At 59.5% G+C, this 115,343-nt stretch carries 97 protein-coding genes and 1 pseudogene (2 of these 98 cut by a window edge); 54 read left to right on the top strand and 44 right to left on the bottom strand.

Annotated elements, in window-relative coordinates:
• From speA to KGB18_RS21590, 8 genes are all read right to left on the bottom strand, one after another.
• On the bottom strand, positions 1-58 hold the 5' end (the start) of the coding sequence (gene speA / locus KGB18_RS21625; protein WP_052965842.1) for an arginine decarboxylase. The gene continues 1,856 nt to the left of window position 1, outside the view; the window shows 58 of its 1,914 coding nt (coding positions 1-58); its start codon is at positions 56-58; its stop codon lies off the left edge, out of view.
• Positions 59-277: 219 nt separating this feature from the next.
• Positions 278-649 carry a translation initiation factor Sui1 gene (locus KGB18_RS21620; RefSeq protein WP_007907444.1) on the bottom strand — a complete coding sequence of 124 codons (372 nt, stop codon included), beginning with the start codon at positions 647-649 and terminating at the stop codon, positions 278-280.
• A gap of 273 nt (positions 650-922) precedes the next feature.
• On the bottom strand, positions 923-1,492 hold the full coding sequence (locus tag KGB18_RS21615) for an NUDIX hydrolase (protein WP_123718971.1): 570 nt from the start codon (positions 1,490-1,492) through the stop codon (positions 923-925).
• A 3-nt stretch (positions 1,493-1,495) separates the two neighbouring features.
• Positions 1,496-2,563, bottom strand: a complete 1,068-nt coding sequence (locus KGB18_RS21610) for a DUF2333 family protein (protein WP_123358607.1) — start codon at positions 2,561-2,563, stop codon at positions 1,496-1,498.
• Between the two features lie 134 nt (positions 2,564-2,697).
• The gene (locus tag KGB18_RS21605) at positions 2,698-3,192 is read right to left on the bottom strand and encodes a hypothetical protein (protein WP_123718972.1); all 495 of its coding nucleotides are present in this window, start codon (positions 3,190-3,192) and stop codon (positions 2,698-2,700) included.
• Entirely contained in the window at positions 3,189-3,695 is a 507-nt protein-coding gene (locus KGB18_RS21600; protein ID WP_123718973.1) for an Hcp family type VI secretion system effector, read from the bottom strand. The genes KGB18_RS21605 and KGB18_RS21600 overlap by 4 nt, the downstream gene beginning before the upstream one ends.
• 14 nt (positions 3,696-3,709) lie before the next feature.
• A complete protein-coding gene (locus tag KGB18_RS21595; protein ID WP_123718974.1) occupies positions 3,710-4,390 on the bottom strand; it encodes a hypothetical protein in 681 nt (226 codons plus the stop codon).
• The gene (locus KGB18_RS21590; protein ID WP_123718975.1) at positions 4,387-5,535 is read right to left on the bottom strand and encodes a DUF2515 family protein; all 1,149 of its coding nucleotides are present in this window, start codon (positions 5,533-5,535) and stop codon (positions 4,387-4,389) included. The genes KGB18_RS21595 and KGB18_RS21590 overlap by 4 nt, the downstream gene beginning before the upstream one ends.
• Positions 5,536-5,860: 325 nt before the next feature.
• Here KGB18_RS21590 and gcbA point away from each other — a divergent pair, with 325 nt between their 5' ends.
• From gcbA to KGB18_RS21525, 13 genes and pseudogenes are all read left to right on the top strand, one after another.
• The gene (gene gcbA, locus KGB18_RS21585; RefSeq protein ID WP_223570449.1) at positions 5,861-7,531 is read left to right on the top strand and encodes a diguanylate cyclase GcbA; all 1,671 of its coding nucleotides are present in this window, start codon (positions 5,861-5,863) and stop codon (positions 7,529-7,531) included.
• 1,491 nt (positions 7,532-9,022) lie between these two features.
• Positions 9,023-9,529 (top strand): annotated as a pseudogene (locus tag KGB18_RS30140) (methyl-accepting chemotaxis protein); the annotation flags it as partial.
• Positions 9,530-9,692: 163 nt separating this feature from the next.
• A complete protein-coding gene (locus tag KGB18_RS21575; protein ID WP_223570448.1) occupies positions 9,693-11,432 on the top strand; it encodes a protein-disulfide reductase DsbD in 1,740 nt (579 codons plus the stop codon).
• Positions 11,433-11,564: 132 nt separating this feature from the next.
• Complete coding sequence (gene aroQ, locus KGB18_RS21570) at positions 11,565-12,017, top strand: type II 3-dehydroquinate dehydratase (RefSeq protein ID WP_007937215.1); 453 nt, start codon at positions 11,565-11,567, stop codon at positions 12,015-12,017.
• Positions 12,018-12,063: 46 nt separating this feature from the next.
• Positions 12,064-12,525 carry an acetyl-CoA carboxylase biotin carboxyl carrier protein gene (accB, locus tag KGB18_RS21565; protein ID WP_038978781.1) on the top strand — a complete coding sequence of 154 codons (462 nt, stop codon included), beginning with the start codon at positions 12,064-12,066 and terminating at the stop codon, positions 12,523-12,525.
• A gap of 17 nt (positions 12,526-12,542) precedes the next feature.
• Positions 12,543-13,901: an acetyl-CoA carboxylase biotin carboxylase subunit gene (gene accC / locus KGB18_RS21560; protein WP_123718979.1), complete on the top strand. Its 1,359-nt coding sequence runs from the start codon at positions 12,543-12,545 to the stop codon at positions 13,899-13,901.
• Between the two features lie 328 nt (positions 13,902-14,229).
• Entirely contained in the window at positions 14,230-15,108 is an 879-nt protein-coding gene (gene prmA, locus KGB18_RS21555) for a 50S ribosomal protein L11 methyltransferase (RefSeq protein WP_123718980.1), read from the top strand.
• A gap of 30 nt (positions 15,109-15,138) precedes the next feature.
• Positions 15,139-16,359 carry a DUF3426 domain-containing protein gene (locus KGB18_RS21550; RefSeq protein WP_123718981.1) on the top strand — a complete coding sequence of 407 codons (1,221 nt, stop codon included), beginning with the start codon at positions 15,139-15,141 and terminating at the stop codon, positions 16,357-16,359.
• 185 nt (positions 16,360-16,544) lie between these two features.
• Positions 16,545-17,555: a tRNA dihydrouridine synthase DusB gene (dusB, locus tag KGB18_RS21545; protein ID WP_007907421.1), complete on the top strand. Its 1,011-nt coding sequence runs from the start codon at positions 16,545-16,547 to the stop codon at positions 17,553-17,555.
• Entirely contained in the window at positions 17,552-17,872 is a 321-nt protein-coding gene (gene fis / locus KGB18_RS21540; protein ID WP_007907419.1) for a DNA-binding transcriptional regulator Fis, read from the top strand. The genes dusB and fis overlap by 4 nt, the downstream gene beginning before the upstream one ends.
• 81 nt (positions 17,873-17,953) lie before the next feature.
• Positions 17,954-19,561 carry a bifunctional phosphoribosylaminoimidazolecarboxamide formyltransferase/IMP cyclohydrolase gene (purH, locus tag KGB18_RS21535; RefSeq protein ID WP_123718982.1) on the top strand — a complete coding sequence of 536 codons (1,608 nt, stop codon included), beginning with the start codon at positions 17,954-17,956 and terminating at the stop codon, positions 19,559-19,561.
• 190 nt (positions 19,562-19,751) lie between these two features.
• Positions 19,752-21,047, top strand: a complete 1,296-nt coding sequence (purD, locus tag KGB18_RS21530; protein ID WP_123500880.1) for a phosphoribosylamine--glycine ligase — start codon at positions 19,752-19,754, stop codon at positions 21,045-21,047.
• A 99-nt stretch (positions 21,048-21,146) separates the two neighbouring features.
• Positions 21,147-23,921, top strand: a complete 2,775-nt coding sequence (locus tag KGB18_RS21525; RefSeq protein ID WP_123718983.1) for a hybrid sensor histidine kinase/response regulator — start codon at positions 21,147-21,149, stop codon at positions 23,919-23,921.
• A 30-nt stretch (positions 23,922-23,951) separates the two neighbouring features.
• Here KGB18_RS21525 and KGB18_RS21520 read toward each other — a convergent pair whose 3' ends face one another.
• From KGB18_RS21520 to KGB18_RS21510, 3 genes are all read right to left on the bottom strand, one after another.
• A complete protein-coding gene (locus KGB18_RS21520) occupies positions 23,952-24,590 on the bottom strand; it encodes a hypothetical protein (protein WP_123718984.1) in 639 nt (212 codons plus the stop codon).
• Positions 24,587-25,315 (bottom strand): hypothetical protein, encoded by a 729-nt coding sequence (locus tag KGB18_RS21515; protein WP_223570447.1) that lies wholly within the window; start codon positions 25,313-25,315, stop codon positions 24,587-24,589. Before KGB18_RS21515 ends, KGB18_RS21520 begins: the two co-directional genes overlap by 4 nt.
• A 66-nt stretch (positions 25,316-25,381) precedes the next feature.
• Positions 25,382-26,173, bottom strand: a complete 792-nt coding sequence (locus KGB18_RS21510) for a hypothetical protein (protein ID WP_223570446.1) — start codon at positions 26,171-26,173, stop codon at positions 25,382-25,384.
• 266 nt (positions 26,174-26,439) lie between these two features.
• Between KGB18_RS21510 and KGB18_RS21505 the strand changes: the two genes are divergently transcribed.
• Entirely contained in the window at positions 26,440-27,036 is a 597-nt protein-coding gene (locus tag KGB18_RS21505) for a MarC family protein (RefSeq protein WP_223570445.1), read from the top strand.
• Positions 27,037-27,106: 70 nt separating this feature from the next.
• Here KGB18_RS21505 and KGB18_RS21500 read toward each other — a convergent pair whose 3' ends face one another.
• The 5 genes from KGB18_RS21500 to cobG all read right to left on the bottom strand — a co-directional run bounded on the left by KGB18_RS21500 (position 27,107) and on the right by cobG (position 39,136).
• On the bottom strand, positions 27,107-34,198 hold the full coding sequence (locus KGB18_RS21500; protein ID WP_223570444.1) for a TcdA/TcdB pore-forming domain-containing protein: 7,092 nt from the start codon (positions 34,196-34,198) through the stop codon (positions 27,107-27,109).
• Positions 34,199-34,775: 577 nt separating this feature from the next.
• Positions 34,776-36,479, bottom strand: coding sequence for a precorrin-3B C(17)-methyltransferase (gene cobJ / locus KGB18_RS21495; RefSeq protein WP_223570443.1), 1,704 nt, complete (start codon positions 36,477-36,479; stop codon positions 34,776-34,778).
• Positions 36,479-37,210: a precorrin-2 C(20)-methyltransferase gene (locus tag KGB18_RS21490; RefSeq protein WP_030128260.1), complete on the bottom strand. Its 732-nt coding sequence runs from the start codon at positions 37,208-37,210 to the stop codon at positions 36,479-36,481. The genes cobJ and KGB18_RS21490 overlap by 1 nt, the downstream gene beginning before the upstream one ends.
• Complete coding sequence (locus KGB18_RS21485; RefSeq protein ID WP_008069015.1) at positions 37,210-37,836, bottom strand: precorrin-8X methylmutase; 627 nt, start codon at positions 37,834-37,836, stop codon at positions 37,210-37,212. Before KGB18_RS21485 ends, KGB18_RS21490 begins: the two co-directional genes overlap by 1 nt.
• A complete protein-coding gene (gene cobG / locus KGB18_RS21480) occupies positions 37,829-39,136 on the bottom strand; it encodes a precorrin-3B synthase (RefSeq protein WP_317850982.1) in 1,308 nt (435 codons plus the stop codon). Before cobG ends, KGB18_RS21485 begins: the two co-directional genes overlap by 8 nt.
• Positions 39,137-39,280: 144 nt before the next feature.
• Here cobG and KGB18_RS21475 point away from each other — a divergent pair, with 144 nt between their 5' ends.
• The 24 genes from KGB18_RS21475 (at position 39,281) to ureC (ending at position 62,444) form a co-directional block, all read left to right on the top strand.
• Positions 39,281-40,492 carry a bifunctional cobalt-precorrin-7 (C(5))-methyltransferase/cobalt-precorrin-6B (C(15))-methyltransferase gene (locus KGB18_RS21475; protein WP_048396176.1) on the top strand — a complete coding sequence of 404 codons (1,212 nt, stop codon included), beginning with the start codon at positions 39,281-39,283 and terminating at the stop codon, positions 40,490-40,492.
• Positions 40,485-41,582, top strand: coding sequence for a cobalt-precorrin-5B (C(1))-methyltransferase (locus tag KGB18_RS21470; protein WP_123718991.1), 1,098 nt, complete (start codon positions 40,485-40,487; stop codon positions 41,580-41,582). The genes KGB18_RS21475 and KGB18_RS21470 overlap by 8 nt, the downstream gene beginning before the upstream one ends.
• The gene (locus tag KGB18_RS21465; protein WP_123718992.1) at positions 41,579-42,307 is read left to right on the top strand and encodes a cobalt-precorrin-6A reductase; all 729 of its coding nucleotides are present in this window, start codon (positions 41,579-41,581) and stop codon (positions 42,305-42,307) included. The genes KGB18_RS21470 and KGB18_RS21465 overlap by 4 nt, the downstream gene beginning before the upstream one ends.
• 194 nt (positions 42,308-42,501) lie before the next feature.
• Positions 42,502-42,804, top strand: coding sequence for a type II toxin-antitoxin system RelE/ParE family toxin (locus tag KGB18_RS21460; RefSeq protein WP_123718993.1), 303 nt, complete (start codon positions 42,502-42,504; stop codon positions 42,802-42,804).
• A 3-nt stretch (positions 42,805-42,807) separates the two neighbouring features.
• The gene (locus KGB18_RS21455) at positions 42,808-43,098 is read left to right on the top strand and encodes an addiction module antidote protein (RefSeq protein ID WP_074873403.1); all 291 of its coding nucleotides are present in this window, start codon (positions 42,808-42,810) and stop codon (positions 43,096-43,098) included.
• Positions 43,099-43,197: 99 nt separating this feature from the next.
• Entirely contained in the window at positions 43,198-43,596 is a 399-nt protein-coding gene (locus tag KGB18_RS21450) for a DUF2946 domain-containing protein (protein WP_123718994.1), read from the top strand.
• Between the two features lie 48 nt (positions 43,597-43,644).
• Positions 43,645-44,124, top strand: coding sequence for a copper chaperone PCu(A)C (locus tag KGB18_RS21445; protein ID WP_223570441.1), 480 nt, complete (start codon positions 43,645-43,647; stop codon positions 44,122-44,124).
• Between the two features lie 21 nt (positions 44,125-44,145).
• Positions 44,146-44,595 carry a DUF2946 domain-containing protein gene (locus tag KGB18_RS21440; RefSeq protein ID WP_223570440.1) on the top strand — a complete coding sequence of 150 codons (450 nt, stop codon included), beginning with the start codon at positions 44,146-44,148 and terminating at the stop codon, positions 44,593-44,595.
• Positions 44,596-44,679: 84 nt separating this feature from the next.
• The gene (locus KGB18_RS21435; RefSeq protein ID WP_223570439.1) at positions 44,680-46,797 is read left to right on the top strand and encodes a TonB-dependent copper receptor; all 2,118 of its coding nucleotides are present in this window, start codon (positions 44,680-44,682) and stop codon (positions 46,795-46,797) included.
• Between the two features lie 124 nt (positions 46,798-46,921).
• On the top strand, positions 46,922-48,301 hold the full coding sequence (locus tag KGB18_RS21430) for a PepSY-associated TM helix domain-containing protein (RefSeq protein ID WP_223570438.1): 1,380 nt from the start codon (positions 46,922-46,924) through the stop codon (positions 48,299-48,301).
• Positions 48,302-48,499: 198 nt separating this feature from the next.
• A complete protein-coding gene (locus tag KGB18_RS21425) occupies positions 48,500-49,288 on the top strand; it encodes an ABC transporter ATP-binding protein (protein ID WP_123718999.1) in 789 nt (262 codons plus the stop codon).
• Positions 49,285-50,244 (top strand): ABC transporter substrate-binding protein, encoded by a 960-nt coding sequence (locus KGB18_RS21420; RefSeq protein WP_223570437.1) that lies wholly within the window; start codon positions 49,285-49,287, stop codon positions 50,242-50,244. Before KGB18_RS21425 ends, KGB18_RS21420 begins: the two co-directional genes overlap by 4 nt.
• Positions 50,241-51,251, top strand: a complete 1,011-nt coding sequence (locus KGB18_RS21415) for a FecCD family ABC transporter permease (protein WP_201062541.1) — start codon at positions 50,241-50,243, stop codon at positions 51,249-51,251. The genes KGB18_RS21420 and KGB18_RS21415 overlap by 4 nt, the downstream gene beginning before the upstream one ends.
• An 848-nt stretch (positions 51,252-52,099) precedes the next feature.
• On the top strand, positions 52,100-53,365 hold the full coding sequence (gene urtA / locus KGB18_RS21410; RefSeq protein WP_007907378.1) for an urea ABC transporter substrate-binding protein: 1,266 nt from the start codon (positions 52,100-52,102) through the stop codon (positions 53,363-53,365).
• A 161-nt stretch (positions 53,366-53,526) separates the two neighbouring features.
• Positions 53,527-55,029: an urea ABC transporter permease subunit UrtB gene (urtB, locus tag KGB18_RS21405; protein ID WP_223570436.1), complete on the top strand. Its 1,503-nt coding sequence runs from the start codon at positions 53,527-53,529 to the stop codon at positions 55,027-55,029.
• The gene (gene urtC, locus KGB18_RS21400; protein WP_223570435.1) at positions 55,029-56,105 is read left to right on the top strand and encodes an urea ABC transporter permease subunit UrtC; all 1,077 of its coding nucleotides are present in this window, start codon (positions 55,029-55,031) and stop codon (positions 56,103-56,105) included. The genes urtB and urtC overlap by 1 nt, the downstream gene beginning before the upstream one ends.
• Positions 56,105-56,977: an urea ABC transporter ATP-binding protein UrtD gene (urtD, locus tag KGB18_RS21395; RefSeq protein ID WP_223570434.1), complete on the top strand. Its 873-nt coding sequence runs from the start codon at positions 56,105-56,107 to the stop codon at positions 56,975-56,977. The genes urtC and urtD overlap by 1 nt, the downstream gene beginning before the upstream one ends.
• 139 nt (positions 56,978-57,116) lie before the next feature.
• A complete protein-coding gene (gene urtE, locus KGB18_RS21390; RefSeq protein WP_123721453.1) occupies positions 57,117-57,815 on the top strand; it encodes an urea ABC transporter ATP-binding subunit UrtE in 699 nt (232 codons plus the stop codon).
• Positions 57,816-57,845: 30 nt separating this feature from the next.
• The gene (locus KGB18_RS21385; protein ID WP_201062539.1) at positions 57,846-58,685 is read left to right on the top strand and encodes an urease accessory protein UreD; all 840 of its coding nucleotides are present in this window, start codon (positions 57,846-57,848) and stop codon (positions 58,683-58,685) included.
• 158 nt (positions 58,686-58,843) lie between these two features.
• Positions 58,844-59,146 (top strand): urease subunit gamma, encoded by a 303-nt coding sequence (gene ureA / locus KGB18_RS21380; protein ID WP_007937143.1) that lies wholly within the window; start codon positions 58,844-58,846, stop codon positions 59,144-59,146.
• 9 nt (positions 59,147-59,155) lie between these two features.
• On the top strand, positions 59,156-59,689 hold the full coding sequence (locus KGB18_RS21375) for a GNAT family N-acetyltransferase (RefSeq protein ID WP_223570433.1): 534 nt from the start codon (positions 59,156-59,158) through the stop codon (positions 59,687-59,689).
• 5 nt (positions 59,690-59,694) lie between these two features.
• Positions 59,695-60,228 (top strand): GNAT family N-acetyltransferase, encoded by a 534-nt coding sequence (locus KGB18_RS21370; RefSeq protein WP_123721456.1) that lies wholly within the window; start codon positions 59,695-59,697, stop codon positions 60,226-60,228.
• Positions 60,228-60,536, top strand: a complete 309-nt coding sequence (locus tag KGB18_RS21365; protein ID WP_008011171.1) for an urease subunit beta — start codon at positions 60,228-60,230, stop codon at positions 60,534-60,536. The genes KGB18_RS21370 and KGB18_RS21365 overlap by 1 nt, the downstream gene beginning before the upstream one ends.
• A 207-nt stretch (positions 60,537-60,743) precedes the next feature.
• Positions 60,744-62,444 carry an urease subunit alpha gene (ureC, locus tag KGB18_RS21360; protein ID WP_223570432.1) on the top strand — a complete coding sequence of 567 codons (1,701 nt, stop codon included), beginning with the start codon at positions 60,744-60,746 and terminating at the stop codon, positions 62,442-62,444.
• A 67-nt stretch (positions 62,445-62,511) separates the two neighbouring features.
• Here ureC and KGB18_RS21355 read toward each other — a convergent pair whose 3' ends face one another.
• Positions 62,512-67,794: an NEL-type E3 ubiquitin ligase domain-containing protein gene (locus tag KGB18_RS21355; protein ID WP_223570431.1), complete on the bottom strand. Its 5,283-nt coding sequence runs from the start codon at positions 67,792-67,794 to the stop codon at positions 62,512-62,514.
• A 242-nt stretch (positions 67,795-68,036) separates the two neighbouring features.
• Here KGB18_RS21355 and KGB18_RS21350 point away from each other — a divergent pair, with 242 nt between their 5' ends.
• A complete protein-coding gene (locus KGB18_RS21350) occupies positions 68,037-69,164 on the top strand; it encodes a sensor histidine kinase (RefSeq protein WP_123721459.1) in 1,128 nt (375 codons plus the stop codon).
• A 155-nt stretch (positions 69,165-69,319) separates the two neighbouring features.
• Here the strand turns inward: KGB18_RS21350 and KGB18_RS21345 are convergent, their stop codons facing one another.
• Positions 69,320-69,625, bottom strand: a complete 306-nt coding sequence (locus KGB18_RS21345; RefSeq protein WP_095052922.1) for a chaperone modulator CbpM — start codon at positions 69,623-69,625, stop codon at positions 69,320-69,322.
• A gap of 24 nt (positions 69,626-69,649) precedes the next feature.
• Positions 69,650-70,597, bottom strand: coding sequence for a DnaJ C-terminal domain-containing protein (locus KGB18_RS21340; RefSeq protein ID WP_123721726.1), 948 nt, complete (start codon positions 70,595-70,597; stop codon positions 69,650-69,652).
• Positions 70,598-70,894: 297 nt separating this feature from the next.
• Here KGB18_RS21340 and KGB18_RS21335 point away from each other — a divergent pair, with 297 nt between their 5' ends.
• On the top strand, positions 70,895-72,169 hold the full coding sequence (locus KGB18_RS21335) for an Hsp70 family protein (protein WP_223570430.1): 1,275 nt from the start codon (positions 70,895-70,897) through the stop codon (positions 72,167-72,169).
• A gap of 116 nt (positions 72,170-72,285) precedes the next feature.
• Here KGB18_RS21335 and KGB18_RS21330 read toward each other — a convergent pair whose 3' ends face one another.
• From KGB18_RS21330 to KGB18_RS21320, 3 genes are all read right to left on the bottom strand, one after another.
• Positions 72,286-73,299, bottom strand: a complete 1,014-nt coding sequence (locus KGB18_RS21330) for an AI-2E family transporter (RefSeq protein WP_052965889.1) — start codon at positions 73,297-73,299, stop codon at positions 72,286-72,288.
• A 143-nt stretch (positions 73,300-73,442) separates the two neighbouring features.
• Positions 73,443-73,748: a PsiF family protein gene (locus KGB18_RS21325; protein WP_095052920.1), complete on the bottom strand. Its 306-nt coding sequence runs from the start codon at positions 73,746-73,748 to the stop codon at positions 73,443-73,445.
• Between the two features lie 72 nt (positions 73,749-73,820).
• A complete protein-coding gene (locus KGB18_RS21320) occupies positions 73,821-74,609 on the bottom strand; it encodes an AraC family transcriptional regulator (RefSeq protein WP_223570429.1) in 789 nt (262 codons plus the stop codon).
• 97 nt (positions 74,610-74,706) lie between these two features.
• Here KGB18_RS21320 and KGB18_RS21315 point away from each other — a divergent pair, with 97 nt between their 5' ends.
• Entirely contained in the window at positions 74,707-75,594 is an 888-nt protein-coding gene (locus KGB18_RS21315) for a DMT family transporter (protein WP_217855638.1), read from the top strand.
• Positions 75,595-75,720: 126 nt separating this feature from the next.
• Here the strand turns inward: KGB18_RS21315 and KGB18_RS21310 are convergent, their stop codons facing one another.
• From KGB18_RS21310 to KGB18_RS21300, 3 genes are all read right to left on the bottom strand, one after another.
• Positions 75,721-76,611, bottom strand: coding sequence for an esterase/lipase family protein (locus KGB18_RS21310; protein WP_223570428.1), 891 nt, complete (start codon positions 76,609-76,611; stop codon positions 75,721-75,723).
• Between the two features lie 106 nt (positions 76,612-76,717).
• Positions 76,718-77,023, bottom strand: a complete 306-nt coding sequence (locus KGB18_RS21305; RefSeq protein WP_007903452.1) for a DMT family transporter — start codon at positions 77,021-77,023, stop codon at positions 76,718-76,720.
• Complete coding sequence (locus tag KGB18_RS21300) at positions 77,024-77,662, bottom strand: FMN-dependent NADH-azoreductase (protein ID WP_217855634.1); 639 nt, start codon at positions 77,660-77,662, stop codon at positions 77,024-77,026.
• Positions 77,663-77,784: 122 nt separating this feature from the next.
• Between KGB18_RS21300 and KGB18_RS21295 the strand changes: the two genes are divergently transcribed.
• Complete coding sequence (locus KGB18_RS21295; RefSeq protein ID WP_052965900.1) at positions 77,785-78,717, top strand: LysR substrate-binding domain-containing protein; 933 nt, start codon at positions 77,785-77,787, stop codon at positions 78,715-78,717.
• A gap of 140 nt (positions 78,718-78,857) precedes the next feature.
• Here the strand turns inward: KGB18_RS21295 and KGB18_RS21290 are convergent, their stop codons facing one another.
• On the bottom strand, positions 78,858-80,933 hold the full coding sequence (locus tag KGB18_RS21290; protein WP_217855629.1) for an AsmA family protein: 2,076 nt from the start codon (positions 80,931-80,933) through the stop codon (positions 78,858-78,860).
• A gap of 387 nt (positions 80,934-81,320) precedes the next feature.
• Between KGB18_RS21290 and KGB18_RS21285 the strand changes: the two genes are divergently transcribed.
• The 7 genes from KGB18_RS21285 (at position 81,321) to KGB18_RS21255 (ending at position 86,469) form a co-directional block, all read left to right on the top strand.
• Positions 81,321-81,749, top strand: coding sequence for a hypothetical protein (locus KGB18_RS21285; RefSeq protein ID WP_217855627.1), 429 nt, complete (start codon positions 81,321-81,323; stop codon positions 81,747-81,749).
• A 157-nt stretch (positions 81,750-81,906) separates the two neighbouring features.
• Positions 81,907-82,539 carry a TetR family transcriptional regulator gene (locus tag KGB18_RS21280; protein WP_217855625.1) on the top strand — a complete coding sequence of 211 codons (633 nt, stop codon included), beginning with the start codon at positions 81,907-81,909 and terminating at the stop codon, positions 82,537-82,539.
• 189 nt (positions 82,540-82,728) lie between these two features.
• The gene (gene ureE / locus KGB18_RS21275; RefSeq protein WP_123721470.1) at positions 82,729-83,229 is read left to right on the top strand and encodes an urease accessory protein UreE; all 501 of its coding nucleotides are present in this window, start codon (positions 82,729-82,731) and stop codon (positions 83,227-83,229) included.
• Positions 83,226-83,900, top strand: coding sequence for an urease accessory protein UreF (locus tag KGB18_RS21270; RefSeq protein WP_123721471.1), 675 nt, complete (start codon positions 83,226-83,228; stop codon positions 83,898-83,900). The genes ureE and KGB18_RS21270 overlap by 4 nt, the downstream gene beginning before the upstream one ends.
• A gap of 23 nt (positions 83,901-83,923) precedes the next feature.
• The gene (ureG, locus tag KGB18_RS21265) at positions 83,924-84,538 is read left to right on the top strand and encodes an urease accessory protein UreG (RefSeq protein ID WP_038360437.1); all 615 of its coding nucleotides are present in this window, start codon (positions 83,924-83,926) and stop codon (positions 84,536-84,538) included.
• A 28-nt stretch (positions 84,539-84,566) separates the two neighbouring features.
• A complete protein-coding gene (locus tag KGB18_RS21260; RefSeq protein WP_201062527.1) occupies positions 84,567-85,139 on the top strand; it encodes a HupE/UreJ family protein in 573 nt (190 codons plus the stop codon).
• A gap of 202 nt (positions 85,140-85,341) precedes the next feature.
• A complete protein-coding gene (locus tag KGB18_RS21255; protein WP_123721473.1) occupies positions 85,342-86,469 on the top strand; it encodes an AGE family epimerase/isomerase in 1,128 nt (375 codons plus the stop codon).
• A 118-nt stretch (positions 86,470-86,587) separates the two neighbouring features.
• Here the strand turns inward: KGB18_RS21255 and KGB18_RS21250 are convergent, their stop codons facing one another.
• The 8 genes from KGB18_RS21250 to KGB18_RS21215 all read right to left on the bottom strand — a co-directional run bounded on the left by KGB18_RS21250 (position 86,588) and on the right by KGB18_RS21215 (position 96,616).
• Positions 86,588-87,355, bottom strand: coding sequence for an SDR family oxidoreductase (locus KGB18_RS21250; protein WP_123721474.1), 768 nt, complete (start codon positions 87,353-87,355; stop codon positions 86,588-86,590).
• A gap of 831 nt (positions 87,356-88,186) precedes the next feature.
• The gene (locus KGB18_RS21245; RefSeq protein WP_030128307.1) at positions 88,187-88,903 is read right to left on the bottom strand and encodes an ABC transporter ATP-binding protein; all 717 of its coding nucleotides are present in this window, start codon (positions 88,901-88,903) and stop codon (positions 88,187-88,189) included.
• Positions 88,900-89,775, bottom strand: a complete 876-nt coding sequence (locus KGB18_RS21240) for an ABC transporter ATP-binding protein (protein ID WP_123721475.1) — start codon at positions 89,773-89,775, stop codon at positions 88,900-88,902. The genes KGB18_RS21245 and KGB18_RS21240 overlap by 4 nt, the downstream gene beginning before the upstream one ends.
• On the bottom strand, positions 89,772-91,055 hold the full coding sequence (gene livM / locus KGB18_RS21235; protein WP_123721476.1) for a high-affinity branched-chain amino acid ABC transporter permease LivM: 1,284 nt from the start codon (positions 91,053-91,055) through the stop codon (positions 89,772-89,774). Before livM ends, KGB18_RS21240 begins: the two co-directional genes overlap by 4 nt.
• Positions 91,056-91,058: 3 nt before the next feature.
• On the bottom strand, positions 91,059-91,973 hold the full coding sequence (locus KGB18_RS21230; RefSeq protein WP_008009775.1) for an ABC transporter permease subunit: 915 nt from the start codon (positions 91,971-91,973) through the stop codon (positions 91,059-91,061).
• Between the two features lie 170 nt (positions 91,974-92,143).
• Positions 92,144-93,277, bottom strand: a complete 1,134-nt coding sequence (locus KGB18_RS21225; RefSeq protein WP_052965919.1) for an ABC transporter substrate-binding protein — start codon at positions 93,275-93,277, stop codon at positions 92,144-92,146.
• 363 nt (positions 93,278-93,640) lie between these two features.
• Positions 93,641-94,924 carry an NAD(P)/FAD-dependent oxidoreductase gene (locus KGB18_RS21220; protein ID WP_223570427.1) on the bottom strand — a complete coding sequence of 428 codons (1,284 nt, stop codon included), beginning with the start codon at positions 94,922-94,924 and terminating at the stop codon, positions 93,641-93,643.
• 201 nt (positions 94,925-95,125) lie between these two features.
• A complete protein-coding gene (locus KGB18_RS21215; RefSeq protein ID WP_223570426.1) occupies positions 95,126-96,616 on the bottom strand; it encodes an aldehyde dehydrogenase family protein in 1,491 nt (496 codons plus the stop codon).
• 184 nt (positions 96,617-96,800) lie between these two features.
• Here KGB18_RS21215 and KGB18_RS21210 point away from each other — a divergent pair, with 184 nt between their 5' ends.
• The 3 genes from KGB18_RS21210 to nadE all read left to right on the top strand — a co-directional run bounded on the left by KGB18_RS21210 (position 96,801) and on the right by nadE (position 99,902).
• Entirely contained in the window at positions 96,801-97,709 is a 909-nt protein-coding gene (locus KGB18_RS21210) for a LysR family transcriptional regulator (protein WP_201121418.1), read from the top strand.
• A 134-nt stretch (positions 97,710-97,843) separates the two neighbouring features.
• Positions 97,844-99,070: a nicotinate phosphoribosyltransferase gene (pncB, locus tag KGB18_RS21205; RefSeq protein WP_223570425.1), complete on the top strand. Its 1,227-nt coding sequence runs from the start codon at positions 97,844-97,846 to the stop codon at positions 99,068-99,070.
• A gap of 4 nt (positions 99,071-99,074) precedes the next feature.
• Complete coding sequence (nadE, locus tag KGB18_RS21200) at positions 99,075-99,902, top strand: ammonia-dependent NAD(+) synthetase (protein ID WP_123721480.1); 828 nt, start codon at positions 99,075-99,077, stop codon at positions 99,900-99,902.
• Between the two features lie 65 nt (positions 99,903-99,967).
• Here the strand turns inward: nadE and KGB18_RS21195 are convergent, their stop codons facing one another.
• Together KGB18_RS21195 and azu are read right to left on the bottom strand one after the other, a co-directional pair.
• Positions 99,968-100,900 carry a hypothetical protein gene (locus KGB18_RS21195; RefSeq protein WP_223570424.1) on the bottom strand — a complete coding sequence of 311 codons (933 nt, stop codon included), beginning with the start codon at positions 100,898-100,900 and terminating at the stop codon, positions 99,968-99,970.
• 242 nt (positions 100,901-101,142) lie between these two features.
• Positions 101,143-101,589, bottom strand: coding sequence for an azurin (azu, locus tag KGB18_RS21190; protein ID WP_123721482.1), 447 nt, complete (start codon positions 101,587-101,589; stop codon positions 101,143-101,145).
• Between the two features lie 344 nt (positions 101,590-101,933).
• On the opposite strand from azu, the gene KGB18_RS21185 reads away from it, so the two are divergent.
• Both KGB18_RS21185 and KGB18_RS21180 read left to right on the top strand, forming a co-directional pair.
• A complete protein-coding gene (locus tag KGB18_RS21185; protein WP_123721483.1) occupies positions 101,934-102,521 on the top strand; it encodes a TIGR00730 family Rossman fold protein in 588 nt (195 codons plus the stop codon).
• 68 nt (positions 102,522-102,589) lie between these two features.
• Complete coding sequence (locus KGB18_RS21180) at positions 102,590-102,778, top strand: hypothetical protein (RefSeq protein ID WP_007902706.1); 189 nt, start codon at positions 102,590-102,592, stop codon at positions 102,776-102,778.
• A 224-nt stretch (positions 102,779-103,002) separates the two neighbouring features.
• Here KGB18_RS21180 and KGB18_RS21175 read toward each other — a convergent pair whose 3' ends face one another.
• The 8 genes from KGB18_RS21175 to dnaB form a co-directional block, all read right to left on the bottom strand.
• On the bottom strand, positions 103,003-103,893 hold the full coding sequence (locus KGB18_RS21175) for a transglutaminase N-terminal domain-containing protein (protein ID WP_223570423.1): 891 nt from the start codon (positions 103,891-103,893) through the stop codon (positions 103,003-103,005).
• A complete protein-coding gene (locus KGB18_RS21170; RefSeq protein WP_223570422.1) occupies positions 103,893-106,379 on the bottom strand; it encodes a circularly permuted type 2 ATP-grasp protein in 2,487 nt (828 codons plus the stop codon). Before KGB18_RS21170 ends, KGB18_RS21175 begins: the two co-directional genes overlap by 1 nt.
• Positions 106,380-106,467: 88 nt before the next feature.
• Positions 106,468-109,743: a DUF2126 domain-containing protein gene (locus KGB18_RS21165; RefSeq protein ID WP_223570421.1), complete on the bottom strand. Its 3,276-nt coding sequence runs from the start codon at positions 109,741-109,743 to the stop codon at positions 106,468-106,470.
• Between the two features lie 175 nt (positions 109,744-109,918).
• On the bottom strand, positions 109,919-110,380 hold the full coding sequence (locus tag KGB18_RS21160) for a hypothetical protein (RefSeq protein WP_223570420.1): 462 nt from the start codon (positions 110,378-110,380) through the stop codon (positions 109,919-109,921).
• Positions 110,381-110,842: a hypothetical protein gene (locus tag KGB18_RS21155; RefSeq protein WP_123721488.1), complete on the bottom strand. Its 462-nt coding sequence runs from the start codon at positions 110,840-110,842 to the stop codon at positions 110,381-110,383.
• On the bottom strand, positions 110,842-111,759 hold the full coding sequence (locus tag KGB18_RS21150) for an NAD synthetase (protein WP_123721489.1): 918 nt from the start codon (positions 111,757-111,759) through the stop codon (positions 110,842-110,844). Before KGB18_RS21150 ends, KGB18_RS21155 begins: the two co-directional genes overlap by 1 nt.
• A 213-nt stretch (positions 111,760-111,972) precedes the next feature.
• On the bottom strand, positions 111,973-114,276 hold the full coding sequence (locus tag KGB18_RS21145) for a YgiQ family radical SAM protein (protein WP_123721490.1): 2,304 nt from the start codon (positions 114,274-114,276) through the stop codon (positions 111,973-111,975).
• 205 nt (positions 114,277-114,481) lie between these two features.
• On the bottom strand, positions 114,482-115,343 hold the 3' portion of the coding sequence (gene dnaB / locus KGB18_RS21140) for a replicative DNA helicase (protein WP_007902695.1). Its footprint extends 533 nt past the window's final position; the window shows 862 of its 1,395 coding nt (coding positions 534-1,395); the start codon falls outside the window, past its right edge — the gene reads right to left on this strand; its stop codon occupies positions 114,482-114,484.

Here is a 115,343-nt window from a genome sequence, read left to right as displayed (position 1 = left end):
GGCTGTCCGCAACTGTCCATTGGCTGCCATCGTCTTTGCGTGTGCGTCGTACGGACATCGAAGTCCCCTATAAAGAAGTCATAGAGCGTCGCCTGGGTTCAGGCCGGCGCAGTCTAAAGTATGAAAATGACGGTTCGTCAACGAGGGGGTAGACCTCGCTGACCGCATTGAGTTTAGAAACCGGTCATGAACAGGCTCTGTGAAAACCATGGAGACGACGCCAGACCTGAATGAAATCGGGACTGGATCAAGCCGCGGGTGGTTTTCACAGAGGCTGCTAGCCGCCGGACTTCTTCGCCTTGAAACCGTGTTTGATCAGCTCGGCCAAGAGTAGCTCGACATGATCGCCCTGGATTTCGATGATTCCGTCTTTCAACGCCCCGCCGGTCCCGCAACGTTTTTTCAACGTGGTGGCCAGATCCTTGAGCGCGTCTTCGGCCAACGGCACACCGGTGATGGTGGTCACCGTCTTGCCGCCACGACCCTTGCTTTCGCGACGCACGCGAGCGATGCCGTCGCCGGCCGGGATAACGGTTTGTTTGCAGATGCAGGCATCCACCGGTTGACTGCAATCCGGGCAATGACGACCTGCGTCGGTGGAAAATACCAGGCCACCAAGGGCGGCGAAGGATGCGGCTTTTTTGGCCACCGGCAATCCTCTTGGGAGGACAAAGACTGGTCGTGGCAGGGCCATCGACCGCGAAGCCCCACTCAGGCAGGGGCAGCGCTACTGAAACGGAAAACCCGGTGTAGGAGCTGACGAGTGCAACGAGGCTGCAATCTTTTGATTTTGACTCAAAAGTTAAAGTCAAAAGATCGCAGCCTGCGGCAGCTCCTACAACAAGCATTACCGGTTCAGCTTGAAAAGGTCGCGCAGTGTAACGGCAAAAAGCCGACTTGCTAAGAGCCAATCGGCGCCAATTTATAGCTCTTTTGCGACGTTACTCCCTTGGGCGCGAAGATAGCGCTGCAAGGCCGCCAGAGAGTCCGGGCAATAAGGCTTCTGCGTGATTTCCAGCAGGACCTGATCGATCGGGATGAAACGCGCTTCAAGCACTTCTTCCGGTTGCAGGATCAACGGGCCGTCCCACACCGCCGAAAACGCCGAACACCAGAGTCGGTTGCCGGTGTCCTCGAAGAAAAAGTGATCATGGGCAGTCAGTTCCACACCGCTCACGCCCAGCTCTTCCTCCAGCTCACGGGCCGCCGATTCGGCGTAAGTCTCAGTGGCCAGCACCATGCCGCCGGCCGCCACGTCCCAGTAACCGGGGTATATCGCTTTGCTCAGGGTGCGTCGGTGTACGCACAGTTCACCGGCAGAATTGAACAGCATGATGTAGGTGCCGCGCCCGATCAGCTCGCGTTCGCGCAGCTCGGAGCGGACCAGCGCGCCGAGCAGGTTGTCCTGCTCGTCGACCCAGGCGATCTGTTCGGCATCGGAGGCCGCGCGATGGGCGGCCTCACGCATGTCATCAACGGAGCTATCGACCATGACTCAGCCCTGATTGAGCAGTTGACGCAAATCGATCACCGCGGCGTTGGCCCGGGAGATGTAATTGGCCATGACCAGCGAGTGGTTGGCCAACACACCGAAGCCGCTGCCGTTGAGGATCATCGGGCTCCAGACCGGTTCTTGCGAGGCTTCCAGCTCACGAATGATCTGGCGCACGCTGACCGTGGCGTTCTTCTTCGCCAGCACATCGGCGAAATCGACTTCGATAGCACGCAGCAGGTGGGACAACGCCCAAGCCTGACCACGGGCTTCGTAGAACACGTTATCGATCTGCAGCCACGGGGTCTCGACGATTTCTTCGTCGACCTGTGGCACCTGACCCGGGGCCAGGACTTCGGTTTTCAGTGCGGTGTTGAGCTTGACCCGGCCGACGCTGGCCGACAGCCGCTGCGACAGCGACCCCAAACGGGTACCGACATCGCCCAACCAGTTATTCAGGTTGTCGGCGCGGGCATAGAACAGCGCGCTTTTCTGACTTGGATCGGACAGGCGCGCCTGATAACGGCTCAGGGAATTGATGCCTTCCTGATACTCGGACTCACTGGATGGCAGCACCCAGCTTTTGTTGTCGAAGTTGAAACGCGGCTCGGCCTTGGCCAGATCGGCGTCTTCGGTGGACTGCGACTGCGATCGGGCGAAGTCTTTACGCAGCGCACGACTCAGGTCGCGGACCTGGACCAGCACGCCATATTCCCAGCTCGGCGTATTATCCATCCACAGCCCCGGCGGGAAACGGTCGTTGGAAATATAACCGCCCGGCTTGGTCAGCAGGGTGCCGGCGACGGACTTGAGGGTTTCCACCGTGGTGTACCCGACAACCATCTGCTTGCCTTCTTTCTCGGCCGCCATTTGGGCATTCTGCTGAACCGGGAACAGCGCCGGCTCCTGGCTCCAGTACCAGCCCAACGCAATCGCCACCAACAGGTAAAGAACAATCAAAGTGGCCAGCGCCCGGCTGAACAACAGGCCGCCAAAATAACTGCGGGTGGCCGATTTCGGTTCAGCGGCACGCTCAGGCGCGCTGCCTGTGCGGTTCTTCCAGTCCAGCATGGCGGTATCCTTTCAATCACTTGAGTTCATCGGTTCGACCACAACCATACAACAACGTGCCTTTGACCGGCACCTGCCGTTGGGCTTATCCCGAAAATTACCGCCCGAACCTGCGGCAACCGTTGCCAATGAACTTAAGCATCCCTGCCCGCGCTAAACGCCATGACCTCCATTGAAATCTGCCGCACCTCGGCCGACGCAAAAAGATGGGCGATGCCTTCGCCGTCGGTTTTTCTCTGGGCAGCCTGCCCGTCCACGGTCGCGATGTAATGCTGCTGCGTCAGCGGCTCGGCCGTTACGCTATCGACGAGGCGGAAGATTCTCGGTGATCGCGATGGCTGAACCGGCGGATTTTTCATCAACTCGATGACCGTCTGATCGAATACACGAACCGGTATCGGCCAGTCGCCAAAGTCGGCCTCCGCCCGGATCAGCCACCATTCGCCAATCTCGAGTTGCTCCAGCACCTCGCTGTCGATATCAATCAGCAGGCCCGTACGCAACTCGTCTAGGCCTTCGATGGATTGCCGATCGAGCAACGCCTGGCGCACGTGATCCAGTGCTTGCTCACTGGAATATGCATGTTGGCGCTCCCACGTGGACAGATGCATTTCATTGACCAGCCTCATACTTGCGCCTCGGCGCCCCATTCGTCAGAGCCCATGGTTCGGCTGATCTCATGCCGCCAATAGATCCGTCGGTAACTGAAGTGGACCTTTTCCAGCTGAGTGAGGTAAGCAGTAGCGGGATCCTGGCAATGCGGCATCAGCACTTCGGCGCCGATGATCACCGCGTCTTCAAGCTCCATCGTGTAGAAATGCTCCTGCGTTCCGTGAGCCGAGGTGCGATACCACTCGACGCGGCACTTGCTGAGCAACTCCCCGGAACACAGAGCGATGTTGATCAGCGGTGATGCCTTGTCGATTGCCTTGGTGATGACCAAGGGTTTGTGCATCCGACGCCCCGCACCCACCCCTTTGGGCACGAAAATGCCATGGCTGAGGGCCTGAATCATGATCTGGTCCTCACGACCCAGCTGGTAGATGTTGCCCACCGATGCCTCGGTGAAGGCACCTGCGCTGATCAGGCCTTGTCGTTCTCCTTGGAGGGTCATGAAGGCGGGGGTTGGCATGGATGGACTCCTTTTCAGTTGAGTTGAGGGGCAGGAAAGTGATGGGGTTCGTCGCACGGATACCGGGCTTCGATTGCATCGAAGGACAGCCAGGGCTTGGAGAGTTCTAAAGTGATGAGGTAGCGTTCTTCAGTCGGATTTCTATAGTCCTCGAAGCGACCCAGCAGCAGCATTGCCTCATATTTGTCGCCAGCCTGCCAAAAAGACCGGCCTTCTCGAATACCTTTCCTCAGGAATGCACGCCATTCAGGGGTATCGGCGATCGTGGGGTTATTACACAGCCCCGTCGCCACCCAGCCTCTTGCGCGCCATTGCTCTTGCAGGCCTAGAACAATCTTGAGGGCGTCATCGATCAGCAGCGGCTCGATCTGCGGGGACATGCGAACGTCCTCGATGACATTGTCGTTAAACGCAACGGTGAAAAAACGCGCCAGAGGCGTAACGAATCCATATAGCGGGTCGATAAATCGCAACCGTGCATCGGTCTTGGGAATGCCGAACCAGACGTGCCCGCGTATCAACGGACTAAAGGAAGCGGAGGAGTTACTACGCATATCTTCATACGTCCCACCCATTTCCAGAGCGACTTCCGGATCATCCGAGAGTGCTTCGGTCGCCCAACGCACAGCGAGCACGCTCAAAATAATCAGCAATGCCAGCCGCCAACTGCGGACCGCTCTCGACGATATGATCATGACTGGCTGCCGGCGGCGATCTCTCGAATTGATTGCTCCAACGCCGACCGGTTGGCGTTCTGCAACATTTCGTCAAAACGTGCCGCTGCCCGAAGTACGAAAGGCATTCGCTGATTGATATCCGACAAGTCCGCCAGCGGGTTGTTGCTGAAACCAATGGTGCGGCCGTCCTCAACACGCTGGCATTGGCTGGTCAGAGTCAGCTCGATAGCCTGGGCGACGCCCGAAGGTAAACCGGTCACGTAAGAGGCATGATTGCCACGCAGCAAAGCAACCAATTGTTGATCCTGGTAAATCGCAGGCTGGAGAATATTGCGCTGTTCGTGCCAGGCCAAATACTCCACGCTGTCGACAATATTCCCAGTCTCTATTGCCTCGAAGGCTTGCATAATTTGTGAATATCTTCGTCCAAAACGGAGCTTTTCCTCCCCCACCGGCCAAAGCACCGGCCATTTTGGATGTCCAAAAATTCCTTCACGCGCTTCAAGGCACTGCTTAAACTCTTTAAACCCACGCTTCGCATAAAACTCATGCAACGGAAAAATATCCAGAAACAGCGTGGTATTCCCCATCGCCATCATGTCGTACACATGTCGGAATTGTTGCTGCACCAATGACAAGTCCTCTCCTGCGGAACGGAAATCCACAGAGGGAACAGGATTGCGCGCATCGGCTTCTTTATAGTCACGCAACGCGTCTGCCTGTTCGGTCATCCTGTCCGGAGTCAAAATCCCTGACTCACGGCGACTGTCCCGCAAACGTTGCCGCGCTTCATACTCATCGCGAATAAGATCAATGCTGTCCGCCGCATGGAGCAGTCCGCAACCAACCTGCTTCGAGGCGAAGGCCGCTAACCCTGCCCACTGGAAGCGCCGGTCATGCAGCCACAATCGGGCGTAAGCGGCATTGATCGCGCGGTTGCGCTCTACCGGGTCGACAATCAATACACCATCCGGTGCGACGATTTTTTCTGCCTCACGCTGATAGGTACGCCAGAGGCATGAACAAGTAAGGATCGGCACATCCGTAACCAGGGTCTTGCTGCCATAAAGCCGCACTTCTTTGCATTCACAGTCAGCTACGGGCGTGCTGTTGTGATTCAGGCGTAAATCATCGATGGGGTGTTCTTTGAAACACTGGGTCATGGTTTGCGGACGAGCGTCTAAGGGAATCCCTGAACCCTAACAGTCGTAAACGCCGCCCGAATCATGCCAATGAAAAATCAGAAATCCCTGACAGACGACGTATGCCGGAGGCTAGGAAGTTCCTCTGAAACAAGCGGGAAACGTCCAGAAACAGCCTATACGCTGGCTCATGTGTACATCGACCGGAAAAACAAGACCGGCCGGTCATAAACTGAATGAAGTCGCCTTGCAGATTATTGACGTACGACACTCATGCAATCGAAAAGAGGTGCTAGCATAGAGCCACCAGTCGATCTCAGCATGCACCCTAACTAGTAGTCAGGATATGACCGAGCCAGAAGACCCCAGCCGTGAGCGCCTCAAGCACCACTTTGCCCAGCGGGTAATTCATCAGGCACGTCAAATTCTTGAGATATGGCAACGCCTGCAACGCAACGAATGGTCCACCACCGACTTGTCGGAACTGAGTGAGGCCAATCTGCGCCTGCTGCGCTTTGCCGAACGTTTCCAACAACCGGAACATACCCAGTTGGCGCGCCACATCGGCCAGTCGCTGGAAGCGGTCGACGCCAACCGCGGACGCCTGAGCAGCGGACTGATCACTGACCTCAATCGCCTGATGCAGCGCCTGTCCCGCACCGGCTTGCGCCATGGCGATCAGCTCGAACAGACCTTTCTGCCGCCGCTGCGCAAACCGATCTACGTGATGTTGCAGGATCACGACCGGGCCGAGCGGCTGGCCAAGCAACTGGAATTCTTCGGGCTCAGCGCTCAATCCCTCGACAGTGTCGCCGCATTCCGCTCCTCGATGGTCGAGCGGTTGCCGGCGGCGATTGTCATGGACGTCGATTTCAGTGGCGCCGGCATCGGCCTGAAACTGGCGGCCGAAGCCCAGGAAGGCCTCGACCAGCCCTTGCCGCTGTTGTTTTTCAGCCTGCACGAAACCGATACCCCGACCCGCCTCGCCGCTGTGCGCGCCGGCGGCCAGGAATTTCTCACCGGCACTCTCGAAGCTTCAAGCCTGCTGGAAAAGATCGAAGTCCTGACCTGCGTCGCCCAATACGAACCTTATAAAGTGCTGATCATTGACGACTCCCGCGCCCAGGCCTTGCACACCGAACGCCTGCTCAACAGCGTCGGGATCGTCACGCGAACCTTGATCGAACCGATCCAGGCCATGGCCGAACTGGCGGATTTCCAGCCGGACCTGATCATCCTCGACATGTACATGCCGGCCTGCACCGGTACTGAGCTGGCCAAGGTGATCCGGCATAACGACCGCTATGTCAGCGTGCCGATCATTTATCTGTCGGCCGAAGACGACCTGGACAAGCAACTCGATGCCATGAGTGAGGGCGGCGACGATTTCCTGACCAAGCCGATCAAGCCACGGCACCTGATCACCACCGTGCGCAACCGCGCGGCACGAGCGCGCAATCTGAAAGCACGGATGGTGCGCGACAGCCTGACCGGCTTGTACAACCACACCCATATTCTGCAATTGCTTGAAGATTGTTCATTCCGCGCCCGTCGCGAAAGCAAGCCGCTGAGCTTTGCGATGCTCGATATCGACCACTTCAAACGGGTCAACGACAGCCACGGCCATCCCATGGGCGACCGGGTGATCAAGAGCCTGGCGCTGTTCCTCAAGCAACGGTTGCGCAAGACCGATTTCATCGGCCGTTACGGCGGTGAAGAGTTCGCCATTGTCATGCCGGACACTGATATCGAATCAGCCTACAAGGTGCTCGATGAAATCCGTCAGCGCTTTGCCGAAATTCACTACCCCGCTCAGCCGCAGGACCTCTGGTGCACCTTCAGCGCCGGCGTCGTCGAATTGCGCGAAGACTCTGACAGCCTGCTGATGGCCAGCCAGGCGGACGAGGCGCTGTACCGTGCGAAGAACGCCGGACGTAACCGCGTACAAGCCGCGCGGGAATCAAAGCAAAGTGCCACTTTTTCATCTGAATCGACCCATTCGGTCATAACTCTGTAACAGAAACGCAATAACTTCAGGCACTTACCATTCTGCCGTTGGTAGACCATGATGCGCCTGAAGCTGTTGACCAATCTCAATACCCTCCTTTTGGTCGCCGTGTGCGTGGCCCTTGGCGCCACGCTCTGGTGGTCGCAAAAAGCGCTGGAACGCCCCTATCTATTGATGGAGCGTTATCTGGGACTGTCTCAGCAGTTTCAAAATGAAGTGGCACGCAACGTCGAGGATTACCTGGCCAGCGGTGATGCCCTGCGCCTGAGCAGCGCCAGCCAAGCCATCGACGCCTTGCAAAAGGAACTCGGTGAGTTGCCACCGGCATTGGCCGACACCTTGCGTCCGAGCCTGTCGAACCTGGCTGAATTCAGCAAAACCGACCTGTTGGCTGCCGGCAAACTCGCGGGCGATCCGCAAGCACTGCTGCTGCAAGCCGAACGCGAACTTGGCGCCAGCCTCGATCAGCTCAGCCAATACGCCAGCGGCAACGCGGCGTACCTGACGCCCTTGCTCGTGGCCTCCCAGCACTTGGGCAAACTCTCCTTGGCTCGGAACAAACTGGTCAGTAGTGGTCGTAGCGAACTGGCCGCCGATGTCGAACGCGAGGTCGCCAACATCCGCACTCAAGCCGAGCAACTGGACGCTTTACCGCTGCTTGGTGTGACCGCCAGCAGTGAATCGAACACCGATGATTTCGCCGCGATGATGGGCCTGGAGAACACCGAGAAAACCGTCGCCGAAGATGCCGGTGTCGGCCTCAAGCGTGAACTCAACAGCCTGCTCACCCGCTACCCTTCGGAACTGGCGCGCACTCGCGAACAGATTCAGAAACGCGCCGACCTCAGCACCGCGACGCACGTGAAAATCGCCGCCGTGCAGCAGTCCATCGCCGGGCTGGAACCGGTGGTGCGTGCCCAGCACGGGCAGATCCAGAGCGAAGTGCGGTTGATGCAAGGGGTGATGATCGGGCTGATCCTGCTGATCGCATTGCTCATCGACACCTTGCAGCGACGCCTGGCCCGAACCCTGACCAACCTCGCCCCGGCGCTGTCGACCTGGGCTGAAGGTGACTTCAGTCGCGACATTCAACTGGGCGCGACCAACCGCGAACTGCATGACATTCAAGCCTCGCTCAATCGCTTGCGCGCCTATCTGGTCGACTTGGTAGGCACCATTCGCCTCAACGCCGAGCAAGTCGCCGGCAGCAGCCGAACGCTGGCCGAATTGAGCAATAACCTGCACAGTGGCGCCGAGCATCAGGCTGGCGACACCGCGCTGATCCGCGACTCTCTCGGGGAACTTGAGGCGACGATTCAACAAGTCGCCGGTGACGCCAGTCAGGCTGCCGATGCCAGTCGTCATGCGGGACTGGCGGTGGAACACGGTCAGAAAGTGATCGGCCTGAGCCTCACCGGGCTGCATGCGCTGGTGGGTGAAGTGCAAGGCAACGCGCAGATGATCGAACATCTGGCCGAAGAGTCGGCGACCATCGGCGGCGTGCTGACGGTGATTCGCTCGATTGCCGACCAGACCAACCTGCTCGCCCTGAACGCCGCCATCGAAGCGGCCCGCGCCGGAGAAATGGGCCGAGGGTTTGCGGTAGTTGCCGAAGAGGTTCGCTCACTGGCGCAACGCACCGCCGGGGCCACGGCCGAGATCCAGACGCTGATCGCCGGTCTGCAAACCGCCGCGCGGCAATCGGTCGAAGGCATGCGCGCCCAGGTCGAACACGCCGAAGCCACGGCCAATCAGGCTCAGGCGGCTGACGGTGCGCTGGATAAAATCGTCGGGGCGATCCAGACCATTTCCCACACCGCCGTGCGCATCGCCGATGTCACCGCCCAGCAGAGTGGCGCGGTCAGCGAAATCCGCGATCACAGTGAGCGGATTCACCAATTGGGTGGGGATAACTTACTGCGCATCGGCGAGGGGCGTGAACAGGGGGAGAATTTGTTGGTGCTGGGTGGACGGTTGCATACAGCCGTTCAGGCTTTCCGCGTCTGACAAACCGCTTTCGCGAGCAAGCCCACTCCCACAGGGTATGCGCTGTCCTTGTGGGAGCGGGCTTGCCCGCGATGGCGTCAGAACAACCACCAAAAGATGCCCCGTCCTGCACACCCCGCCACTGTCCGCTATCATGCCCACACTTTCGATACGCGAGATTGTCATGCGCCGTTTGCTCTGCCTGCTGTTTTTAGTGCTCGCCCTGCCGGCCTCTGCCGCCGGCTTGCTGGACAGTCGGCCCAGTTCCACCTTGGGTTCGATCAATAACAGCGCTGATTTCCTGCCGGTGCGCGAAGCCTTTCAGTTGAGCCTGGTAGAAAGCACGCCGCAATCGATCAAACTGCGCTTCGTCGCCACCGAGGGTTACTACCTCTACCGCCATCGCTTCCAGTTTCGCGCCGAACCGGCTGACATTGGCCTTGGCACGGCGCAACTGCCCAAGGGCGAACAAAAGCACGATGAGTTCTTCGGCGATGTCGAGGTTTACCACGGCATTCTCGATATAGAACTGCCGCGCACTGATTCCCGCGCCTTTACGCTGGTCGTCACCTATCAGGGCTGCGCCGACAAAGGCCTGTGTTACCCGCCCGAGACCGAACGCCTGAATATTGATGGCAGTGGCGCCGCGACCACATCCTGGAGCTGGCGCGAAGTGGCGCTGTTTTTCCTCGCCGGCGTTGGCCTGACCTTCACCCCCTGCGTACTGCCGATGCTGCCGATCCTCTCCGGGGTGGTCCTGCGCGGGCAGGTCGGTGGTTTACGCGGCTTTAATCTGTCGCTGGCCTACGTACTGCCGATGGCTCTTTGTTTCGCGTTGCTCGGGGCGTTGATGGGAATGTTCGGCGCACAGCTCAATCTTCAGGCACGCTTGCAGTCGGCCTGGGTGCTGGTGCCGTTCGCGATGTTTTTCGCAGTGTTTGCCCTGGCCATGTTTGGCGTCTTCGAACTGAAACTGCCCTACGCCATCAGCAGCCGCCTGGACCGGATTGCCGGGCGTACCGAAGGTGGCTCACTGTGGGGCGCGGCGGTGCTGGGCGTGGTGTCGAGCCTGCTGGTTTCGCCTTGTGTATCGGCACCACTGGCCGGCGCGCTGCTGTATATCAGCGCCAGCGGCGATGCTTTGGGCGGAGGATTGAAATTGTTCATGCTCGGCCTGGGCATGGGTGCGCCGCTGTTGCTGGTAGCGACCGGCGGCGCGGCCTGGCTGCCGAAAAGCGGGCCTTGGCTGATCTACGTAAAAAACGCGATTGGGGTGCTGCTACTGGGGCTGGCGATCGCTTTGCTCAGCCGGGTATTGCCGGGCCAGATCACCTTGTTGCTGATCGGCTTGCTCGCCGGTGGCGTCGGGTTGTTTATGGGCGCACTGGAATTCGTCTATAAACCGCCTAGAAAACGCCTGGGACAATTGCTCGGGATGTTCCTGTTGTTTTATGCCCTGGCCTGTTGGTACGGCGCCTTCACCGGCCAGACCGATCCGTTCAACCCTATTGGCCAGCCGCGCAATGTCGCCGACAAAGGTCAACCGCAAATCGTCGGCAACTGGCAAACCATCACCACGCCCGCCGAACTGGACCGTGTGCTCGCCGAAGCCAAATCCTCCGGCACGCCGCTGCTGCTCGACTGGTACGCCGACTGGTGCATCAGCTGCAAAGTCATCGAACACGAAGTCCTCAACGATGCCAATGTCGTCGAACGCCTCAAAGGCTATCGATTGATCCGTTTCGACATCACCGCCAGCAACGCCGAACAACGCGCCCTGCTTGACCGCTACAAGCTGTTCGGTCCTCCGGCACTGATGTTTTTTGGCAAAGATGGCGTCGAACGTGCCGATGTGCGGGTGATCGGCGAGATCAGCGCGAAAAACTTCGCCGAACGTGTTGCGAAAGCAAATGACCGGATTTAATGACCCAGTCACATATTTCGCGTAAACATCGGCCATCGTGCTGGCTATTGCATAGAACTGGACAGTCACAAAGGCTTTGCGGCATAGTCGCCGGGTTCTGACAATTGCATACAGATGACAAAGGAGCAGCAGATGGCGACCCTATTGGTTTTACACGGCCCCAACCTGAACCTGCTCGGCACCCGGGAACCGGGTGTCTACGGTGCAACGACGCTGGCGCAGATCAATCAGGATCTGGAACAGCGGGCGCGCAATGCCGGCCACCATTTGCTCTACCTGCAAAGCAACGCCGAGTACGAATTGATCGATCGCATCCACGCTGCTCGCGGCGAAGGTGTGGACTTCATTCTGATCAATCCAGCAGCTTTTACGCATACAAGTGTCGCATTACGTGACGCGCTGCTGGCAGTGAGCATCCCATTCATCGAAGTGCATTTGTCTAACGTGCACAAACGCGAACCTTTCCGCCATCACTCTTACTTCTCCGACGTTGCGGTGGGAGTGATCTGCGGCCTTGGCGCCAGCGGTTATCGACTGGCCCTGGAGGCCGCCCTAGAGCAGCTTGAAAGACAGGCAACAGCTTGAACAACAAGCGTTAAGCCCCTGACCGACCCTTGGGAGTTGATGATTCATGGATATCCGTAAAGTTAAGAAACTGATCGAATTGCTGGAAGAGTCCGGTATCGACGAGCTCGAGATCAAGGAAGGCGAAGAGTCCGTACGCATCAGCCGTCACAGCAAGACGCCGGCTCAGCAGTACTACGCTCCCGCTCCTATGCATGCTCCGGCGCCTGCGCCTGTCGCTGCTGCTCCGGTTGCCGCCGCTGCTCCTGCAGCTCCGGCTGCGCCTGTGCTGAACGGCAACGTTGCCCGTTCGCCGATGGTCGGTACTTTCTATCGCAAATCTTCGCCGTCCTCGCCGTCCTTCGTTGAAGTCGGCCAGACCGTGAAAAAAGGCGACACTCTGTGCATCGTCGAAGCCATGAAGATGATGAACCACATCGAAGCTGAAGCCAGCGGTGTGATCGAATCCATCCTCGTCGAAGACGGCCAGCCGGTTGAGTACGACCAACCGCTGTTCACCATCGTTTGAACCGCGGAGAAACTTTGATGACTGCGAAGTTGGAAAAAGTTCTGATCGCCAACCGCGGTGAGATCGCCCTGCGGATTCTGCGTGCCTGCAAAGAGATGGGCATCAAGACTGTCGCCGTTTACTCCAAGGCCGACAAAGAGCTGATGCACCTGGGCCTGGCAGACGAATCCGTCTGCATCGGTCCGGCATCGGCCGCGCACTCTTACCTGCACATTCCGGCCATCATCGCCGCGGCTGAAGTGACCGGCGCTACCGCCATTCACCCAGGCTACGGTTTCCTTGCGGAAAACGCCGACTTTGCCGAACAGGTCGAGAACTCCGGCTTCGCGTTCATTGGCCCGAAAGCCGACACCATTCGCCTGATGGGCGACAAGGTATCGGCCAAGCACGCCATGATCGCCGCAGGCGTTCCAACCGTTCCGGGTTCCGACGGCCCACTGCCTGAAGACGAAGAAACCGCTCTGCGCATCGGTCGCGAAGTCGGTTATCCGGTGATCATCAAAGCCGCTGGCGGCGGTGGTGGTCGTGGCATGCGCGTAGTTCACAAGGAAGAAGACCTGATCTCTTCGGCGAAACTGACCCGCTCCGAAGCGGGCGCAGCGTTCGGCAACCCGATGGTCTATCTGGAAAAATTCCTGACCAACCCACGTCACGTGGAAGTTCAGGTGCTTTCCGATGGCCAAGGCCATGCGATCCATTTGGGCGACCGCGATTGCTCGCTGCAACGTCGTCACCAGAAGGTTCTCGAAGAAGCGCCGGCACCGGGCATCGACGAGAACGCGCGCGAGGAAGTCCTTGCCCGCTGCGTCAAGGCGTGCATCGACATTGGCTATCGTGGCGCTGGCACTTTCGAGTTCCTGTACGAAAACGGCCACTTCTACTTCATCGAGATGAATACTCGTGTCCAGGTAGAGCACCCGGTTTCGGAAATGGTCACCGGCATCGACATCGTCAAGGAGATGCTCAGCATCGCCGCCGGCAACAAGCTGTCGTACACCCAGGATGACGTCGTTATCCGCGGTCACGCGCTGGAATGCCGGATCAACGCCGAAGACCCGAAAACCTTCATGCCTAGCCCAGGCACGGTCAAGCATTTCCACGCTCCAGGCGGCAACGGCGTTCGCGTCGATTCGCACCTGTACAGTGGCTATGCCGTTCCGCCGAACTACGATTCGTTGATCGGCAAGCTGATCACCTACGGCGCAACCCGTGACGAAGCCATGGCGCGCATGCGCAATGCGCTGGACGAAATCGTTGTCGACGGGATCAAGACCAACATCCCGCTGCACCGCGATCTGGTCCGTGATGCTGGCTTCTGCGAAGGCGGAGTCAACATCCACTACCTGGAACACAAGCTGGCTGGCGAAAAGCACTAAGCTGTGATCCATACCAACAAAGCCGCTTTCGAGCGGCTTTGTTGTTTCTGGATATTGGCTGCACGCAAAACCCTAGTGGCGAGGGAGCTTGCTCCCGCTCGGTTGCGCAGCGACCGCAAGACCATTCAACTGCGCGGTATCAGACAGATCCGGTTCGGCCATTTTGGGACCGCTTCGCGCTCCAGCGGGAGCAAGCTCCCTCGCCACAGGTTATTCGTTCAACTCCGAACTCAGCCTACCCGGTCGTCTTCTGCCTCGCGCTCGCGTAAACTTGCGCGCTTCTCGCAGCCCGCTAGGCTGCAATCTATATTTTTCAAAGGTGCCCGCCATGCCTTGGCTGCAAGTCCGTCTCGCCATCAGCCCAGAACAAGCCGAAACCTACGAAGACGCGTTCCTTGAAGTGGGCGCCGTGTCGGTGACTTTCATGGACGCCGAAGATCAGCCGATCTTCGAACCGGAACTCAATACCACCCCGCTGTGGTCGCACACTCACCTGCTGGCCTTGTTCGAAGGTGGCACCGAAGCCGCCAGCGTACTGGCCCACCTCGAGCTGCTGACCGGCAGCCCGCTGCCCGAGCATCACAGCGAAGTGATTGAAGACCAGGACTGGGAACGCAGCTGGATGGACGGTTTCCAGCCGATGCGCTTCGGTCAGCGCCTGTGGATCGTCCCGAGCTGGCACGCCGCGCCTGAGCCGGACGCGGTGAACCTGCTGCTGGACCCGGGCCTGGCGTTCGGCACCGGCACTCACCCGACCACCGCACTGTGCCTGGAATGGCTCGACGGTCAGGACCTGAAAGATTGCAACGTGCTCGACTTCGGTTGCGGCTCGGGGATTCTGGCGATTGCCGCGCTGTTGCTGGGCGCCAAGCAAGCCGTCGGCACCGACATCGACGTGCAAGCGCTGGAAGCCTCCCGCGACAATGCCGGTCGCAACAACATTGCCGACGAACTCTTCCCGCTGTATCTGCCGCAAGACCTGCCACAGGTTCAGGCCGACGTGCTAGTGGCCAATATTCTTGCCGGCCCGCTGGTTTCGCTGGCGACGCAGCTGTCCAGCCTGGTCAAGCCGGGCGGTCGCTTGGCGCTGTCGGGCATCCTCGCCGAACAAGGTGAAGAAGTCGCCGCCGCCTACGCTCAGGACTTCGATCTGGACCCGATTGCCAATCGCGACGGCTGGGTACGCATTACTGGCCGTCGGCGCTAGAATGAGCGCCTGCATAAACCGGATTGCCGCATGACCGACAGCTTCGTCACCCAGTGCCCGCATTGCCAAACCAGCTTCCGCGTCAGCCATGCTCAGTTGAGCGTGGCCCGCGGAGTGGTTCGCTGCGGCTCTTGCTTGCAGGTGTTCAACGCCGCCAAGCAGTTACTCGAGCAGCGGGCCGGCAAGGAGACGGTCAAACCGGTTGCACCGGCGGCCGTCGAACCGCCCATGCAGCGAGCCATCAGCCAAAAGCAATGGACCGCCGCAGAAATGGATCTGGACAGCCTGGATCTGGACGAAGAGCTCGCCCGGCTTGAACAGCGGGAAATCCAGCCCACAACGGAATTCACTCGGCCCCGCGAAGACAGCCTCAGCGCTCGCCGCGATACCACCGAGCACGACCAGGAGCCCTGGTCCGACAGTCTCTTCAGTGAATCGGCCGCCGATCGCGCACAAGTGGTCGATGCGCCCACGCCAGAACCGACGATCGAGCCGAGCAAACAATCGCGCACCGAGCCTTCGCTGTCGCTGGAGCCCGCGGATCTGGACGACGAACCCGAGATCCAACAGCTGCGCCTGCACGACCCGCTCGACGCCCCGATCCCCTTTGGCAGCCTGTCGGCGACTCCCGATGGAGTCGACGACGACCTGCCCTCGGTCGAGCCCCTGCGCAAGCGACGCGAACGCAGCGGACCGGCCCTGCGCGCGGAAGTGTTGGAGGACCTGACCGACGACCCGTTGCAACTGGATTGGAAAAAACGTCGCTCCCCCTGGGGTCGGCGCTTTTTCTGGCTGCTGCTGATCCTGCTCGCCGCCGCCGGCCTCGCTGGCCAATACGTCGCCTACCACTTCGACGAACTGGCGCGCCAGGACCAGTACCGTCCGTGGTTCCAGCAACTGTGTCCGCAGATCGGCTGCACCGTACCGTCCAAGGTCGACATCGCGAAAGTCAAAAGCAGCAACCTGGTGGTCCGCAGCCACCCGGACTTCAATGGTGCGCTGGTGGTCGATGCCATCATCTACAACCGTGCGCCCTTCTCCCAGCCCTTCCCGTTGCTGGAACTGCGCTTTGCCGACCTCAACGGCCACCTGATCGCCAGCCGTCGCTTCAAGCCCGGCGAGTATCTCAGCGGCGACCTCGAAGGCCTCGCGGAAATGCCGCCGCAAACGCCGATCCACATCGCGCTGGACATTCTCGATCCTGGCCCCAAAGCGGTGAACTACAGCCTGAGCTTCCATTCCCCCGAGTGAAACGCTCGAGTGTTACAGGCTTGACGGCAGTTTTCTGACTTTGACCGTTCCAACCAAACCGCTGGCGATAACGAATTAACTGTTCAGATTTTATCCAATTCAGCCTTTATCCAGTCATCGAGAGCGGGTATCATGCCAACCCTTTTTCGAACTCTCATGATCCGGCCCCACAACAGGGAAGTCCTATGTCGGCGGTACGCATCGGTCCATATACATTGCACAACGGCTTGATTCTCGCCCCCATGGCGGGTGTCACCGATCAGCCCTTTCGTCAGCTGTGCAAGCGACTGGGCGCGGGCCTTGTAGTCTCGGAAATGGTCACCAGCGACATGAGCTTGTGGAACACCCGCAAATCGCGGATGCGCATGATCCACGAAGGTGATCCCGAGCCCCGCTCGGTACAGATCGCCGGCGGAGATGCGCAGATGCTGGCGGATGCGGCCCGGGCCAACGTCGAACTGGGCGCACAGATTATTGATATCAACATGGGCTGTCCGGCGAAGAAGGTCTGCAACAAGGCCGCCGGCTCCGCCCTGTTGAAAGATGAAGCATTGGTGACCGAGATCCTGCAGGCCGTGGTGGCTGCGGTCGATGTGCCGGTCACCCTGAAGATCCGCACCGGCTGGGACCGGGCGAACAAGAACGGCCTGACCGTGGCGAAGATCGCCGAACAGGCAGGCATTACGGCGTTGGCGGTACATGGCCGCACCCGTGCCGATCTGTATACCGGTGAAGCCGAGTACGACACCATTGCCGCGATCAAGCAGGCGGTGTCGATTCCGGTCTTCGCCAATGGCGATATCGATTCGCCAGAGAAAGCCCGGTACGTGCTCGACGCGACCGGTGCCGATGGCCTGTTGGTGGGTCGGGCTGCCCAGGGGCAGCCATGGATTTTTCGTGAAATCGACCATTATCTGCGTACCGGCGAAAAACTCCCGGCACCGGAACTGATCGAGGTGGAACGTATTCTGCTTGAGCATCTGGCTGCGCTGCATGCCTTCTATGGCGACGTCATGGGCGTGCGCATAGCTCGCAAGCATGTGGGCTGGTATCTCGCAACCTTACCGGGCGCCAGGGAGTTCCGCGCCCACTTCAATCGTTTGGAAGATACGGAAGCACAATGCGCCTACGTTCGGGCCTTCTTCGCCGAACGTTACAAGAGCCTGACAGGGGACGGAGAAGGGGTGGCCGCATGACGATGATGACCGAGACTTTAGTGAGTGGAACAACACCCGTGAGCGACAACGTGAATTTGAAACAGCACCTCAACACACCGAGCGAAGAAGGTCAGACCCTTCGCGGGAGTGTCGAGAAGGCGCTGCACAATTATTTCGCCCACCTTGAGGGCGCTGCCGTCACGGATGTGTACAACCTGGTGCTCTCCGAAGTCGAGGCTCCCCTGCTCGAGTGCGTGATGAACTACGTGAAGGGCAACCAGACCAAGGCCAGCGAGCTGCTCGGGCTGAACCGGGGCACCCTGCGCAAGAAACTAAAGCAGTACGATTTGCTGTAAGCATTCAATCAAACCAGAAAGGCGCCCGCGTAAAACCGGTCGCCTTTTTTGCTGACTCCTTTGCTTTTGATGGAAATTGAAATGACCGACCAGACTACCCGCCTGCCGATCCGCCGCGCTTTAATCAGCGTTTCCGACAAGACCGGGATCCTTGAATTCGCCAAGGAGCTCGAAGCCCTGGGCGTCGAGATCCTCTCCACCGGCGGGACGTTCAAGCTGCTGCGCGACAACGGCGTTGCCGCAGTGGAAGTCGCGGATTACACCGGCTTCGCAGAAATGATGGACGGTCGGGTGAAAACCCTGCACCCGAAAATCCACGGCGGAATCCTCGGTCGTCGCGGTATCGACGACGCCATCATGAACGAGCACGGCATCAAGCCGATCGATCTGGTAGCGGTCAACCTGTACCCGTTCGAAGCCACCATCAACAAGCCAGGCTGCGACCTGCCGACCGCCATCGAAAACATCGACATCGGCGGTCCGACCATGGTCCGTTCGGCAGCCAAGAACCACAAAGACGTGGCTATCGTGGTGAATGCCAGCGATTACGCCAACGTCCTGGAAAGCCTCAAGGCCGGCGGCCTGACCTACGCTCAGCGTTTCGACCTGATGCTCAAGGCCTTCGAACACACCGCCGCCTATGACGGCATGATCGCCAACTACATGGGCACCGTGAACCAGGCGGCTGACACCCTCAGCACTGAAGGCCGCAGCGAATTCCCGCGCACCTTCAACAGCCAGTTCGTCAAGGCGCAGGAAATGCGCTACGGCGAGAACCCGCACCAGAGCGCGGCGTTCTACGTTGAAGCCAAGCCTGCCGAAGTTGGCATCGCCACGGCAACCCAACTGCAAGGCAAAGAGCTGTCGTACAACAACGTGGCCGACACCGACGCCGCGCTGGAATGTGTGAAGAGCTTCGTCAAACCGGCCTGCGTGATCGTCAAGCACGCCAACCCGTGCGGCGTGGCCGTGAGCCCGGACGCGGAAGGCGGCATTCGTCAGGCCTACGAACTGGCCTACGCCACCGACACCGAATCGGCGTTCGGCGGCATCATCGCGTTCAACCGCGAACTGGATGCTGAAACCGCCAAGGCCATCGTCGAGCGTCAGTTCGTCGAAGTGATCATCGCCCCGTCCGTCAGCGCAGAAGCCCGCGCCATCGTGGCTGCAAAAGCCAACGTACGCCTGCTGGCCTGCGGCGAGTGGTCGGCTGATCGCGCTCCGGCCTGGGACTACAAACGCGTCAATGGCGGTTTGCTGGTGCAAAGCCGCGACATCGGCATGATTGGCAGCGAAGACCTGAAAGTCGTGACCAAGCGCGCCCCGACCGAGCAGGAAATCAACGACCTGATCTTCGCCTGGAAAGTCGCCAAGTACGTTAAATCCAACGCCATCGTCTACGCCAAGAACCGTCAGACCATTGGTGTCGGCGCCGGCCAGATGAGCCGCGTGAACTCCGCTCGTATTGCGGCGATCAAGGCTGAGCACGCCGGGTTGCAGGTAGCAGGCTCGGTGATGGCCTCCGACGCCTTTTTCCCGTTCCGCGATGGTCTGGACAATGCGGCCAAGGTCGGCATCACTGCGGTGATCCAGCCAGGCGGCTCGATGCGTGATAACGAAGTGATAGCTGCTGCCGACGAAGCCGGTATCGCGATGGTGTTCACCGGCATGCGCCACTTCCGTCACTAACTAGACGACGGCCGCACTGAAGCCGGCATCTGCTGCGTTGGAGCCGACCTCGATGATGCTCATTGCCAAAAGGCAACTCCGCTCATCGAGGTCGACTCAGCCTTGCATCTACCGACTTCATTGCGACCTCCTACAGCGTGAAGCGCTTTAGGTTCTAAAAACAGAATTAGCGTCATCCGAGGTTTTTGAAATGAATGTTTTGATCATTGGCAGCGGTGGCCGTGAACACGCCCTGGCCTGGAAAGTGGCTCAGGATCCGCGCGTGCAGAAAGTTTTCGTTGCCCCGGGCAACGCCGGCACCGCCATTGAAGCCAAGTGCGAGAATGTCGCCATCGACGTGCTCGCCCTCGAGCAGCTTGCAGATTTCGCGGAGAAAAACGTTTCCCTCACCATCGTCGGTCCGGAAGTGCCGCTGGTCGCCGGTGTCGTCGATCTGTTCCGCTCCCGTGGCCTGGATTGCTTCGGCCCGACCGCTGGCGCTGCTCAGCTGGAAGGTTCGAAAGCCTTCACCAAAGACTTCCTGGCGCGCCACAAGATCCCGACCGCCGACTACCAGAACTTCACCGAGATCGAGCCGGCCCTGGCTTATCTGCGTGAAAAAGGCGCACCGATCGTGATCAAGGCCGATGGCCTGGCCGCCGGTAAAGGTGTGATCGTCGCCATGACCCTGGGCGAAGCCGAAGACGCGGTGCGCGACATGCTCGCAGGCAACGCGTTTGGCGATGCCGGCTCCCGTGTGGTGATCGAAGAGTTCCTGGACGGCGAAGAAGCCAGCTTCATTGTCATGGTCGACGGCAAGAACGTATTGCCAATGGCCACCAGCCAGGACCACAAACGCGTCGGCGACGGCGACACCGGCCCGAACACCGGTGGCATGGGCGCTTACTCCCCGGCCCCGGTCGTCACGGCCGAAGTCCATCAGCGGGTCATGGACCTGGTGATCTGGCCGACCGTGCGTGGCATGGCCGAGGAAGGTAACGTCTACACCGGCTTCCTCTATGCCGGCCTGATGATCGACAAGGCGGGTAACCCAAAAGTTATCGAGTTCAACTGCCGTTTCGGCGATCCTGAGACCCAACCGGTGATGCTGCGTTTGCAGTCGAGCCTGGTGTTGCTGGTCGAAGCCGCCCTGGCGCAAGCGCTGGACAAGGTCGAAGCACAATGGGATCCACGTCCGAGCGTCGGCATCGTATTGGCCGCTGGCGGTTATCCGGGTGACTACGCCAAAGGCGTTGCGATCAACGGCCTGGATGCAGCCGCGACACTGGAAGGCAAAGTCTTCCATGCCGGTACTGCGCTCAAGGACGGTCAGGTTGTGACCGCCGGTGGTCGGGTGCTGTGCGCAACCGCCATGGGCACCAGCGTCGATGCAGCCCAGCAGCAAGCTTACAAACTGGCAGCTAAAATCGACTGGGAAGGCTGCTTCTACCGCAAGGACATTGGCTACCGCGCCATTGCCCGCGAGCGTGGCGAAAATCAGGAATAAGCCATCCATTCGGCCAGGCAAGGGCTTGCGGCCCTTGCCTGACTATTCCGGCGCCGCGCATAGTTATACTTTGGCATTAACCTACGAAGGGATTTCGCCGTGCGCTGGCTCAGGATTGCCATAGGCTTCACCGTCACTCTGCTGACCTTGCTCTGCATGCTCCCGGCCCAAGCCGCGCAAGGCAGTGGCTGGGCGGTATTGCTCGACGAACAAGGCGACCTGCAGCTGAGCGACATCCGCTCCAGCCGCTACACCAATCAATTCAGCCCCATTGAACTCGAGCGCCTCACCGCGGCCGCGCCCGAGGGTGCGCTATGGCTGCGTTTCAGGCTCGCGCCCGGCAAGCACGAACAGTTGCTGCGAGTGTTCGCACCGGACCTGTCGCACCTCAATCTGTATGTGCTCGACGGCGACCAACTGATCGATCAATTGAATACCGGTACCGGGCAGCTCCAGACCAAGCGCCCCCTCCCCAGCAGCGACTTCATGTTGCCGCTGCCACAAAGCGACAAAACCCTCGACGTCTATCTGCGGCTGGTCTCCGAACACCAGTTGCGGCCTTACATCACCCTGCAATCGGCGGTCATGACCGCGGCCACTCAGAACCTGACGCTGATCTACGGCCTGCTCTTTGGCTGCCTCGGGATGCTGATCCTGCATAACCTGACCCGTTACATTTACACCCGCTCGCGCAGCAGCCTCTGGCTGGCAGCGTGCGAAGGGCTGCTGATGCTCAGCCTGGTGTTGCTTCTGAACCTGGCCCGGCCATGGTTGCCGAACTGGTCCGCCGTGCAAACACCCGGTGCCTATCTCGCCTTGCTAATGACCGCGCCTTGCGGCCTGATGTTCGCGTACCGTTTCTTCGCCCCGCTCGGCCCACATCCGCTGAACAAGCTGCTGCTGGGGGATATCCTGTTCATCGTGGCCTGCGGCCTGCTGTTGTTGTTCGTCAACACGTTGCCGCTGAACCTCATCACCTACGCGCTGGTTGCCCTGGCCGGCCTGAGTATGTTGTTCGTCGGCACCCATCACTGGCAAAAAGGTTATCGTCCGGCGCGCCTGTTCGTGGCGGCCATGGTGGTATTCAACCTCGGCACATTGATTATCCTGCCGGCGCTGCAGGGGCTGACCCTTGTCGCTCCGCAAGGCCTGATCATTATTCTGCTGGTGTTTATCTGTATAAGTGGCCTGCTGATGAGTATTGCCTTGGGCGAGCGACAGCGCAGCATCACCGAAGACCGTTTCAGCGTCAGTCGCGATCTGGCCGCCAGCAACGCCGAGATCAACGCCAAAGCCGAGTTTCTGGCGAAGATCAGCCATGAAATCCGCACACCGATGAATGGCGTGCTGGGCATGACCGAACTTCTGCTGGGCACACCGCTGTCGGTCAAGCAGCGCGACTATGTGCAGACCATCCACAGCGCCGGCAACGAGCTGCTGACACTGATCAACGAAATTCTCGACATCTCCAAACTCGAGTCCGGGCAGATCGAACTGGACGACGTGCAGTTCGACCTCAACGCCCTGATCGAAGACTGCCTGAGCATCTTCCGCGCCAAGGCCGAACAGCAGAACGTCGAGCTGATCAGCTTTATCCAGCCGCAGGTACCACGCGTCATCAGCGGAGATCCGACACGCCTGCGCCAGACCCTGTTGAGCCTGCTGGAAAACGCCCTGAAGAAAACCGACGAAGGCGAGATCCTGATCGTCGTCGCTCTGGATGAACGCAGCGCCAAACCGCGGCTGCGCATCGCCGTGCAGGACAGCGGCCAGCCCATGGAGGCGGAAGAACGCGACGCGTTGATGCATGCCGAACTGCACAGCAAGCACTTTCTCTCGGCCACCAGCCTGGGGGGCAATCTTGGGCTGGTCATCGCCCGTCAGCTGATCCGTTTGATGCAGGGTGAATTCGGCATCAAGAGCGGAGCCAACCAGGGCAGCACTTTATGGCTGACCCTGCCACTGGACCCGGACCGTCTCGAACATCCGACGTCGGACCTGGACAGCCCGCTGCAAGGCGCACGCGTACTGGTCGTGGACGATAACGACACCTGCCGCAAGGTGCTGGTGCAGCAGTGCAGCGCCTGGGGCTTGAATGTCAGCGCCGTGCCATCCGGCAAGGAGGCCCTGGCGCTGCTGCGCACCAAGGCCCATCTGCGCGATTACTTCGACGTGGTCCTGCTGGACCAGAACATGCCCGGCATGACCGGCATGCAACTGGCCGCCAAGATCAAGGAAGACCCGAGCCTGAACCATGACATTCTGCTGATCATGCTCACCGGCATCAGCAACGCCCCGAGTAAGATCATCGCGCGCAATTCCGGGATCAAGCGCATTCTCGCCAAACCGGTGGCCGGCTATACACTCAAGACCACCCTGGCGGACGAGCTGAACCAGCGCAACAAAGGCTTGCCTGTCTCGCAGCAGCTGCCCACCGGCCCTACCCTTCCGGTCAAGGTGCCCAGCGATTTCCGCATCCTGGTGGCCGAAGACAACAGCATTTCGACCAAGGTCATACGCGGCATGCTGGGCAAGCTCAACCTGCAACCGGACACCGCCAGCAATGGCGAAGAAGCCCTGATGGCGATGAAGGCACAGCGCTACGACCTGGTGCTGATGGACTGTGAAATGCCGATCCTCGACGGTTTCTCCGCCACCCAGCAGCTACGTGCCTGGGAAGTCGGCAACCAGCGGATTCGCACCCCCGTGGTGGCGTTGACCGCACACATCCTCGCCGAACACAAAGAGCGCGCGCGCCAGGCCGGCATGGACGGGCACATGGCCAAACCGGTCGAGCTGTCGCAGTTGCGCGACCTGATCGAGCATTGGGTTGCCCAGCGTGATCAGCAAGCTCGCACAGCCTCAACATTCTGAGTAGTTGCTTTCTGGAAGACAGACAAGCGTTCAGATTTCCAGAGCGCTCAGATCCTTGATCGCCTGGGACAACACCGATTTTTTCACTTTGTCCCGGAACTGCGCGTAGTAGAGCGTATTGAATGTAATGACAGACATCTGCTCTGTACTGCTTTGCATCAGATCATCTTGATTGATGAACAGAAATCGCGACATCTCTCGACGAAGCTGGAATTGACGGTGATAGATCCCCATTTCGACCCGGTGAGCGTCTTTCTGTACGCAAGGAATCATCTGAAAGAAGCCTGCATCCTGCGAAAGGCTCGTCGACTCAAATAGTTCAAGCGCCTGTGTATTGCGCTCCAGCGCTGCCAGAGCACGATTGGTCGGGTCGGAAAAAGCCTCACCAAGACGGGTCGCAATATGTTGCGACGCAGCCTCCCCCATCGACCCGCCTTGAACGGGCGCTAGCCCTTCCGGACGCGGCACGTCCCAGCCGATGAATTTGAGCGTCTTGCAATAGTAGTCGAACCAGTCGCCCGACAAACCGTCGTTGTAGGCAGCCCGGGTGGCCCTTTGCGCGTAGATCGTACTCAGGTAAACATCTTCCCTGTGTGACTCGGGCAGACCGGCGGCAAACGCAACGACACTGCCGCCTACCACCGCAGCCTGTGGAACAGAACTCGTCATGAGTCAGCCTCCTCAGTGGGCAGAAAGGCCAAAGCATCGATGGCCTCCGTGATATCCACGATGTTGTCGCTCAAAACGCCCTCAACCTTGCGGGCGACCGCTTCACGGGCGGGCGCGTACAATGTCTCGGACAGGTGCGCATTGAAAAAATGGGCCGAAACGCAGCCCTCCATATCCTCGACATGGAAGCGCTGCCCCCAGGGATTGGGGTCAAGCATTTGCCGTGTTTTGAATTGGAGGCAGACGCTGGTCATCGAAGCGTTGTCTTGGGCCACGATCACGACCAAGCGAACAGGCTTGGACTGCAAGGAGATTTCTGCCGGTTCATCATCGGACTCTTTTTGCACATGCTTGCGCAGTAAACCCATCGCGGGCAAAGAATCGGATAGCCGTGCGACACCCTTCAACAACGCCGTCACCAGCCGCGCCTCATCCTCAGTGCTACTTGCCAGCACCGCAGCGATCCATTCAAGCGGTGAAGCGGTATCGTCTTTTCCCGGCTGGATATCTTGCCTGCTTCTGGCGCTCGTTAACCAGAAATCACCCAGCACCCCCACATAGGTCTCATACCAATCGACCGCGCTCGTGGCTTCGGCACGCTTATTGGCGACCAGTTGTGCAAGCAGGACTGAATTCATCAGGTCGTTAGTTGCTGACTCCACGGGATTGCTCGGCAATAAAACGATAGCAGCGGCATTAACAAATACCGAATATTCCCTTGCCATGTAGAATTCCTTCGATGATAGAAAGAAGGGTAGCCGACACGCGGCCACCCCATCGAACGCGCGAGATCAGATCTCGTAGCCTTCGATTTTACTGACTGCATTCGTCCCAAGTTTTGTCCGAATCAGGTCTCGGGTTTGGTCAGCGATATAAGGAACCTTTCTGAAAACAGATTCACCTTTATACAGCTGCACATCACGACTATCCCAATCCATGAACAGGACTTGGGTTGCTGTATTTTTGCGAATAAAACGTACAGTCCCTAGTGCCAGGGTTACCTCACCATTGACTTCGGTACAGGTTCCTGCAGCCATACCGCCTACGCCATGTTCCAACAAATTCCGTTCATACAGCGTTAAAGCCGTTTCTTTCTTTTTCAAGGCGGTAATGGCATCACCGGCAACCTTCAGCATCAGTGCAGAAGCAGTGCCTGGTATAGCGAGGCCAGCGACCACCGAGCCAAGGATTTCCAGTACCAACTGGTCCATCCGAACGGTATTTCCGCTAATTTCAATGTCGTTGTAATATTTTTGGCTCGTCAGCCAACCGGCGGAGGTCATAACTTCGAAAAACTTGTAGTACCATTCCTTGCCCTGATACTCGTAAGGAAATTGCTTATTCGCAACAAGGCTGGCAAAAAGAAAGGAGTGCATCGCATCTACTTGATTTTGCTCGGACAGGTTGCCTACGAAGGACAAAATGCCTTCGCCAACGACAGCCCCCTTCGAAGGCTCCTCAACAACAATCCCACTTGCAGCAAATGCACGAGAACGTACAACTGGCACTTCATCAATTTCGTAACTTTCCAGACGCCTTACACAGGCAGCAACAGTAGCACTATCGATCATATTTACACTCATAAATTCCTCCTTAGTTAAATTAAGCAAGTCACTCCATAACTTGCAAAACAACATTACCCAAACACCCAAAACACCACAACGCCAAACTTGTAACGCCACATAAAAAAACCACAACACTTATAAACCATCAAACAAAAACAACTAATGCAAAAACGAAACTTCAGATTGAATAAAACAAAAAATCAGCTGTTTTCAATCAAATGCCGACAGGTAATTGGACGACTGATAGACTCCGGTTCGACCCTTTCCTGCCGCGAGCCGAAATCATGCTCCACGTGTTGTTCAGCGTTTACTTGAAGATGCTGGTGCTCTACAGCCCGTTCTTCGTGTTGTCCTGTTTCATCAGCCTGACCCGCGGTTATTCGCGCAAGGAGCAGCGACGCCTGGCCTGGAAAGTGGCAACCGCCACCCTGGTTTCCAGCGTCTTGCTGTACCTGTTCGGGCGGGTGATTTTCAATGTCTTCGGCATCACCGTGGACGCCTTCCGCATCGGCGCCGGCAGTGTGCTGTTCATCTCGGCGCTGGGCATGGCTCAAGGCAAATCGGCGGTGCAGACCGACAACATGCAGCAGGATGTAACCATCGTCCCGCTGACCATTCCATTGACCGTCGGCCCTGGCACCATCGGTGCTCTGTTAGTGATGGGCGTCAGCCAGCCCCATTGGGATGACAAGCTGACGGCCATTCTCAGTATTGCCCTGGCCAGTTTCACGGTCGGCGTGGTGCTTTACTTGTCCAACCGGATAGAACGGATTCTCGGCGATCAGGGCTTGCAGATTGTCAGTCGGTTGATGGGGTTGTTTGTTTGCGCATTGGCGGCGCAGATTATTTTTACCGGGGTGAAGGGTTATCTGGTTCCCTGAAGTCACTGACGAAAGTAAAAGGCCGCGAACAGAATCTTTCGCGGCCTTCTTTATCGGTGCGAGCTCAAGACTATCCCACCAAGCTGCTTTCCAGCTCAGCAGTCGATGCGGTTAGAAGTTCTCCCAGCGTTGCACTGTCATGCATGCTCTGCCGAGCGACCAGCCTCTGCACCAGTGTCGAAACGGCATAAGGTCGATGCCCTTCGAACCCGAGCAAAGCTTCGCCGCGCAAGGTGACATCCGTCGCATACACTTCACGAAAAATCACGCTGTGCCCGCTGTCCGGGTCAATGATCACCAAGTGTTCCTGAACGATGCTCAGCAACAGTTTTTCAGGACTATCCAGCTCCCAGATCAACTTGCCGGGAATCGTTTGCGCATTGCCCAGCGAATGCCGGCAGTCGAGGATGACCAACTCGAGCCTCAGCCAGGCAGCCTTCGACAATAGGTAACTGACCGCACCTTGCCCCATGCGCAGAATCAGGGTCGTGACGTCGTCGGGCATCAGTGGCAGAACATCGCCAATCTTCATCTGGCCTTCAATGACCAGTACCTCGGCATTACGCCAGACATAACTGAGTGGCCCGGCATGCCCCATGCCCGGATAAGTCAGCAGCAGTCCACTCTTGTCTTCATGAAGCAATACGTTGGTTTGCTGTTGCGTTCCCAGTAGCTCAAAGGACTCTGGAATGGCAGCTTTTGCCACCCGAATTACACGTTCGGTATCGACTACGAACCATATCAGACTGCCAACGTCCTCTACCGACAGCAGCGCCTCATGAGGTTGGCTGTCCACCAATTGTTTGAGGCTATCGTGCGCTCGCCCCTCCTGAGACATGACCCACTCATGGGTGACGCCGGTGAGCAATGCCGGTTCTTGATAGCGCAGCTTGAGTACCACGCCTTCAAGTGTCGTACCGCGCAGTCCGGCTCCCTCAACCGTCACCTCGGCGAACTGCCAAGGCGCCCATTCACGCTCGGCGGCGGGTAACGCATCAGCACGCAGCAATCGCGAGCCTTGGCCGAATGCAGGTTCCAGCCGCTGCGGATCGATGAACGCCTGACGATAGACTTCGCCGCTCGAAACATCGAATAACCAGGCCGCCTCGCTATCAGGGGTAACGCCGAGCAGGCGCACTTCTTTTCCATGGCCCAGATCAGCCAGCAACAATCGATTGCCGACGTACCAGGCGCACAACTTCGCGTTATCGTTGAAGTTGCTCAGGCCGACCAGGGCAAAACGCTCGGCCACGTATTGGCGGGCAAGCGGTTCCAATGCGGACCACCAGTGCATCCGATCCTTGAACCACAACTCGCCAAGACCTCCCAGCGTCAGGTACCCCTGGGGAGTCAGATTGAAGAACAGGCCCTCCGACGTCAGCGCCAGGTACCCGCCTTCGACTGCAGCGACATTCTCCAGCTTCGCAGGCTGTTGCCATGTTTCGGACCACTGTCCTTTGCCCGCCACCAGGGTGCGTTGCTTACGGCACAGCTGCTGCCTGAGCCTGTCGTAGATGACAAACACATCGCTGCCGTCCGCTGGTGTGAGCAACGTCAAATCAGTCATGTTCTTGATCGAATCGGCCCAGCCGCGCCCGCGGTGGCGCCGTGGAGAGGGACGGATGATCAGATGGTCACTGTCGCGAACCCAGGCCATGTCCCGCGCGTTCGCTTCGAACTTCCAGCAGACCGAAACAAAGGGCGCCGGCTGCCAGTCGACGTTGGAAACGTCATCATCGTCAATAACAGGCCTAAGAACGTAATAGCTGCCAAGAACCTGCGACCAGTCAGCCAGTGTGTCGCTGGCACTGAAGACTGATTCCAGCCCCGGATCCATGTCGCGGGTGACCGAACTCAGCAGCAGTTGCCCGTCATGGATCACGTACACCAGCACATCGCTGGTCTGATCTTCGCGAGCAATTTCCTGTACGACATGAATCACCCCCTGCGCGTCCGCCTCAATGCTCTTGATGGTGGCTCCCGTGTCTTTAGGCAGTATCCGATAACGATAACTGAGCAATCCGGTGACCGCGTCGACTTGCCAAATCACGAAACCCTGCGGTTCGTAGAAATAGCCGTAGCCGCCAGCCACCGCTCCTAGCAGCGCTTCATCAGCGGCGAGTACATCCTTGCTGCGGATGTACAGGAAGCGTTCCTCCTTCGCGTCGTACCAGGCGGTGGTGTGACGGGGCTCACTCGGTTTCTCGAACGGAATCAGATAGTGATGAACCGGCGTATACGGCATCACCAAACGATGCTCCTGAGCCAGTCCCTTGAAATGTTCCTGCAACGTCTGCCGATCCATGCCCGAAGGTACATCCTGCTGGACGAGGTTCATCTGCCGTTTTCCGCGATCAAGCTGGAACAGCTGATTGTTGGCGATCCGGATCAGGACGTCATGAAGACCTCGGCCCTTGAACTCCACCTTGACGGTACCGATCTGCAGGCCCGCCGCCCCCTCCAGAACAACATCGCTCTCGTTGGCCCACGACGCCTCCAGCACCCATCGGGAAGTAGTAATGCTGGGTGACTCAAGTGTCAGACTCACCCCGGGATTGAGCACCAATGCACATTGCTTGCCGGCGCCCTGAATCCGATAGGCGACTTTCCCGTGCCATGCCGGCGGTAGAACGGGTATCACCAGCGAGCGCTCGACGGCATCGAGCAGCACATCGATCACTGTCGGCGTATAGACCGGGAACAGGCGATAAAGAATGTACTCACTCGGAAACGAATAGAAGGAAAACAGGAACAGCCATCCGCCGTCCGTTTTCTTTTTCTCCAGGCGCCGGGCCGTGTCGAACCCGGTGTCATGGCGCAGCGTGGCGAAGGGCAACGCCTTGTACTCGTAGCTGTAACAGGTTTGTGGTGTGCAGGGCAGCACGATGATCTGCCCGGTGGGCGGAGTGAATTTTATCTGGCTAGGCAGATTCAGTTCCCGACGGATGTTGATCGCCCGCTCGTAATCGTCGTCAAAGGTCGGTACCCCGAAATGGTCGCGCAGCGGGTACAGTTTTGGGCTGTCGAGCAGCAGTTTGCCGGCGGCCAGATCCAGCGCCTGGACGATCAGCGATGAGTGCGGTACCCACGCCGCTAAAGCGCCGTCGAATCGATAGCCTTGACGATGAGCCTTCTCGATTTCATCGAAAAACAGCCCGACCTGTTTGGCTTCTTCGGCAATGGTGGCGAAGCCCTTGACCACTGCCGCCAATCCCACTGCCAGCCCCCCCAGAATCACGGCTGCCCCGCCCAGAAACGCCCCGGCGATTGTGGCACCGGCAGCGTAAGCGCCCACCGACAACACCAGACTCGCCGAGTCGAAAGCCAATTGCGTCCCGAACTGGGCTCGCTCGACATCATTTTCCGCAGTCGCCAATTGATAAATGTCGAACCCGACATTCGCCAGTTGCAACAGTCCGCCGGTCGCTTCGCCCACGCTCGGCCCCACAGCGGCTTTGACCACTGGGGCGACGGTACGGGCAATCAACTTCTCTTCAGCCAGTGCCTGCCGGACCAGACCCACCAGGCCCGCTACATCGACCACGTTGCCATGCACCAATTGCGCGTAATTGACATAGGCGTGCAACCGGACAGCCATTGTCAGGGATTTGTCCGGCCCTTCCTGTCCCCTCAGCGCATTCATCAGCGCTTGAATGGCGAAGCCGGCGTTCAGGGTGTGAACGCTACCCACATCAGTGGGATCGACGGGATCCCCCGGGACGGATGATTTGTTGGCCAAGGCTGCAAAACGTTCCGAGAGGTAGTTTTTAATGCGCAAGAGTCGATGGTCGTCGGTGATGACTCGTACCACGTGCTCAGGGTTTGCAGGGTCGATCAGGCTCATCCGGTACGCCCCGTCCGGCATGACCTCCAGGGTTTCGAACAACGGCACAAGCTGTGGTGCCAGCTGATTCTGCTGCCGGAGACGGGTCGTCACTTGCTCGATCTGTTGACCCCACCAATGACTGTCCAGCGCCAACAGACAACTGCCCAGACGAGAATTACTCATCAACGATTGTCCGCGGGCACTGGCCAGACGCTGCCTGACCGGGCGTTGCGACTCTCCCGGCAACGTGCCGGGTTGCAGTAGTTGCGAGACCCGAATTGCGCCAGGCAATGCCACCTCCGACACCCGCGCGCCTTCCAGCTCGATCAGATCGAAGGTCGGATGCGCCGTATCGCCATAGGCTGCGTAGGGTCCGGCCATCTTCTGTTCAAGGAAGAACTGCTCCAGTGCCAGTCTGAACGCGGCCGGTTGATCGAACTCTAAAACACCGAAATTCGGATCGTAAAAGTGATAGGTGCTGTGTTCGCCCTCAATGGTTTTGGCCACGAGCATGGAGTGATTATCGGAGTTGAGCATCAACGTACTGGTGATTGTTCTGGTGCTCAGAATGTCGACGACCTGATTCAGATCCGAGCGCGCCAGCGCGCTGCCCACCTCGCTGATTTGCACGCCACGCAACGCTTCCAGACTGTGTAGAAAAATTGCTGAATCGCTTGTCTCAGGCTCCAAAACCCCCAAATAGAATCGCTCGCGCAGGGTATTGGTCGCCGCCTTTCCCTCCGACAACGCAGCTGCCATCACCAAGGCCAGTGGATAACAACGTCCACCCAACGCGTCCCCTGTGCCCTGAAGCATTAAATCTTGCGGTACAAGCTTGATGGTGCCCGCTTCAAAGCCGCCCATAACAACCCCGACGCGCTCGGCAACCTGATCACGGAATTCAAGTTTCGCCACCTGCTGGATTCTGGCGACGTGCTTGCCCCATTGACGCAAAGTCAATGGTTGCTCCAGCGCATCTTTTTTCAGCCCCAGGGCGGTTTCGGAATGGGCTGGCGGATGATCGGCAGGACTGGCAAGCCCGGCCAGAAACGCCGGAGCCTGGCGTTGGTACAGTGCGTGTTCGATCATCGCGTAGCGACCCGCCGTCCCCAGCTTGCCGAGGCTATTGGCGAGATTCTCCAGTTGCGGGCGAGCCGCGTCGAAGCTCTGGTTATCCACGGCCGGTGCGCCGATCAAGGCTGCCAGCAGCAGGCGCTGCAAGGGGCTCACCTGATCGGCTCTGACCGTGCCCTTGGCGAGTCGGCTCAGGAGTTCATCGATCGATAGCTGTTGCGTCTGCGGATCGCTCAACAATCCAGGAGGCCATGTACTAGCACTTTGCGCGAGGATCAACTGACGCTCATCAAAGCTCAGTCGGACAGCCTTGTCGAAAGTCACTGCTCCGCAATGGCCACTATTCATCATGCGCATGAACGGTTCACCCAACTCATCGGCCAGATGCTGCAACAGGTCGGTGGACACTACATGACGCCCCTCGATCACCGGCCAGCCTTCTTCGAAATCAATGGTGCGGTATTTGAGCAACTGTGCCAGATCGCCCGCGTAACGGGCTTTGAATTGCCCCTCTTGCCAACGACTTACCTCGTTGCTCAACCATTGTCCGGTGTCACTTTCATTCTCTTTCCAAGAGTGATCGAGCTCCTCTTCAGTCGCCCGGTTGACGGTGGCAATGGCCGGGATTGCAACCTCCGCTCGCCATGCTTCGGCGGTTCGCGACGTAAAATGCGTCCTTTCGTAGTCCATCATGCCCTCGCGCATGGCCGCAGGACCGGTCAGATAGATTGTCACCTCGCTCTGGGGGCGGATGCCGTCGCTGTAGTAGGTTGCGGCCGCCTGAACCAGAAAAGACACCGCCAGTTCTTTTTCCATTGGCAGGTTGTGTAGAGTACCGAAAACCTGCGTCGCGGCCTCTTTCGCAAGGCCACTCATGGCCTCGGCATCAGTGAGGGCAACATTTTTCTCATCGGCCAAGCGGGCCGTGGCATCGACAATTTCATAATTGAGCCTGAAACGCTCACGCACGGTTTTGAGCATCGCTGACCCGGGATGGGCCATCAGGAAAGCGTTGCTCAGGCTACTTTGTTCGGCGACGGCTCGTAGACCATCCGGTTGAACCAGACGTTCTACCGGGGGACGAAAAACGCGGTTCAATTCAGGTTGGCTTTCAGCGAAGCGCTCGAGTGCTTCGCGATGCTCCAGCGGGATCTGCTCAAAATAATTGGTGTACCTACCGCGCAATGCCTGACGGCCGGGCATCCACTCGGGATTGCGGTCGAGCATCAACTGCAGCACGCCCAGACGCGCGTCAGTCTTGAATGCACGGATATCCACCTCGCCCAGTTTTTCCAGCAACGGCGGCAGATTATCGACATCGGCATAACTGCCACCCTCGGCAATCAGGGCCTCGACACGAACGACATCGGAAGCCGCCGCAAAATTGCCTCGCAGACTGATCTCGCGCTCGTAGATATCCTCCAAATGCAGCGGTGCCTCAGCGACAGCCAAATCGCGCAGTGCCAGACCACCTTCGACCAATGCCAAGAGGCTGAGTCGGTTACTGCTTTTCAAGGCACTCAGGCGCGCCTCGTCCTGGCCATAGGCTCGAACCAGTAAATCGATTCTGGCAGCATCCGCGCTGCTGCCGCTTTCTACGGCCTTCGTAATGTGCGCGTACATTTGCTGCTTCAGAACGATGGCGCGCTCTTCATAGCGGTCGCCCAATTCATTTGCATCGGTACTGGTTTGCCCGCCATTGAGCATGGCATCGGCCTTGGCGGCTTCGACAATGATCCGGTTGGTTTCATAGGCCAGCAGCGCGTCGCTGTCGTACCAGAGATTGAGGTTATAACCCTCTGCGACCATCACCTGCTTCCAAATGTTGATGTAATCGCGCTGAATCTCCCCGACACCACCCCCAAGCCAGACAAAATGCAGATTTTTCGGCACCTCGGTGGCGGGTATTTTCAGCTGTTCGAGACTGTTGTGCAGGCGCGTCTCGAAATCCTCCACTCTGTTGCAGATATCCGCCAAATCAGGCCCCCCGGCGACACCAGGACTCATGGGCGCTTCCGCCTCTGCCGCGCGACGGCGCCGAGCACCTCCTTCCAGGGCCCCCAACGCTTGCTTGAGCAGCCCTAACGGCTCCAACAACCGGGAAGAATCCGGCACATTGAAACAACCAAAGTAATATCGAAACACTGCATCATATTGATCGGTACCTTTGTACGATATTAAGGCCTGCTCAAGGTCCTCCCGATTGAACAGCTCCACAAAATCGACATAGCCATCCGCAATCGAGAACTTGGATTCACTCATAAACAACACTTCCATTTATCGTATATAAATAGCCGGGATCGACTCTAGACAATGATGATTCCACACGCGCACTCAGACAGTCGTGCATTCCACCGATTTGCAACAATACAAAAAGGCGCCGCCGTTCCTGGACGAACGCCGACATCACTTAATATCGAGAGAACGCCATATAAACGCTCTAAAACCAACTAACACCAAAAAACCCGAAACCAAACTAACCCACCATCCAAACACTGCTCAACCAACAAGGAATTCAATTAATTACAGGGCAAACAGCACATCCACTGTTACAGACTTAACGCACACAGCCTCGCTTACTAATGACATACACATTAAAGCCCTGAAAAAGCTCGCCATAGCCGGACCTTGTAACAGCCGTCTTAAGTTATGAGTTGTCACACCTGAAAAACACCGGCATCAAAGTAAAACTTCCTACAAAGCAGGATCAAAGTTCTTCCTGGACAGACAACCCAATCCCACTCAAATGACCGAACAGGCTTACACGCACAAATGCCGTAACAATCGGGAAAATAGCGGGATTCAGGTGATGAAGGCGGCCCGAACGGGCCGCCAGGGTTCAGCAGAGGGGTTTGTTGCCATACCAACGCGGTGTGTAGACCCAGTCGCCACCTTCGGCGCGGGGGAACACGCAGGTGGTGGACGAGCCGATCAGCACCATGGTGCGCATGTCCACTTGCTCAGGCGTGAGCTCACCGAGTGTGGTGACCCGCAGCGTCTGGCCGGGCCGGCCGATATCACGGCCCAGAACCACCGGGGTTTGCGGCGTACGGTGCTGTGCAACGATTTCCAGAGCACGGCCTAACTGCCACGGCCGAGAACGGGATATCGGGTTATAGAAAGCCAGCGCCAGATCGGCTTCGGCGGCCAGGTCCAGACGCTTCTCGATGATCGACCACGGCTTGAGGTTGTCCGACAGCGACATCACGCAGAAGTCATGCCCCAGCGGTGCACCGGCCTGAGCGGCGGTCGCCAGCGAAGCAGAAACCCCCGGCAGAATCTCCAGATCGACGCTGTGCCAGGCCGGCTCACTCGACTCGTGCAAGGCTTCGAGCACCGCGGCGGCCATGGCGAACACGCCGGGGTCACCGGACGAGACCACAATCACCGAACGCCCTTGGGCCGCCAGTTCGAAGGCGTGACGGGCACGCTGCATCTCCTCGCGGTTGTCGGTGCAATGCAACACTTGATCCGGTCGAAACGGGCCGGCCATGCGTACATAAGTTTCATAACCGAGCACATCCGTGGCTTTGGCCAGTTCGGCCTTCACCGCAGGCACCATCAGTTCCGCGGCACCCGGGCCCAAACCGATCACCGCCAGCCGACCGCGAGGGCGGCCGATCTGTGCGATATCCAGCGGTTGTTCGGCAATCGCCAGCGCCAGGTTTGCGTCGATCGGGAGAATTGTCGCGTCGGGAACAGCCGTGCGAGCCAACTCGCCGGCATCGTTGGCGGGGGAGGCAAAACGCAGCGGCACCCCCAGTTCAAGCGCCGCTTCGCGCAACGCCGGGCTGGCCATCTCCGAGACCGGCGCCAGTAGGCACGCCAGCGATTGAACGGCGACTCGCGCCTGACGCAGCGCCGCGCGAATCGCCTGGGGCAAATCCGCCATCGTGGCGCTGACAGCCAACAACACACTGCGCGGGTAGATCAACAATTCATTGGCGGCCGGCGTCCGTTCGGCGCTGCCGACATGGATCGACAAATGCGCCTGAGGATCTTGCAGCAACTGTGCTTGCGCCAACCAAGGTGCAGCGCCTTCGATGCGCACGTGTTCGCCAGCCAGCAAGTCCGAGACGAAGCGCTTGCCCAACTCCAGATCGCCCAAGGCATAGCCGCTGGGTGGATTGAGCAGGCAGGTGCCGAAACGCAATTCACCGCTGGTGGTGATCGCCGCCGCGACGTCGAGGCCAGCGGCAATTTCGCGCGCCATGACATTCACCCCGCCGAGACCGCCGAGCAGCGGCACCACTGCGCTACCGTCTTCGGCCACGGCCAGCACCGGCGGCTCGGCACCTTTTTCCAGCAGCAACGGCGCCAGGGTGCGGATCACAATCCCGGCGGCGCACAGCGCGATGATCGGCGTGTCCTGTTGATAAAGTTCGCGCAGGGTCGCGCCGAACTCGTGATAAACACGGTCCGCGCCTTCGACCCGTTCGGCCAATCCATGGATCAGCGCGCCCGGATACACCTGCTGAATCTTGCGCGCAGTCGCGAGGCTGCCATTGCCGAGAATGACAATCGCCGGAGCGGAATGGGCCATCAGCCTTGCCACCTTTCACCGGGAACGATGATCAGCGAGAAGTACGGCGAGGACATCGGCTCGACCTGATCCAGCGGCACGATTTTCTGATTGGCCATGGTCGCGCGCTCGACGTACAGCGCACGCTCCGCCAGACCGAGTTCTTCGAGCACCTGACGGACCTTGGGAAAATTGCGCCCCAGTTTCATGATCACCGCCGCATCGGCATCGGCCAGTCGCCGCTTGAGGTCTTCGTGCGGCAGCACACCCGACAACACCGACAGGCTCTGATTGCGATACACCAGCGGCGCGCCGAGTACCGACGCACCGCCAAGCATCGAGCAGACGCCCGGCACGACTTCGGCTTCATAGCGTTCGGCCAGACGATCGTGCAGGTACATGTAGGAGCCGTAGAAGAACGGATCGCCTTCACAGATCACCGCCACGTCACGGCCAGCGTCCAGATGCGCGGCGAGTTGTTCGCCAGCCGCATCGTAGAAATCGCTGATCACTTGTTCGTACGACAACGGCGCCGGCAGCGCTTCGGTGGTCACCGGGTAAACCAGCGGCAGCAGGGTTTGTGCGTCCTGCAGATGCGCTTCGATGATGCCGAAGGCGTTGCCCTTCTTGCCCTTGGCGACGAAGTACGCCACCACCGGAGATTCGCGCAACAGGCGCAAGGCTTTGACGGTAATCAGTTCCGGATCACCGGGGCCGACGCCCAGGCCAATCAAACGTCCAGGTTGCTGCATCATTCAATCTCCGTGGCGAGGGCGTTGACGGCGGCGGCGGCCATGGCACTACCGCCCAACCGGCCTTGCATGATGACGAAAGGCACGCCACGGCTGTCCGCCGCGAGCATCGCCTTGGATTCGGCGGCGCCGACGAAACCCACCGGGAAGCCGAGGATCAGCGCCGGTTTCGGCGCGCCGGCGTCGAGCATTTCCAGCAGATAAAACAGCGCGGTCGGCGCATTGCCGATCACCACCACGCTGCCCTCCAGGTGCGGACGCCACAGTTCCAGCGCGGCAGCGGAACGGGTGTTGCCCAACTCGCGGGCAAGCTCCGGGACGCTGTCATCGCGCAGTGTGCAGATCACTTGGTTATTGGCCGGCAAACGCGCGCGGGTCACGCCTTCGCTGACCATCCGCGCGTCGCACAGAATCGGTGCACCAGCCGCCAACGCATCGCGCCCGGCCTTGCCGGCGCCTTCGGAAAATTGCAGCCCGTCGATGGCCTCGACCATGCCGCAGGCGTGGATCACCCGCACCGCGAGTTTCTCCAGATCGGCCGGAATACGCGCAAGGTTGGCCTCGGCGCGAATGATCGCGAAGGAGTTGCGATAGATCTCCTGACCGTCGCGGATGTAATCAAGCATCAAGGGAGCTCCGTGAGCGGGCGTCGAGCAAGGTCGCGACCGCTTCAATAGTAAGATTGCGTGCGTGCAGCGCGCCGAAACCCGGCTGTGCTGTGTCGCGAAAATAGAGGTCGTAGTGACCGGGTGAGACTGCCAGCAACGTCGCTGGCGTGATGTGTGCCGCCGCGCAGGAACGCGCGCAGCCAGACAGATGCACATCAAAGACTTGGCCTTGACGTTGCAACAACGTCGCCAGTTGCAGCGCATCGCCTTTGGTGTCGGACAGGCCTTTGCCGCAACCCGCCGAACCGGTGCAGGCAATCAGATGCGCCAAGGCATCGTCTGCCGAACAGCGCAGGCGCAAACTTTCCAGGCTGTGGATAACTTGAGCGGCGTCGTCTTCGTGGATATCTGGCAGCAGCAGGCTTTGCCAAGGCGTGAAGCGCAGACTGCCATCGCCCCTTTCACGGGCCAGTCGTGCCGCGCCCCGAAGCATGCCGGGATCGAGCCGGCCCAGAGGCGGCGTCGCGCCGACATAGACACGGCCGGTTTCACGCTGGGGATGAACACCGATATGCAGAACATTCGAGTTCGTAACGCGCGCCCCGCTCACAATGGACAGTAGCGGCACACGTTCGGCTACTTGAGCGACAAACCCGGCCACCGGGTATTCGGCCAGCAGATGACGCATGCGCGTCTGGTCGGGACGCGCCAGATCGAGGAACAACTCAAGCACCGCGATCACCAGCGCATGGCCGTTTTCCAGTCGCACCGCGCCCGACGGAGTCTGGGTCGGGCAACCCGCCAGACCGAAGGCCAGCACACACTCACCCTCGTGCTCAACGGCGCTCAACCACAGGTCATGAGGATGTTCGAGCATCGCCAGGCTTTCGCCGCCATCGAGTTGCACGGCAAATTTGGCGCTCAACTGGTGAAAACGCTCATGGCTTTGCAGGCTGGTGAGGATCTGTTCGGCCAACGGGCGCGTATCGAACAACATCTGCCGGTCGATCCCGGCGCTCGGGCTGAGCATCAGATTGCGCACATCGTCGCCCGCCGCGGTACGCGGGCCCAATCCTGCGGCGAGCAGGCTGTCGATCAAGGCCGTCTGCTCGCCGCCAATCCCGCGAATCTGCAGGTTGGCGCGGTTGGTCGCCTCGATCACGCCCCCGGCAAACCGCTCGGCCGCGCTGGCCACCGCTTCAGCCTGGGCGGCGCTGATCGAGCCGCCGTTCAATTTGATCCGACAAATGCCGCCATCCAGTGCCGGGACAATACGCAGCAACCCCGGGCAGGCCGAGGGGCGTAAGGCGGTGGACATCGGGCGTTCGTTCAAAGGGGCGACCGGCTGTGTGGGAAAGGCGCTTCGCGGGCGAAGGCGCGGTATTATGCCTGCTTTGTCCGACGGCATGAAAAGCCTGCCCGTCGGAACAGTCCGTTTGTGGACTTTTTTTGAGGACGGCAGATGTCACCCTGGCTGACAGTAGTAGGTATCGGTGAAGACGGCTTCAAGGGCCTGGGCAAGAATGCCCGTCGCGCCCTGCTGGGCGCTTCGCGGATCATTGGCGGTCAGCGACAACTGGATTTGCTGCCGGTGTGCATTCGCGGCGAGCGGCAATTATGGCCGAGTCCGTTTTCCCTTGAACCGTTACTGGCACTGCGTGGCGAGCCGGTGTGTGTGCTGGCCAGCGGCGACCCGATGTTCTATGGCGTCGGTGCCAGCCTTTCGCGGCAACTGCCCGGTGCGGAAATGCTGATCCTGCCCGCCCCGTCTTCCGTGTCATTGGCGGCCGCTCGCCTGGGCTGGCCGTTGCAGGACGTAGTGACTCTGTCGGTGGTCGCCCGCCCCGTCGCCGCACTCAACGCCCATGTGTTCAGTGGTGTGCGCTTGCTGGTGTTGAGCAATGACAGCCAGAGTCCGGCAGCCATCGCGGCGTTGCTGCGCGAGCGCGGTTTCGGGCCGAGTCGCCTCACCGTGCTGGAACATCTGGGCGGCGAAGCCGAACGACGTATCGAGGGTGTCGCCAATGACTGGAGCGAGCCGCTGATCGCCGATCTGAACCTGATCGCCATCGAATGCATCGCCGAACCGAACACACCTCGCCTGTCGCGCCTCGCCGGGTTGCCAGACTCTGCTTTCCAGCACGACGGCCAACTGACCAAGCGCGACGTGCGCGCCATCACCCTCGCCCGCCTCGCACCGACACCCGGCGAACTGCTGTGGGATGTCGGCGCCGGCAGCGGTTCGATCGGTATCGAATGGATGCGCGCTCACCCGAGCTGCCGGGCGCTGGCCATCGAAGCCGATGAAGGGCGGCAGTTGTTGATCGAACACAACCGCGACGCCTTGGGCGTCCCCGGTCTGCAACTGATTCGCGGCAGCGCGCCGCAAGCCCTGACCGGACTCGAACGCCCGGACACAATTTTCATCGGTGGCGGTGTCACCCGCGAAGGCGTGCTCGACACTTGCTGGGCGCAACTCAAACCCGGCGGTCGGCTGATCGCCAACGCCGTCACCCTGCAAAGCGAAGTGACCCTGATGGCCTGGCGCGAACGGCATGGCGGTGAACTGACCCGCATTCACGTCGCTCAGGCGCAACCGTTGGGCGAGTTCGACACCTGGCGTCAGGCGCTGCCGATTACCCTGCTGGACGTGACGAAACCCCTCGATGCGTGACGAAACCGCCGAACAACCCGCCCCGCTGCGCAGCGGCCTGACCACCGGCAGCTGCGCCACCGCCACCAGCCTCGCGGCGGCACGCCTGCTGCTCAGTGGCGTCGAAGCGGACGCCGTCGAGATCATTCTGCCCAAAGGCAAACGGGTGCAGATGCGCCTGGAATTCTGTCGACTGATGAACGACGGCGCCGAAGCCGGAACGATCAAGGACGCCGGCGACGACCCGGACGTAACCCACGGCGCCCTGCTCTTTTCCCAAGTGCGCTTGCACAGTGAGCCGGGCATTCGCTTCAGCGCCGGCCGTGGCGTGGGCACCGTCACCCGGCCCGGGCTGGTGCTGAACGTCGGCGAACCGGCAATCAACCCGGTGCCGCGCAAAATGATCAGCGAGCACCTGACGCTGCTGGCCGAGGAGCTTGATTACCCGGGCGGCTTCGAGGTCACGGTAAACGTCGAGGACGGCGAAGCCCTGGCGCTGAAAACCATGAACCCGCGGCTGGGGATTCTCGGCGGCTTGTCGATCCTAGGCACCAGCGGCATCGTCCGGCCGTTTTCCTGCGCGGCCTACATCGCCTCGATCCATCAAGGTATCGACGTCGCCAAAACCAACGGTTACCTGCACATCGCCGCGTGCACCGGCAACGCCAGCGAAGACACCATGCGCCGAGTCTATGACTTGCCGGAAATCGCCCTGATCGAAATGGGCGACTTCGTCGGCGCGGTGCTCAAGCATTTGCGCAAAGTGCCTGTGGCTAAACTCAGCCTGTGCGGCGGCTTCGGCAAAATCAGCAAACTGGCGGCCGGGCACATGGATTTGCACAGTCGGCATTCAAGCATCGACCTGCCGCAATTGGCCGAATGGGCCGCGGCGGTCGGTGCCGATGCGGCGCTGCAACAGGCGATCCGCGAAGCCAATACCAGTCAGCAGGCGTTGGCCATGGCCAGCGCTGCGGGGATCGCGCTCGGTGACGCGGTGTGCCAGCACGCCCTAGACTTTGCCCGCAGCGTGGTGCCGGCGCAGGTTCAGGTCGAAGTGTTCGCCATCGATCGCCAGGGCGGGATTGTCGGCCATGCAGGAGTTTTTCAATGAAGCGCGTGTTGTTGCTCGGCGGCGTCACGGAGGCCCTGGCCATCGCCCGGACTCTGGGCCCGGAACACATCTATAGCCTGGCCGGTGTCGGTCGCGTGCCGACGGATCTGAACTGCCAGGTTCGGGTTGGCGGCTATGGCGGCGCTGAAGGTCTGGCGCAATTCATCCGGGATGAAGGCATTGACCTGCTGCTGGATGCGACCCATCCCTACGCAGCGCAAATCAGCCAGAACGCCGCCACCGCCGCGAAGTTGAGCGGCATTGCGTGCTGGGCTTTGCGGCGTCCGGCCTGGCAACCACAAGCCGGGGATGACTGGCGCGAAGTCAGCGACTGGGCCGAACTGATCGAAGCGCTCAAACCCTTCCGGCGACCGCTGTTCACCCTCGGACGCGAACCGCTGCAGCACCTGCACGAAATCCCGCCGGAGCAATTCTGGACCTTGCGTGCACTGGACGTTTATCCGGGCAACGAGCGCTGCGAAGTGATCAGCGCGCGTGGGCCGTTTCTGATCGAGGATGAACGCGAGCTGTTCGAGCGTCGGCAGATCGATGTGCTGATCAGCAAAAACAGCGGCAGCACCGCCACCGAGCCGAAACTGGAAGTGGCGCGGGAACGTGGAGTGCCGGTGCTGGTGTTGAAGCGGCCGGTGTTGCCGGGGGTTGAGCGGGAATTTGGGGCGGTGGATGACGTCTTGGCGGCTTTGTCAGTGTCAGACATTTCCTGAGCCTGCACGACCTTGCGACTTTGCCGACAACTTTCCAGGAGAGGGCCGACTGTTCCCGGCAAGCGCTTCAACTCTATATTCGATTCCCCTGATCCTAGCTAGCAACACCACCCATGCCACTCATGGGTAAGGCCTCCCATTGGGCCGAGAAAAGTGTGGCTTGCCAACTTGTATCCCAAGGAATACGATCCGACATGATCGACTTCGAACGATCTCGTGCGTTTGCCGATTGGCTCGACTCATTGAGAGACATCATCGGTAAAGCTCGCATTATCGCCAGGCTTCGAGCTGCCGAACACGGTAATTTTGGTGATTGCGAATCCGTAGGCGAAGCTGTTTATGAAATGCGTGTTCATTACGGCCCCGGCTACAGGATGTATTTCACTCGTCGAGGGGCAGTGGTCTATCTGCTGCTGGTGGGCGGTGACAAGTCGACTCAAAAGCGAGATATCAAACGCGCTCTTCAAATGGCGCAAAACATCGGTAATGAGGAGTAAGTCATGGCCGAACAATTCACCCGATTCGACGCCGCCGAATTTCTCAAAACACCAGAAGAAATGGCCGCTTACCTGGACGCCTGCTTTGAAGAAGATGCAGGTGACGGAGTTCTCATACGTGCCGCACTCAACGACATAGCTCGTGCAAAAGGCATGACACAGATTGCCCGTGATGCCGGGCTGGGTCGCGAGAGTCTCTACAAAGCATTGGGCAGCACTGGCAACCCGGAATTCGCGACTATCATGAAAGTGATGAAAGCATTAGGCCTACGGCTGCATGCCAGCGCTCTCTGATTGCACTGCGACACCACACCGCACGCGGCCTTTTTACTTATCGCCCCTGATCAGGCTAAATAGCCGCGCCTGATTGCCCACTCAACCGGATCTGCCCTCATGTCCCGACAACGGCTCGCATTTGCCTGGATCGCCTGCTTTGCAGTGCTGTTCAACATGCTCGCCATGCCGATGTCCGGAGCGATGGCGCAGACGGCGAAATCGCCTGCAGAGCAATTGTTGTGGGGCAGTTTCTGCTCTTCCAACGGCACCAAGCTGGTGGCGATTTCCCTGGGCGATATCGAGCAGAAAGCTCCACAGAGCGACGATCATTCCAACATGCAGCATTGCTGGTGTTGCTCGGGCTCTGCACCATTGGTGGCGTTGCCGGGGCATGCGCCGCAGTTGTATTTCGCTCGTTTCGAGGCCAATCGAAGCCTGCCGCCTGCCACGCTCGACACCCCTACACCGCGCCAGCAATGGCCGAGTCTCAACCCCCGCGCGTCCCCTCTGGTGTGATTCCTTCTCGCAATTGACCTGCGTTTTGAATCGTTCTGGAGAACTGCCATGTTGAACAAACTCATCGTTCTGGCTGTATTGCTGCTGCCTGCCTGTTTTGCCAATGCTCACGAATACAAGGCTGGCGAGCTTGAGATCGCCCATCCGTGGTCGCAAGAGTTACCGCCCAACGCACCCACCGTCGCAGCGTATTTCGTGATTCACAACAACGGCAAAACCGCCGACCGACTGCTGAGCGTCGATTCACCAATCGCAGGCGTTGCCCAGCTGCACGAGCACGTGATGCAAAACGATCTGATGAAAATGCAGCAAGTGCCCACCGTCGAGATTCCGGCTGGCGGCGAAGCCACTTTCGCCCCGATGGCGTATCACGTGATGCTGCTGGAGCTGAAAGACCGCAGCCTGTTGAGCGACGGCAAGCGCTTCCCGCTGACGATGCATTTCGAAAAATCCGGCGATGTGACGGTCGATGTCACGGTGCAGAAAAAGGCACCGGACGGCATGCAAGAGCACATGCACGCCCAGTAATCGCCCACGTTGAAAACGCCCATGCGCCCGCTTGGCACCAAGTCATCCGTGCACCGCCGTCAGCCAATGAGCCTGACGCGCGGCAGCTGGATCAGCCTGTTCGCCATGCTGATGATCTTTATCGGCCCGCTGATTTCTCAGTCGATGCCGATGGATCAACGCGCCTCGGCGCTGATGAAAGTGTCCATGAGCATGTCGATGGACATGCCCATGGACATGCAGGCCATGGAGCATGGCGCGAAACCCGCCGCCGAGCACTGTCCGCCCAAAGCCGACCATCACGCACTCTGGGAAAAATGCGGCTATTGCAGCCTGCTGTTCAATTGCCCGGCGCTCACTGGCGGTCAATCCTTCGTCGCTTTCGACAGTCCACAGACAACCACTTTCAGCACTCCCGCTACCCGCCTGGGCCACGCCCGGCAAACCTTCTTCCCCGGCGCCCGCACCCGCGCACCGCCCATCGTCGCGTAAACACCCACCTCCGATCTCACACGGTTTAGAAGACAGCCATAGGCTGCCGGCCGTGTCGTTTACGACTGTTCGATGGAAATTGTCATGTCCAGGTTTTCTGCTGACACACGTTTGGGCGCTGCCCAGGCTTCTTTTGCCCTGAACGAATCCCGCGTTCGTTTCAGGCACGCCACGGCCGTTCTTTGCGGCTTGCTGCTGACACCGATGGTGCTGGCCGATGAACACGCCGACCACACCGAAGAACTGAGCCCGACGGTGATTACCGCCATCGCGCCGAGTTCGCCGCTGACCATCGTCACCAACCCCAAGGACCCGCGCCAACCGGTGCCGGCCAGCGACGGTGGTGATTATCTGAAGACCATCCCCGGTTTCGCGCTGGTGCGCAACGGCGGCACCAACGGTGATCCGGTGCTGCGCGGCATGTTCGGCTCGCGACTGAATATCCTCACCAACGGCAGCATGATGCTCGGCGCCTGCCCCGGCCGAATGGACGCGCCGACTTCGTACATTTCACCGGAAACCTACGACAAACTCACCGTCATTAAAGGCCCGCAAACCGTGCTTTGGGGCCCCGGCGCATCAGCCGGCACCGTCCTGTTCGACCGTGAGCCGGAAAGCTTCGGCGAACTCGGCACCCGGGTGAACGCCAGCGTGCTGGCCGGTTCCAACGGCCGTTTCGACAAAGTAGTGGACGCCGCTGCCGGTGGGCCGCTGGGTTACGTGCGAGTGATCGGCAACACCGCGCATTCCGACGATTACAAGGACGGCAACAACGACACCGTGCCCTCGCGCTATGACAAGTGGAACGGCGACGTTGCTGTCGGCTGGACCCCAAGCGCCGACACGCTGCTGGAACTGACCGCCGGCAAGGGCGATGGCGAAGCCCGTTACGCCGGGCGTGGCATGGACGGTTCGCAGTTCTTGCGCGAAAGCCTGGGCCTGCGCTTCGAGCAATCAAACATCGGTGAGGTGCTGGATAAGGTCGAGGCGCAGGTCTACTACAACTACGCCGACCACGTGATGGACAACTACACCCTGCGCACGCCGTCCGGCACCGGGATGATGGCCGGCCCCATGGCCTCCAACGTCGACCGCCGAACCCTCGGCGCGCGGATCAAAGCCACCTGGCGCTGGGCTGATGTGCAACTGATCGGTGGCCTGGATGCGCAAACCAACGAACACCGCCAACGCAGCGCCATGGGCGTCGACGCCTACAAGGATGTGCCGCGCAACAAGGACGCCGACTTCCATAACTACGGCGTGTTCAGCGAACTGACCTGGTACGCCGCCGACCGTGATCGGCTGATCACCGGGGCACGACTGGATCGCGCGTCGGCCAAGGATTATCGGCAGACCATCGGCTCCGGGATGATGGCCCGCCCGAACCCGACGGCCGACGACACCCGCGCCGACACCTTGCCCAGCGGTTTTGTGCGTTACGAGCATGACCTGGCTGACAGCCCGACCACGCTGTATGCGGGCCTCGGTCACTCCCAACGTTTCCCGGACTACTGGGAGCTGTTTTCGCCCAAGTCCGGCCCCGCCGGTTCGGTGAATGCCTTCGACTCGATCAAGCCGGAGAAAACCACCCAGCTCGACTTTGGCCTGCAATACAAGACCGAAGACCTCGAAGCCTGGGCCTCGGGTTACGTCGGGCAGGTGCGTGACTACATCCTGTTCAACTACACGCCGGGGATGATGGGCATGACCTCGCAAGCCGAGAACATCGACGCGCGAATCATGGGCGGCGAACTCGGTGCAGCCTACAAGCTGACGGCCCACTGGAAAGCCGACGCGACCCTGGCCTACGCCTGGGGCAAGAACAGCAGCGACGGCAGCGCCCTGCCGCAGATGCCACCGCTGGATGCACGTTTCGGCCTGACCTACAGCGAAGACAACTGGAGCGCCGGCGCCTTGTGGCGCGTGGTTGCGGCGCAGAACCGCATCGACCAGAACAAGGGCAACGTGGTCGGCAAAGATTTCGACACGAGCTCTGGGTTCGGCGTGTTCTCACTCAACGGCGCGTACCGGATCAACAAGAACTGGAAGGTCAGCAGTGGCGTCGACAATCTGTTCGGCAAGGCCTACGCCGAACACCTGAACCTGGCGGGCAACGCCGGTTTTGGCTTCCCGGCCAATGACCCGCAAGCCATCAACGAACCGGGGCGCACGCTCTGGACCAAGGTGGATATGAGTTTCTAAAAGCATCGCGGGCAAGCCCGCTCCCACATGGGCGACGTTGAACCTGTGGGAGCGGGCTTGCCCGCGATCGGTTGCGCAGCAACCGCACTAAACAATAAAGAACTACGCCTAGCGGAGCACACGAATGAAACAGCCCAAACCGAATTTCTACAACCTGGCCTGGCGCTGGCATTTCTATGCCGGCCTGTTCGTCGCGCCATTCATGGTGATGCTGGCCTTGACCGGCATCATCTACCTGTTCAAACCGCAACTCGATCCGTTGATGTACGGCAGCCTGCTGAACGTCCCGGTTGCTCATCACAAAGTCTCCGCCGACGACCTGCTCAAACGGGTGAAAGAGGCGTACCCACAAGGTCAGATCAAACAGTACCTGCCGCCGGTCAACGCCGAACGCAGTGCGCAATTTGTCGTCATCAATGAAGGTCATGAACTTAACGTGTTCATCGATCCGTACCACGGCGACATCCTTGGCGAGCAAGACGCGAAGAAGAATCTGCAAGCAGTCGCGCGATCGATTCACGGCGAATTGATGATCGGCACCGTCGGTGATCGACTGGTGGAACTGGCCGCCGGTTGGGGCGTCGTGCTGGTGGTTTCCGGGGTATTTTTATGGTGGCCGCGCGGCCAGTCCGCCGGGATTCTCTGGCCACGCTTGAACAGTCGTGGCCGAGTGCTCTGGCGTGACCTGCACGCGGTGACCGGGTTCTGGGGCGCATCATTGTTGCTAGTGATGCTGCTCAGCGGCATGACCTGGACCGGGTTCTGGGGCAAGCAATACGCCGACCTCTGGAACCGCTTCCCGGTAGCCATGTGGAATGACGTGCCGAAGTCCGACGTCGAGGCCCGCAGCCTCAACAGCGCCACGCGCCAGACCGTGCCGTGGGCCATGGAAAACACGCCGATGCCGATGTCCGGCGACCACGCCGAACACATGGCCCACGCCAGCACGCAAACCGGTCCGGCAGCGCCGACCATCAGCCTGCAAGACGTGCAAAACATCGCCGTGCAACGTAAGGTCGAGCCCGGCTACAGCATCACCTTCCCCACCACGGCTACCGGCGTGTTCACCATCGCGGTGTTCGCCGACGACCCGCGCAACGACGCCACCTTGCATGTCGACCAGTACACTGGCGACGTCCTCGCCGACGTGCGCTGGCAGCATTACAGCAACGTCGCCCGGGCCACCGAAGTCGGCGTGATGCTGCACGAAGGCAAGATGTTCGGCCCGTTCAATCAGATCATCGTGCTGCTGATTTGCCTGATGATTTTGCTCAGCGCCGTTAGCGGTGTGGTGATCTGGTGGAAGCGCCGGCCACAGGGCAAGTTCGGTGTACCGCCGTTGCGTCACGACCTGCCGAAATGGAAAACCGCGATGGTCATCATGTTCGGGCTGGCGGTGATATTTCCGTTGGTGGGGGCTTCGCTGGTGGTCGTGTGGGTACTGGATCGGGTGCTGCTGTCGCGCTTGAGCCGGCAAACTGAATCCACTTCAGCTTCATCATGAAGCAGGTGAGATGCGTGTTTTAGAGGGATCTATAGACTTCTGGCGATTATCTCTGAAGCATAGGGCCTCTTCGCGGGCAAGCCTCGCTCCTACAAGGTTTATGTCGATCACAAATATTGCGTACGACACAAAACCTGTGGGAGCGAGGCTTGCCCGCGAAGGCGTCATCAGCAACACCAAAAACCCCAAGAGAACTGCATGACCTCGCTGAACCTCACGAACCTCGCCTGGACACCCCTGGGCCACGGCCATTGCCATCATCAGTTCCAGCTGCGTGACGCGTCGCTGCACGTGGCCGCCGGTGAGTTCGTCGGGTTGATCGGCCCCAACGGCAGCGGCAAGACCAGCCTGTTGCGGTGCGCCTACCGCTTCAGCAAACCCGAGAGCGGTGAGGTAAAGCTCGACCATCACAACGTCTGGAAGCAATCCTCACGCTGGTGCGCGCAACGCATTGCGGTGGTGTTGCAGGAATTCCCCGACGCCTTCGGCCTGACCGTCGAGGAAGTGGTCGCCATGGGCCGCACGCCGCACAAAGGCCTGTTTGATGGCGACACCCTTGAAGACCGAAAACTCGCGACCCACGCCCTCGAATCAGTCGGCCTCAAGGGCTTCGAAGACCACGCCTTCGCCACCCTTTCCGGCGGTGAAAAACAGCGGGTAATCCTCGCCCGCGCCTTGGCTCAACAACCGCACTTGCTGATCCTCGATGAACCGACCAATCACCTCGACCCGCGCTATCAGCTGGAGCTGTTGCAACTGGTCAAGCGGCTGCAGATCGGCACACTGGCGAGTATTCACGACCTCAATCTGGCTGCGGCTTTCTGCGATCGGCTGTACGTGATCAATCACGGTCGCATCGTTGCCAGCGGCCCGCCCAAAGAAGTCCTGACCGCACAACTTTTACACAACGTGTTCGGCGTCGACGCCCTGATCGATGACCATCCCTTGCACGGCTACCCACGAATCACCTGGATAACCCAACCATGACTTTGCGTTCCCTGCTGCGCTCCAGCCTCTCCATTGCTTTACTGCTGGGCAGCGCCCATGTGGTTGCCGAAGCCACGCATTACCCGCTGACCATTCAGAGTTGCAACCGCGAAGTCACCTTCAAGGCTGCACCGAAACACGCAGTCAGCCATGACATCAACATGACCCAGATGATGCTCGCCCTCGGCCTCAAACCAAGGATGGCCGGGTATAGCGGCGTGACGGGCTGGAAGTCGGTGACGCCCGAGATGCAGACCATCCTCGATGGCTTGCCGGAGCTGGCGGCCAAGTACCCGTCGGTGGAAACCCTGCTCAACGCCAACGTCGATTTCTTCTTCGCCGGCTGGGATTACGGCATGCGCGTCGGCGGTGATCTCACGCCGCAAACCCTGCAACCGCTGGGCATCAACGTCTACGAACTCACCGAGTCCTGCGCCTTCGTCATGAAGCGCCCGCCCGCCAGCCTGGAAGACACCTACAACGACCTGCGCAACCTCGGAAAAATCTTCGACGTGCAGGACCGCGCCAACACCGTGATCGCCGAGATGCAGGCGCAAGTCGCCGACATCCGCAAGGATCTGCCGACAGACAAGCCACGTGTATTTCTCTACGACAGCGGTGAGGACCGGGCCATGACTTCCGGTCGCCTCGGCATGCCTCAAGCGCTGATCGACGCTGCCGGTGGGCGCAACATTCTCGACGACGTCGAGGCGAGCTGGACTCGGGTGAATTGGGAGAACGTGGTCGAGCGCAATCCGCAGGTGATCGTGATCGTTGATTACGGCGAAGTCACCGCCGAGCAGAAGGAACAATTCCTGCTCAACAACCAGGCCCTGCAATCGGTGGACGCGATCAAAAACCAGCGCTTCATCGTCATTCCGTACGTGCAGGCCACACCCGGGATCGACAACGTGCTGGCGGTCGAAACCCTGACCAAGGGTTTCCACGGCGAATGATCGATCGTCGCTATGCCTTGTTGCTGATGGCCCTCGGCGCGCTGTTGCTGGTGTCGTGCGTGGTGTCGCTGGGCTTCGGCCCGGCGCGGGTGCCGGTGGAGGTGGTCTGGCGAATACTGCTGCACAAGATTATTGGCTTCGGTGCTGCGGACTGGACGGCCGGCCAGGAACACATCGTCTGGCTGATCCGCGTGCCGCGCATGTTGCTCGGCGCGTTGGTGGGTGCCGGCCTGGCGTTGATTGGTGCGGTGCTGCAAGCGGTGACGCGCAATCCGCTGGCGGATCCGCACCTGCTAGGTGTGACCTCCGGCGCGACCCTCGGCGCGGTGATCGTGGTACTGCATGTCGGTGAGATTGTCGGGTTGCTGACCTTGCCGATCGCGGCGTTTATTGGCGCGCTGCTGAGCATGTTGATCGTGCTGATGATCGCCAATCGTAATGGGCGACTGGACAGTGATCGGCTGCTGTTGTGCGGCGTGGCGGTGTCATTCGTGATGATGGCGATCGCCAATCTGCTGTTGTTTCTCGGTGATCACCGCGCCAGTTCTGCGGTGATGTTCTGGATGCTTGGCGGGCTCGGGTTGGCGCGCTGGGAATTGCTCGCGGTGCCGGCCGCCAGTGTGTTGCTTGGGTTGGTGTTGTTGCTGGGGATGGCCCGGCCATTGAATGCGTTGATGGCGGGTGAGCAGACGGCGGTGACTCTCGGTTTGAATGCTCGCACCGTGCGGCTGCGGGTGTTTTTGATTGCGTCGTTGATGACTGGGGTGTTGGTGTCGATCAGTGGGTCGATCGGGTTTGTCGGGCTGATGGTGCCGCACATTGCGCGGCGGTTGGTTGGGGCTGAACATCGGCGATTGCTGCCGGTGTGCGTCTTGTTGGGCAGCCTGTTCCTCGTCTGGGTCGACGTGGCCGCACGCACCCTGATCGCCCCGGAAGACTTGCCCATCGGCGTCGCCACCGCCGCCATTGGCGGGTTGTTCTTCATCGGTCTGATGCGCCGTCGCTAATCTCCAAAAGAACCACTGCACCTGTGGGAGCTGGCTTGCCTGCGATGACGGCGGCACATTCAACATCACCGTGACTGCCCCACCGCCATCGCGGGCAAGCCCGCTCCCACAGGATTTGTGTCGTACACGGATTTTGTATATGACCGCTCCCCCTGTGGGAGCTGGCTTGCCTGCGATGACGGCAGCACATCCACCATCACCGTGACTGACCCACCGCCATCGCGGGCAAGCCAGCTCCCACAGGATTTGTGTCGTACACAGATTTTGTATATGTCCGCTCCCCTTGTGGGAGCTGGCTTGCCTGCGATGACAGCGGCACATCCACATCACCCTGACTGACCCACCGCCATCGCGGGCAAGCCCGCTCCCACAGGATCTGTGTCGTACACAGATTTTGTATATGACCGCTCCCCTTGTGGGAGCTGGCTTGCCTGCGATGACGGCAGCACATCCACCATCACCGTGACTGACCCACCGCTATCGCGGGCAAGCCCGCTCCCACAGGATCTGTGTCGTACACAGATTTTGTATATGACCGCTCCTCCTGTGGGAGCTGGCTTGCCTGCGATGACGGCAGCCCATCCAATATCCCTGTGACTGACATACCGTCTTCGCGAGCAAGCTTCGCTCCTACAGGGGGCGAGGCAATATCTGCGCCCCAATCTGGCGCACCTCTTCGCACCAGTGCGCCAAACGCGGTCTTTCATGGTGCGCCGCCAAACCCGCGCAACCGCTCTAATACGACATTTCCTTGCCCGTCCCCGACCGGGCACAGCCCTTGCTAAAGACCCTTCAGTCGTCCGCATCTGCCAACCATAAAAAACTTTAACGTTCATGGAGATCGCACAATGAAGCGTCGCAGTTTGATCAAGGCTTTCACACTATCGGCAAGCATTGCCGCGATGGGCATGGCCTGGACGGTCCAGGCCGCCGAGACCATCAAGGTCGGTATTCTGCATTCGTTGTCCGGGACCATGGCGATCTCCGAAACCTCGCTCAAAGACATGGCGTTGATGACCATCGACGAAATCAATGCCAAGGGCGGCGTGAACGGCAAGATGCTGGAGCCGGTGGTCGTCGACCCGGCGTCGAACTGGCCGTTGTTCGCCGAAAAGGGCCGGCAGTTGCTGACTCAGGACAAAGTGGCGGTGGTGTTCGGTTGCTGGACCTCGGTGTCGCGTAAATCGGTACTGCCGGTGTTCGAAGAACTCAACGGCCTGCTGTTCTACCCGGTGCAGTATGAAGGCGAAGAGATGTCGCCGAACGTGTTCTACACCGGCGCGGCGCCTAACCAGCAGGCGATTCCGGCGGTGGAATACCTGATGAGCGAAGAAGGCGGCAGCGCCAAGCGTTACTTCCTGCTCGGCACCGACTACGTTTACCCACGCACCACCAACAAGATTCTGCGCTCGTTCCTGCACTCCAAAGGTGTGGCCGACAAGGACATCGAAGAGGTCTACACTCCGTTCGGCCACAGCGACTATCAAACCATCGTGGCCAACATCAAAAAATTCTCCGCCGGTGGCAAGACTGCGGTCATCTCCACGGTCAACGGCGACTCCAACGTGCCGTTCTATAAAGAGCTGGCCAACCAGGGCCTGAAAGCCACCGACGTTCCGGTTGTGGCGTTCTCCGTGGGCGAAGAAGAACTGCGTGGCATCGACACCAAACCGCTGGTGGGCAACCTCGCGGCGTGGAACTACTTCGAGTCGGTCGAGAACCCGCAGAACAAGAAGTTCGTCGCCGACTGGAAGGCCTACGCCAAGAAACACAACCTGCCGGGCGCCGACAAAGCGGTGACCAACGACCCGATGGAAGCCACCTATGTCGGTATCCATATGTGGGCGCAAGCAGCCGAGAAAGCCAAGTCCACCGACGTCAACAAAGTCCGCGAAGCCCTGGCCGGCCAGACCTTCGCCGCGCCGTCCGGTTACACCCTGACCATGGACAAGACCAACCACCACCTGCACAAGCCGGTGATGATCGGCGAGATTCAGGCCGACGGTCAGTTCAACGTGGTGTGGCAGACCGAAGGGCCGATCCGCGCCCAGCCGTGGAGCCCGTTCATTCAGGGTAACGACAAGAAGCCGGATTATGCGGTGAAGAGCAACTAAAGCCACTGGGTGTCGGGGCTGGGCACGGAGCTCGGGCCCGACACAAATCCCTGTGGGAGCTGGCTTGCCTGCGATGGCATCACCTCGGTGCATCAGATACACCGAGTCGTCTGCATCGCAGGCAAGCCAGCTCCCACAATGTCCGCGCAAGGCGACTTTTTATGCCCACCGCCCTTTACCGCTTGATCCTCGCCATCGCACTTTTGTTACCGATGGCCACCCACGCCGGCGACGCCGAAGACTTCGTCGCAGCCAATCCTGTGCAACAAGCAAAACTTCTCGAAGCCTGGGCCGCGCAGCCCGATCCGGCCCGTATCGAACTGATCAACGCCCTGCAACAAGGCCAATTGACCCTCGATGGCCAGCCGAAAACCCTGCGCCTGAACAACCGTCTACGCGGTCTGATCGACACCGCTTTGGCCAGCCACCAGTTGCTCGCCGCCGACGCCAGAATCCGCTTGGCCGCCGCGCAGCAATTGCAGAAAAGCGCCAAACCCGCGCAGCTGAAATTCCTCGACCAGCAACTGGCTGGCGAAAAAGACGAAAGCGTTCACGCCGCCCTGAGCCTGGCGTTGGCCAACCTGCAATTGGTCGATACCGATCCGGCCGTACGCCTCGCCGCGGTGCGTCTGCTCGGTGAAACTGGCGACCCACTGGCCCGCACCCGCCTCGAAGGTTTGCTTGAACCCGGCGTCGAAGCCGATGCCAATGTGCGCACCGCCGCCGAAACCAGCCTGGCCCAGGTCAAGCGCAAATTGCTGATCGGCGAGATGCTTGGGCAGGCCTTCAGCGGCATGTCCCTCGGTTCAATTCTGTTGCTGGCGGCGTTAGGTCTTGCAATCACATTCGGCCTGCTCGGTGTGATCAACATGGCCCACGGCGAGATGCTGATGCTCGGCGCTTACTCGACGTACGTGGTGCAGCTGATGTTCCAGCGCTTCGCCCCGCAGGCCATCGAGTTCTACCCGCTGATTGCCCTGCCGGTAGCGTTTTTTGTCACCGCCGGGATCGGCATGGCGCTGGAGCGCACGGTGATTCGTCACCTCTACGGTCGCCCATTGGAAACCCTGCTCGCCACCTGGGGCATCAGCCTGATGCTGATTCAGTTGGTGCGCCTGGTGTTCGGCGCGCAGAACGTCGAAGTGGCCAACCCGGCGTGGTTGTCGGGCGGAATTCAGGTGTTGCCCAATCTTGTGTTGCCATACAACCGCATCGTAATCATCGCGTTCGCCTTGTTTGTGGTGGTGCTGACCTGGCTGCTGCTGAACAAGACGCGCCTCGGTTTGAACGTGCGCGCCGTCACCCAGAACCGCAACATGGCCGCCTGCTGCGGCGTGCCGACCGGCCGCGTCGACATGCTCGCCTTCGGCCTCGGCTCGGGCATCGCTGGCCTCGGCGGCGTGGCGCTCAGCCAGATCGGCAACGTCGGCCCGGACCTCGGTCAAAGTTACATCATCGACTCGTTCCTGGTGGTGGTACTCGGCGGTGTCGGTCAACTGGCCGGTAGCGTGCTGGCCGCCTTCGGTCTGGGAATCGCCAACAAAATTCTCGAACCGCAGATCGGTGCGGTGCTGGGCAAAATCCTGATCCTCGCGCTGATCATTCTGTTCATCCAGAAACGTCCGCAAGGCCTCTTCGCACTGAAAGGACGGGTGATCGACTGATGAACCAGCCTCTGCTGCTCACGGCCACACAAAAGGCCGGCCCAAAAGTAACCCTCGCTGTTGGCGCGGTAATCCTTGTTTTGCTGCTGGCGTTGCCGCTGCTGTCGCTGTTATCGCCCATCAGTGTTTTTCACGTCTCGGCCTACACCCTCACGCTGGTGGGCAAAATCCTTTGCTACGCCATCGTCGCCCTGGCCCTCGATCTGGTCTGGGGTTACGCCGGCCTCTTGTCGCTGGGTCACGGTCTGTTCTTCGCCCTCGGCGGCTACGCGATGGGCATGTACCTGATGCGCCAAGCCTCGGGCGATGGCTTGCCCGCGTTCATGACCTTCCTGTCGTGGACCGAATTGCCGTGGTACTGGACCGGCACCAGCAGCTTCCTCTGGGCCATGTGTCTGGTGGTGTTGGCGCCGGGCCTGCTCGCGCTGGTGTTCGGTTTCTTCGCCTTCCGTTCGCGGATCAAGGGCGTGTATTTCTCGATCATGACCCAGGCCCTGACCTTCGCCGGGATGCTACTGTTTTTCCGCAATGAAACCGGGTTTGGTGGCAACAACGGCTTCACCAACTTCCGCACCATTCTCGGGTTTGGCATCACTGAACCGGGGACGCGTGCGGTGTTGTTTTTCGCCACGGTGCTGTTGCTGGTGGCGAGCCTGTTCATCGGTTGGCGGCTGGCGCAAAGCAAGTTTGGCCGGGTACTGACCGCGTTGCGCGACGCGGAAAACCGCCTGATGTTTTGCGGCTACGACCCACGCGGTTTCAAGTTGTTTGTCTGGGTGTTGAGCGCGGTGTTGTGCGGCTTGGCCGGCGCGCTGTATGTGCCACAAGTCGGCATTATCAACCCGAGTGAAATGTCGCCGACCAACTCCATCGAAGCGGCCGTTTGGGTGGCGCTGGGTGGTCGCGGCACGCTGATCGGTCCACTGCTCGGCGCTGGTGTGGTCAACGGGATGAAGAGCTGGTTCACCGTGGCGTTTCCGGAATACTGGCTGTTTTTCCTCGGCGCGCTGTTCATCGTCGTGACGTTGTACCTGCCTAAAGGCGTGATCGGGTTGCTGAAGAAAAGGGGTGAGTAATGAGAGTGACTGCAACGGCTGAATTCATGCTCGAACCGGCCTTTTTTCCGCCGCTGGAGCCCAACAGGGACGCCGGCAGCAGCCGCGATGCCATCGGCCTCGGCCAGAGCGCCGGCAAAGGTCTGAATACCCGACACGGCACCATCCTGACCCTGGAAGACATCAGCGTCAGCTTCGATGGTTTCAAGGCGCTGAACGATCTGAACCTGTACATCGGCGTCGGCGAACTGCGCTGCATCATCGGCCCCAACGGCGCGGGCAAGACCACGCTGATGGACGTGATCACCGGCAAGACTCGCCCAAGCCACGGCAAAGCCTGGTTCGGTGAAACCCTCGATCTGACGCAGATGAGTGAAGTGCAGATTGCTCAGGCCGGTATCGGTCGCAAGTTCCAGAAACCGACGGTGTTCGAAGCCTTGAGCGTGTTCGAAAACCTGGAGCTGGCGCAGAAGACCGACAAGTCGGTATTGGCCAGCCTGCGGGCTCGTCTCAGTGGCGAACAGAAAGATCGCATCGCTGAAGTTCTGGAAACCATTCGCCTGACCGCCTCGGTCAATCGCCCGGCGGGGTTGTTGTCCCACGGTCAGAAGCAGTTTCTGGAAATCGGCATGCTGCTGATGCAGGACCCGCAATTGTTGCTGCTCGATGAGCCGGTGGCAGGCATGACCGACGCCGAAACCGAATTCACCGCCGAGTTGTTCAAGAGCCTGGCGGGCAAGCATTCGCTGATGGTGGTGGAGCACGACATGGGCTTCGTCGGCTCGATCGCCGACCACGTCACCGTGTTGCACCAGGGCAGCGTGCTGGCCGAAGGGTCACTGGAACAGGTTCAGGATAATGAGCGGGTGATCGAGGTTTACCTCGGCCGATAGACCTGCGAATAAAGGACCTGTGGGAGCGGGCTTGCCCGCGATGAGGCCTGCACATCCAACATCTTTGTTGAGTGACACACCGCCATCGCAGGCAAGCCAGCTCCCACAGGGTTCTGTGTGGAACAGAAGGAATTTGAACATGCTGCAAGTCGACAAGCTGCACCAGTACTACGGCGGTAGCCACATCCTGCGGGGCTTGACGTTTGAGGTGAAGGTCGGCGAGGTCACCTGCCTGCTCGGACGCAATGGCGTGGGCAAGACCACCCTGCTCAAATGCCTGATGGGTTTGCTGCCGGCCAAGGAAGGCGCGGTGAACTGGGAAGGCAAACCGATCACCACGTTCAAGCCGCACCAACGGGTGCATGCCGGCATCGCCTATGTACCTCAGGGGCGGGAAATCTTTGGTCGATTGACCGTGGAAGAAAACCTGCTGATGGGCCTCTCACGGTTTCCCGGCGCTGAAGCGAAGGAAGTCCCGGCGTTCATTTACGAGCTGTTCCCGGTGCTGCTGCAAATGAAGCAACGGCGCGGCGGTGATTTGTCTGGTGGTCAGCAACAGCAACTGGCGATCGGCAGAGCTCTGGCCAGTCGTCCACGGCTACTGATTCTCGACGAACCCACCGAAGGCATCCAGCCGTCGGTGATCAAGGAAATCGGCGCAGTGATCAAGCAGCTTGCAGCGCGCGGCGACATGGCGATTCTGCTGGTGGAGCAGTTCTACGATTTCGCCGCCGAACTGGCCGATCAGTACCTGGTGATGTCCCGGGGCGAGATCGTGCAGCAGGGTCGCGGCGAAAATATGGAAGCCGAAGGTGTCCGTGGACTGGTTACGATCTAACCTGCAGCCTCCTGACGATAATTAGAAATCATGAATTTACCTGCCCCCTTCACACTGTTCACCCCCAGCTGGCATGCCGAGCTGGAACTCGGCTACGCCCGTTTCGGCGACAGCACACGCCCGGTGCAGCGTCGCCACAAAGGCCCGTTGCGGGTGCAGAAGCATTTGTACGCCGAAGGCCCCGAGGTGTGTCAGCACATCATCGTCCACCCGCCGGGCGGAATTGCCGGAGGTGATCGGCTGGACATCTCGGCCAGTGTCGGTACGGACGCCTGGGCGCAAATCACCAGCCCCGGCGCCGCCAAGTGGTATCGCGCGGGCGGGCCGGCTTATCAGAAACTCGACCTGCACGTGGCCGCCGGTGCTACGTTGGAGTGGCTGCCGCAAGAGACGATTATCTTCAGCGACGCTCAGGCGGAACTCAGCACCAGTATCGACCTTGAGGGCGATGCGCGGCTGTTCTACTGGGACGTGGTGGCGCTGGGTCGCCCGGCCAGCGGCGAGCGCTTCGACCTCGGGCATTTTCAGGCGCACCTGGATATCCGCCGCGACGGCCAGTTGCTCTGGCACGAACGCCAGCGCATTGTCGGGAACGATGGTTTGCTGGATTCGCCGATAGGCCTGGATGGCCAACCGGTGTTTGCGACGTTGCTGGTGACAGGTGAAATTGATAGCGAATTGCTGGAGAAGTGCCGCTCGCTGAGCAATGACGTGCGCGGGGATCTGACACAGTTGCCGGGGCTTTTGGTCGCTCGATGCCTGGCCAGTGAAGCGTTGTTGGCACGTGGTTGGCTGATTGATTTGTGGCGGTTATTGCGCCCGGCGTTGCTGGGGCGAGAAGCCGTCCCACCCAGAATATGGGCCACCTGAATGATGCTTTTATGTGGGAGCGGGCTTGCCTGCGATAGCGGTCTTACAGTCAACATCTTTGCAAGATGTTATGGCCTCATCGCGGGCAAGCCCGCTCCCACAGATTTTGTATTTACAAATCCGAATACCTTTTTATCTGCCCAGATGGATTCCAAACGATGGACCTGACCCCACGCGAAAAAGACAAGCTGCTGATCTTCACCGCCGGCCTCGTGGCCGAACGGCGTTTGGCTCGCGGCGTGAAGCTCAATTACCCGGAGGCCATGGCCTATATTTCCGCGGCGCTGCTCGAAGGGGCGCGTGACGGCCAGACCGTGGCCGAGCTGATGCATTACGGCACCACCCTGCTCAGCCGCGAACAAGTGATGGAAGGCATCCCGGAAATGATCCCGGAGATCCAGGTCGAAGCGACGTTCCCCGACGGCACCAAACTGGTCACCGTTCACCAACCGATCGCCTGAGGCCGCGCCATGACTTACCACATCCGCGATGCGCTGCTCGCCGATCTGCCGGCGATCCGCGATATCTACAACGACGCCGTGCTCAACACCACGGCGATCTGGAACGAACAGGCCGTGGACCTCGGTAACCGCCAGGCCTGGTTCAGCGCCCGGCAAGATCAGGGTTATCCGATCCTGGTGATCGTCGACGGCGATAACAGCGTACTCGGCTACGCTTCATTTGGTGACTGGCGGCCGTTCGACGGGTTCCGCCACACGGTCGAGCACTCGGTGTATGTGCGCAACGACCAGCGGGGCAATGGCCTCGGCCCGCAACTGATGGAAGCGCTGATCGAACGCGCCAAAGGCTGCAACAAACACGTGATGGTCGCCGCCATCGAAAGCGGTAACGGCGCCTCGATTCGGCTGCACGAGCGGGCCGGTTTCGTCGTCACCGGCCAAATGCCGCAGGTGGGTACCAAGTTCGGCCGCTGGCTGGACCTGACCTTCATGCAACTGATCCTCGACCCGGGCGCAATGCCACCCGGTCCCCACAAGGAGTGATACCCATGAACGCCGCCCAACTGCGCCGCGTCAATGTTGAAAGCTTTGCGCACTATCGTCAGGGTTTGATTGATTTGCTGCTCGACGCCGTCGGCTATGGCGCCAGTGTCGGGTTCATGGCGGATCTGGATGCGACTCAGGCCCGAGCCTATTTCGATGAAGTCCAGGAAAACCTGAACAAAGGCAACGTGCTGCTCTGGGTGGTGGTCAAGGACGAACAGGTACAGGCCAGCGTGCAACTGACGTTGTGCCAGAAAGCCAATGGGTTGAACCGCGCCGAAGTGCAGAAATTGCTGGTGCGTGAACACGCCCGTCGTCGCGGCCTGGGCCAACAGATGATGCATGCCCTTGAACTTGCAGCCCGCCAACACAAACGAGGCATGCTCTACCTCGACACCGAGGCCGGCTCCCCCGCCGAAGACTTCTACAAGGCGATGGGCTACACCCGCGCCGGCGAAATCCCCGACTACGCCTGCGACCCGAACGGCCGCTACAAACCGACTGCCCTTTACTACAAGATTCTCCAAGGAGCCCATTGATGATTCCCGGTGAATACCAGATCCAGCCCGGCGACATCGAACTCAACGTTGGCCGCCGCACCCTCAGTTTGAAGGTGGCCAACAGCGGTGACCGGCCGATCCAGGTCGGCTCGCATTATCACTTCTTCGAAACCAACGACGCCCTGACCTTCGACCGCGCCGCCAGCCGCGGCATGCGCCTGAACATCCCCGCCGGCACCGCCGTGCGCTTCGAACCGGGGCAAAGCCGCGAGGTCGAGTTGGTGGACCTGGCCGGGCATCGCCGGGTGTTCGGGTTTGCCGGGCGGATCATGGGCGATCTCGACTGATATCTGCGGTGTTCTCAGAAAGATCGCAGCCTCGCTCCGCTCGACAGCTCCTACAGAGACTGCAGGCAACCGGGAATTTGCGTGAACACCTGCGGCACCTGAAATTTCGCGGTCGTACACACCCTGTAGGAGCTGTCGAGCGAAGCGAGGCTGCGATAGCGAGCGACGCGAGCGGTCTCAAACACAATTGAATCCCAAGGCAAGCGCATGAAAATCTCAAGACAAGCCTACGCCGACATGTTCGGCCCCACCGTTGGTGACAAGGTCCGTCTGGCCGACACCGAGCTATGGATCGAAGTGGAACAGGACTTCACCACCTACGGCGAAGAAGTGAAATTCGGCGGCGGCAAAGTCATTCGCGACGGCCAGGGCCAAAGTCAATTACTGGCTGCGGAAGTGGTCGACACGTTGATCACCAACGCCCTGATCATCGACCACTGGGGCATCGTCAAGGCGGACGTTGGCCTCAAGGACGGTCGCATCGCCGCCATCGGCAAGGCCGGCAACCCGGACATCCAGCCCAACGTCACCATCGCGGTCGGCGCCAGCACCGAAGTGATCGCCGGTGAAGGCATGATCCTCACCGCCGGCGGCATCGACACCCATATCCACTTCATCTGCCCGCAGCAGATCGAAGAAGCGCTGATGAGCGGCGTCACCACCATGATCGGCGGCGGCACTGGCCCGGCCACCGGCACCAACGCCACTACGTGTACCTCCGGGCCATGGCACCTGGCGCGCATGCTTCAGGCCGCCGATGCGTTTCCGATGAACATCGGCTTCACCGGCAAGGGCAACGCCAGCCTGCCGGAGCCGTTGATCGAACAGGTCAAGGCCGGCGCCATTGGCCTGAAGTTGCACGAAGACTGGGGCACCACCCCGGCGAGTATCGACAACTGCCTGAACGTGGCCGATCAGTACGACGTGCAGGTGGCGATCCATACCGACACCTTGAACGAGTCCGGCTTCGTCGAAACCACCCTCGCCGCTTTCAAGGGCCGCACCATCCACACCTACCACACCGAAGGTGCCGGTGGCGGCCATGCACCGGACATCATCAAGGCCTGCGGTTTTGCCAACGTGCTGCCGAGCTCGACCAACCCGACCCGGCCGTTCACCCGCAACACCATCGATGAACACCTCGACATGCTGATGGTCTGCCACCACCTGGACCCGAGCATTGCCGAAGACGTGGCCTTCGCCGAAAGCCGCATCCGCCGCGAAACCATCGCCGCCGAAGACATCCTTCACGACCTCGGCGCCTTCTCGATGATCAGCTCCGACAGTCAGGCCATGGGCCGCGTCGGTGAAGTCATCACGCGCACCTGGCAGACCGCCGACAAAATGAAAAAGCAGCGCGGCCCGCTGCCCGGTGACGGCGAAGGTAACGACAACTTCCGCACCAAACGCTACATCGCCAAATACACCATCAACCCGGCGATCACCCATGGCATCAGCCATGAAGTGGGTTCGGTGGAAGTGGGTAAGTGGGCCGATCTGGTGCTCTGGCGCCCGGCGTTTTTCGGGGTCAAACCGACGCTGATCCTCAAGGGTGGCGCCATTGCGGCCAGCCTGATGGGCGACGCCAACGCTTCGATCCCGACACCGCAACCGGTGCACTACCGCCCGATGTTCGCCAGTTACGGCGGCTCGTTGCACGCCACCAGCCTGACCTTTATCAGTCAGGCGGCGCAGGAGGCCGGATTGCCCGAAGCGTTGGGCCTGAAAAAGAAAATCGCCGTGGTCAAAGGCTGTCGCGACGTGCAGAAAACCGACCTGATCCACAACGATTACCTGCCAAACATCGATGTCGATCCGCAAACCTATCAGGTCAAGGCTGACGGTGTATTGCTGTGGTGTGAACCGGCGGATGTATTGCCGATGGCGCAGCGCTACTTCCTGTTCTGAGCCTTCACCCGCAATGAAAAAAGCCTCGGCCAAGGCATATCCCTTGAGCCGAGGCTTCAGCTACGACCTATAGCGAATACTCGGGGTCAATCGTGAAGGGAATATCAACCCTTTGCAGGCCCGCTCGATCTATGGCTTGTTGAGTGAGCCGATTCATCAGCGCCTTCATCTGCTCGTCTATTTCACTCAACGCTTGTGTGTATTCCTCCTCCGTCATTGCACGCCCGTGAGCGAACTCGTCTTCCGGTTTGCCTGACTCTACGGCCAGCGCTTTGATTTGCATCTCAAGGTCAGTCATTTGCGCTACAGAAAGATCTGTCCCGTTGGCCCGTCTCCGCAAGGCGTCCTGTAAGTCAGTGGTCACGTCGATTCGGCGCTTGAAACCATTGAAAGCCTCGCGGTTCGAATCCTCCAGCCAGGTTCTCCAGAGCGGTTGCTTGAGAATCTGATCGCGCAGCAGGTCACCTTCCTCCAGGACTTTGACCCGCTCAAACGCCGCCTCGATCATCTCTTTCGTTACACCGGCGATCTTGCGAAATTGCATGCCCCGGGCTTGCCACGGAAGATCCAGGCGCTCGGCCAGATCAGTCATATAGGCCAGATGGACTTCGACTTCGTCAATGGTTCCGGTGACTCCCCCTTCAGGGTCGACTCGCCTGAACTGCTCCCCCTCGGCCAACCGTGCAGCGACTCGCTGACGAGCGATGGCCCCAAGCTCATCCAGCCGGGATTTCCCTCGAGCCAGCTCGAGCAACTGAGGTTCAATCAGGTCCGGGCGGATCAACCTGTAGGCTTCGTGAATGAGCACTTCCACCCCCATGGCATTGAACAGCTGCGTGCCGCCGTCCACGCACTCCGTGGGCGTCACAGCCTCGCTGAAGAGCTTCGCCCGCAACTCGCTGTTATCGGCCATGGCCTCCAGCATTCGCCAGACTTTCGCCGTCAACTCTTCGCAATAGGCGCCACCTTCATTGAAGTCGGCGGACTGGGTGAGTTGCCTGATCTCATTGAAAAAGGCCTCCGAGTGGAACTCATCTTCAACCGCGTTCCAGATTTCCTCTCTGGCCTGCCACTGGAGCTCGGACATTCCATGCGCCCAATCGGCGCTGTCCAGTGTGCCTCGGGGCGGGAATGTGCGCTCGGGATCCAGGCCGACCGATTCGATGTAAAGCTTGAGGGTGTTCAGATTCTTCGCCGATAGCCATTGCGGTTCGCGACTGAGGAATGTGCGAGCCAGCAATTCGGCGCGGAACGAACCTGGTGCTACCTCCGGTATTCGACTGAGCGGATTGTTGCGCAGATCGAGGAAAATATTTCGTGGGCGCGGCTGGGAAAACAGTCCCACAGGCCAGCTGTCCAGCCCCGTTTCGCTCAACAGCAGCACCTGTAGCCGTGGCATCCGGCTGATATCGGGAGCGAGTTGCAACGGATTCCCGCGCAACCCTAGCGACCTGAGACGAGTCAGCTTCTTCAGCCGCGCCACTCCCACCGCGTTCAGTTCGATCCGGTTGTTGTTGAGCACCAGATCGGTCAGATGACTCATGTCATCGATTACCTGCGGTATACCCATCAACCGGTTTCGTTCCAGGTTCAGGAACCGTACCCGGCGAAACGGTCGCAGAAAATGTTCCTGCTCAGGCAAGAGGTTGGTGCTACCCAGGCTCAGGGTAGTGACATGATCGAAGTTTGCCTCCAGTTTCGGCATGGTTACAAGATGCCGGTTCATGGGCAAACCATCCAGAATCAACGCTTGGGGCTCAAGGATGCCGGGGACCTCGACGCCTCGTGGCCCGGTTCTCTGCCAGCATTGCCGGATCGCTTTGTAGACCTGGTTTCTAGAGTGCCACTGCGCGACACCCTCCGGGCCGAAACGAAAGGAGGCCGTTGGTGAGTTCATCCAGCGTTGCAGTGTCAGGTTCAACTGACTGAACTCTCGCTCCAATGCAGCCAGCCGCCCTTGCACCGCCCCACCGTTGTGACCGAACGCCGTCAGCAGCCCTTCGATCTGCTCCGGTGCAAAACCCGGGTAGAGCGCCCTGGCTCTTCGACGCAGGCCCATCCCGTGCGGTACCTGCTGCGCATAGCCTTGCATGCCGCCACGAAGGCGCATGGTGGCCGGGTCGTAGGTGGGCTTGCGAATGGGGTTTTCCAATAGAATCGGCTCAAGCTGTCGGTGGGCCAATGGGTGCTCTTGAACGGCTTTTTCGAGTTGCGCTGCTTCGTGGATCTGAAAACCCAATGCCTCTCGCTGCCTGTCGGGCAATGCATGCAAGACCGCCGCGTACAGGTTGTCCTCGCCATGCAGGTGTTGATCCAGGTCGTCGCGTGCCTGGTACGTGCCCTTTTCATCGACGATCAACACTTTGCGAGTCGGCGCATCCGCCGAGCCAATGCTGTCGACCAACACCCCCTCGAATGAATACTGTCGAACCTCCAGCCGCAAATCCGTCGGCCACCCCGGAAGGTTTGCCAAGGAGTGCAACTCCAGCCGGGCGGTGTCGGCGTTGTAGATATCTGGCAGGTATAGCCCTTCGTAGGCCCGAGTCAGCCGTACCTGCTGCTCCGCCTCTTCCGCTCGCCGATACACGGTCAGGGGCAGGCGTTTTTTCTCATTCAGATGCTGTAAGTCACTCGGTTCGGTATGGCGCAACAGCTCTTCGGCCATGCTGGTCGACAGCCCCGGGTGATTACTTTTGAGTAAGTTCACCGAGGGGTTTTCCGAGCGCTCGCGAGCGGAATACAGTCGATCGAAGAGGCGTTCCTTGTTTTTTCGCGCCTGCCCGCCAAGCAGATCCCGCACCGCGTCGATACGCTCCTGCCGGATACCCGACCGCCATTGACCCAGAACATCGTGCAATTGTTGTTCATCAAGGAACTCGACAACACGCTCAGGCAATTTCCCGTCGAGCACTTCCTTGCGGCTCATTTTCAAGGTGTCTGCCGGCAACGCATCCGCGTAGCCGTCCTTGATCGACAAGCCTGAAAGACTCGGCGCCTCAAAGACTTCAATGGCCTTGCCTTCGGGCCAGCCCGGTAGCTCAGTCATGAACCGTGAGATAAAACCCACCCACTCCTCACTGATCTGATTGGCGAGAATTCGTTCTGCACAGGCTTCGGTATCCGCATACACCTTGAAACGCTTGAGCGTGTCGAGCAGCACGGCAGGCGGGGTTTCATGCTCAACATGCATCCGTCGCAGGGCATCTTCGTGCACACCGCTCACGGTCAGAATCTGCTCCAGCGTCTCATCGGAGAACCCGTCGACCGAAGGCCCCAACCGTCTCAATAATCGGCGCTTGTTCCAGCCCAGCGGTTGATCGAGTTCGGTCTTCCAGCTACCGGCACCGTTGTGCTCCAGCAACGGTTGATACGCGTCGGGACGGCTCGGGTGTTGAAGGCGGTGCAGACCCGTGCCCGGATCCTGCTTCACGCCATAGTATTTATCGTCGAGACGCAGGAGATCCTGTTCCTGATGCCGGTAAATGCCTTGCTCGCTCGCGGACGCATCTACCGGCAAGACGACTTTCTGTTCATAGGGCCGCAGATCGGGATTCCACAAGCGCTCCCTGCCCTCGTGCTCCACAGGTTTGAGACGCTCGATGAAGGGCGAGACCTTCGGGGTCACGCTACCCTCAGGCAAAACATGCCCCGCGCCCATCAGGGCCAATTGGGCAAAATTGATCAGTACGCCATTGAAGTAGGACGAGGCCTGTTCCTTATCGCCCTTGCTCCAGTCTTCGATACCTTCGGCCAGTTCCTCCAACATTTGCGCAACCATGATCCCCAGCATCGCCTCCCCTAAGCCGGGCACCAGCATCGCGGCGAAATTGAACAGGTTCCAGCCGATGTCCAGAAAGCTGGTCAAGCGTTTGAAACGGCTTGCGGCATCTTCATCGTCGGTCGGCACCGCCATTTGCCGGGCGTCGGCAATGGCTTTGTCGCGCCGCTCGCGAAACAGCCTCTCCCAGAGATCGCCGCTGAGCTGGTTGGTGACGGGTTCAGCATCAGGATTCTCGATCGCGGTTTCGCGCCACCACGGGCCCATATCCAGCGGTTGGCGTGGCTGCCAGGTGAACGTCTTGAGGCGTTCGTTGACTCGCGAAAAAAACCGTCCCTTGTCCTTGTGCGCCACGAACCGACTGAAAAAAGCCTGATAGTCCGTCTCTCGCAACTGACCAATCAGCGTATTCAGAAATTCGCTTAGCGATGCATATTCTTTCAGCGGGTGATTCGGATCATCGGGAACGTAAGCGATCAACGGGCCGGTCAGACGACTCTGTCGATAAATATCGTCACTGCGCAGCATTTCATCGGTGACGCCCTGTTGGCCGTTGGCAAAGAACGCCTGCAACAATTTGTACTGTTCATCCTCTTTCCCCGGCAACACCGGGATACGGTGCGACCACTCATTCCAGAACTTCAATGTGGTGGGCGTCAATGCATCAATGGCCCGCTTTATCTCCGAGGGGTCGCTGACCGCACTGAACAGTACGATGCCGGTCAGCCTGAAACCCATCAGCGATAACCGGTGGCTCAGCAGCGGACGCTCATACAAAGTGATATCCGACTGTTGGTTGCGCACCTGCCTCAGCGTGCCGTAGACGTAATCGCTGATCTCCCCCTTCATGCGCGCCACCAGCATTGCGACATCGAAGGCAGCCTTTTCACTGGCGATCGATTGCGCCTGCAAAGTTTGGCGTGCCTGCGCAGCAGTCGGCAGCAGAATGGCTTTGAGGTGCCGTTGGTATTGCCCACCGATATCCAGCTGCCGGCATTGCGCCGCGAACGCCGTTGGCGTAATCGCCGGGTCCTGCACGAGGCTGCCACGCGAGTCCTTGCGGTAAATGCCGGAACTGTTGCGCCAGGCGTCGCTACGGGTTTCCGAGGCCTCGAAATTGTGCAAAGCGGCTTCAAGCAAACTGGATTGCCGAACCCGACTGGCGCCAGTGTCAATCCCGAAGATCATGGTACTCGGCACTTCGAGTTGCACACTCAACTCGTCGATGTTGCCGACGCCATTGAAGCTGGAGCGCATCATCGTGCTCAACAGTGGCTTGGCGAAAGTATCGATATCCTGTTGCAAATGACCCAGCGTCTCGTCCAGCAGCCCTTGCAGGCGCCAGCGCTCATCAATCAGGGTTTTCAGATACTGGCGGTCGATTTCACGTGCGCCCATGTACCACTCGGGCCACTCGGCGTTCATCCCGAGGAGAGGTTTGAGCCGCGATGCCGATGCAGATTTAATGGCGTTCGGCAGGACGCCGATCACCCGGGCGTAATGAATGCCCTGATTTTCGCCAGTGGAACTGGCATTGGTTTCGATTGAATTGCTTCCCTGCAAATCAGACATGACTCAACAACCTTGGTGTTAAGGGGTAGAGCAACCAGCCTATTCACTCCTGCCGCAAAAAAAAGACCAAATAACTGTTAGGCCAAAGCAGATACCGTTCGAAAATCATGGAGCCGAAAATATATAAATACCGCCTCCGTTGGCTCCGATAGTGCCAGCGCATCAACGGTCGTTTTTTCAGCCTCCCAAAGGCGCTACTATGCGATTCGCTGCTCCCCTTCCCCTGCCCCAGGTAACCATTTATGCGCCTTTCCGAGTTCATCGTGTTCCACGTTGACCGTATCGTCGATGAATGGGAGCAATTTGCCAGAACAATCACCCCCGCGGCCGACAACATGGACGGCGTGTCCCTGCGCGATCATTCAAAAGCGATCCTGCTGGCCGCCGCACGGGACATGAGCAAACCCCAATCCGCCAGTGAACAGCTGGCAAAAGCCAGGGGCGAAGGTCCGGAGAAAACCCCGAGCCTGGACGAAGCCGGCGCCAGCCATGGCGAGTTGCGGCATACCGTGGGCTTCGACCTGGTGCAGATGACCAGCGAGTTTCGCCATTTGCGCGCGTGTGTGATCCGTCTGTGGGTCAACAGCCTGGACTCGCCGGACCTGGCCTACTTCCAGGACATGATCCGCTTCAACGAAGCCATCGACGAAGCCTTGGCCGAATCTACCGCGGCCTATGCCGAGCAGGTCAATCATTCCCGGGACATCTTTTTGGCGATCCTCGGCCATGACCTGCGCGCACCGCTGCAAGCGGTGAGCATGTCTACCGAAATACTCATGCGTAAAACCAACCTTGAGGGTGACGCATTGACCTGTGCGCTCCACATCAAGCGCGGCACTCGCCACATGGCGGTGATGATTGGCGATTTGCTGGAGCTGGTCCGCAGTCGCCTGGGCAAGAGCCTGCCGATCGAACCGGCGCCCATGGATCTGGCCGATACGGCGCGTGAAGCGATTGCGCAGGCCTGCGCCGCTCATCCGCAATGCGATCCGACATTGAGCGTCGAAGGCGATACCCAAGGTGTGTGGGATGGCCGAAAGCTCAATCAGATGTTGCAGAACCTGATCGGCAATGCATTGCAACACGGTTCGAACAACAGCGCGGTCAAACTGACCCTCAGGGGCGAAGCGGACAGCGTTCGGCTCACTGTGCACAACGACGGTGCGCCGATTCCACCCGAGGCGATCTCCACAATCTTCGATCCGCTGGTGCGCAGTGCCGACGAAGAGCTCGGAGCGCCGACCACCAGCCTCGGTCTGGGACTGTTCATCGTCAAGGAAGTGGTGAAGGCCCATCAAGGGACGATCGACGTCAGCTCCAATGAGGTTGATGGGACGTTGTTTACTGTGGTGTTGCCCAGAAAGGGGTGAAGCCCTGTGGCGAGGGGGCTTGCCCCCGTTCGACCGCGAAGCGGTCGCAATTCCTGAGAATGAGATGGGCTTGAAAAAATCCGGGGGCATTGGTTTTTGGGGCTGCTTCGCAACCCAACGGGGGCAAGCCCCCTCGCCACAGGGAGTGTTTACAGCTACTCGACCACCAGCCGCCCCAACCGCTGCTTGAGCATGCGGTTTTCGGCCCGCAGTTGCTGGACCTCTTCCAGCAGGTCCAGCGCCAGGGCGACGCCTTCCCATTCCAGCTCAAGGTCGCGCCGCAGCTTGGCAGCACGCTTGGCCAGCACCAGCTCATAATCGGTGAAGCGCCAATCCTTGGGCAGGGCTCCCTGAGGTTCGAGGATGCCGTGTTCGACGATCTCGATCACGTGCACGTCCGACAGTTCGGTCGCCTCGCAGAATTCTGCCAGGTCCAGTAGAACGATCACGGGGTCGCTCATGATTGGCTACTCCTTATCTCAAAATCAAAAGTTCTCTCGCGGATCGAAAGCGGCTTTTTTTGCCAGCTCCTCCCACAATTCTTTGACGTCATGGTCGAGTTTTTTTGGCATTACTGCCTTGAGCTGCACGAACAGATAGCCACGATGACCAGCCTTGTGCAGCAGGCCATGGCCCTTGGCGCGCATGCGCTGGCCATTCTGGCTACCGGCCGGAACCTTGAGGTTGATCTTGCCGGTCAGGGTCGGCACCGCGACTTCGGTCCCCAGCGCCAGCTCCCACGGTGCCAGCGGCAAGGTGATGATCAGGTTCTCGCCTTCGACGTCGAATTTGGGGTGCGGCGCAAAACGGATGGTCAGGTACAGGTCGCCATTGGCCCCGCCACCGATGCCCGGAGCGCCCTGGCCCTTGAGGCGGATGCGCTCACCGTCGGTCACGCCGGCGGGGATCTTCACGTTCAGGCTTTTACTGGTGTTGCTGACATGCTGGCCGGCAGCGTTGTAATGCGGCACCTGGAAGCTGACCTTCTTCGATTCGGTCGAGAGGGTTTCTTCCAGAAAAACCGGTAATTCCATTTCCACGTCTTGCCCTCGACGCCCGGCACTATGACCCGACCGTCCACCACCATTGAAACCCGGACCACGGTTGCCGAAGATCGAACTGAAAAAGTCCGAGAAATCGCCCGTGTCCTGACCACCACCACCGAAACCGCCGCGGCTCTGCCAACCCGGTGGGCCCTGAAAGGGCTGACCGTGGTGGCCGTATTTGCGCAAGTCGTCGTATTCGGCGCGCTTGTCGGCGCTTTTCAGCGCTTCATAGGCTTCCGAAGCGTCCTTGAATTTGGCCTCGGCGTCCTTTTCCTTGCTGACATCGGGGTGGTATTTGCGCGCCAGCTTTCGATAGGCGGCCTTGATCGCCTTATCGTCCGCGGTCGGCTCCACACCGAGAATCTTGTAATAGTCTTTGAAGTCCATCGAGGGAATCACCATCCATTATCGAAATCGCGCAGCCAGGTACAGCATGCTCTTGTTTGCAGCATTTGGATTGACCGATCTCAACTTTGTGACCGGGCAGCGCATCAGAAGTTTATCGGCAGCAGGGCGCGGTTCTTGCAGTCGCCCCAAGGGTTGCCAAGTCTATGCAGGGAAGTTTGGGGGTGTTGGAGCATCTTTCAAGCGCTGATCGCTGCGATTTAACGGATAGTCGGCCTTCGAATCTTCGCCGCTCTGACATACACTGCGCGGCCGTTTTTTAACCGGAACTTGAAAGACATGAAAAACGCATCTCCAGCCCGTGCCTGTGGTATCGACTTCGGCACGTCCAACTCCACCGTCGGCTGGCTGCGCCCCGGCATGGAAACGCTGATCGCGCTGGAGGACGACAAGATCACCCTGCCCTCGGTGGTCTTCTTCAATATGGAAGAACGCCGCCCGGTATACGGCCGGCTGGCGCTGCACGAGTACCTGGAAGGTTACGAAGGCCGGCTGATGCGCTCGCTCAAGAGCCTGCTGGGTTCCAAGCTGATCAAGCACGATACCAGCGTTCTCGGCACGGCGATGCCGTTCAAGGACCTGCTCGGGCTGTTCATCGGCCAGTTGAAGAAGCGTGCCGAAACCGCTGCCGGTCGGGAATTCGAAGAAGTGGTGCTGGGTCGTCCGGTGTTTTTCGTCGATGACGATGAAATGGCCGACCAGGAAGCGGAAAACACCCTGGTGGATGTAGCCCGCGCCATCGGCTTCAAGGACGTCTCGTTCCAGTACGAGCCGATTGCAGCGGCGTTCGACTACGAGTCGACCATCGAAAAGGAAGAGCTGGTACTGATCGTCGACATCGGCGGTGGTACCTCGGACTTCTCGCTGGTGCGCCTGTCGCCTGAGCGCCGCAACCACGACAATCGTCACGATGACATTCTCGCCACTGGTGGCGTGCACATCGGCGGGACCGATTTCGACAAGCAGCTGAGCCTGCAAGGCCTGATGCCGCTGTTTGGCTACGGCAGCCGGATGAAGAGCGGCGCCTATATGCCGACCAGCCACCACATGAACCTGGCGACCTGGCACACCATCAACTCGGTGTACTCGCAGAAGTCGACCCTGGCCCTGGGCAGCATGCGTTACGACATCGAGGACACCGGCGGCATCGATCGCCTGTTCAAGCTGATCGACCAGCGCGCCGGCCACTGGCTGGCCATGGAAGTAGAAGAAACCAAGATCCAGCTGACCCACGCCGACAGCCGCCATGTGCCACTGGATCGTATTGAACCGGGTTTGAGCGTGGAACTGAGCCGGGCACTGTTCGAATCAGCCATCGATAACTTGCTGGAGCGGGTGCGCAACAGCGTGACCCAGTTGTTGAATGACGCCAACGTGCGGGTCGATCAGGTGGACACCGTGTTCTTCACCGGCGGTTCGAGCGGGATTCCGGCGCTGCGCAACAGCGTCTCGGCGATGTTGCCGAATGCTCGGCATGTGGAAGGGAACATCTTCGGCAGCATCGGTAGTGGGTTGGCGATCGAGGCGATGAAGCGTTACGGCACCCTCGCCTGACCTGAAACCGAAGCGCCCCCATCGCGGGCAAGCCCGCTCCCACAAGGACAGCGCATGACCTGTGGGAGCGGGCTTGCCCGCGATGGCGTCAGATCAGGCAATACATATTTGCCGGATCAAACCATCCCCGCCAGCTTCAACTCACTCTTCAGATACGCGTAATAAATCGGCCCCGCCACCACGCCCGGCAGGCCGAACGCGGCTTCGAACACCAGCATTGCCAGCAGCAACTCCCACGACTTGGCACTGATCTGCCCGCCGACGATGCGCGCGTTGAGGAAGTATTCGAGCTTGTGGATAACAATCAGGTAACCCAGCGCCGCCACCGCCACCCAGATCGACAGCGACAAGCCAACGATGGTGATCAAGGTGTTCGAGATCAGATTGCCGATCACCGGCAGCAAGCCGAGCAGGAAGGTCAGCACGATCAGGGTTTTGGTCAGCGGCAGCTTGATCCCGAACATCGGCAGGACCACCGCGAGGAAAATCCCGGTGAAGAAAGTGTTGAGCAGGGAAATCTTGATCTGGGCGAAAACGATGTTGCGAAACGCCTGGACCAACAGGTGCAAACGGTCGAACAGCGCCGCGGCCAACGGTTTGCGTTTGGTCACGTCCGGCGCTCGCTGCAAGGCGATGATCGCCCCCAGCACCATGCCGATCAGCAGCGTCACGAACATATGTGCCGCGTCTTTGCCCACCAGTTGCAAATCGCTGAGATGCTTGCTCATCCACTCGCCGATGGCCACCCGGAACTCGGCGGCACTGGCCGGCAGATAAGCGTCGATGAACGGCGGCAACTGCCCACGTGCGCGGTCGACCACGACCATGAATTTATCGAGAGAAGCGCCGGGGTTTTCCGCCTCGTGCAGCAGAAAACTGATCGCACCGGCAAAGATCAGCGCCAGCACGCTGACCACCAATGTTCCCAGCAACGCCACCGCCAGCCAGCGCGCACGGCGGCCTTCGATCAGCCGCTGCAATTGCGGCGTGAGCATGTTGACCAGTTCGAACACCAACAACCCGGCCAGCAGGCTAGGCAGCAATCGCAGAGGTAGCACCAGCAGCAAACCACCAAAAATGATGACCCAGCTGATGAACAACAAGACCTGACGCTGAGAAAACGCTGACATACAGCCTCAAAACGAACGACGTAAAAGGATTGGCAGTCTGCCAGCGTTCTGGCGCCGAAGCGAGCGGATGACCTTCAAGCGGCGGCGCGCCGAAAAGATCGCAGCCTGCGGCAGCTCCTACAGAGAACGCGATCTTCTGATCTTTATTTTTTCTTCAGGCATTCGCTCATGAAGGTTTTGCGCGCATCGCCCGTGAGGGCTTGGGTGGTGGCGGTGGCGTTGCAGGTTTTCATCTTTTCTTGTTGAGGGGTCATGGGCTTGGCGGCATCGGCGGCCGGCGCGGCTTTGAGGCAGGTGCTCATGAAGGCTTTGCGCTCGTCGCCCTTGAGGCTTTTGGCGGTAGCATCGGCATTGCAGGTGGTCATTTTGTTCTGTTGGGCAGTGGCGGCGAAACCTTGGGAGCAGAGCAGCAAACCGACCATCAACAACGGGGCACGCAACATCTTCATGGAGTGTTCTCCTTGTTGCCGCACCGATGGATGCGGCCTCGTTTCGGAGTGTAGACAAAGCCTGTTACACGTTCACCTGCTATCGAGGTGGCTGCGTCGATATTGCTCAGGCGTGCACCCGGCCTGACGCTGAAACATCGCGATAAAGGCCGAGCCGGTGCTGTAGCCCATGTCGAAGGCAATTTCCTGAATGCTGCGCTGGCTGTCCAGCGCTTCGATCGCTGCCAGAAACCGCAGCCGTTGCCGCCACTCCCCGAAACTCATGCCCAATTCGCGAACAAACTGCCGGGCCAACGTGCGTTCGCTGACGTGAATTTGCGCGGCCCAATGCGCCAATGGCCGGTTATCCCCAGGCTCGGCCTGCAAGGCTTCCAGGATTGCGAGCAGCCCGGTGCTGCTGGCGTAGGGCAAGTAACACTCATGCATCGGTGCCTGTTGCAGTTGGTCCACCAGCACTTGAGCCAGACGCTTGTCTGCATCGTGCTCGGGAATTTTCACATCGCGGGTGGCGAAGTCTTTCAGGATCGCCTTGAGAATGTCGCTGATCGCCAGGGTGCAGGCCTTCTGCGGCAGATCGCGGCACAGCGTCGGCGCGAGACAGACGGCGCGATAGTTGATCGGCTGATTGCTATAGAAACTGTGCTCGGTCCCGGGCGGCACCCACACCGCGTATTGCGGCGGCGACATGAAGCGGCGGCTGCCGATTTCCATGTGCAAGACCCCATTGGCCGAATACTCGAGGGTGCCCCAAGGATGATGGTGGGCGGAGGCGTATTCGTGGGTGTTGAAGTCGGCATAGCGGAAATAGACCGGGGCCGGCAGTTCGCTGAAATCCAGCAGGTCGATGTGTTTGCTGTTCATGCTGTCCGGAATCAGGGGCAGGTTGTCTGGATCGAAGTATAGGCATTGATTCAGACAAGCGGATAATCACCCTTCATTAACGTTCTGGTTTTTCCCGATGCAATACGCTTACCCCCTGCTGGCCATTCTCATTTGGGCCGGCAACACCGTGATCAACAAACTGGCGGTCGGCGCGATCTTTCCCGCCGAAATCGGTTTCTACCGCTGGCTGCTGGCCGCACTGCTGTTCACGCCTTTCATGCTTAAACCGGTAATCACCCACTGGCCGTTGATCCGCCCGAACCTGGGCAGGATTTTCATCCTCGGCGTGCTTGGCATGGCGGTTTATCAGAGCTTGGCTTACTTCGCTGCGACGCTGACTTCAGCCACCAACATGGGGATCATTTTGTCGCTGATGCCGTTGATGTCGCTGGCCATGGCGATTGTCAGCCTCGGCCAACGCCTGACCGCCGGCGCACTGGCCGGTGCGGTGTTGTCGTTTGCGGGGGTTTTGGTGGTGGTGTCGTCCGGCAGCCTTGGCGCGTTGCTGGAACACGGGGTGAACCTGGGCGACGCGATGATGCTGATCGCCACGCTGGCGTATGCGATTTACAGCACCTTGCTGAAAAAATGGCAGCTGCGTTTGCCGCCGCTGGTGTTGTTGTATTTGCAGGTGTTGGTCGCGGTGGTGGTGCTGTTTCCGCTGTTCCTCGCCTCACCGAAAATCGGCCCGACCCTGCAGAACATCCCGCTGGTGCTTTACGCCTGCCTGCTGGCCTCGATGCTTGCGCCGTTGGCGTGGATGCAGGCCGTGGTGCGCCTGGGGCCGAGCCGGACCACGTTGTTTTTCAATTTGCTGCCATTGATTACGGCGCTGATTGCGGCGGTGGTGCTGCATGAGCAGTTGGCGCTGTATCACCTGGTGGGTGGGGTGTTGACGTTGGGTGGGGTGATTTTGTCGGAGCGCTGGACCACGGTGCTGGGCCGTAAGGTCAGTGTTGCCTGACCGGACGCCTTCGCGGGCAAGCCACGCTCCCACAGGTTTGGCGTCGTGCCTATTACGGGCGTCCGACACAAAACCTGTGGGAGCGTGGCTTGCCCGCGAAGAACGATAACGCGGTCCCACTGCCGTTCACACACCGGCCGCCTTCAACCGCGCCGCATGCTCAACAAACAACCGCACCGGCTCGGCCCCCTTGCCCACCAGCCCCAGCGACTGGTTGACGATATCGAAGTGATCCATCGGGTATTCATCGCCAATCACCGTCCCCAAATGCGAGCTGTAACGCCCGACCATCCCGTCGCAATGCCCCGCCTCGTGCACGAACGTCCTGGCAAACAACCGGCAACTGCGGTTAGTCCCGTCGAACAGGTTGCACCCGCGATCGGTCTTGCCCGGCTGCAAGGTTCCGGACCAGGAGTAATAACGCACGCCATTGACCACTTCCGGACCATGCCCGCCCCAAGTGTCAGGCAGACCTTGTGGATAACGCTGATTGAACAGCGCCACGCCCGCCGTCGTCAGGGATTGGTGCGAAGCCGGGATATCCACCGGCAGTCTCGGCCCGCGGTAGCCGGTTTCCAGCAGACACATCAACGCGCTGATCAGCCACAGTAAAAAGCTCAGTAGCCGGCCCTTGGCGCTGTCAGCCGGATAATGGGTGTGCAGATGGTCCGCCAGCTCCGAGCCGTGATTCGGCCCGGCTACCGAGGTCACCGAAGCCACCTGGTCCGGGCGTTTTGCCGCGGCGTAACGGGCGGTCAATGAGCCCTGGCTGTGACCGATCAGGTTGACCTTCTCGGCCCCGGTTTCGCGCAGAATCTCCTCGATCCGCGCCAGCAATTGCTCGCCGCGTACCTCGGTGGAGTTGAGTGGTGAGACCTGCACCGCAATCACGGTCGCCCCATCCCGGCGCAGCGCCGAAATGATTCCGTACCAATAGGGATAGAGCAGCAGACGGATAAACCCGAGCATCCCCGGGACCAACACCAAGGGGTAACGCGTGGTGGAACCTTGCGACATGGATGAACATCCTTGTGATCGGTGAGATGAAGCAAGGCTGGATGCAAGGCATCAGCCAAGCATCGCCACCCAAGATGACAACTCAACGACCAGTCTATGACATCGCTTACTTCAACCCCACCACGCCCGCCACAATCAGCCCGACCGACACCAGCTTGAGCGCGGTCAGGCTTTCGCCGAGCAGCGCAAAGCCGAGAAACACCGTGCCCAGCGAACCGATAGCGGTCCAGATCGGGTAGGCGATGCTCACCGGCAATTCGCGCATGGCCAAGGTCAGGAAGTAAATCCCGCCCACCGCGGCCACCACCGTAATGACTGACGGCCAGAGCCGTGTGAAGCCTTCGGCGTACTTCATGCCCATGGCGAAGGTGACTTCGAACCCGGCGGCGATCAACAAGAACAACCAGGCCATCTAGAACTCCCTGGCCAGCGCCAGCAAACGCTGCTCGGCCTCGGCCACGGACACCTGGAACGTGCGCTCGGCGGACTCCTCACCCTCGGCGGCGACCACGGTGACGTCGGTGATGCCGATAAACCCTAATGCCGTGCGCAGCAATGGATCGGCATGGTTCATCGCTTCAAGTTCACCGCCGGGGCCGAAGCCAAATCCGCCGCGACTGGTGACGATCAATGCCTTCTTGCCCCGCACCAGCGGTTCGTACTGAGCGACGCCGTTGTCCAGGGTGTGATTGAACGTCAGCCCCAGCCGCACTATCTGGTCGATCCAGGCCTTGAGGCCGCTGGGCACACTGAAGTTGTACATCGGTGTGGAAATCACCAACAGATCATGGCCGAGCAACTCCCCCACCAATTCATCGCTGAGTGCCAGGTCGGCCTGCATCGACAGTGGTCGCGCTTCGGGTTCCGGATGAAAAGCGGCCGCCACAAACGCTTCGTTGACAGCTGGAATCAACGCCCGACCGACTTCACGGCGGGTCAGTTGCGACTGCGGGTTGCGGACCTGCCAGGCGCAAAGAAACACCTCGGCCAAACGCCGCGAATGTGAACGGTCGCCACGGGGGCTGGCGTGAATGGCAAGAATTCTGCTCATCTGAATCTCCTTGAAGGGCTAAACTTAAACGGCTTGGCGTGCAGTTTGAAGCGCGCAGCCGCCTATCTTCAAATGAACAGAAATCAGTCTGGATGAATCCATTTCATCCATGGAGTTTTAAAATGTTTGCCTCTTTGCCGCTGACTGCCCTGCGCGCCTTCGAATCCGCCTCGCGCCTGTTGAGCTTCAAGGCCGCCGCCGAAGAGCTCTCTGTGACGCCGACGGCGGTCTCGCATCAAATCCGCTCCCTGGAAAACTGGCTCGGCGTGCCGTTGTTCGAACGACTGCCACGGCAGGTGCGCCTTACCGAATGCGGCGAACGGCTGTTCCGCAGCCTGCACGGCGCCCTGCTGGAAGTGGCGCAGAGCGTCGATACCTTGCGCCCGCAACGCAGCGGCACGAGCCTGACGATTTCCACCACGGCCGCCTTCGCCGCCCTCTGGCTGGTGCCGCGGCTGGGACGGTTTTACGCCCGTCATCCGAACATCAGCCTGCGCCTGGACACTCACTGCGAAGTGATCGATTTGCATCAGGACGCCAGCCTCGATCTGGTGGTGCGTTACAGCCTCGACGATTATCCGAACCTGTATGGTTTGTGCCTGTTCGACGAATCCTTCGGGGTCTATGGCTCGCCTGAACAAGTGGCCTTGGCACCCAGTCGGGTACCTACCTTGATCAGCGTGCGCTGGCACAACTCCAAGCTGTATGCCCATGGCTGGGAGGCCTGGTGCGCGCAGTCCGGCGAAAGCTGGCTGGCCGCGCAACCGGCGGTGCGTGAATACGACGAAGAGCATTACGCCCTGCAAGCCGCCATCGCCGGGCAAGGCCTGGTGCTGGCGAGCAATATTCTGGTGTCGGAGAGTGTGGCCAGCGGTGTGCTGCTGCCTTATCGGGGGGACATTCAGGTCGACGGGGCCGGATACAGTGCGCTGTGTGTACCAGGCCGTGAACGGCATCCGCCGGTGCGGGCATTTTTTGCGTGGTTGCAGGAGGAGGCTCGGTTGTCTGGTTTATTGCCAAGATCGCAGCCTTCGGGAGAACTCATTCCCCTGTAGGCTTCGATTGCATTCTGAAAGATCTGTAGCGTCGGGCATATCGCCATCGCGAGCAGGCTCGCTCCCACATTTTTCCTGTAAACACAGGTCCATTGTGGGAGCGAGCCTGCTCGCGATGGCGTCTTCACAGACGCCGAAAGTTACTTGGTAGGTTTAACCGTCACCGGCGCCTTGCCCGCCTTCATCTGCTCCAGCAACGGCGCACACTGATTGGGCTCACCAGCGCTGGGGGCTATCAACGCCAGCAAGCCCGCCGCCGGCGCGGCAATCACACCCAGTGCAACCATCCCGGCCCCACGCAGCATCAACGGCACCGGTTTCACGCCCGCATCCGGCTTGATGAACTTGCCCCGAACATACAGCGGCGAACGCAGCGAAATCAAGCGCCAGCCCTTGGATTCCGGGGAGATGGTCAGGTCCAGTTGCTCGGTCGCCATGTTTGCCGTGCCGTCGACGTAGACGATCGCGGTCTCGGTATCGAAAACGAACAGCCGCGTGGTCGCCAGACCTGCCTTGATCTCGAAGTCGGCCGCCGCGCAATTGATCTTCACTTCCTTGTCACCAAAGATCTTGCCCACTACATAATTGCCGACGTTGAGCCCCGCCAACTCCATCAACTCGCGACTGATCGCGCCGTCATTGATCAGCATCTTCAAATTGCCGTCGGCAGTGCCCAGCAGCTTGGCCACCGAGTTGCCACGACCGACAAGATCGGCGTCGCCATTAAGCTCACCGAAACTGGTTTTCATCCGCTCCAGGGTGGGGAATAGCTGCTTGAGCTTGAACTTGCGCGCCGTCAGTTTGGCCCGGCCTTCCAAAGGCTCGGTGCGCCCGTCCAGACGAATCTGTGCATCCAGATTGCCGCCGGCCACGCCGAAACGCAGGGGCTCGAGGCTAAGCACGCCATCGGTCAGCACCACATGGGTGTAGAGATCGGTGAACGGCAGTTTTGCACTGTGGACGATACGTTTGCCGGTGAATTCAACGTCGGCGTCCATATCTCGCCAGCGCTCAGTCCTGAACTCCTCGACTGGTAGCAGCTTATCCGCCGGCTGCTTGCTTTCACCGCCGCGGTCCTTTTGCTTGGCGTTGGAATCGGCACCGATCAATGGGGCCAGGTCGGTAAACAGCAATTGATTGGACTCCAGCGCCCCGCTGAGTTTGGGTCTCGGCTGGCTCGCAACGTAGGTCAGGTTGCCATGGATATCGCTCTCGCCGATGGTGCCATTGAACGCCTCATAGCGGTACACCGCCCCGCCCGGCTCGTTCAACTTGGCAACCAAGTGCCCGTCGGTGGCGTAAGGCGGAGTATCCGGCAGCGTCACGCCAATCAGTGGATAGAGATTACCCAGGCTGGCCCCGGCCAGTTTCAGGCGCAAATCCAGGGCGCCGAGGTTCAATGGATCGGTGAGCGTACCGGCCAGTTCGACGCTGGTGTCGGCGATCTTCATTTGCGCTTGAAGCGGGAACGGCTTGGTGGCGTCCTGTAAAGCCAACAAGCCGCCGGTCTTGCCCTGGCCCACAAGATTCTGACCGTGGTATTGGCCTTTGACCTTCAGTGCGAAGGCGTAATCCTGTGGCGAACCACCCTTTTCAACCGCTTTTTTTGCCGCTTTGTCTCCGACAATGTCGCTGAACGGAATCGGTTTGCCCAACGGGTCGATAAGCAGATCAAGCTGAGTCTTCAGCTTTTGGTCGTCGAGCATGACGTGGCCTTTGTCGAAGCCGATGGCACCGATGTCCAGCACCCAGTTCGAAGGCTCGGCGTCGGGATCTTTGGGATCGAACTTGAACGTCCAGTTGGCGCGACCATCAGCCAGACGTTGCAGGTCGGCATTGGGTTCAGTCAGGTCGATACGCGGGATCACCACCCGCTGCGCGAGCAAAGCCAATGGCGAAATACGCAGCTCGACACGTTTGAGGGTGGCCATCTGCGGTTGCTTCGACCAGTCCGGGTTGCCCAGGCTCAGATCCTCGGCCACCACATGCGGCCACGGCACCCAGGCTCGCCAACCGCCCTCGTCAGGCTGGCGCTGCCAGACCACCGCAAGGTTGCCATTGATGGCGAATGGACGTTGCAGTTCTTCGGACACCTTGGCGTTCAGGGGCGGTTTGATCCGGTTCCAATCGAAGAACGCGATGATCAGCACCAGGACGGCCAGCAGGACAACGAGGCTGGCAAAGGTCCAGGCAAGAATTTTACGAGTGCGCGTCATTGCACAGGGCTCCTGAATACGACTGAGCGCCCGGACAGCGACGCACATATGAAACGTTAGGCCAGATCCGGCCTGCCATGACATCTAGGACTGGGAAATGGCGTGCAGGTTTAACCGAATAGCCGTTTAACACTCAAATAATCGGTCGTGGCCACACTGCTCCCTCATCCGGCGTTACCGCACCCGCACTTTTGCGAGGCGAGAGTGGGTCGAAAATACCCACCTCAGTGCAAAAAAGCTCGCAGGAAACGCCCGTTCTAGAGCGCTGCGGCCGAACAATCAATTCTGTTGATTATTACCATTGCGTTTATGAACTTTTATATCGACTTATCGAGAGTAGCATTGCCCTCGTACCCACTTTATCGCCCTCCCAAGGAGCAACCCATCATGAAACGCGAATTACTGCTTAGCCTGACCCTCTCAATGTTAGCCAGCACCGCTTTTGCTTTGCCGGCCGCAGATCAGGCCACTCCACAAGTCAAAGACAGCCACTCGGTGTTCAGCCAGACCGTTGCCGCTGATGGTTCCGACCGTACACCACAAGGTCAGACTCTGGCCGAAGGTGGCAATGATCGCCTGAAAGAAAAAGGCCTGATCACCGAAGACGGTTATGACAAGACTCCACAAGGTCAAACCTTGGCGGAAGACGGTTCTGATCGTACTCCACAAGGCCAGACCCTGGCTGCTGACGGTTCCGACCGCACCCCACAAGGCCAGACCCTGGCTGCCGACGGTTCCGATCGCACTCCACAAGGTCAAACCCTTGCTGAAGGTGGTGGTGACCGTGTAATCGAACGCAACAGCGCTGTGAGCTAAGCCCATGGCGGCCCCGAAAAAAAGCCCAATCCCCGGATTGGGCTTTTGACTTTATAGAAGCTGCATTTCCCCGCGTGATATCCCGATAGTCGTTCGACGCCAGCGAAGCCGATTTGCTAGAGTGCGCCGCTGTCCCTGTCCAGAAAACACCCTTGCGATGCTGCCCCGCGCCGAACAGAAACAACAGACCCGCAACGCCCTGATGGACGCTGCCCGCCACTTGATGGAAAGCGGCCGAGGATTCGGCAGCCTGAGCCTGCGCGAAGTGACCAGAACCGCCGGGATCGTACCCACCGGTTTCTACCGGCATTTCGCCGACATGGATGAACTGGGCCTGGTGCTGGTGAGCGAAGTCGGTCAGACCTTCCGTGAAACCATCCGGCTGGTGCGCCACAACGAGTTCGTCATGGGCGGCATCATCGACGCCTCGGTGCGGATTTTTCTCGACGTGGTCACGGCCAATCGATCGCAGTTTCTGTTTCTTGCCCGCGAACAGTACGGCGGCTCGTTGCCGGTGCGCCAGGCCATTGGCCGCTTGCGCGAAGATATCAGCTCGGACCTGGCGGCGGACTTGTCGCTGATGCCGAAACTGCAGCATCTGGACATTGCAGGTTTGAGTGTCATGGCTGATCTGATCGTCAAAAGCGTGTTCGCCACCCTGCCGGACATTATCGATCCGCCGGTGCAGGCGTTACCGGAGCATCTGACGCCGCAGGCGAAGATCACGCAGCAGTTGCGGTTCATCTTCATAGGCCTAAAACACTGGCAAGGCCTCGGCAGCACCGAGTAAATACATCCCCCTGTGGGAGCGAGCAGGCTCGCCCCCCCCCCACATTGGTGCGCAAAAACCCCACACGCACCAACTTGATCCAAAATTCCGAACCACCCTCCACGCTCCGACAGGCATTTCCTACCTCTCACCCGATTGGCAAGCCCCTTGCTCTATCCCTGAGCATTGTCCATTGCTGGAAGCCTTCCGATGCTGGTGATTCATCGCAGAATCGACCCTCAACCCGTCTGGGCCGCCGAGTTGCACCTGACTTTCGAAGCCCGGAGCAAAAGCCGTTTGCGCTGTTTCAGTGCCGAGGGTGAAGACGTCGGGTTGTTTTTGGAGCGCGGTCAGCCGCCTCTATATGACGGCGAATGCCTGCAAGCCGAAGATGGGCGCGTCGTTCGCGTCTGCGCTCGCTCCGAACAACTGCTGCATGTCACCTGCGCCAACGCCTTCGAACTGACCCGCGCCGCCTATCACCTGGGCAACCGCCATGTGGCCCTGCAAGTCGGTGATGGCTGGCTGCGCCTGCTCGACGATTACGTGCTCAAGGCCATGCTCGAGCAACTGGGCGCCAATGCCGAGAACATCGAAGCGCCATTCCAGCCGGAACACGGTGCTTACGGCGGCGGTCATCACCATTCGCGCCATGGTGACGAGGATTTCAACTACCCGCCGAAACTGCACCAGTTCGGCGTGCGCTTATGAACCCAGCCTGGGCGCTGCTGCGTTTGGCCAGCCCGCAGCTGCCGATTGGCGGCTACAGCTATTCCCAGGGTTTGGAGATGGCTGTGGATAACGGCCGCGTAAACGATCCTGACAGCGCGCGGCGCTGGATCAGCGATCAGTTGCTGCTCAATCTCGCGCGTTTCGAAGCGCCGCTACTGCTCGCCCATAGCACCGCTGCGGCCGAAGAAAACTGGGCCGAACTGCTGCAACGCTGCGAAGAGCATCGCGCCAGCCGGGAAACCCGCGAGTTGCATCAGGAAAGTCGACAGATGGGTTATTCGTTGAAGCAACTGCTCAACGGTTTACCGGAACTGGATGCGCCGGCCCGGGCCTTTCTCGACCAATGCCCTGAACCGCATCTGGCCCTTGGCTGGGCGCTGGCGGCCCGCGCCTGGCAGATCAGCCCGCAAGATGCGCTGGCCGCCTGGCTCTGGAGCTGGCTGGAAAACCAATTGGCGGTGTTGATGAAAACCCTGCCCCTGGGCCAGCAAGCTGCCCAGCGCCTGACCAGCGAACTGCTGCCGCTGCTGCAACAGGCGCAGCAAGACGCCACCCGAATCAACCCCGAACACTCTGGCAGCGCCGCTTTCGGCCTGTCCCTGGCGTGCATGGCCCATGAGCGCCAGTACAGCCGTCTGTTCCGTTCCTAGGGCCTTTTAATTTGGAGAATCACATGAACACACAACCCCTGCGCGTCGGCATCGGCGGCCCGGTCGGTTCCGGCAAAACCGCCCTGACCCTGGCCCTGTGCCTGGCCCTGCGCGACCGTTACAACCTGGCTGTCGTGACCAACGACATCTACACCCGCGAGGACGCCGACTTCCTGGTGCGCAATGAAGCCCTGGCGCCCGAACGGATCATCGGCGTGGAAACCGGCGGCTGCCCGCACACAGCCATCCGCGAAGACGCCTCGATCAACCTCGAAGCCGTGGATCAACTGAACCGGCGCTTCCCGGGACTGGATCTGATCTTGGTGGAGTCCGGTGGCGACAACCTTTCGGCGACCTTCAGCCCGGAACTGTCGGACCTGACCATCTACGTGATCGACGTTTCGGCCGGCGACAAGCTACCGCGCAAGGGCGGGCCGGGGATCTGCAAATCCGATCTGCTGGTGATCAACAAGATCGACCTCGCGCCTCTGGTAGGCGCCTCGCTAGAGATGATGGACAGCGACACCCAACGCATGCGCAACGGCAAACCGTTCGTCTTCAGCAACCAGAAAACCGGTCAGGGCCTGGAAGCAATCATCGCCTTCATCGAACGCCAGGGCTTACTGACTGCGGCCTGATCACACTTATCAACAAGGAAGCTTATCCATGACACTGAAACGCATTCTGGGCGCCATGGCCCTGCTGCTGAGCCCGGCCATCGCGTTCGCTCACCCGGGCCACGGCGACAATGGCTTGATGGCCGGCATCAGCCACCCGATCGGCGGCCTCGATCACTTGCTGGCCATGGTTGCCGTGGGGTTGTGGGCCGCGCAGCAGAAAGGCGCCGCGCGTTGGGCGCTGCCCTGCACGTTCGTGGGCACTATGCTGATCGGCGGCCTGCTGGGTTTTGAAGGGATGAACCTGCCGGCGCTGGAAAGCGGGATTGCTGCCTCGGTATTGGCGTTAGGCCTGACGGTGGCTTTGGCGGTGCGTCCGCCGTTGAGCCTGGCGGTGGGTGCGACCGCATTGTTCGCGCTGTTTCATGGCGTGGCGCATGGTCTGGAGCTGCCGGACATGTCGAGCCCTTGGGCGTATGCCGTTGGGTTTGTGGGGGCGACGGCGGCTTTGCATGCAGCGGGTTATGCGGTGGTTCGCGTCTTGCCTCAGGCCGCCGCACCGCTGGTTCGGCTGGCGGGTGCGGCTTCGGCGGCGACTGGGGTGTGGTTGCTGGCGGGTTGATTCTCTAGCGTCTGAACCGGCCTCTTCGCGGGCAAGCCTCGCTCCTACAGGATATTCGCCGCCAGCACAGATCGTGTGAAGACCAAAGATCCCTGTGGGAGCGGGCTTGCCCGCGATGGCGTCCGATCAGACACCGCCTCTCTCAAGCCTGCCTCTCTGCTACCATGTCGCGCAATCGCCCCTGCCGTGACGACGCCAGCCAATGCCCTCTGTTTCCCGCTCTGCTTCCCAGCCTGAATTGACCGCCCTGTTCGCCTCGGTGCAACAGCACTTCCAGGACGTGATCGTGCCGCTCTGGCAAGGCCCCGGCTGGAACGCCGACATGGCATTGCCGTATGAAGCGCTGGACGCCGAGCATCAGCCGCTGCCACCGCAGCGCTACCGGGCCATGGCTTGCGCGCGGCAGCTGTACCTGTTTTCCAGCCTGATCGGCCAAGTGCCTGAGGCCGAAGAACGGGCGGCGGCACTGTTCCGCTCCTTGCAACAGCATTTCCACGATGCCGAGCATGGCGGCTGGTTCTACAGCATCGACCCGCAAGGTGCGCCGCTGGATCAGCGCAAAGACCTCTACACCCACGCCTTCATCCTGTTCGCCTGCGCCCATTACTGGGACAAGGTTCGCGAACCGCTGGTGGAGTCGGTGCTCAACGCCACGCTGGAAGTGTTGGCGCAGCGCTTCGCCACAGGCGACGGCCTGTACGAAGCCAGCCTGGACCGTGATTGGTCCTCGCTCAACTCCGGGCCGCTGCAGAATCCATTGATGCATTTGGCCGAAGCCTTCCTCGCCATCCTTTCGGTGCGCGAGGACGTTGCTGTGCAGAGCGCGCTTCTCAAGTTATGCACAGCCATGCAGAAGCGCTTCATCGATCCGCAGCACGCGGTATTGATGGAAAAGCCGCTGGGCGCTGTGGATAACTGGTTCGAGCCAGGCCATCAGTTCGAGTGGTATTTCCTGCTGGAGTCCTCACCCTTGCTGCGCGACTCCAAATTGCATGCGTCGCTGGACCGCGCCTTTACGTTTACCGAGCAACAGGGCGTGGATCAGCAGACCGGGGCTGTGCGCGCAATGCTGGAGCTGGACGACCACCCTCGTGATGCGACCCAACGCATCTGGGCCCAGGCTGAATACCTGCGCGCTCTGACCTTGCGCCCGGGCAGAGAAGCCTCTGTGCAGCACCAATTGCAGGCGCTGCAACAGCGCTTTTTGCATGCGGGCGGCTGGTATGAGTGTCGCGATGAACAGGGCGAAGTGAGCCGCAAGGACATGCCTTCGACCACGCCTTATCATTTGGCGACCTGTTATCGCGGGTTGGTCAAATATCTTAGCTGACTGATAGATAGCTATCGCGGGCAAGCCCGCTCCCACAGGGTTTGTGTCGTTCGCGAAATAGCGAGTCAACACAAACCCTGTGGGAGCGTGGCTTGCCCGCGATGGCCGTTACGCGGTCTTAAGCCTTCGTATTACGCTCAATGGCAAACCCGCTCCAGGTCTGGCTCACCGGCATCAGCTCGAGGCTGTTGATGTTGATGTGGGCCGGTGCGTTGAGCACCCAGAAAATAGTCTCGGCAATGTCTTGCGGCTGGATCGGCTCGGCACCGGCGTAAGTGGCGTTGTAACGCTCCTGGTCACCGGCGAAACGCACCAGCGAGAACTCGCTCTCACACAGGCCCGGCTCGATGTTGCTGACCCGCACGCCCGTACCTTGCAGGTCGCAACGCAGGTTCAGGGAGAACTGTTTGACGAACGCCTTGCTCGCGCCATACACGTGGCTGCCCGGGTACGGGTAGTTGCCGGCGATGGAACCGAGGTTGACGATGCCGGCGCCACGACCGTGAGCGATCAAACGCGGCAACAACAGGCGAGTGCTGTACATCAGGCCTTTGATGTTGGTGTCGACCATGGTGTCCCAATCGTCAAGATCGCACTTGGGGGCCGGGTCCACGCCCAAGGCCAGGCCTGCGTTGTTGATCAGCCCGCGCAGCTTGGCGAAGGATGGCGGCAGGTTGGCAATCGCCTCCTCCATGGCCTTGCGATCGCGTACGTCGAGCACCAGGCCATGAACCTCGGTCTGCTTCGACAACTCGGCGCACAGGGCATTGAGGCGCTCTTCACGACGACCTGTCAGCACCAGTTTCCAGCCGGCTTCGGCAAAACGACGGGCACAGGCTTCACCAAAACCGGAGGTCGCGCCGGTAATAAACAGGGTGTTGGACATCGTGTTCTCCTTGCTTCGGCTGATCGACAGCCCTTGGAATAGAAAATCAGTTGCCAGCATGCCCGGCCTTGTCCACAGCGGCAACCTTCGCAAAAACCGTACAAAAAACAATCAACACCGGCAACGCCATATGCACTGTGGCTTGCAGCCATGTACGCGCACCTTATCCACAGGCCGGTCCACAGTTTCCGGGGGCAAGTGCAAAAGCTGCAAGCCGCTGTCCACAAGGCTTTGCGGGCAGATTAGAAAGTTTTTTGCTTGACCCTCGGGTGCCTGCTGTGTAACCCCGGGCAATTTGCACGACCGGGCGGTCAAACCGACGGTGGCTCCAAGCCAGTAACTACGGCCCTCAGCCGACTCTTTCCAGAGTTTAACCACAGACTTATCCACAGGCTTGTGCACCTCGATTCGCACCGTGTTCGCCCCGAACAAAAAGGTTGACAAAGCCGGCTCGAGGTCCAGCAAAAACACCTGATCAAAAAACAACCATATCTCTACAAGCCACGGATTCAAAGGCTTGCAGCCAGCTACTCCCACGTTATTCACAGCCAGCTCCACAGCAAACGGGGACAAGTCAAAACCGTGATAAAACAGCAATTTGCAGCGGCTTTATGTCGCGCTTTGAGAGGTCGTGAATATTGTTTTCCACAATTTCCCTTTACCTCAAAGCACCATCCTGTGTAGGAGCTGCCGAAGGCTGCGATCTTTTCCACAGACACCTCAAAGCAAGATCAAAAGATCGCAGCCTTCGGCAGCTCCTACGGGGATTCTGCGGGCATAAAAAAACGCCCTGACGTTGAGTGCGTCAGGGCGTTATTTGGGCTCTTCAGTTTAGTGGCCGCCGAGATAGGCGTTGCGCACCTCATCATTCACCAGCAGCTCCTTGCCGGTGCCGCTGAGGCGGATCTCGCCGTTGACCATCACGTACGCCCGGTCCGACAGTTTGAGGGCGTGGTTGGCGTTCTGCTCCACCAGGAAGATGGTCATGCCGGTGCTGGCCAGCTCCCGCAGGGTCGCGAAGATCTGTTTCACCACAATCGGCGCCAGCCCCAGGCTCGGCTCGTCGAGCAGCAACAGCTTCGGCCGGCTCATGAGCGCCCGGGCGATCGCGAGCATTTGTTGCTCGCCGCCGGACATGGTCATGGCGCGTTGGGTGCGTCGCTCTTCGAGCCGTGGAAACAACTCGAACATGCGCTGCATGTCTTCCTTGGCGTACTTGTCACCGATTGGAATCGTACCCATCAACAGGTTTTCCTCGACGGTCATGTCAGGGAACACCCGCCGACCTTCCGGCGATTGAGCGATACCGTTGGACGCGATGTAGTGGGACGACTTGTGCGTGATATCCACACCCTGATAGATGATTTGCCCGTCAGCGGCCCGCGGCTGGCCGAAGATCGACATCAACAGGGTCGATTTGCCGGCCCCGTTGGAGCCGATCAGGCTGACGGTTTCGCCTTCATTGATGTGCAACGAAACTTTCTTCAGGGCCTGAATCGGCCCGTAGAACACGTCCAGATCCTTGAGTTCGAGGATGGGTGCACTCATACCACTTCCTCTTCTTCGGCGCCCAGGTAGGCGGCAATCACTTTCGGATCGTGTCGAATCGCTTCAGGCCCGCCCTCGGCGATGACAACGCCGTGGTCCAGCACCACGATGTGGTCGGAAATACTCATTACCATGCCCATGTCGTGTTCGATCAGCACCACGGTCAGATCGTGCTCGTCGCGCAGCAGCCGGATCATCGCGCTCAGCGCTTCGGTTTCCTGAGGGTTGAGGCCGGCGGCCGGTTCGTCGAGGCAGATGATCTGTGGCCGGGTGCACATGGCCCGGGCGATTTCCAGACGGCGTTGCTGACCGTAGGACAGTTCACCGGCCAGGCGGTTGGCGCAGTCCACCAGATCCACCACTTCCAGCCAGTAGAAGGCGTGGTCCAGCGCATCGCTTTCGGCTTTGCGGTAACTCTTGGTGTTGAGGATGCCCGAAAGCAGGTTGCGGTTGACCCACATGTGCTGGGCCACCAGCAGGTTTTCCAGCACCGACATTTCCTTGAACAGGCGAATGTTCTGGAAAGTACGCGCCAGACCGGCACGGTTGATCAGGTGCGTGCCACCAAACATTTTGTAGTGGAGCCGGCCGATGAAGCTTTTCGGCGAAACGAAATCGATTGCCTTGAACGGTTCCCCGAGCATTTTGATGACGTCGGTTTTCACACCACGGGCATTGAGTTCGATATGCCCGCCGGACGCTTTATAGAACCCGGTCAGGCAGTTGAACACCGTGGTCTTGCCCGCACCGTTGGGGCCGATCAACGCAAAAATCGAGTTGCGTTTGACTTGCAGGCTGACGTTACTAAGGGCTTTGATGCCGCCAAAGTGCATCATCAGATTTTCGACCGAGAGAACGATTTCTTCGCTCATGGCGCCACTCCTTTACGTGGGGTCACACCGGTGCGGCTGATCCTAATCAGGCCGCGCGGTCGCCAGATCATCATCAACACCATCAGGATGCCGAACAGCAGCACGCGATATTCAGCGAAGCCGCGCAGCAGTTCCGGGGCAACGGTCAGCACGAACGCCGCAATCACCACGCCGATGGTCGAACCCATGCCGCCGAGTACCACGATGGCGAGGATCAGTGCCGATTCGAAGAAGGTGAATGAGGTCGGGTTGACGAAACCCTGATAAGTGGCGAAGAACACACCGGCCAAACCGGCCGTCGATGCACCAATGGTGAACGCCGACAGCTTGACCAGTACGTGATTCAGACCCATGGAACGGCAGGCAATTTCGTCTTCACGCAAGGCTTCCCACGCGCGACCGACCGGCATGCGGGTCAGACGGTGCTTGACGTACAGCACGCCCAGTACCACCAGGAACAACACCGCGTATATGAAGTAGTACTTCACGTCCGGGTTATAGGCGATGCCAAAGAACTCATGGAACGGGACGCCCCCCTCCTTCGCTCTTTTGCCGAACTCGAGGCCGAAGAACGTCGGCAACGGAGCCGCCATACCGTTCGGGCCGCCAGTCAGGGACAGCCAGTTGTTGAGGATCAACCGGATGATTTCACCGAACCCCAGGGTCACGATCGCCAGGTAATCACCGTGCAGACGCAGCACCGGGAAACCCAGGATGCAACCGGCCAACCCGGCAGTGATTGCCGCCAGCGGCAGCACCGTCCAGAAACCCAGCCCCAGGTATTGATAACCGAGCGCCAGCCCATAGGCACCGATGGCGTAGAACGCCACGTAACCCAGGTCGAGCAGGCCGGCCAGGCCGACCACGATGTTCAGCCCCAGGCCCAGCAACACGTAGATCAGCCCGAGGATGACCACGCCCAGCAGGTAGGAGTTGGAGAAAAACGGGAACACCACAGCGATAACGATCATCACCGGGATGATCCAGCGCAAGCGGGATTTGTAATCAGGCGGCAGTACATGAACCCCGGAGCCGGTACTTTCAAAACCTTCAAGAATTCTCAGGCCCTTGGGGGTTTGCAGGAACAGGCTCAAGGCAAAGCGGCCGGCCATGACGATGGCGACAATCCATGCCACCCGGGTCGCTTCCAGGTTGAAGCCGTAGCCGTCGAGGACTACGCCGACAATCGGGCCGAACACAATCAGGGCCACCAGGCCGGCAAGAATCGCGTCAACCAGGCTTCTTTTGAGATCAATGGTTTTTTTAGTGGTTGAAGACATCGCTTACACCTTCGACACAAGAGGACGGCCGAGCAGGCCTTGAGGCCGAAAGACCAGAACGAGAACGAGCAGCGAGAAGCTGAAAACGTCTTTGTAGTCCGAGTTGACCAATCCTGAGAACAGCGACTCGGAGATCCCGAGAATGATCCCGCCGAGCATCGCCCCGGGCAGCGAGCCGATCCCACCAAGCACCGCGGCGGTGAACGCCTTGATGCCAATGATGAAGCCCGCGTAGAAGTCGAATGTGCCGTAGTTCATGGTGATCAGCACGCCGGCCAACGCCGCCATCGCGGCACCAATGATGAACACGTAGGAAATGACGCGATCGGTGTTGATCCCCAGGATCGAGGCCATCTTGCGGTCTTGCTGGGTGGCGCGGCACATACGGCCGAGCTTGGTGTACTTGATGACGTAGGTCAGCAGCCCCATCCCGACAAACGCTGCGACCAGAATGAAGATCTTGGTGTAGGTCAGCTGGACGAAGCCGGACCCGACTTCAACTCGCCATGCACCGGTCAGCAGTGTTGGTACGCCTTGTTGACGGGCGCCTTGGGCAATCTGTGCATAGTTTTGCAGGATCAGCGAAATACCGATGGCGCTGATCAGCGGTGCCAGTCGGGTGGAGTTGCGTAGCGGTTTGTAGGCGACGCGCTCGATGACCCAGCCATACACCGCCGTGACGATGATGGTGAAGACCAGTGTGCCAAGCATCAGCAGGGGGAAGGATTCAATACCGAAGTATGCCAGCAGAGCCAGACTGATTGCCGCGAGGTAAGCGGAAATCATGTAAACCTCGCCGTGGGCGAAGTTGATCATGCCGATGATGCCATAGACCATTGTGTAGCCGATGGCGATCAGGCCATAGACCGACCCGAGGGTCAGGCCGTTGACCAGTTGCTGCAGGAAAATACCATCCATAACGCAATCTCACGCATTTGAGAGACTGCACAAAAACCGGGTGCGCCAGACCGGGGTTCAGCCGCCGACGCAACACGGTTGTATGCAGCTCTACGAGAAAAGACAGGTACAGCACGGACATGTTCTTTGATTACCCGGCGCACAAGACGCCGGGCAATCAGCCAGTCATATCACTTCTGTTTTTCCAGCTGGTGGTATTTGCCATCCTTATCCCACTGGTAAACCACGTAGTCGGAGACTTTCAGGTCGCCCTTGGCGTCCCAGGTCTTCTCGCCCATCACGGTTTTGACCGGATTTTTCTTCAGCCACTCGGCGGCTTTCTCGCCATTGTTGGATTTGGAGCCATTGAAGGCTGCAGCCAGAGCCTGGACCGAAGCATAGGCGTACAGGGTGTAGCCTTCAGGCTCGGTGCCTTTCTTGCGGAACTCGTCCACTACAGTCTTGCTGTCTGGCAGCAGGCGTGGGTCGGCACCAAAGGTCATCAGCACGCCGTCAACGAATTGCGGACCGCCAGCGGTGGTCACCAGTTCGTCGGTTACGATACCGTCATCGGACATGAACTTGACGTCTTTGAGACCTTGCTCACGCAGTTGACGAACCAGAGGACCGGCTTCCGGGTGCAGGCCACCGAAGTAAACGACGTCGGCGCCAGCGCCGCGGATTTTGGTGACGATGGTGCTGAAATCTTTTTCGCCACGGGTCAGGCCTTCGTACAGGACCGGCGTCACGCCACGCTTGGCCAACTGAGCCTTGGTAGCATCCGCCAGACCTTGACCGTAGGTGTCCTTGTCGTGCAGAACCACGACTTTCTTGCCCTTGAGCACGTCGACGATGTAATCGCCGGCCACAATGCCTTGCTGGTCGTCACGCCCGCACATACGGAACATGGCACTCAGGCCGCGCTCGGTAACAGCCGGGTTGGTGGAACCTGGAGTGATCGCGATGATGCCTGCTTCGTCGTAGATCTCGGAGGCCGGGATGGTCGATGAGGAGCAGAAGTGACCGACTACGCCAGCGACTTTCTGGTTGGTCAGGTCCTTGGCGACCGTCACAGCCTGTTTCGGTTCGCAGGCGTCATCGCCTTTGACCAGTACGATTTTTTCCCCGTTGACACCGCCAGAGGCGTTGACTGCATCAGCCGCTGCCTGCGCACCCTTCATGTACTGCTCGCCAAATGCCGCGTTGGCGCCCGTCATTGGACCCGCTACGCCGATCTTGATGTCAGCCTGAGCAAACGCAGAAACACCCAACGCAGTTGCCACTGCGAGGGCCAGAAAGCCTTTCTTGTAAAACGTCTGGGACATGAGGTGGTGCTCCAAGGTTTTTTTTAGTTGGCACTGCGACTTCACTGAATGCTCAGAGCAAGGGCCGTGCCATCGGTTTTTTATTCTGGGAAAAGTCGCTGCCTTATTGTTTTTTCGACTGTTTCGGGCCCATTTTCATTGGGCGTGCAACCGTCTAAACCGCGGGAGGTGAAACCATTTATTTTTAAAGGCGCAACCCACGCGCGCCATCATTGCAACCGCAGCGCCAAACGATGTGCAACCAGCCTGTAACAGCTCGCGTCACCGAACTGCACACTGCTGGTGCGCAACTGCTACAACCCGCACCATTACAGGCTAGCCGCTTCGCTGAAAAGCGCCGCGTCCAGCAACATATTTCAACAATCAGATGACGATCCGCAGGCACTGGCCCGCGTGATACAACGAAAATCCGGCCTCATACAGGCAGCTTCTCAGCCCCACACCTGCCAATGGCTGCATGGGCGCGAAGGGAATCGGCAGGGCTTGAGGATCTCCATTACACAAATAATCGGCAAAGGCTTTGCCGACCACTGTACCGGTCGTCACGCCTCGACCGTTGTAGCCGGTGACGGCCACCAGACCCGGTGCCGGCTCGAACAGGCGCATCAAATGATCCGGGGTGAAGGCGATGCAACCGGTCCAGGTGCATTCCCACTCCACCGGTTTCAGGTACGGGAAGTAATGCTGCTGAACCCGGTCGGCCCAGGCTTTCAGGAACCAGGTCGGTTTCTGGTTGCCGTTGCCGAGACTGCCGAGCAACAGACGACCGTCCTTGTCCCGCCGAATACTACTGAGCACCTGCCGGGTGTCCCAAGAACCCTGGCCGCCGGGCAGAATCTGTTGCGCGGCGTCTTCGGTCAGCGGCACCGAGGCCACTTGATAGTAATAACCGGGGAAGAAATTGCGCCGCAGCTCCGTCCAGTCACCTTCGGTATAAGCGTTGGAGGCGATGACCACCTGCTCGGCCAGCACCGAGCCTTGGGCGGTTTGCACCGACCAGCGCTGGCTCTGACGTTCAAGTCGGGTCACCGGGGAATGATCGAACAGCTGACCGCCGAGGCTGATGGCCGCGTTGGCCAGCCCCGTGGTGTAGGCCATCGGGTTGAGTGTGCCGGCACGCCGATCAAGCAACGCGGCGGCGATTTTTTTGGTGCCCGTTGCTTGTTCGCAGGCTTGACCGGTCAACAGCTCAACCGGTGCGCCACGACGTTTCCATTGTTCTTCGCGACTGCGCAGATCCGCTTCACCACGCGCGTTGTGCGCCATGTGCAGCGTGCCTTCGCGGCGTAACTGGCAATCGATGTTGTATTTGTCGACCAGGCTGAACACCAGAGACGGCGCCGCACCCAGCATGCGGTTGAGTTGACTGCCAACCGACTCGCCGAAACCGGCTTCGATTTCATCCGGTGGAATCCACATCCCGGCGTTGACCAGCCCGACGTTACGCCCCGAACCGCCATGCCCGGCGCGATGCGCTTCCAGCACACAGACACTTTTACCCTGTTCCAGCAGATGCACCGCCGCCGACAGACCGGTGAAACCGGCACCGATGACGCAGACATCCACCCTGACTTCGCCCTGGAGCAACCCGTTGTCGGGCCTTTGCGGCGTCAGTTTTTCCCACAGACACTCTTCGCGTAACGGCATTGCCAGACTCCAACAGAAACCTAACCAACACACCATTCAATGTGGAAAATTCTATGTGGTGAGGGGGCTTGTCGGAACGCCGCATCGCCCCGTTCGGCTGCGAAGCAGTCGTAAAATGCCGGGGCCGCTTCGCGCCCCAACGGGGGCAAGCCCCCTCGCCACATAGCTCGCTCCCACAGGGGATCACTGCTTGGCTCAACCTCAGTCGAACGTAATCCCCTGAGCCAACGGCAATTCCAGCGAATAGTTCACGGTATTGGTCTGACGGCGCATGTACCCGCGCCATGCATCCGAACCGGATTCACGACCACCGCCCGTTTCCTTCTCGCCGCCAAACGCGCCGCCGATCTCTGCGCCGCTCGGGCCGATGTTGACGTTGGCGATGCCGCAATCGCTGCCCACAGCGGACATGAACTGCTCGGCTTCACGCACATCAGTGGTGAAGATGCACGACGACAGGCCTTGTGGCACGGCGTTGTTCAGGCGCAGCGCCTCTTCAAAATCGTTGTAACCGATCACGTACAGAATCGGTGCGAAGGTTTCGCTGCACACCACATCGCTCTGCTCCGGCATTTCGACGATGGCGGGCGAAACGTAGTAAGCGTTGGGGAATTTATCTTCCAGCTGACGCTTGCCGCCGAATACGCGGCCGCCTTCGCTCAAGGCCTGCTCCAGCGCGTCCTGCATGTTTTCGAAGCTGTGTTTGTCGATCAGCGGCCCGACCAGATTGCCTTCCAGCGGATGGCCGATGCGCACCTTGGAGTAAGCGGCTTTGAGGCGGGTGATGATTTCTTCCTTCACCGACTCATGGGCGATCAGGCGACGCAACGTGGTGCAACGCTGTCCGGCAGTGCCGACGGCGCTGAACAGAATCGCCCGTACGGCCATGTCCAGATCGGCGCTTGGGCCGAGGATCATCGCGTTGTTGCCGCCCAGCTCGAGAATGCTGCGGGCAAAACGTGCAGCGATTTTCGGCGCCACTTCGCGGCCCATGCGGGTGCTGCCGGTAGCGCTGACCAGCGCGACACGCGGGTCATCGACCAAGGCTTCGCCAGCATCGCGACCACCGATGATCACTTGGCTCAGGTGCGGTGGGGCGTCGCTGAAATTCTTCAAGACGCGGTCGAACAACGCTTGGCAGGCCAACGCGGTCAGCGGGGTTTTCTCCGACGGTTTCCAGATCACCGGGTTACCGCAGACCAGCGCCAGCGTTGCGTTCCAGGCCCAAACGGCGACCGGGAAGTTGAACGCACTGATCACGCCGACGACGCCCAGCGGGTGCCAGGTTTCGCGCATGTGGTGGCCAGGACGCTCGGAGGCGATGGTCAAACCGTACAGCTGACGGGACAGACCGACCGCGAAGTCGCAGATGTCGATCATTTCCTGAACTTCACCCAAACCTTCCTGAGTGATCTTGCCAGCTTCCCAGGACACCAGCTCACCGAGGTCGGCTTTGTACTCGCGCAGGATGTCGCCCAATTGGCGCACCAATTCGCCACGGCGCGGCGCCGGAACCTTGCGCCACAGTTCGAACGCATGATCTGCGCGACTGATGTGCTGCTCGACTTCAGCGGCGCCTTCCCAGTTCACGGCAGCGATACGGCAGCCATCGATAGGCGAATGCACCGGCACTTTGCCGTTCTGATACAGGGCCGGGTTCACACCAAGACGATCAAGCAATGCGGCAACCATGGGTCACTCCTCAAGCAAAAAACAGAAGACGTTCAGCCGGATTTATTCGACTGATCAGACCTGTAGTTTTAGCTCTCTGGAGGTTACCCAACAAACGACCTTTAAGAGAGATATCATTCCGTTTATTCATGCTGCGAATCTGCCGGTAAAAAAGAGCATAGAGAAACAAGAAAAAGGACCACCCATGCTGAATAAACGCTACTTGCCGTCGATCACCGCGTTGCAGTGCTTCGAGGCCGTGACCCGGCATTTGAGCTTCACCCGTGCCGCCGAAGAGCTGAACCTGACGCAGAGCGCCGTGAGCAAACAGGTCGCGCAACTCGAAGAATTGCTGCAACACCTGTTGTTCCGCCGGGTGCGTCGACGCCTGCAAATGACCCCCGCCGGCGATTTGTACCTGGTGGAGGTACGAAAAATCCTCACCCAAGTCGAAATGTCGACCCATTACCTGCGCTCCTACGGCGGTGATACCGAAGTCTTGCGCGTCTCGACGCCTCCGACCTTCGGTGCGCGCTGGCTGGTGCCGCGCTTGAAAGGCTGGCGCCTGCGACATCCGTCGATCCATCTGGACCTGTGCAGCGAGCAAGAAGCCGATGATCTGCTGCAAGGTCGCAGCGACCTGGCGTTCTACTTTGGCCAAGGCTCTCGGCCCGGCACCGAATGCCTGAAGCTGTTTGGCGAGGAACTGGTGCCGGTCTGCGCGCCGGGCAGCCTGCCGGACACACCGTTCACCGACCCCACGCAACTCACCGACCTGGTCCTGCTGCAAAATGCTTCCCGGCCTCAGGCCTGGCACGACTGGTTCGACAGCCAGGGCTACCACACCGAACACAGCTACCACGGCCCGCGTTTCGAAACCTTCTACATGTGCATTCGCGCCGCCCAGGTCGGCTGCGGCGTAGCGCTGCTGCCGAAGTTTCTGGTGGAGGAGGAATTGGCCGACGGCAAACTGGTCATTCCCTGGAAGCATGCGATGCCCAGCACCGACGCCTATTACCTGGCGTATCCGGAGCATTCGGCGGAAGTACCCAAGGTGCGGGATTTTGTGAAGTGGATGCTGGAGCAGATAGATAGTCCCACATCTAACGATTAACTCTGTGTAGGAGGCAATTCGCGCTGATACAAAAATCGCTGGCAATACCTGCCGCTGATATGCGCCACTAGCCCCATTCATTGAAACAGCTGCAACGTCGCTGCCACGGGCCGCGGCCAGCCTGGAGACCCCTTATGAGCGAGAGTGTGTTTGCCGATCGCATCGTGCAGAACCTGCTCGACACCGACTTCTACAAACTGACGATGATGCAGGCGGTGCTGCACAACTACCCTAATGTGGAAGTCGAATGGGAGTTTCGTTGCCGTAACAGTGAGGATTTGCGCCCGTACCTGGCGGAGATCCGTTTCCAGATCGAGCGCCTGGCCGAGTTGAGCCTGAGTGCCGATCAATTGAGTTTCCTGGAGCGCATCAGCTTTCTGAAACCGGATTTCCTGCGTTTTCTCGGGCTGTTCCGCTTCAACCTGCGCTATATCCACACCGGCATTGAAAACGGCGAGTTGTTCATCCGTCTGCGCGGGCCGTGGCTGCACGTGATTCTGTTCGAAGTGCCGCTACTGGCCATGGTCAGTGAAGTACGCAATCGCTATCGCTACCGGGAAATCGTTCTGGAGCAGGCCCGCGAACAGCTCTATCGCAAGTTCGACTGGCTGACCGCCAACGCCAGCGCGGACGAATTGTCCGAGTTGCAAGTAGCCGATTTCGGTACCCGCCGTCGCTTCTCGTACCGTGTACAAGAAGAAGTGGTGAACGTGCTCAAGCATGACTTCCCCGGTCGCTTCGTCGGTACCAGCAACGTGCACTTGTCCCGGGAGCTGGACATGAAGCCGCTGGGCACCATGGCCCACGAATGGATCATGGCCCACCAGCAACTCGGTCCGCGGCTGATCGACAGCCAGATTGCCGCCCTCGACTGTTGGGTCCGAGAATACCGGGGATTGCTGGGAATCGCCCTGACCGACTGCATCACCTCCGATGCCTTCCTCAACGATTTCGACCTGTTCTTTGCCAAGCTCTTCGACGGCTTGCGCCACGATTCCGGTGACCCGGTGCAGTGGGCGGAAAAAGCCATCGCCCACTATCACAAGCTTGGCATCGACCCGATGAGCAAGACCCTGGTGTTTTCCGACAGTCTGACGCTGCCCAAGTCTCTGGAGATTTTTCGGGCATTGCGCGGTCGGATCAATGTCAGCTTCGGCATCGGCACCAACCTGACGTGCGATATTCCGGGTGTCGAACCGATGAGCATCGTGCTTAAAATGACGGCCTGCAACGGCCAGCCAGTGGCCAAGATTTCTGATGAGCCTGGCAAGACTCACTGCAAAGACCCGAATTTCGTCGCCTATTTGCGACATGTTTTCCAAGTACCTGCCGCCATTTCCAGCCCATCTAGCAAGGAGTGAATTCATGCAAGCCGTACAGCGTGAGATTGCTGAACAGCTCAAGGTCCAACCGCCCTTCGCGGACCAACTCGCCCTCGAGGCTGAAGTTGCCCGGCGGATTACCTTCATTCAGGACTGCCTGGTCAATGCCGGGCTCAAGACGCTGGTGCTGGGCATCAGCGGCGGCGTCGACTCCCTGACCGCTGGCCTGCTGGCCCAGCGCGCCATGCGTGAACTGCGCGAGCGCACTGGTGATGCCAGATACAAGTTCATCGCCGTGCGCCTGCCTTATGGCGTCCAGTTCGACGAACATGATGCCCAGGCCTCAGTGGACTTCATTGCCCCCGATGAGCGCCACACCGTAAACATCGGCCCGGCGGTCAAATCCCTGGCCAGCGAAGTGGCGGCCTTCGAGGGTAAGGAGGCGGTGCAGAAGGATTTCGTGCTGGGCAACACCAAGGCGCGGATGCGCATGGTCGCGCAATACACCATCGCTGGCGCGGCTCACGGCCTGGTGATCGGTACCGATCACGCGGCAGAAGCAGTGATGGGCTTCTTCACCAAGTTCGGTGACGGCGCCTGCGACCTCGCACCGCTGAGCGGCCTGGTGAAAAATCAGGTCCGGGCGATTGCCCGTAGCTTCGGCGCGCCGGAGTCGCTGGTGGAAAAAATCCCGACCGCCGACCTCGAAGATCTGTCGCCGGGCAAACCGGACGAAGCGTCCCACGGCGTGACCTACGCCGAGATCGACGCCTTCCTGCACGGCGAACCGGTGCGTGAGGAAGCGTTCAAGATCATTTGTGATACGTATAAAAAGACCCATCACAAGCGTGTGATGCCGTTCGCGCCATAAGCGGGGCCATGAGCAACAAAAAGGCCCATTGAAGGTATTTCTCAGTGGGCCTTTTTCGCTATGACTCAGGAACCGGTGTGTCGGGCTTTCGACCCGACAACCCTAATGGCCCATGGCATCGAGACTCGACCTTGGTCAGATTTCGCTCTGAAGGTATGTACCTTTTCTGCCAAGCCTTCAATAGTTGCCGTGTAGACACCGTTCTGATCAGCCACGAATGGAACCAGGTCTCTCTCATAGTCAACGATAAACCCACTTTCACCGGGGGTTGCCGTGCCTACAAGCGTTAACTTTTTATCAGTCGTCGACTCGTGATTCCCGATGAGCTGGAAACTGGCTCCTATCACAAATTGGACAGTGAGTTCAGCCGGCTTATCGACCCGAATCCTCCAAGGTGCCGATACCTCACCGTCTTCCCCACGAACAGTGTACTCATGGTTGCCTACGCCCACTTTCTCAACGAGGGCGCTCCAATGATTGCTTCCATCGACGTTGAGTGTTTGAAGCAACACCCCGCTGCCCAGGAGATCAACTGTCTGGAAAGCCTCCCCCTGGCCGACAAAACTCAGGGAGCTATGCACTGTGCTTCCACCACTGTGGATGGGAACACCGTCAGGACCCGTTACCCACTGGATATGCGCAACTACGGGCACGTTTATAAAAATGAACCACACTTCTGATTCCTTTCCATCTGACGTTCGTACGCTGTACGCGTGTACACCCATTGCCTGACCCGGCAAGAAGGCACTGTAGTGACCACGGTTATCGACATTAACAGGAGGATGTACGGGAACGCCCTTATCGAGAATCTCCGCCGTTTGATTAGGTTCAGCAGAGCCTACAAAGCTTAAATCGCCATTTTTGCTGATACCGCCGTTTTCGATGAGCTCACCATCGCCATTTGTAATGGCCAGAATCCTGGTAGAACTCTCCTTAGTATTTTTACTCGGAGACTGAGCCAAAGAACTCAGCGGAGGTAATTGCACTTGTTCGGTCATATGAAAACTCCTTTTTCAGAATGGATGCGCAAAGTGATGTGAGCGCCATGCCATCTAACTCGCGATCAGAATCACGGTCTACTGTCAGAAATAACAGGTATCGCGAATTTCCGACCAATGGGCTGAACGAGCAGAGTGAGATTGCTAGCCCCACACCTCAGCACAAAATACCTATCCCAGACGCAAAAACGCCGCTGCGATAGCCTCGCAGCGGCGCTTTTTAGTATTGCTTAAGCGCTGTTTTACTTCAGAGTAACAGTGCCTTTCATCATCGAGATATGGCCCGGGAACGAGCAGAAGAAACCGTACTTTTCAGCAGCATTGAGCTTCGACACGTCGAAAGTCACCGAGTCTTTTTCCTTGGCGCCGATGAGTTTGGTGTGAGCGATGATGCGGGCATCACCTTCTTTCAGGTAGTCCTTGTCGATGCCGGCAGTCAAACCATCGGTAGCGATCGGCTGCATGTCGGCCTCTTTGCTCAGCACCCAGTTATGGCCCATGACGTTTTTCGGCAGGCTGCCGGAGTGAGTCAATTCAACGGTGAAGGTCTTGCAGCTTTTGTCGATTTCAATGGTCTTGGTGTTGAAGGACATCTGATCGGTGGAGTCGATGGTCGTCTTGCACTCGGCAGCCATCAATTGGCTGCTGGCCAGTGTCAGCAGGGATACCGCAACAAGTTTGGCAAACATGGTGAATCTCCAAGGCAGGGTTAACAAAAGTGCTAATGCACAGAAGACTGCCTGAAATCTTCGCAAGTTCCTATGACCTGAATCAAAAATTGTATACAACTTTCGGGCTATGACACTCATCGAAACAATCTACCGGCCAGACGTCTGGCACGGCCCTATCATCAGGACCGTCATCTCTCATCTGGAGCGCCTGTCATGTCTTTCAACAGTTTATTGAGCAGCTTGCTCGCCGCTTATGCCTGTGGCGCCAGCGGTACCTGTGAAACACCTGAACACGAGGTTTAACCCTTGGAACGAGGCAAGCCTGCCTTTACTCTGTGGCCCTGATGACCATGGAGTAAGGCATGTCTTTAGCGTCCGTTTGTGTATTTTGCGGTGCCAGCACTGGCACTGACCCGGCTTATCGTGAAGCGGCTGTCGCCCTGGGGCGAGCATTGGCCGAGCGCAAGCTGACTCTGGTCTATGGCGGCGGCGCCGTCGGGCTGATGGGGATCGTTGCCGATGCCGCGCTGGCGGCCGGCGGTGAAGTGATCGGGATCATCCCGCAGAGCCTCAAAGACAAGGAAATCGGACACAGCGGCCTGACTCGCCTGGAAGTGGTCGACGGCATGCATGCACGCAAGGCGCGAATGGCCGAGCTCAGCGATGCCTTCATTGCTCTGCCCGGCGGCTTGGGCACACTGGAAGAGCTGTTCGAAGTCTGGACCTGGGGTCAGCTCGGCTATCACGGGAAACCGCTGGGTTTGCTGGAAGTAAACGGTTTCTACAGCAAGTTGACGTCTTTTCTTGATCATATCGTCGGCGAAGGCTTCGTTCGCGAAGCGCACCGTGACATGCTGCAAATGAGCGAATCGCCGCAAACCCTGCTCGATGCACTGGACGCCTGGCAACCCTCGGTACCGCCAAAATGGACCGAGCAAAAACCCAGCTAACGGCTCGGCATCGATACAGGGCAGAATATGCGCCGCTCAACCTCACCTTCGACCCCAGAGGATCGCCCATGGCTAAACCTAATTATTCCTTCGCCAAACGTCAGAGAGACTTGGCCAAGGAGCAGAAGAAAGAGGAAAAGCTTCAGCGCAAGAAAGCTACAGCTGAAGAAGAAGCAGCAGCACTGAACCCGGATACCGAAGGCGAAGTGGCTACAGACGAAACTGAAGCACCGAAAGATCAGGCGCCCGACGCCTGAGACCCTCAGGGCCCGATGATCTGATCAGGCCCACCGGATCTGTGTCCAGGGTCAGCAACGATGTTGCTGACCCTCACAGTCCAATCTGAAAATCCCCCTCCAGAACTGACTTGCACATCCCCATGTGGGAGCGAGCCTGCTCGCGATGACGGCGGCACACTTAGCAATTATTTGACTGATACACCGCTATCGCGAGCAGGCTCGCTCCCACAATTTGATCTCAGTTACTCCAATGGCATTACTGTGACCCGTACCTCGGGGTCGTGGCTGCCACCGCCCAGGATCACTCCACGCAACGGCGACACATCGGAAAAATCCCGGCCCCAGGCCAGGGTGATGTGCTCCAGCGCCGGTTGCACATTGTTGGTGGGGTCGAAATCCACCCAACCCAGCACCGGGCAAAATACCGACACCCAGGCATGAGACGCATCGGCGCCGATCAGCCGTGGCTGGCCCGGTGGTGGCTGGGTCAGCAAGTAGCCGCTGATATACCGCGCCGCTAATCCACGGGAGCGCACACAAGCAAGCATCAAGTGCGCAAAGTCCTGGCAAACGCCGCGCCGCCTCTCCAGCACTTCCACCAGCGGCGTCGCCACTTGGGTCGCTTCGGCATCGAAGGTGAACTCGCTGAAGATCTTCTCCATCAACGCCTGAACCCCCAGCAGCAATGGCCGGCCAGGAGGAAAGCAACTTTGCGAGAATTCGACGAAGCTGCGCTTCAAATGCACATAGGGCGATTCGAACCGGTAACGGCAGGCTTCCAGCAATTCAGGAGACAATGGCTGACTGCTGTAGGTCAGTGCATTGCAGGTCTCTTCCCAGGCTGGCGATTGATTGAAGTCCAACGATGGTCGAGCCAGCACTTCGACCGTCAGGCTGGCGTTGACCAGCAACTCATCGTGCGGCCGTTCGAATGCCAGCCGGGTCAGCGGATTACCAAACACGTCCAGCTCATCCCGGCGCGAGGTCGGATCGGGACTGATCTGCAATTGCTGATCGGTGCAGCGCTGCCAAACGCAGGCCCGCGGCCACAGATGCGCCAATTGCTGGGCCAGGGATACCGGGCTGTCATAGTGATAATGGGTGTCGTGGAAAATCTGGTAATGGGCATTCATCAGACGGACACCGTACGTTGGCTGACATCATCGACATGGGCGAAATGGCGCAAGGCCAGGCGATCCGATACTTGTCCGCTGGCATCGGCGATCTCCTGCAACAGATCGGCCAGCCCCTCTATGGCGGCGCGAACACTGGCCTCGCCAAACAGTGAGTTTTCCAGGCAACCCAGATCGAAGCGCGCCAGCCGCTCCACCAACTGCGGCAGACCTGTTTCGCGCGGCGCACCAAAGTCATCGTTCAAGCGCTTCAACGTGCGGGTCACCAGTTTCAACTGGAACAACACCGCGTGAGGGTTCTGCTCGTCGAGCAACAACAGGTCCAGCACCGGGATCAATTGCGCCACCGCCAGATACCGCGAGCGGTAGGTGATGCTGCTGTTGCCCAACTCCAGCAGCCACTCCAGCCCGGCCTGATCGAAAGTCCCGGCGCCACGCAGAAACGCCGCCAGGCTGCCGCTGAGAAATTGCAGCCGCTCGATCCGTCGTCCGATCATCAGGAAACGCCAGCCTTCGTCCCGGGTCATGTCGTCGAGGGCAAAACCGGACAGCGCCGCCAGCGACATCACCAATCGGTTGAGGAAATCCAGCAGCTCGCCGAAATCCGGTTCTTCGGTTTCCAGTTCCATGGCCTCGCGCTGCAATTCCACCAGCGCTTGCCAGTTCTCTCGCGAGAGCTTCCCGCGTACTTGCGACGCCGCCCACTGCAAGCGTTGCAGATTGGAGCGCAGGCTGAACGGCCAATCATCACCGAGCAGCGCAGCCAACAATCGCTCTGGCAACTCGCCCTCCTCCGGCAACAGATTCAGACGCTCACCGAGATCGACTGCCGCCTCCAGGGCTTGCGGGTCATCGCCATCGACATAGCGCGCGAGCATGATGCGCAGCAGGCGCGCGCTGTCATCGCAGCGCTCACAGTAACGGCCGAACCAGAAAAGGTTCTCGACCACCCGCGATGGCAGATACGGATCGCGTCGCACCAGATCGTGAACGCCAATATTGCGCTGGGCTTTCCATTGTTCGCCGCTGGGCGGGCGATCGCCCAACACCCAAGTGTCCTTGCTGGCGCCGCCGCGCTGCATCGACACCACTTCGGCGTCGGCTTCGGCGGCAACCCGGGTCAGCCCGCCGGGCAGTACTCGATAGCCGTCCCGACTGGCCACCGCATACACGCGCATGCCAATGGCCCGCGGTTGCAACTGACCACATTCGGCCTGCCAGATCGGCGCTTGGGACAGTTGCGCCAATTCTTGCGCAACATAGGCGTAAGGCCGTGCCTGCATGCGCTCAGCCAAGGCTTGACGCTGTTTTTCACTCAAATCACGACCAAACACCGGGGCGAAGCTCTGCGACGGAAACGCCGGTTTGATCAACAGCTCCGGCAGTTTTTCGAGGGCTTGGGCCAGCACCGGCGCTTCACCGCACCACCAAGTCGCGATAGACGGCAGGATCAGCTCTTCACCGAACAGATACTGATTAATCTTCGGCAGGAAACCCAGCAACCCTGGCGACTCCAGCACGCCGCTGCCGAGGGCATTGGCCACCAGCACCCGACCCTGACGCACAGCTTCGAGCAGCCCCGGCACGCCGAGGGCCGAGTCGGTGCGCAGCTCCAGGGGGTCGCAGAAATCATCGTCGAGCCGACGCATGATCGCGTGAACCCGACGCAGGCCGCTCAAGGTTTTCAGGTAGACCGTGGCATCCCGGACGGTCAGGTCACCGCCCTCCACCAACGGATAACCGAGCTGGCGAGCCAGATACAGGTGTTCAAAATAGCTTTCGTTGAAACGCCCGGGCGTCAGCAGCACCACCAGTGGCGCTTCGTCATCGCTCGGCGCCTGACGGGCGAGCGTTTCCTGAAGGGTGCGGAAGAACCCTGCCAGGTGCTGCACCTTCAAATCGCGGTACAGCTCGGGAAAGGCCCGGGACACGATGGTGCGGTTTTCCAGCGCGTAACCGGCACCGGATGGCGCTTGAGTCCGGTCCGCCGTCACCCACCAGCGACCGTCAGGCGTGCGCGCCAGATCCACGGCGTACAGATGCAAAAAGGCCCCGTCGGGCGGCGAAATGCCCTGACAGGGCCAGAGGAAGTTGTTGTGACCGAACACCAGCTCAGCCGGCAACAGGCCTTCGGCGATCAAGCGCTGAGGGCCGTACAAGTCCGCCAGCACAGCATTGAGCAAGCGCGCCCGTTGAGCGATCCCGGCCGATAACTGTTCCCACTCATCGGCGGCAATCACATGGGGCAGCAGGTCCAGCTCCCATGGCCGGTCAGCGCCCTTGGGGTCGGCGTAGACGTTATAGGTCACGCCGTTTTCCTGGATCTGCCGGGTCAGCAGCGCCTGACGCTGCACCAGTTGCGCTGGCGTGCTGCGTTGCAATTGATCGAACAGCCGCTGCCAGTGCGGGCGCACGGCACCGCTGTCGTCGAGCAGTTCGTGATAAGTGCCCGCGGTCAGCGGGTAGCGGTCAAGCAGGTCAGGCATGGAAAGCTCGGCAGACAGCAAAGAACGGTCAGACTAACGCAGGCTCATGACGCCCGGATATACGAAAAATCCGAGCGTCGCGTACGGTTTAGAAACGTCGCAAATCGAGAGTCATCGGTAGCTCGTCGTTAATTTCCAGATTCGGTATAGGAAGTTTCCCTGGCGAGTGTCCGAGACGGAAGAATCGCGCCATCCGCCGGCTCTCGGCTTCATTGGCGTTCACCGGCAGGCTGTCGTAATTGCGCCCGCCCGGGTGGGCGACGTGGTACTGACAACCGCCCAGCGAACGCCCCATCCAGGTGTCGAGCAAGTCGAACACCAGCGGCGCGTGGACCGGGATGGTCGGTTGCAGGCAATTAGCCGGTTGCCAGGCGCGAAAGCGTACACCGGCGACGAACTCACCAACCCGCCCCGTGGGTTGCAACGGCACCGGGATGCCGTTGCAGGTCAGAAAATAACGCTGGGGCGGCAGGCCGCTGAGCTTGACCTGCAAACGCTCCAGCGACGAATCCACGTAACGCACCGTGCCACCTGCCGCGCCCTCCTCGCCGAGCACATGCCAAGGCTCCAGCGCCTGACGCAATTCCAGTTGAATGCCGCTGACGGCGTAGTCGCCGACCTTGGGAAAACGGAATTCCAGATGCGCCGCGAACCACTCGGCCCGCACGGGGTAACCGGCGGCATTGAGGTCGACGATCACATCAGCGAAATCCTGCTCGATGAAGTGCGGCAACAGGAACCGGTCGTGCAGTTCAGTGCCCCAGCGCGCCAGTTTCGGCGGTGCATAAGGCTCGCGCCAGAACCGCGCCACCAACGCCCGCAGCAACAATTGCTGAGCCAGGCTCATGCGCGCATGGGGCGGCATTTCAAAGGCTCGCAGTTCCAGTAACCCGAGGCGCCCGGTGGCGCCGTCCGGCGAATACAGTTTGTCGATGCAAAACTCGGCGCGGTGGGTGTTGCCGGTCACGTCGATCAGCAGATTGCGCAGCAGTCGATCCACCAGCCAAGGTGGGCACTCCTCGCCCGGCTTCGGCATCTGTGCGAAGGCGATTTCCAGTTCATACAGCGAATCGTTGCGCGCTTCATCTACCCGTGGCGCCTGGGACGTCGGACCGATGAACAATCCGGAAAACAGGTAGGACAAGGATGGATGGTTATGCCAGTAACTGATCAGGCTGCGCAGCAGATCGGGACGACGCAGAAACGGTGAGTCAGCCGGGGTCGCGCCACCCAATACGAAATGGTTGCCGCCACCGGTGCCGGTGTGCCGGCCATCGATCATGAACTTCTCGGTGGTGAGTCGAGTCTGGCGCGCCTCTTCGTAAAGAAACTCGGTGCGCTCCACCAACTCATCCCAGGTGGCGGACGGCTGGACGTTAACCTCGATCACGCCAGGATCCGGAGTAATGCGGAAGTTACTCAGGCGCGGATCGCTTGGCGGTTCATAGCCTTCCAGCAACACCGGACAATGCAATTCCTCGGCGGTGGCTTCGATGGCGGCGACCAGTTCCAGATAGTCCTCGACCCGCTCCAGTGGCGGCATGAACAGGTACAACCGGCCTTCTCGCGCTTCGGCGCAGAAGGCGGTGCGGGTCAGCCAGTCGGCGGACTCGTCGATCTTTGGCACGCGTTCATCAGCAACAGCAGGCTCGCCTTGGCTCTGAAGTTGTGCAGTGTCAGGCAGTGCAGGGAAATCCTGATTCGGGTCTACAGGGTGAATGAACGGATACTCCGCTGCCTTCACCCAGGGCTGCGAACCGAGTGGCAAACGATACCCCAGCGGCGAATCCCCCGGTACCAATCGGCAATGCTCTTCCCGCAGATACCAGCGACCGCTCTGCCATTGATCGCCCTTGGCGGTGCGCGCCAGCGGCAGGACCTGACCGATCACCTTGTCCAGGCCCTGACTGAAGACTTTGCGCAGACGCGCCCGCTCCAAAGGCTCTTCCAGCCGTGAGTCTTCGGCGCTGACGTTCTGCGGCAAAGCGCCTTCGCGCCAGAGGTAATAGAAATTGTCTTCGTAGGCCGGGAACACAAAGCGTGTCGGAATTTTCAGACGTTCGGCGACACTCGCCAGAAAACGCCCAGCCAGTTCGCCATCGGCGCCGTAGTCTTCCTGCTCATCAGCGATCAGCGCGCTGTTGTGCCAGATCGGTACGCCGTCGCGGCGCCAGTAGCAGTTCAGCGACCAGCGCGGCAGTTGTTCGCCGGGATACCACTTACCCTGACCGAAATGCACCAGCCCCTTGGGCGCGTAATGCTTGCGCATGCGCTGGAACAGTTCGGCCGACAGCCGACGCTTGTCCGGCCCGAGCGCCGCAGTGTTCCACTCGGCGCCGTCCGGGTCATCGATGGAAACGAAAGTCGGCTCACCGCCCATGGTCAGGCGCACGTCACCTTCGAGCAGGTCGGCATCGATCTGCCGGCCCAATGCCTGAATCGCCAGCCATTGGTCTTCGGTGTAGGGTTTCGTGACCCGCGGCGCTTCCCAAATCCGCTCGACCGACATCTCGTGGGTGAATTCGCACTCGCACGGTTCCACCAAGCCACTGATCGGTGCCGCAGAGGACGGATCAGGACTACAGGCCAACGGAATGTGTCCTTCACCGGCAAACAGCCCTGAAGTCGCGTCCAGGCCGATCCAGCCAGCACCGGGCAAATAGACCTCGCACCAGGCGTGCAGGTCAGTGAAGTCCACTTCGGTACCCGAGGGACCGTCGAGGCTTTTGACATCGGCAGTCAACTGAATCAGGTAACCGGATACGAAACGCGCCGCCAGGCCGAGGTTGCGCAGCAATTGCACTAGCAACCACGCCGAGTCGCGGCAGGAACCAGAGGCATGCTCGAGGGTGTGTTCCGGGGTCTGTACGCCTGGCTCCATACGGATCAGGTAGCCGATGTCATCGCTGAGGCGCTGGTTGAGCGCGACCAGGAAATCCACGCTCGGTAACGGCGTGCGATCGATGCCCTCCAGATAGGCCTTGAATTTCGGCGTCAGGGGCAAAGTTTCCAGGTACGGCGCCAACTCTTTGCGCTCATCCCCCGCGTAGGCGAAAGGGATCTTTTCGGCGTAGGGCTCGAGGAAGAAGTCGAACGGATTGAACACCGCCATCTCCGCCAGCAAGTCGACCTCGATCCGCAGCTCCTCCGTTTTCTCCGGGAACACCAACCGCGCCAGGTAATTGCCCTGGGGATCCTGCTGCCAGTTGATGAAATGCTGCTCGGGCGAGACTTTCAGCGCATAGGACAGTATCCGCGTGCGACTGTGGGCAGCCGGGCGCAGGCGAACGATCTGCGGACCGAGCTCGACGGCGCGGTCGTAGCGATAATGCGTGACGTGGTGCAATGCGACATGAATCGACACGGCGTGCCTCCTGCGAGCCTGGACGTTATCGAAAGCGGCGCAAGACTTATGCCATGCAGGCAGGTCGGACCCTTTCTTCCGTTACTCAAGGCAGTAGAGCACTAAAAGCGCGCATTGCTCGCTTTCGTGCGCGAAGGAGCGCACATAAATGTGGCGGATCGGTGGTTGAGTCGACTCAACGGCGGCGGCGCGATGCCTTGAAGGCTTGCCTGATCAACTCGCGCTGACGGCGGATTTCAACCAGTTGGATGCGCATTTCGCGGTGGCGTTTGCTGTTGAGTAGCAGTAGGCCTAGCAATGGAAAGAGGATGCCTGCTGCATAAACGAATCGATTTGGCCGATAGGCAATAGTCGGCAACACACGCAACAGACAGACCACAAAAAGCCCTGCGAACACCCAAACCCAACCCGGTCTGCCGCGTACGACCATAAAGTTGCTATGGACCAGAACCCCTATGCAAATAACAGTGCATACGGCGAAGAATTTCGCTTCGTCTGCCAGTGGAGCGCTCACAAAGAAGTTATCGAGAAGAGCAAAGAGAGCAAGCAAACACGATATTTTCGCCACGAAGATCGCGGCGATAAAGGTTGGGAAGTAGCGCTTCATAAAATTGAGAAAAAACGGATAGTGTTCCACCTAGCGTCCCTTCTTGTTTTTCTGAAGCCCGACGGCAGATTTTGCTGCGATACGCTCATGACGTAATTCAAGCAACTTCTGGCGCATTTCTCGATGGCGTTTGCTATTAAGCAGTAGCAAACCCAGCATCGGAAATAACAACCCAGTCACATAGGCGACGGGATGCGGCTTATAACCATAAGTTGGGAGGACTGTGAGGAAACACACCAAATAGAATACGACGATGGCCCGCACACCCCAGGACCGCCCCCTGATCATGACAAAGTGGCTCAACGCCAAGAGCAAAGACAGCACCAACGCCACAATAAACGAATACTTGCCCCGTTCAGGATCGCCTCGAAAGTAAGTACTTGAGACTAATGAAATCGAAGCAGAAAGAGCAAAACAAGCTAGAAAAAAGGCGCAGATAAAGGTCGGAAAATAGTGAGCAAGGAAAGCGTTCAATGAATACTTGCGATCCATTACTCAACCTCCTCATACAGACCAACAGCAATTGTTCTGAGGTTCCCAGCTAAGCTACTTCCTGTTAAGCCTATGGCCGCCCCCAGAGAGTCGCGAATCTGAGTGACCGTCGCGTGATTGATTTGAGTAGCTGTATAACGCTTTGCAAGCGCCCCCGAACGCTGGCGAAGCTTCAATAGTTTATTTGTCAGGCTCGGGTCTTTTAATGTTAACAATTCTTTGGTCAACGCCTTTCTTTGCTGACGGGTCAGACCTTTAGAAAGCTCGTACCAACTCCTGCCGGTCGAGACCTTCCTGGCCTGCAAGAGCCTCAGGGTGGTTAGAGTAGACGCACCGGCTCCCAGCAATGATGCAGCATCCAGTACCGGCATTGCATAGCGATACCAGTCCTCGCTGTCCATATCATCATTGGCTGATGGGTCGTTGAGTTCGTTGTACGTCCTCGTGCCTCCAACCACACACTGCGCAGTACTCGCGGCAGCAGCTGTTGCTCCAATTGCTGTTACAACCAAGCTGGCACCTGCTGTAAACGGAACTGCAATTGTTCCACTGAAAACCACGATCCAGCCCAGAATGGCACCGGCACAAGATAATGTCGTATTGACTGCCTCCCCCACTAAACGAGATTCACGTGGGTTGTTCTTTACCTGATCAGCAAACTGCGCAGGCGCAATGTACTTCTGCGCCTCGCGCAAAATGATTCGCTTGGGCCTGATACTGCAAATCGGCTTGAACTCGCGCAGGGTCACCACGTTGAATTCGGCGTCGATGTACACCACGCCCGAGCCGACGATTCCGGGATCGGCGTCGATGGCGGCGAACAGGCGTGGCAGGTTGATCTGGCTTTCGATGCGTTGGCGGGCCATGAACTGGGAGGGGCTGTAGTCCATGCCGATGCCCGGTAAGGGGGTGCTCATGTGAATCGTCCTTGAAGATCGGGGGTTAGATCTTTATTGCCTGTGCCGCCGTCATCGCGGGCAAGCCCGGCTCCCACAGGGTTTGGCGTCGTATAGGGAAATCGGCTTTCCGGGCAGTCATGAAGTGCGCGTCACCTTAGCAAACAGGCCGCACACTCGCTAGAAAACAAAACGCCAGCACTGAGGCTGGCGTTTTGCGATATGGCGCGGAAGTTAACGCGGCACGACTGGCTTGCGGGCCGGTTTTGGCCCCTTGCCTTTGGCCGCGTCCTTGCGCTCCTTGGCCGCCTGCTGATTGCGGGCAAACGCCGCAGCCTTGGCCTGTTCACGCTTGTCCCACGGGTTGCCGCCATCGCTGGCGCGCGGTGGCAGACCAGTGTGCTGGGTCAGGATCTTGGTGGTCTTTTCCCCTGCCACTTTGTGGCTGCCGGCCGGTGTCGAGTTCTTGCGACGGGCGCTCTGGTAGCTGTCGGTCGCCGGCTGATGCAGCGGGATCAACTGGTTCTTGCCCGGCCCGATCAGGTCGGCGCGGCCCATGCGGGTCAGCGCTTCACGCAGCATCGGCCAGCCTTTCGGGTCGTGATAACGCAAGAACGCCTTGTGCAGGCGACGCTGTTCTTCGCTCTTGACGATGGTCACGGCGTCACTCTTGTAAGTGACCTTGCGCAACGGGTTCTTGCCCGAGTGGTACATCGCGGTAGCGGTAGCCATCGGCGACGGGTAGAACGCCTGCACCTGGTCGGCACGGAAACCGTTGCCCTTGAGCCACAGGGCCAGGTTCATCATGTCTTCGTCGGTGGTGCCCGGGTGAGCGGCGATGAAGTACGGAATCAGGTACTGCTCTTTCCCGGCTTCCTTGGTGTACTTCTCGAACATGCGCTTGAACTTGTCATAGCTGCCGATGCCCGGTTTCATCATCTGGTTGAGCGGACCTTCCTCGGTATGTTCCGGGGCGATCTTCAGGTAACCACCAACGTGGTGAGTCACCAGCTCCTTGACGTATTCCGGCGACTCGACCGCGAGGTCGTAACGCAGGCCGGACGCGATCAGGATCTTCTTCACACCCGGCAAGGCACGGGCGCTGCGATAGAGCTGGATCAGCGACGAGTGATCGGTGTTGAGGTTTTCACAGATGCCCGGGAACACGCAGGACGGCTTGCGGCACGCGGATTCGATGACCGGGCTCTTGCAGGCGATGCGGTACATGTTCGCGGTCGGGCCGCCGAGGTCGGAGATCACCCCGGTGAAGCCAGGCACCTTGTCGCGGATCTCTTCGATTTCGCGAATGATCGACTCTTCAGAACGGTTCTGGATGATCCGGCCTTCGTGCTCGGTGATCGAGCAGAACGTACAGCCGCCGAAGCAGCCACGCATGATGTTCACCGAGAAGCGGATCATGTCGTAGGCAGGAATCTTTTCCTTGCCGTACGCAGGGTGCGGAACCCGTGCGTAAGGCATGCCGAACACGTAGTCCATTTCTTCGGTGGTCATCGGAATCGGAGGCGGGTTGAACCAGACGTCCACTTCGCCATGCTTCTGCACCAGCGCACGGGCATTGCCCGGGTTGGTTTCCAGGTGAAGCACGCGGTTGGCGTGGGCGTAGAGCACCGAGTCGCCCCGGACTTTTTCCATCGACGGCAAACGGATGACCGTTTTCTCGCGGGTGAGGCGCGGGTTCGGCAGCAATTGCACGACCTTCGCTTCGTTCGGGTCTTCCGACGGACCTTTTTCCTGCTCGATGGCGCAGGCTTGCGTGTCCTGGGTGTTCACGTACGGGTTGATGATCTTGTCGACCTTGCCCGGACGATCAATGCGCGTGGAGTCGATCTCGAACCAGTCTTTTGGCGTGTCACGACGAATGAACGCGGTGCCGCGCACATCGGTGATGTCTTCGATCTTGTGACCGAACGACAGACGCTGGGCGACTTCGACGATCGCACGCTCGGCGTTGCCGTAGAGCAGGATGTCGGCGCAAGCGTCGATCAGGATCGAGTTACGCACCCGGTCCTGCCAATAATCGTAGTGGGCGATGCGGCGCAGGGAGGCTTCGATGCCACCGAGCACGATCGGTACATTCTTATAGGCTTCCTTGCAGCGCTGGCTGTAAACCAGGCTCGCGCGGTCCGGACGTTTGCCCGCCAGGCCACCAGGGGTGTAGGCGTCATCGGAACGGATTTTCTTGTCGGCGGTGTAGCGGTTGATCATCGAGTCCATGTTGCCGGCCGCGACGCCGAAAAACAGGTTCGGCTCGCCGAGCTTCATGAAGTCGTCTTTGGACTGCCAGTTCGGCTGCGCAATGATCCCGACGCGGAAGCCCTGGGCCTCCAGCAGTCGGCCGATGATCGCCATGCCGAACGACGGGTGGTCGACGTAGGCATCACCGGTGACGATGATGATGTCGCAGGAATCCCAGCCAAGCTGATCCATCTCCTCCCTGCTCATCGGCAGGAATGGCGCTGGCCCGAAACATTCGGCCCAGTACTTGGGATAGTCAAATAACGGCTTGGCTGCTTGCATGTCGATAACCGGTGTTGGCTTTCATTGAATTTCGCGGGCGCGGAATATAGCACAAAATTTGATCAATTCCGACGGCTATGGTCGGAAATTGCGGCGACCCCATCGCGGGCAAGTCGAATCGTCGCACCGCCGCTCCCACAGGTTCGGTGTGATCCCTGTGGGAGCGGGCTTGCCCGCGATGGGGCCCTCTCAGGCGCGACACAACTTACTCGTCGTCGAAGTTGTAGCTGCCCGGCGCCAGATTTTCGAAGCGGGTGTACTTACCGATGAACGCCAGTCGTGACGTGCCGATCGGGCCGTTCCGCTGCTTACCGATGATGATCTCGGCGATGCCTTTATGCTCGGTTTCCGGGTGGTACACCTCATCCCGGTACACGAACATGATCACGTCAGCATCCTGCTCGATCGCTCCGGATTCCCGCAAGTCGGAGTTGATCGGGCGTTTGTTCGGTCGTTGCTCCAGGGAGCGGTTGAGCTGGGACAGCGCCACCACCGGGCAGTTGAATTCCTTGGCCAGGGCCTTCAAGGAACGGGAGATCTCGGAAATCTCGTTGGTCCGGTTGTCGCCGCCGGAACCTGGGATCTGCATCAACTGCAGGTAGTCGATCATGATCAGGGCAATGTCGCCGTGTTCACGCACCAGACGCCGGGTCCGCGCACGCATCTCCGACGGGCTGATACCGGCCGTGTCGTCGATGAACAGCTTGCGATCGTTCAGCAGGTTAACCGCCGAGGTCAGGCGTGGCCAATCGTCGTCGTCCAGGCGACCGGCCCGGACCTTGGTCTGGTCGATACGCCCAAGGGACGAAAGCATACGCATGATCAGCGATTCGCCTGGCATCTCCAGCGAGTAAACCAGTACGCACTTGTCGCTGCGCAACACGGCGTTTTCCACCAGGTTCATCGCGAAGGTGGTTTTACCCATGGACGGACGGCCGGCGACGATGATCAGGTCGGAAGGCTGCAAGCCGCTGGTCTTCTCGTCGAGGTCGGTGTAACCGGTGGACAGGCCGGTGATGGCGTTGTCGGTGTTGAACAAGGTATCGATACGGTCGATAGCCTTGGTC

Origin of the sequence: Pseudomonas sp. BF-R-26 (assembly GCF_019947395.1) — a bacterium.
GTDB classification, from domain to species: Bacteria; Pseudomonadota; Gammaproteobacteria; order Pseudomonadales; family Pseudomonadaceae; genus Aquipseudomonas; species Aquipseudomonas farris.
The sequence above is the reverse complement of the archived record's forward strand: the minus strand, read 5'-3'. Positions and strand labels throughout refer to the sequence as shown.

Bases quoted from the DNA above. Each gene is read 5' to 3' on its own strand.
- KGB18_RS21615 (WP_123718971.1), bottom strand. From the start codon at position 1,492: ATGGTCGATAGCTCCGTTGATGACATGCGTGAGGCCGCCCATCGCGCG.
- KGB18_RS21610 (WP_123358607.1), bottom strand. From the start codon at position 2,563: ATGCTGGACTGGAAGAACCGCACAGGCAGCGCGCCTGAGCGTGCCGCT.
- KGB18_RS21605 (WP_123718972.1), bottom strand. From the start codon at position 3,192: ATGAGGCTGGTCAATGAAATGCATCTGTCCACGTGGGAGCGCCAACAT.
- KGB18_RS21600 (WP_123718973.1), bottom strand. From the start codon at position 3,695: ATGCCAACCCCCGCCTTCATGACCCTCCAAGGAGAACGACAAGGCCTG.
- KGB18_RS21595 (WP_123718974.1), bottom strand. From the start codon at position 4,390: ATGATCATATCGTCGAGAGCGGTCCGCAGTTGGCGGCTGGCATTGCTG.
- KGB18_RS21590 (WP_123718975.1), bottom strand. From the start codon at position 5,535: ATGACCCAGTGTTTCAAAGAACACCCCATCGATGATTTACGCCTGAAT.
- gcbA (WP_223570449.1), top strand. From the start codon at position 5,861: ATGACCGAGCCAGAAGACCCCAGCCGTGAGCGCCTCAAGCACCACTTT.
- KGB18_RS21575 (WP_223570448.1), top strand. From the start codon at position 9,693: ATGCGCCGTTTGCTCTGCCTGCTGTTTTTAGTGCTCGCCCTGCCGGCC.
- aroQ (WP_007937215.1), top strand. From the start codon at position 11,565: ATGGCGACCCTATTGGTTTTACACGGCCCCAACCTGAACCTGCTCGGC.
- accB (WP_038978781.1), top strand. From the start codon at position 12,064: ATGGATATCCGTAAAGTTAAGAAACTGATCGAATTGCTGGAAGAGTCC.
- accC (WP_123718979.1), top strand. From the start codon at position 12,543: ATGACTGCGAAGTTGGAAAAAGTTCTGATCGCCAACCGCGGTGAGATC.
- prmA (WP_123718980.1), top strand. From the start codon at position 14,230: ATGCCTTGGCTGCAAGTCCGTCTCGCCATCAGCCCAGAACAAGCCGAA.
- KGB18_RS21550 (WP_123718981.1), top strand. From the start codon at position 15,139: ATGACCGACAGCTTCGTCACCCAGTGCCCGCATTGCCAAACCAGCTTC.
- dusB (WP_007907421.1), top strand. From the start codon at position 16,545: ATGTCGGCGGTACGCATCGGTCCATATACATTGCACAACGGCTTGATT.
- fis (WP_007907419.1), top strand. From the start codon at position 17,552: ATGACGATGATGACCGAGACTTTAGTGAGTGGAACAACACCCGTGAGC.
- purH (WP_123718982.1), top strand. From the start codon at position 17,954: ATGACCGACCAGACTACCCGCCTGCCGATCCGCCGCGCTTTAATCAGC.
- purD (WP_123500880.1), top strand. From the start codon at position 19,752: ATGAATGTTTTGATCATTGGCAGCGGTGGCCGTGAACACGCCCTGGCC.
- KGB18_RS21520 (WP_123718984.1), bottom strand. From the start codon at position 24,590: ATGACGAGTTCTGTTCCACAGGCTGCGGTGGTAGGCGGCAGTGTCGTT.
- KGB18_RS21515 (WP_223570447.1), bottom strand. From the start codon at position 25,315: ATGGCAAGGGAATATTCGGTATTTGTTAATGCCGCTGCTATCGTTTTA.
- KGB18_RS21510 (WP_223570446.1), bottom strand. From the start codon at position 26,173: ATGAGTGTAAATATGATCGATAGTGCTACTGTTGCTGCCTGTGTAAGG.
- KGB18_RS21505 (WP_223570445.1), top strand. From the start codon at position 26,440: ATGCTCCACGTGTTGTTCAGCGTTTACTTGAAGATGCTGGTGCTCTAC.
- KGB18_RS21500 (WP_223570444.1), bottom strand. From the start codon at position 34,198: ATGAGTGAATCCAAGTTCTCGATTGCGGATGGCTATGTCGATTTTGTG.
- cobJ (WP_223570443.1), bottom strand. From the start codon at position 36,479: ATGGCCCATTCCGCTCCGGCGATTGTCATTCTCGGCAATGGCAGCCTC.
- KGB18_RS21490 (WP_030128260.1), bottom strand. From the start codon at position 37,210: ATGCAGCAACCTGGACGTTTGATTGGCCTGGGCGTCGGCCCCGGTGAT.
- KGB18_RS21485 (WP_008069015.1), bottom strand. From the start codon at position 37,836: ATGCTTGATTACATCCGCGACGGTCAGGAGATCTATCGCAACTCCTTC.
- cobG (WP_317850982.1), bottom strand. From the start codon at position 39,136: ATGTCCACCGCCTTACGCCCCTCGGCCTGCCCGGGGTTGCTGCGTATT.
- KGB18_RS21475 (WP_048396176.1), top strand. From the start codon at position 39,281: ATGTCACCCTGGCTGACAGTAGTAGGTATCGGTGAAGACGGCTTCAAG.
- KGB18_RS21470 (WP_123718991.1), top strand. From the start codon at position 40,485: ATGCGTGACGAAACCGCCGAACAACCCGCCCCGCTGCGCAGCGGCCTG.
- KGB18_RS21465 (WP_123718992.1), top strand. From the start codon at position 41,579: ATGAAGCGCGTGTTGTTGCTCGGCGGCGTCACGGAGGCCCTGGCCATC.
- KGB18_RS21460 (WP_123718993.1), top strand. From the start codon at position 42,502: ATGATCGACTTCGAACGATCTCGTGCGTTTGCCGATTGGCTCGACTCA.
- KGB18_RS21455 (WP_074873403.1), top strand. From the start codon at position 42,808: ATGGCCGAACAATTCACCCGATTCGACGCCGCCGAATTTCTCAAAACA.
- KGB18_RS21450 (WP_123718994.1), top strand. From the start codon at position 43,198: ATGTCCCGACAACGGCTCGCATTTGCCTGGATCGCCTGCTTTGCAGTG.
- KGB18_RS21445 (WP_223570441.1), top strand. From the start codon at position 43,645: ATGTTGAACAAACTCATCGTTCTGGCTGTATTGCTGCTGCCTGCCTGT.
- KGB18_RS21440 (WP_223570440.1), top strand. From the start codon at position 44,146: ATGCGCCCGCTTGGCACCAAGTCATCCGTGCACCGCCGTCAGCCAATG.
- KGB18_RS21435 (WP_223570439.1), top strand. From the start codon at position 44,680: ATGTCCAGGTTTTCTGCTGACACACGTTTGGGCGCTGCCCAGGCTTCT.
- KGB18_RS21430 (WP_223570438.1), top strand. From the start codon at position 46,922: ATGAAACAGCCCAAACCGAATTTCTACAACCTGGCCTGGCGCTGGCAT.
- KGB18_RS21425 (WP_123718999.1), top strand. From the start codon at position 48,500: ATGACCTCGCTGAACCTCACGAACCTCGCCTGGACACCCCTGGGCCAC.
- KGB18_RS21420 (WP_223570437.1), top strand. From the start codon at position 49,285: ATGACTTTGCGTTCCCTGCTGCGCTCCAGCCTCTCCATTGCTTTACTG.
- KGB18_RS21415 (WP_201062541.1), top strand. From the start codon at position 50,241: ATGATCGATCGTCGCTATGCCTTGTTGCTGATGGCCCTCGGCGCGCTG.
- urtA (WP_007907378.1), top strand. From the start codon at position 52,100: ATGAAGCGTCGCAGTTTGATCAAGGCTTTCACACTATCGGCAAGCATT.
- urtB (WP_223570436.1), top strand. From the start codon at position 53,527: ATGCCCACCGCCCTTTACCGCTTGATCCTCGCCATCGCACTTTTGTTA.
- urtC (WP_223570435.1), top strand. From the start codon at position 55,029: ATGAACCAGCCTCTGCTGCTCACGGCCACACAAAAGGCCGGCCCAAAA.
- urtD (WP_223570434.1), top strand. From the start codon at position 56,105: ATGAGAGTGACTGCAACGGCTGAATTCATGCTCGAACCGGCCTTTTTT.
- urtE (WP_123721453.1), top strand. From the start codon at position 57,117: ATGCTGCAAGTCGACAAGCTGCACCAGTACTACGGCGGTAGCCACATC.
- KGB18_RS21385 (WP_201062539.1), top strand. From the start codon at position 57,846: ATGAATTTACCTGCCCCCTTCACACTGTTCACCCCCAGCTGGCATGCC.
- ureA (WP_007937143.1), top strand. From the start codon at position 58,844: ATGGACCTGACCCCACGCGAAAAAGACAAGCTGCTGATCTTCACCGCC.
- KGB18_RS21375 (WP_223570433.1), top strand. From the start codon at position 59,156: ATGACTTACCACATCCGCGATGCGCTGCTCGCCGATCTGCCGGCGATC.
- KGB18_RS21370 (WP_123721456.1), top strand. From the start codon at position 59,695: ATGAACGCCGCCCAACTGCGCCGCGTCAATGTTGAAAGCTTTGCGCAC.
- KGB18_RS21365 (WP_008011171.1), top strand. From the start codon at position 60,228: ATGATTCCCGGTGAATACCAGATCCAGCCCGGCGACATCGAACTCAAC.
- ureC (WP_223570432.1), top strand. From the start codon at position 60,744: ATGAAAATCTCAAGACAAGCCTACGCCGACATGTTCGGCCCCACCGTT.
- KGB18_RS21355 (WP_223570431.1), bottom strand. From the start codon at position 67,794: ATGTCTGATTTGCAGGGAAGCAATTCAATCGAAACCAATGCCAGTTCC.
- KGB18_RS21350 (WP_123721459.1), top strand. From the start codon at position 68,037: ATGCGCCTTTCCGAGTTCATCGTGTTCCACGTTGACCGTATCGTCGAT.
- KGB18_RS21345 (WP_095052922.1), bottom strand. From the start codon at position 69,625: ATGAGCGACCCCGTGATCGTTCTACTGGACCTGGCAGAATTCTGCGAG.
- KGB18_RS21340 (WP_123721726.1), bottom strand. From the start codon at position 70,597: ATGGACTTCAAAGACTATTACAAGATTCTCGGTGTGGAGCCGACCGCG.
- KGB18_RS21335 (WP_223570430.1), top strand. From the start codon at position 70,895: ATGAAAAACGCATCTCCAGCCCGTGCCTGTGGTATCGACTTCGGCACG.
- KGB18_RS21330 (WP_052965889.1), bottom strand. From the start codon at position 73,299: ATGTCAGCGTTTTCTCAGCGTCAGGTCTTGTTGTTCATCAGCTGGGTC.
- KGB18_RS21325 (WP_095052920.1), bottom strand. From the start codon at position 73,748: ATGAAGATGTTGCGTGCCCCGTTGTTGATGGTCGGTTTGCTGCTCTGC.
- KGB18_RS21320 (WP_223570429.1), bottom strand. From the start codon at position 74,609: ATGAACAGCAAACACATCGACCTGCTGGATTTCAGCGAACTGCCGGCC.
- KGB18_RS21315 (WP_217855638.1), top strand. From the start codon at position 74,707: ATGCAATACGCTTACCCCCTGCTGGCCATTCTCATTTGGGCCGGCAAC.
- KGB18_RS21310 (WP_223570428.1), bottom strand. From the start codon at position 76,611: ATGTCGCAAGGTTCCACCACGCGTTACCCCTTGGTGTTGGTCCCGGGG.
- KGB18_RS21305 (WP_007903452.1), bottom strand. From the start codon at position 77,023: ATGGCCTGGTTGTTCTTGTTGATCGCCGCCGGGTTCGAAGTCACCTTC.
- KGB18_RS21300 (WP_217855634.1), bottom strand. From the start codon at position 77,662: ATGAGCAGAATTCTTGCCATTCACGCCAGCCCCCGTGGCGACCGTTCA.
- KGB18_RS21295 (WP_052965900.1), top strand. From the start codon at position 77,785: ATGTTTGCCTCTTTGCCGCTGACTGCCCTGCGCGCCTTCGAATCCGCC.
- KGB18_RS21290 (WP_217855629.1), bottom strand. From the start codon at position 80,933: ATGACGCGCACTCGTAAAATTCTTGCCTGGACCTTTGCCAGCCTCGTT.
- KGB18_RS21285 (WP_217855627.1), top strand. From the start codon at position 81,321: ATGAAACGCGAATTACTGCTTAGCCTGACCCTCTCAATGTTAGCCAGC.
- KGB18_RS21280 (WP_217855625.1), top strand. From the start codon at position 81,907: ATGCTGCCCCGCGCCGAACAGAAACAACAGACCCGCAACGCCCTGATG.
- ureE (WP_123721470.1), top strand. From the start codon at position 82,729: ATGCTGGTGATTCATCGCAGAATCGACCCTCAACCCGTCTGGGCCGCC.
- KGB18_RS21270 (WP_123721471.1), top strand. From the start codon at position 83,226: ATGAACCCAGCCTGGGCGCTGCTGCGTTTGGCCAGCCCGCAGCTGCCG.
- ureG (WP_038360437.1), top strand. From the start codon at position 83,924: ATGAACACACAACCCCTGCGCGTCGGCATCGGCGGCCCGGTCGGTTCC.
- KGB18_RS21260 (WP_201062527.1), top strand. From the start codon at position 84,567: ATGACACTGAAACGCATTCTGGGCGCCATGGCCCTGCTGCTGAGCCCG.
- KGB18_RS21255 (WP_123721473.1), top strand. From the start codon at position 85,342: ATGCCCTCTGTTTCCCGCTCTGCTTCCCAGCCTGAATTGACCGCCCTG.
- KGB18_RS21250 (WP_123721474.1), bottom strand. From the start codon at position 87,355: ATGTCCAACACCCTGTTTATTACCGGCGCGACCTCCGGTTTTGGTGAA.
- KGB18_RS21245 (WP_030128307.1), bottom strand. From the start codon at position 88,903: ATGAGTGCACCCATCCTCGAACTCAAGGATCTGGACGTGTTCTACGGG.
- KGB18_RS21240 (WP_123721475.1), bottom strand. From the start codon at position 89,775: ATGAGCGAAGAAATCGTTCTCTCGGTCGAAAATCTGATGATGCACTTT.
- livM (WP_123721476.1), bottom strand. From the start codon at position 91,055: ATGTCTTCAACCACTAAAAAAACCATTGATCTCAAAAGAAGCCTGGTT.
- KGB18_RS21230 (WP_008009775.1), bottom strand. From the start codon at position 91,973: ATGGATGGTATTTTCCTGCAGCAACTGGTCAACGGCCTGACCCTCGGG.
- KGB18_RS21225 (WP_052965919.1), bottom strand. From the start codon at position 93,277: ATGTCCCAGACGTTTTACAAGAAAGGCTTTCTGGCCCTCGCAGTGGCA.
- KGB18_RS21220 (WP_223570427.1), bottom strand. From the start codon at position 94,924: ATGCCGTTACGCGAAGAGTGTCTGTGGGAAAAACTGACGCCGCAAAGG.
- KGB18_RS21215 (WP_223570426.1), bottom strand. From the start codon at position 96,616: ATGGTTGCCGCATTGCTTGATCGTCTTGGTGTGAACCCGGCCCTGTAT.
- KGB18_RS21210 (WP_201121418.1), top strand. From the start codon at position 96,801: ATGCTGAATAAACGCTACTTGCCGTCGATCACCGCGTTGCAGTGCTTC.
- pncB (WP_223570425.1), top strand. From the start codon at position 97,844: ATGAGCGAGAGTGTGTTTGCCGATCGCATCGTGCAGAACCTGCTCGAC.
- nadE (WP_123721480.1), top strand. From the start codon at position 99,075: ATGCAAGCCGTACAGCGTGAGATTGCTGAACAGCTCAAGGTCCAACCG.
- KGB18_RS21195 (WP_223570424.1), bottom strand. From the start codon at position 100,900: ATGACCGAACAAGTGCAATTACCTCCGCTGAGTTCTTTGGCTCAGTCT.
- azu (WP_123721482.1), bottom strand. From the start codon at position 101,589: ATGTTTGCCAAACTTGTTGCGGTATCCCTGCTGACACTGGCCAGCAGC.
- KGB18_RS21185 (WP_123721483.1), top strand. From the start codon at position 101,934: ATGTCTTTAGCGTCCGTTTGTGTATTTTGCGGTGCCAGCACTGGCACT.
- KGB18_RS21180 (WP_007902706.1), top strand. From the start codon at position 102,590: ATGGCTAAACCTAATTATTCCTTCGCCAAACGTCAGAGAGACTTGGCC.
- KGB18_RS21175 (WP_223570423.1), bottom strand. From the start codon at position 103,893: ATGAATGCCCATTACCAGATTTTCCACGACACCCATTATCACTATGAC.
- KGB18_RS21170 (WP_223570422.1), bottom strand. From the start codon at position 106,379: ATGCCTGACCTGCTTGACCGCTACCCGCTGACCGCGGGCACTTATCAC.
- KGB18_RS21155 (WP_123721488.1), bottom strand. From the start codon at position 110,842: ATGGATCGCAAGTATTCATTGAACGCTTTCCTTGCTCACTATTTTCCG.
- KGB18_RS21150 (WP_123721489.1), bottom strand. From the start codon at position 111,759: ATGAGCACCCCCTTACCGGGCATCGGCATGGACTACAGCCCCTCCCAG.
- KGB18_RS21145 (WP_123721490.1), bottom strand. From the start codon at position 114,276: ATGCAAGCAGCCAAGCCGTTATTTGACTATCCCAAGTACTGGGCCGAA.